The organism is Pseudonocardia sp. (assembly GCF_050250275.1).
Classification (GTDB): domain Bacteria; phylum Actinomycetota; class Actinomycetes; order Mycobacteriales; family Pseudonocardiaceae; genus Pseudonocardia.
Map to the genome: position 1 here is coordinate 54,903 of NZ_JBFWOY010000018.1, position 87,158 is coordinate 142,060.

The 87,158-nt window shown below is 72.6% G+C and carries 75 protein-coding genes (1 of these 75 only partly in view); 58 read left to right on the top strand and 17 right to left on the bottom strand.

Annotated elements, in window-relative coordinates:
- On the top strand, window positions 1–2,668 hold the 3' portion of the coding sequence (locus AB7F12_RS17415) for an FAD-binding and (Fe-S)-binding domain-containing protein (RefSeq protein WP_428499502.1). The gene continues 161 nt to the left of window position 1, outside the view; the window shows 2,668 of its 2,829 coding nt (coding positions 162–2,829); its start codon lies off the left edge, out of view; the stop codon is at window positions 2,666–2,668.
- A 73-nt stretch (window positions 2,669–2,741) separates the two neighbouring features.
- Here AB7F12_RS17415 and AB7F12_RS17420 read toward each other — a convergent pair whose 3' ends face one another.
- Entirely contained in the window at window positions 2,742–3,386 is a 645-nt protein-coding gene (locus AB7F12_RS17420) for a response regulator (RefSeq protein WP_428499503.1), read from the bottom strand.
- Between the two features lie 244 nt (window positions 3,387–3,630).
- On the opposite strand from AB7F12_RS17420, the gene AB7F12_RS17425 reads away from it, so the two are divergent.
- Entirely contained in the window at window positions 3,631–3,894 is a 264-nt protein-coding gene (locus AB7F12_RS17425) for a hypothetical protein (RefSeq protein ID WP_428499504.1), read from the top strand.
- A gap of 154 nt (window positions 3,895–4,048) precedes the next feature.
- Here AB7F12_RS17425 and AB7F12_RS17430 read toward each other — a convergent pair whose 3' ends face one another.
- Window positions 4,049–4,810, bottom strand: a complete 762-nt coding sequence (locus AB7F12_RS17430) for an SDR family NAD(P)-dependent oxidoreductase (RefSeq protein ID WP_428499505.1) — start codon at window positions 4,808–4,810, stop codon at window positions 4,049–4,051.
- A gap of 29 nt (window positions 4,811–4,839) precedes the next feature.
- Window positions 4,840–5,502, bottom strand: coding sequence for a FadR/GntR family transcriptional regulator (locus AB7F12_RS17435; protein WP_428499506.1), 663 nt, complete (start codon window positions 5,500–5,502; stop codon window positions 4,840–4,842).
- Window positions 5,503–5,627: 125 nt separating this feature from the next.
- Between AB7F12_RS17435 and AB7F12_RS17440 the strand changes: the two genes are divergently transcribed.
- From AB7F12_RS17440 to AB7F12_RS17450, 3 genes are read left to right on the top strand one after another with little or no spacing between them, the layout of a single operon-like run.
- A complete protein-coding gene (locus tag AB7F12_RS17440; protein ID WP_428499507.1) occupies window positions 5,628–6,512 on the top strand; it encodes a fumarylacetoacetate hydrolase family protein in 885 nt (294 codons plus the stop codon).
- 29 nt (window positions 6,513–6,541) lie between these two features.
- On the top strand, window positions 6,542–7,303 hold the full coding sequence (locus AB7F12_RS17445) for an alpha/beta fold hydrolase (RefSeq protein WP_428499508.1): 762 nt from the start codon (window positions 6,542–6,544) through the stop codon (window positions 7,301–7,303).
- Window positions 7,304–7,334: 31 nt separating this feature from the next.
- The gene (locus tag AB7F12_RS17450; protein ID WP_428499509.1) at window positions 7,335–8,621 is read left to right on the top strand and encodes an amidohydrolase family protein; all 1,287 of its coding nucleotides are present in this window, start codon (window positions 7,335–7,337) and stop codon (window positions 8,619–8,621) included.
- 192 nt (window positions 8,622–8,813) lie between these two features.
- Here AB7F12_RS17450 and AB7F12_RS17455 read toward each other — a convergent pair whose 3' ends face one another.
- Window positions 8,814–10,046 (bottom strand): NAD(P)/FAD-dependent oxidoreductase, encoded by a 1,233-nt coding sequence (locus tag AB7F12_RS17455; protein ID WP_428499510.1) that lies wholly within the window; start codon window positions 10,044–10,046, stop codon window positions 8,814–8,816.
- Window positions 10,047–10,136: 90 nt separating this feature from the next.
- On the opposite strand from AB7F12_RS17455, the gene AB7F12_RS17460 reads away from it, so the two are divergent.
- Window positions 10,137–11,642, top strand: coding sequence for a PucR family transcriptional regulator (locus tag AB7F12_RS17460; protein ID WP_428499511.1), 1,506 nt, complete (start codon window positions 10,137–10,139; stop codon window positions 11,640–11,642).
- A gap of 13 nt (window positions 11,643–11,655) precedes the next feature.
- Here the strand turns inward: AB7F12_RS17460 and AB7F12_RS17465 are convergent, their stop codons facing one another.
- Window positions 11,656–12,840 carry a trans-sulfuration enzyme family protein gene (locus tag AB7F12_RS17465; RefSeq protein ID WP_428499512.1) on the bottom strand — a complete coding sequence of 395 codons (1,185 nt, stop codon included), beginning with the start codon at window positions 12,838–12,840 and terminating at the stop codon, window positions 11,656–11,658.
- A gap of 42 nt (window positions 12,841–12,882) precedes the next feature.
- Window positions 12,883–13,680, bottom strand: coding sequence for an alpha/beta fold hydrolase (locus AB7F12_RS17470; protein ID WP_428499513.1), 798 nt, complete (start codon window positions 13,678–13,680; stop codon window positions 12,883–12,885).
- Between the two features lie 98 nt (window positions 13,681–13,778).
- On the opposite strand from AB7F12_RS17470, the gene AB7F12_RS17475 reads away from it, so the two are divergent.
- From AB7F12_RS17475 to AB7F12_RS17530, 12 genes are all read left to right on the top strand, one after another.
- On the top strand, window positions 13,779–16,814 hold the full coding sequence (locus AB7F12_RS17475) for a BTAD domain-containing putative transcriptional regulator (protein WP_428499514.1): 3,036 nt from the start codon (window positions 13,779–13,781) through the stop codon (window positions 16,812–16,814).
- A gap of 200 nt (window positions 16,815–17,014) precedes the next feature.
- On the top strand, window positions 17,015–18,454 hold the full coding sequence (locus AB7F12_RS17480) for an amidohydrolase family protein (RefSeq protein ID WP_428499515.1): 1,440 nt from the start codon (window positions 17,015–17,017) through the stop codon (window positions 18,452–18,454).
- Between the two features lie 74 nt (window positions 18,455–18,528).
- Window positions 18,529–19,947: an APC family permease gene (locus AB7F12_RS17485; RefSeq protein ID WP_428516649.1), complete on the top strand. Its 1,419-nt coding sequence runs from the start codon at window positions 18,529–18,531 to the stop codon at window positions 19,945–19,947.
- 49 nt (window positions 19,948–19,996) lie between these two features.
- The gene (locus AB7F12_RS17490) at window positions 19,997–21,127 is read left to right on the top strand and encodes an FAD-dependent oxidoreductase (RefSeq protein ID WP_428501866.1); all 1,131 of its coding nucleotides are present in this window, start codon (window positions 19,997–19,999) and stop codon (window positions 21,125–21,127) included.
- 10 nt (window positions 21,128–21,137) lie between these two features.
- Window positions 21,138–21,542, top strand: a complete 405-nt coding sequence (locus AB7F12_RS17495) for a hypothetical protein (RefSeq protein ID WP_428501867.1) — start codon at window positions 21,138–21,140, stop codon at window positions 21,540–21,542.
- Window positions 21,543–21,552: 10 nt separating this feature from the next.
- Window positions 21,553–24,045 (top strand): xanthine dehydrogenase family protein molybdopterin-binding subunit, encoded by a 2,493-nt coding sequence (locus tag AB7F12_RS17500; RefSeq protein WP_428501868.1) that lies wholly within the window; start codon window positions 21,553–21,555, stop codon window positions 24,043–24,045.
- Window positions 24,045–24,875 (top strand): FAD binding domain-containing protein, encoded by an 831-nt coding sequence (locus AB7F12_RS17505; protein WP_428501869.1) that lies wholly within the window; start codon window positions 24,045–24,047, stop codon window positions 24,873–24,875. Before AB7F12_RS17500 ends, AB7F12_RS17505 begins: the two co-directional genes overlap by 1 nt.
- Window positions 24,875–25,468, top strand: a complete 594-nt coding sequence (locus AB7F12_RS17510) for a (2Fe-2S)-binding protein (protein WP_428501870.1) — start codon at window positions 24,875–24,877, stop codon at window positions 25,466–25,468. Before AB7F12_RS17505 ends, AB7F12_RS17510 begins: the two co-directional genes overlap by 1 nt.
- Window positions 25,461–26,354, top strand: a complete 894-nt coding sequence (locus AB7F12_RS17515; RefSeq protein WP_428501871.1) for an AAA family ATPase — start codon at window positions 25,461–25,463, stop codon at window positions 26,352–26,354. The genes AB7F12_RS17510 and AB7F12_RS17515 overlap by 8 nt, the downstream gene beginning before the upstream one ends.
- Window positions 26,351–27,571 (top strand): vWA domain-containing protein, encoded by a 1,221-nt coding sequence (locus tag AB7F12_RS17520; RefSeq protein ID WP_428501872.1) that lies wholly within the window; start codon window positions 26,351–26,353, stop codon window positions 27,569–27,571. Before AB7F12_RS17515 ends, AB7F12_RS17520 begins: the two co-directional genes overlap by 4 nt.
- Window positions 27,568–27,960 (top strand): RidA family protein, encoded by a 393-nt coding sequence (locus AB7F12_RS17525; protein ID WP_428501873.1) that lies wholly within the window; start codon window positions 27,568–27,570, stop codon window positions 27,958–27,960. The genes AB7F12_RS17520 and AB7F12_RS17525 overlap by 4 nt, the downstream gene beginning before the upstream one ends.
- Window positions 27,957–28,799, top strand: a complete 843-nt coding sequence (locus AB7F12_RS17530) for a fumarylacetoacetate hydrolase family protein (protein ID WP_428501874.1) — start codon at window positions 27,957–27,959, stop codon at window positions 28,797–28,799. The genes AB7F12_RS17525 and AB7F12_RS17530 overlap by 4 nt, the downstream gene beginning before the upstream one ends.
- Before the next feature lie 32 nt (window positions 28,800–28,831).
- Here AB7F12_RS17530 and AB7F12_RS17535 read toward each other — a convergent pair whose 3' ends face one another.
- Together AB7F12_RS17535 and AB7F12_RS17540 are read right to left on the bottom strand one after the other, a co-directional pair.
- Window positions 28,832–30,010 (bottom strand): CaiB/BaiF CoA transferase family protein, encoded by a 1,179-nt coding sequence (locus AB7F12_RS17535; RefSeq protein ID WP_428501875.1) that lies wholly within the window; start codon window positions 30,008–30,010, stop codon window positions 28,832–28,834.
- Window positions 30,007–30,657 (bottom strand): SRPBCC family protein, encoded by a 651-nt coding sequence (locus tag AB7F12_RS17540; RefSeq protein WP_428501876.1) that lies wholly within the window; start codon window positions 30,655–30,657, stop codon window positions 30,007–30,009. The genes AB7F12_RS17535 and AB7F12_RS17540 overlap by 4 nt, the downstream gene beginning before the upstream one ends.
- Window positions 30,658–30,836: 179 nt before the next feature.
- On the opposite strand from AB7F12_RS17540, the gene AB7F12_RS17545 reads away from it, so the two are divergent.
- From AB7F12_RS17545 to AB7F12_RS17590, 10 genes are all read left to right on the top strand, one after another.
- Window positions 30,837–32,891 carry a hydantoinase/oxoprolinase family protein gene (locus tag AB7F12_RS17545; protein WP_428501877.1) on the top strand — a complete coding sequence of 685 codons (2,055 nt, stop codon included), beginning with the start codon at window positions 30,837–30,839 and terminating at the stop codon, window positions 32,889–32,891.
- A gap of 2 nt (window positions 32,892–32,893) precedes the next feature.
- Window positions 32,894–34,786: a hydantoinase B/oxoprolinase family protein gene (locus tag AB7F12_RS17550; RefSeq protein ID WP_428516647.1), complete on the top strand. Its 1,893-nt coding sequence runs from the start codon at window positions 32,894–32,896 to the stop codon at window positions 34,784–34,786.
- A gap of 149 nt (window positions 34,787–34,935) precedes the next feature.
- Window positions 34,936–35,775 (top strand): IclR family transcriptional regulator, encoded by an 840-nt coding sequence (locus AB7F12_RS17555; protein WP_428498673.1) that lies wholly within the window; start codon window positions 34,936–34,938, stop codon window positions 35,773–35,775.
- 210 nt (window positions 35,776–35,985) lie between these two features.
- Window positions 35,986–37,458, top strand: a complete 1,473-nt coding sequence (locus AB7F12_RS17560; RefSeq protein ID WP_428498674.1) for a sugar ABC transporter ATP-binding protein — start codon at window positions 35,986–35,988, stop codon at window positions 37,456–37,458.
- A 2-nt stretch (window positions 37,459–37,460) separates the two neighbouring features.
- On the top strand, window positions 37,461–38,483 hold the full coding sequence (locus tag AB7F12_RS17565; protein ID WP_428498675.1) for an ABC transporter permease: 1,023 nt from the start codon (window positions 37,461–37,463) through the stop codon (window positions 38,481–38,483).
- A gap of 44 nt (window positions 38,484–38,527) precedes the next feature.
- Window positions 38,528–39,559: a sugar ABC transporter substrate-binding protein gene (locus AB7F12_RS17570; RefSeq protein WP_428498676.1), complete on the top strand. Its 1,032-nt coding sequence runs from the start codon at window positions 38,528–38,530 to the stop codon at window positions 39,557–39,559.
- Between the two features lie 70 nt (window positions 39,560–39,629).
- Window positions 39,630–40,502 (top strand): FAD binding domain-containing protein, encoded by an 873-nt coding sequence (locus AB7F12_RS17575; RefSeq protein ID WP_428498677.1) that lies wholly within the window; start codon window positions 39,630–39,632, stop codon window positions 40,500–40,502.
- Window positions 40,499–41,041 carry a (2Fe-2S)-binding protein gene (locus tag AB7F12_RS17580; protein WP_428498678.1) on the top strand — a complete coding sequence of 181 codons (543 nt, stop codon included), beginning with the start codon at window positions 40,499–40,501 and terminating at the stop codon, window positions 41,039–41,041. The genes AB7F12_RS17575 and AB7F12_RS17580 overlap by 4 nt, the downstream gene beginning before the upstream one ends.
- A gap of 3 nt (window positions 41,042–41,044) precedes the next feature.
- Window positions 41,045–43,441 (top strand): aerobic carbon-monoxide dehydrogenase large subunit, encoded by a 2,397-nt coding sequence (gene cutA / locus AB7F12_RS17585; RefSeq protein WP_428498679.1) that lies wholly within the window; start codon window positions 41,045–41,047, stop codon window positions 43,439–43,441.
- 7 nt (window positions 43,442–43,448) lie between these two features.
- The gene (locus AB7F12_RS17590; protein WP_428498680.1) at window positions 43,449–44,285 is read left to right on the top strand and encodes an SDR family oxidoreductase; all 837 of its coding nucleotides are present in this window, start codon (window positions 43,449–43,451) and stop codon (window positions 44,283–44,285) included.
- Window positions 44,286–44,313: 28 nt separating this feature from the next.
- On the opposite strand, the gene AB7F12_RS17595 is transcribed toward AB7F12_RS17590, so the two are convergent.
- Complete coding sequence (locus AB7F12_RS17595) at window positions 44,314–45,801, bottom strand: carboxyl transferase domain-containing protein (protein ID WP_428498681.1); 1,488 nt, start codon at window positions 45,799–45,801, stop codon at window positions 44,314–44,316.
- A gap of 221 nt (window positions 45,802–46,022) precedes the next feature.
- Between AB7F12_RS17595 and AB7F12_RS17600 the strand changes: the two genes are divergently transcribed.
- The 5 genes from AB7F12_RS17600 to AB7F12_RS17620 all read left to right on the top strand — a co-directional run bounded on the left by AB7F12_RS17600 (window position 46,023) and on the right by AB7F12_RS17620 (window position 51,027).
- Window positions 46,023–47,480 carry an amidase gene (locus tag AB7F12_RS17600; protein WP_428516645.1) on the top strand — a complete coding sequence of 486 codons (1,458 nt, stop codon included), beginning with the start codon at window positions 46,023–46,025 and terminating at the stop codon, window positions 47,478–47,480.
- Complete coding sequence (locus AB7F12_RS17605; RefSeq protein WP_428498683.1) at window positions 47,477–48,268, top strand: creatininase family protein; 792 nt, start codon at window positions 47,477–47,479, stop codon at window positions 48,266–48,268. The genes AB7F12_RS17600 and AB7F12_RS17605 overlap by 4 nt, the downstream gene beginning before the upstream one ends.
- A 240-nt stretch (window positions 48,269–48,508) precedes the next feature.
- Window positions 48,509–49,591 (top strand): Rieske 2Fe-2S domain-containing protein, encoded by a 1,083-nt coding sequence (locus AB7F12_RS17610; RefSeq protein WP_428498684.1) that lies wholly within the window; start codon window positions 48,509–48,511, stop codon window positions 49,589–49,591.
- A 34-nt stretch (window positions 49,592–49,625) separates the two neighbouring features.
- Window positions 49,626–49,820 carry a ferredoxin gene (locus AB7F12_RS17615; protein WP_428498685.1) on the top strand — a complete coding sequence of 65 codons (195 nt, stop codon included), beginning with the start codon at window positions 49,626–49,628 and terminating at the stop codon, window positions 49,818–49,820.
- Between the two features lie 13 nt (window positions 49,821–49,833).
- A complete protein-coding gene (locus AB7F12_RS17620) occupies window positions 49,834–51,027 on the top strand; it encodes an NAD(P)/FAD-dependent oxidoreductase (RefSeq protein WP_428498686.1) in 1,194 nt (397 codons plus the stop codon).
- An 18-nt stretch (window positions 51,028–51,045) separates the two neighbouring features.
- Here the strand turns inward: AB7F12_RS17620 and AB7F12_RS17625 are convergent, their stop codons facing one another.
- Complete coding sequence (locus AB7F12_RS17625) at window positions 51,046–53,727, bottom strand: LuxR C-terminal-related transcriptional regulator (RefSeq protein WP_428498687.1); 2,682 nt, start codon at window positions 53,725–53,727, stop codon at window positions 51,046–51,048.
- 225 nt (window positions 53,728–53,952) lie between these two features.
- Between AB7F12_RS17625 and AB7F12_RS17630 the strand changes: the two genes are divergently transcribed.
- From AB7F12_RS17630 to AB7F12_RS17650, 5 genes are all read left to right on the top strand, one after another.
- A complete protein-coding gene (locus AB7F12_RS17630) occupies window positions 53,953–54,969 on the top strand; it encodes a helix-turn-helix domain-containing protein (protein ID WP_428498688.1) in 1,017 nt (338 codons plus the stop codon).
- Between the two features lie 79 nt (window positions 54,970–55,048).
- Window positions 55,049–55,762, top strand: coding sequence for an SDR family NAD(P)-dependent oxidoreductase (locus AB7F12_RS17635; RefSeq protein ID WP_428498689.1), 714 nt, complete (start codon window positions 55,049–55,051; stop codon window positions 55,760–55,762).
- 4 nt (window positions 55,763–55,766) lie between these two features.
- Window positions 55,767–57,002, top strand: a complete 1,236-nt coding sequence (locus AB7F12_RS17640) for an acyl-CoA dehydrogenase family protein (protein ID WP_428498690.1) — start codon at window positions 55,767–55,769, stop codon at window positions 57,000–57,002.
- 563 nt (window positions 57,003–57,565) lie between these two features.
- Entirely contained in the window at window positions 57,566–57,877 is a 312-nt protein-coding gene (locus AB7F12_RS17645; protein ID WP_428498691.1) for a hypothetical protein, read from the top strand.
- Between the two features lie 258 nt (window positions 57,878–58,135).
- Window positions 58,136–58,627 (top strand): carboxymuconolactone decarboxylase family protein, encoded by a 492-nt coding sequence (locus AB7F12_RS17650; RefSeq protein ID WP_428498692.1) that lies wholly within the window; start codon window positions 58,136–58,138, stop codon window positions 58,625–58,627.
- 224 nt (window positions 58,628–58,851) lie between these two features.
- Here AB7F12_RS17650 and AB7F12_RS17655 read toward each other — a convergent pair whose 3' ends face one another.
- From AB7F12_RS17655 to AB7F12_RS17665, 3 genes are all read right to left on the bottom strand, one after another.
- Complete coding sequence (locus AB7F12_RS17655) at window positions 58,852–59,793, bottom strand: cold-shock protein (RefSeq protein WP_428498693.1); 942 nt, start codon at window positions 59,791–59,793, stop codon at window positions 58,852–58,854.
- Window positions 59,794–60,306: 513 nt separating this feature from the next.
- The gene (locus tag AB7F12_RS17660) at window positions 60,307–61,611 is read right to left on the bottom strand and encodes an FAD-binding oxidoreductase (RefSeq protein ID WP_428498694.1); all 1,305 of its coding nucleotides are present in this window, start codon (window positions 61,609–61,611) and stop codon (window positions 60,307–60,309) included.
- Entirely contained in the window at window positions 61,608–62,501 is an 894-nt protein-coding gene (locus AB7F12_RS17665; RefSeq protein ID WP_428498695.1) for an LLM class flavin-dependent oxidoreductase, read from the bottom strand. The genes AB7F12_RS17660 and AB7F12_RS17665 overlap by 4 nt, the downstream gene beginning before the upstream one ends.
- 86 nt (window positions 62,502–62,587) lie before the next feature.
- Between AB7F12_RS17665 and AB7F12_RS17670 the strand changes: the two genes are divergently transcribed.
- From AB7F12_RS17670 to AB7F12_RS17765, 20 genes are all read left to right on the top strand, one after another.
- Window positions 62,588–63,157, top strand: coding sequence for a TetR/AcrR family transcriptional regulator (locus AB7F12_RS17670; RefSeq protein ID WP_428498696.1), 570 nt, complete (start codon window positions 62,588–62,590; stop codon window positions 63,155–63,157).
- Between the two features lie 943 nt (window positions 63,158–64,100).
- Window positions 64,101–65,285 (top strand): ABC transporter substrate-binding protein, encoded by a 1,185-nt coding sequence (locus AB7F12_RS17675; protein ID WP_428498697.1) that lies wholly within the window; start codon window positions 64,101–64,103, stop codon window positions 65,283–65,285.
- Window positions 65,286–65,347: 62 nt separating this feature from the next.
- Entirely contained in the window at window positions 65,348–66,232 is an 885-nt protein-coding gene (locus AB7F12_RS17680; protein WP_428498698.1) for a branched-chain amino acid ABC transporter permease, read from the top strand.
- Window positions 66,229–67,182: a branched-chain amino acid ABC transporter permease gene (locus tag AB7F12_RS17685; RefSeq protein ID WP_428498699.1), complete on the top strand. Its 954-nt coding sequence runs from the start codon at window positions 66,229–66,231 to the stop codon at window positions 67,180–67,182. Before AB7F12_RS17680 ends, AB7F12_RS17685 begins: the two co-directional genes overlap by 4 nt.
- Window positions 67,179–67,937, top strand: a complete 759-nt coding sequence (locus AB7F12_RS17690; RefSeq protein WP_428498700.1) for an ABC transporter ATP-binding protein — start codon at window positions 67,179–67,181, stop codon at window positions 67,935–67,937. Before AB7F12_RS17685 ends, AB7F12_RS17690 begins: the two co-directional genes overlap by 4 nt.
- Window positions 67,930–68,655, top strand: coding sequence for an ABC transporter ATP-binding protein (locus tag AB7F12_RS17695; protein ID WP_428498701.1), 726 nt, complete (start codon window positions 67,930–67,932; stop codon window positions 68,653–68,655). Before AB7F12_RS17690 ends, AB7F12_RS17695 begins: the two co-directional genes overlap by 8 nt.
- Window positions 68,656–68,726: 71 nt before the next feature.
- Window positions 68,727–69,956 (top strand): CaiB/BaiF CoA transferase family protein, encoded by a 1,230-nt coding sequence (locus tag AB7F12_RS17700; RefSeq protein WP_428498703.1) that lies wholly within the window; start codon window positions 68,727–68,729, stop codon window positions 69,954–69,956.
- Window position 69,957: 1 nt separating this feature from the next.
- Window positions 69,958–71,091, top strand: coding sequence for an FAS1-like dehydratase domain-containing protein (locus tag AB7F12_RS17705; protein WP_428498705.1), 1,134 nt, complete (start codon window positions 69,958–69,960; stop codon window positions 71,089–71,091).
- Entirely contained in the window at window positions 71,088–72,611 is a 1,524-nt protein-coding gene (locus AB7F12_RS17710) for an aldehyde dehydrogenase family protein (protein ID WP_428498706.1), read from the top strand. Before AB7F12_RS17705 ends, AB7F12_RS17710 begins: the two co-directional genes overlap by 4 nt.
- A complete protein-coding gene (locus AB7F12_RS17715) occupies window positions 72,608–73,876 on the top strand; it encodes an acetyl-CoA hydrolase/transferase C-terminal domain-containing protein (protein WP_428498707.1) in 1,269 nt (422 codons plus the stop codon). Before AB7F12_RS17710 ends, AB7F12_RS17715 begins: the two co-directional genes overlap by 4 nt.
- Window positions 73,873–74,463: a cysteine hydrolase family protein gene (locus tag AB7F12_RS17720; protein WP_428498708.1), complete on the top strand. Its 591-nt coding sequence runs from the start codon at window positions 73,873–73,875 to the stop codon at window positions 74,461–74,463. The genes AB7F12_RS17715 and AB7F12_RS17720 overlap by 4 nt, the downstream gene beginning before the upstream one ends.
- A 26-nt stretch (window positions 74,464–74,489) precedes the next feature.
- Entirely contained in the window at window positions 74,490–75,608 is a 1,119-nt protein-coding gene (locus tag AB7F12_RS17725; protein ID WP_428498709.1) for an amidohydrolase family protein, read from the top strand.
- On the top strand, window positions 75,601–75,924 hold the full coding sequence (locus AB7F12_RS17730; protein WP_428498711.1) for an iron-sulfur cluster assembly protein: 324 nt from the start codon (window positions 75,601–75,603) through the stop codon (window positions 75,922–75,924). The genes AB7F12_RS17725 and AB7F12_RS17730 overlap by 8 nt, the downstream gene beginning before the upstream one ends.
- The gene (locus AB7F12_RS17735; RefSeq protein ID WP_428498712.1) at window positions 75,921–76,382 is read left to right on the top strand and encodes a VOC family protein; all 462 of its coding nucleotides are present in this window, start codon (window positions 75,921–75,923) and stop codon (window positions 76,380–76,382) included. The genes AB7F12_RS17730 and AB7F12_RS17735 overlap by 4 nt, the downstream gene beginning before the upstream one ends.
- A gap of 23 nt (window positions 76,383–76,405) precedes the next feature.
- Window positions 76,406–77,395, top strand: coding sequence for an LLM class flavin-dependent oxidoreductase (locus AB7F12_RS17740; protein ID WP_428498713.1), 990 nt, complete (start codon window positions 76,406–76,408; stop codon window positions 77,393–77,395).
- Between the two features lie 98 nt (window positions 77,396–77,493).
- The gene (locus AB7F12_RS17745; protein WP_428498714.1) at window positions 77,494–79,095 is read left to right on the top strand and encodes a class I adenylate-forming enzyme family protein; all 1,602 of its coding nucleotides are present in this window, start codon (window positions 77,494–77,496) and stop codon (window positions 79,093–79,095) included.
- 44 nt (window positions 79,096–79,139) lie between these two features.
- Window positions 79,140–80,351: a TetR family transcriptional regulator gene (locus AB7F12_RS17750; protein WP_428498715.1), complete on the top strand. Its 1,212-nt coding sequence runs from the start codon at window positions 79,140–79,142 to the stop codon at window positions 80,349–80,351.
- A 43-nt stretch (window positions 80,352–80,394) separates the two neighbouring features.
- Window positions 80,395–80,592, top strand: a complete 198-nt coding sequence (locus AB7F12_RS17755; protein WP_428498716.1) for a ferredoxin — start codon at window positions 80,395–80,397, stop codon at window positions 80,590–80,592.
- A 42-nt stretch (window positions 80,593–80,634) separates the two neighbouring features.
- Window positions 80,635–81,858, top strand: coding sequence for a cytochrome P450 (locus AB7F12_RS17760; RefSeq protein ID WP_428498717.1), 1,224 nt, complete (start codon window positions 80,635–80,637; stop codon window positions 81,856–81,858).
- Window positions 81,855–83,480 (top strand): thiamine pyrophosphate-binding protein, encoded by a 1,626-nt coding sequence (locus AB7F12_RS17765; RefSeq protein ID WP_428498718.1) that lies wholly within the window; start codon window positions 81,855–81,857, stop codon window positions 83,478–83,480. Before AB7F12_RS17760 ends, AB7F12_RS17765 begins: the two co-directional genes overlap by 4 nt.
- A 294-nt stretch (window positions 83,481–83,774) precedes the next feature.
- On the opposite strand, the gene AB7F12_RS17770 is transcribed toward AB7F12_RS17765, so the two are convergent.
- The 4 genes from AB7F12_RS17770 to AB7F12_RS17785 form a co-directional block, all read right to left on the bottom strand.
- Window positions 83,775–84,059: a response regulator transcription factor gene (locus tag AB7F12_RS17770; protein WP_428498719.1), complete on the bottom strand. Its 285-nt coding sequence runs from the start codon at window positions 84,057–84,059 to the stop codon at window positions 83,775–83,777.
- A gap of 411 nt (window positions 84,060–84,470) precedes the next feature.
- Window positions 84,471–85,121, bottom strand: coding sequence for a TetR/AcrR family transcriptional regulator (locus AB7F12_RS17775; RefSeq protein WP_428516637.1), 651 nt, complete (start codon window positions 85,119–85,121; stop codon window positions 84,471–84,473).
- Between the two features lie 203 nt (window positions 85,122–85,324).
- Window positions 85,325–85,462: a hypothetical protein gene (locus AB7F12_RS17780; RefSeq protein WP_428516635.1), complete on the bottom strand. Its 138-nt coding sequence runs from the start codon at window positions 85,460–85,462 to the stop codon at window positions 85,325–85,327.
- Between the two features lie 466 nt (window positions 85,463–85,928).
- The gene (locus AB7F12_RS17785) at window positions 85,929–86,360 is read right to left on the bottom strand and encodes a hypothetical protein (RefSeq protein WP_428516633.1); all 432 of its coding nucleotides are present in this window, start codon (window positions 86,358–86,360) and stop codon (window positions 85,929–85,931) included.
- Between the last annotated feature and the right edge of the window lie 798 nt (window positions 86,361–87,158).

The window sequence follows — 87,158 nt, forward strand, 5'->3', positions numbered from 1 at the left end:
GCGACTGTTCACCGCATCCCGCGCGACCGGCGTCGCGCTGACCTTCCGCTCCGGCGGCACCAGCCTGTCGGGGCAGGCCGTGACGGACGGGATCCTCGTCGACACCCGCCGGCACTTCCGCGCCGTCGAGGTCCTCGACGACGGCGCCCGGGTCCGGGTCGGTCCCGGCGCGACGGTCCGCGCGGTCAACACGCGGCTGGCCCGGTACGGCCGGATGCTGGGGCCCGACCCGGCCAGCGAGGTGGCCTGCACGCTGGGCGGGGTCGTCGCCAACAACTCGTCCGGGATGGCGTGCGGCACCGTCGCCAACAGCTACGCGCTGCTCGACTCGCTGGAGCTGGTCCTGCCGTCGGGCACGGTCCTCGACACCGGCCGACCGGGCGCCGACGACGAGCTGCGCGCCCGCGAGCCCGACCTGTGGGCGGGGCTCGCCCGGCTGCGCGACCGGCTCCGCGGCGACGCCGCCGCCCGCCGGACGATCGAGACGCTGTTCTCGCTCAAGAACACCATGGGCTACGGGCTCAACTCCTTCCTCGACCACGACCGGCCCGTCGACGTCCTCGCGCACCTGATCGTCGGCTCGGAGGGGACGCTCGCGTTCGTCTCCTCGATCACGATGCGCACGGTGCCGGTCCTCGCCCACACGCGCACCGGCCTGCTCGTGTTCGAGAGCCTGGCCGACGCCAACCGTGCCCTGCCCGAGCTCGTCGCCTCCGCACCGGCGACGATCGAGCTGCTCGACGCCACGTCGCTGCGGGTCGGGCAGTCCGACGCCGACGCCGACCCCCGGCTGCGCGCGCTGACCGTCGACGAGCACGCGGCGCTGCTCGTGGAGTACCGCGGGCACACCGCGGCGGAGGCCGACGAGCTCGGTGCGGCCGCCGCGCCGCTGCTGGCCCGGCTGCCGCTGCACGGCCCCCGCGAGCTGTCGGGCGACCCGGCGGCCAAGGCCGGGTTGTGGAAGCTGCGCAAGGGCCTCTACGCGAAGGTCGCGGGTGCCCGGCCGTCGGGCACCGCGGCGCTGCTCGAGGACATCGCCGTGCCCGTCCCCGACCTGCTGCCCACGTGCGAGGGCCTGATCGGGCTGTTCGGCAAGCACGGCTACGACCACGCGGTGATCTTCGGTCACGCCAAGGACGGCAACATCCACTTCATGCTCACCGAGGAGCTCGGGGCGGGGTCCGGCCGGGACCGGTTCGGGCGCTTCACCGACGACATGGTCGACCTCGTCCTGGCCCACGGCGGCACGCTCAAGGCCGAGCACGGCACCGGCCGGATGATGACGCCGTTCGTCCGCCGCCAGTACGGCGACGACCTGTACGAGGTGATGCTGGAGATCAAGCGGCTGTGCGACCCGGGCGGGCTGCTCTCACCCGGGGTGGTCCTCGACGACGACCCGACCGCGCACCTGCGCGACCTCAAGTCGGCGCCGCAGGTCGAGGAGGAGGTCGACCGCTGCGTGGAGTGCGGGTTCTGCGAGCCGGTGTGTCCGAGCCGCGACCTGACGACGACCCCGCGGCAGCGCATCGTGCTGCGCCGCGAGCTCGAACGCGCCCGGGCCGGCGGTGATGCCGCGCTCGTGGCCGCGCTGGAGGAGGACTACGCCTACGACGGCGTCGACACCTGCGCCGTCGACGGCATGTGCGCCACCGCCTGCCCCGTCACGATCAACACCGGTGACCTGGTCCGTCGGCTGCGCGCCGAGGGGTCGGGCAGGGCGGCCGGGCGCGGCTGGGCGTTCGCGGCGAGGCACTGGGGTGCGACGACCCGCACGCTGGGCGCGGCGCTCTCGGTCGCGAAGGCCGTGCCCGCGGCGGCCGGTCCGGTGTCGGCGGCGATCCGCCGGGTCGCCGACCCCGACAACGTCCCACTGTGGACGCGCGACCTGCCCGGCGGCGGGCGGCGCACGCCCGGCGGGCTCACCGCGGGCGACGCGGACCTGGTGCTGTTCCCGTCGTGCACCGGTGCGATGTTCGGGCCCACCGGGGAAGGCGCCGCGGCCGCGTTCGTGCGGCTCTGCCGCGGCGGCGGACTGCGCGTCACCGTCCCCGACGACCTGCCGAAACTCTGTTGCGGCACCCCGTGGAAGTCCAAGGGCCTGCCCGCCGGCGCCGCCGCGATGGCGGCCAGGGTGCTGCCGGCGCTGTGGTCGGCCACCCGCGGCGGCCGGATCCCCGTGGTGTCGGACGCGTCGTCGTGCACCGAGGGTCTCGCCCTGATGATCGCCGGTGGCCCGGAGCGGTTCCGCGGCATCGAGGTCGTCGACGTCGTCGCCTTCACCGCCGATCGGCTGCTGCCCGGGCTGACCGTCGCGGAGCCGTTGCCGCGGATGGTGGTGCACCCCACCTGCTCGGCGACGCAGCTGGGGCTCCTCGACCCGCTGCGCAGGCTCGCGGAGGCGGTCGCCACCGAGGTCGTCGTCCCGGACTCCTGGAACTGCTGCGGTTTCGCGGGCGACCGCGGCCTGCTCCATCCCGAGCTGACCGCCGCCGCGACCGCACCGCAGGCCCGCGAGCTCGCAGACGTCGACGCCGACGCCTACGCCTCCTGCAACCGCACCTGCGAGCTCGGGATGAGCCGTGCCACCGGGCACGACTACGTCCACGTCCTGGAGGTGCTCGCCGACCGGGCGCGCCCGGTGGGGGTCCCGGGCACCGGCGGCGAGTAGGGCGCCGGCGCCGCGGAGCCCGGACCCGGCGCGGCCGCCGGGACGCACCGCTCGACGGCCGGTGCCCCCACGGTCACTGCGACGCGCGGCGCCGTTCGGCGTAGACGGCGGCCTCGGTGCGGCGCGAGAAACCGAGCTTGTGCAGCAACGACGACACGTAGTTCTTCACCGTCTTCTCGGCGAGGTACAGCTGCGCACCGATCTGCCGGTTGGTCATGCCGTCGGCGATCAGGTCGAGGATGCGCCGCTCCTGCGGCGAGAGCCCGGCGTACCGCGGGTCCTCGGCCTGCTCGCCGCGGCGCAGCCGCTCCAGGACCAGCGACGTCGCCTTCGGGTCGAGCAGCGAGCCGCCGCCTGCCAGCGTGCGGACCGCCCCGACCAGGTCGGAGCCCGCGACCTGCTTGAGCAGGTATCCCGAGGCCCCGGCCATGATCGCGCCGAAGAGTGCCTCGTCGTCGGAGAACGACGTCAGCATCAGGCAGGCCGGGGGAGGAGTCGTCGACGACCGCACGTCCCGGCACACCGACACGCCCTCCCCGTCGGGCAGCCGGACGTCGAGGATGGCGACGTCCGGGCGGGCCGCCGGGATGCGGGCCAGCGCCTGCGCCGCCGTCGCGGCCTCGCCGACTATCTCGATGTCGTCCTCGGTCTCGAGGAGCTGGGCGATGCCGCGCCGCACGATCTCGTGGTCGTCGAGCAGGAACACCGTGATGGGCACCGAGCCTCCCCTGCCGTGGCCTTCTGCCGCCGACGGTAGCGCCCCGACGGCCCGTCGCGCTCGGTGCCGAGGTCCCGATCGTCCGGGACCGAGGTCCCGTGCGGGAAGTGGGGTTCACCCCCTCGGGAAAGGGGGCGCACTCGATCGTCACGGAGCCTCGCGGACGGCAGAGTTCTCCTCACCAGAACGAACCCCCACCGCACGAACCCCACAGCACGAACCCCCACACCGAAAGAGGCCCACGATGTTCAAGTCCTCCTGCCACTCCGGTTCCAAGTACAGCGGCCACGACAAGTCCTGGAACGACGACTACGGCAAGCACTGCGGCTCGGAGTACAAGACCCACAACGAGTGGGACGACAAGTACACCCACTGCTGGGACGACAAGCGCTACGACGACTGCTGGGACGACAAGTCCTACGACGACAAGTCCTCGTGCCACGACCAGAGCTACAAGCACGGCAACGACGACTACAGCCACTCCTCGAGCAGCTACGGCCACCACTGAGCCCCGCCACCACCCGCAGGACGCCCCCGGATCACCAGCTCCGGGGGCGTTCGCGCGTGCAACCCCCCACGGTCGGCCGAGGGCCGGCGCACGGCCGCGAGGGGTGCCGCCGACACGGCGGCCTGCCGGCCGCACCTCGACGGCCCTGCCGGGCTCAGGTGACGGTCATGCCGCCGTCGACCGCGATCGTCTGCCCGGTGACGTAGCCACCCGCGGCGCTGGCCAGGAACACCAGTGACGCGGCCAGCTCCTCGGGATCGCCCTTGCGCCCCAAGGGGACCCTGGCCATCATCGCGTCCAGGTAGCCGGGCTTGTACTGCTCGGTCATCTCCGAGGCGAAGAAGCCCGGCGCCAGCGCGTTGACCCGGATCCCCTTGCGGCCGCCCCACTGCTGGGCCAGGTCGCGGGTCAGCCCGATCAGGCCCGCCTTGCTCGCCGCGTAGGCGGCCTGCGGCAGGCTCGCCGTGGTCAGCCCCAGGACACTGGAGATGTTGACGATGCTGCTGCCCGGCGCCATCACCCGCCCGCACGCCTGGGCCATCCAGTAGCAGCCGTTCAGGTTCACGTCGATGACGCGGGTGAACTCCTCGACCGTCTCCCGCGTCGCCGGGACCGCCGTGCCGATGCCGGCGTTGTTCACCAGGACGTCGACCCGGCCGAGCTCGGCCATCGCGGTGTCGACGAGGTTCTGGCAGTCGGCCTGCCGCGCCACGTCGGTGGCCACCGCGACCGCGCGCCGCCCGAGGCTCTCGACCATCCTGCGGGTCTCGTCGAGCCGGTCGGCGCGCCGCGCGCCCAGGACGACGTCGGCGCCGGCCTCCGCGAGCGCCGTGGCGAACGCGACGCCGAGCCCCGACGACGCTCCGGTCACGATCGCGACCCGGCCGTCGAGCGAGAACCGATCCAGCACTGTCATGCGTCTCCCCACCTCGTCGTGTGTGGGGTTCAGTGTCTCCCGAGCAGGTTGTCGGAGACGTGCTCGAGGTGGTGACGCATGGCACGGGCGGCGCCGTCGGGGTCGCGGTCGCGCAGCGCGTCGACGATCGCGGTGTGCTCGTCGTGGTAGCAGCGGCGCCGCTGCGGGGTGGAGACGCGGCGCTTGAGCGAGCCCCACACCGGCAGTGCCCGCGCGGTGTTGACGACGTCGAACATGTTCATGAGCAGGCCGTTGTGGGTGGCCTTGGCGATGGCGCGGTGCAGTTTCGCGTCCCAGGCCTCGAAGCCGTCGAAGTCGTCGGCGCCCGCCCCGCCGGTGAGGCACTCGACTATCCGGTCGAGGTCGGCCTGGGTGGCGACCCGCGCGGCCTGCGCGGCGACCTGGGGTTCGAGCAGGAGCCGGACCTGCATGATCTCGGCCGGGCTGGTGTCGGCGGGCGCGCCGTCGACCTGCTGGACGGCGACGTCGGTGAGGAAGGTGCCGCGCCCGACGTGGCGGATGACGACCCCGTCGCGTTCGAGGACCTCCAGGGCCCGGCGGACCGCGCTGCGCGGTGCCGCGAGCCGCGCGACCAGGGCGCGCTCGGTGGGCAGCTTCGACCCCGGGCGCAGGCTGCCGTCCTGTGTCCCCTCGGTCACCAGGGCCCGCAGGGCCTGCTCCACCGTCTGCATGCCGCACACCATAGCCCGTGCGCGGACCAATGACGACCAATGCGGTCCGGCCCTCGACAGGCCCCGTGGCGCCGCGTACGGTCGGCCAGGACCAGATTGGTTCAATTGGTTCAGATTGGTTCGCAATGAAGCTGGTGACCTTCTCGACCGGTGACGGCCCCCGCGTCGGAGTGGTGGACGCCGGGGCCGGCGAGGTTCGTGACATCGGTGGCCTGCTCCCCGCGGGAACCGGCGTGCTGGAGCTGATCGAGGGCTGGGCACGATGGGCCCCCGTCCTGACCGAGCGCGCCCCGGCCCTGCCGGCACTCGCGCTCCACGACGTGCGGCTGCACGCCCCGATCCCACGGCCCCGGCGCGACCTCTTCTGCGTCGGCAAGAACTACCGCGAGCACGTCGCCGAGTTCGGCCGCTCCGGCTACGACCAGCCCGACCGCTCGGAGGACCTGCCCGAGCACCCGATCGTGTTCGCCAAGGCCACGACGTCGGTCACTGGCCCGTTCGACGACGTCCTCGCCCACCCGGGGGTCACCGCCGAGCTCGACTACGAGGCCGAGCTGGCCGTGATCATCGGCACCGGCGGGCGCGGCATCAGCCGTGCGGCGGCCTACGAGCACGTGTGGGGCTACACGATCGTCGACGACGTCACCGCGCGCGACCTGCAGCGCCGCCACAAGCAGTGGCTGATCGGCAAGTCGCTCGACACCCACTGCCCGATGGGCCCGTACGCCGTCTCCGCCGACGAGATCGCCGACGTCGCAGCCCTGCAGGTCGAGAGCCGCGTGAACGGCGAGGCGCGCCAGTCCGCGCCGGTCAAGGACCTGATCTTCGACATCCCCGAGCTCATCGCCACCCTCTCGGCCGGCATCACGCTGCTGCCCGGCGACGTCATCGCCACCGGCACCCCCGCCGGCGTCGGCATCGGGTTCGACCCACCGCGGTTCCTCACCGCCGGTGACGTCGTCGAGATCTCGATCACCGGGCTCGGCACCCAGCGCAACCGCATCGTCTGACCAGCCACGCACCCGAACGAAGGAGAGTCGTGAACGTCAACGGCAAGGAACTGGCCGTCGAGATCGAAGGGGACGGCCCCGCCGTCCTGTTCGTCCACGGCCTGGGCGGGACCTCGAACTTCTACCAGGTACAGGCCGACGCCCTCGCCGGCGCGCACACCGTCGTCCGCGTCGACTCCGCGGGCGCCGGACGCTCCGAGACCGCCGGTGCCATCAGCATCGAGTCCCACGCCGACGACCTCGCCGCCGTCCTCGACGAGGCCGGCATCGACAGCGCCGCCGTCGTCGCACACTCCATGGGCACGCTCGTCGCCCGGGTGTTCGCCGCACGCCACCCGCAGCGGGTCACCTCGCTGACCCTGCTCGGTGCCGTCCGCGAACCCCCCGAGGCCGGCCGCCGGGCCCAGCGCGACCGCGCCGCGACCCTGCGCGCCGAGGGAACCGCGGCCGTCGCCCCCGGAGTCGTCGCCAACGCGCTGTCGGAGACCACGCGCACCGACCGGCCCGAGGTCGCCGCCTTCGTCCGCGAGCTCGTCATGCGCCAGGACCCCGAGGGCTACGCCCGCAACTGCGAGGCCCTCGCCGCCGCCACCGACCCCGGCCCCGTCGACCCCGCACTGCCGCTGCTGCTCGTCACCGGCGCCGACGACAAGGTCGGCCCACCCGAGGCCAGCCACGACCTCGCCGACGCGCACGGCAACGCGACCGTCCACGTTCTGCCCGGTGTCGGCCACTGGACCGCCCTCGAGGCCGCCGGTGCCGTCACCGACCACCTGACCAAGTTCGTCTGACAGACCGAACCTCGACGAAGAGGAGGGCACCGTGCCCGACAAGACCCTGTTCCGTGACGTGTCCGTCCTGGACTCCACCGGCGCCGAGCCGTACCGGGGCGACGTCCTCGTCGAGGACGACCGCATCGCCGCGGTCGGGAACGTCGACGCGGCCCGCGCCGGCGGCGCCCGGGTGGTCGAGGGCCGCGGCCGGACGCTCATGTCCGGGCTGTGCGACGCCCACACCCACTTCTCCTGGAACAACTCCGCCGACCTCGACGGCCTGGGCACCATGCCCGTCGAGGAGCACCTGCTGTTCTGCCTCGAGTCGGCGAGGACCTACATCGACTCCGGCTACACCATGTGCCTCGGCGCGGCCTCGGCCAAGGACCGCCTCGACGTCGTCTGCCGCGACGCGATCGACGCCGGTCGCATCCCCGGGCCCCGCTACCTCGCGAACGGCCCCGAGATCGCGGTCACCGGCGGCGCACTGATCAAGTCGATCACCAAGTTCGCCGACGGTCCCGAGGGCATGCGCAAGGCGGTCCGTGAACTGATCGATATCGGCGTCGACCAGATCAAGCTGTCGATGACCGGTGAGGAGATCACCGGCACGCAGCGCGCCGAGGACACCTACTTCTCCGACGAGGAGGTCGCCGCCGCCGTCACCGAGGCCCACCGCCGCGGCAAGCGCGTCTGCGCCCACGCCCGCAGCGCCGAGAGCGTCAAGATGTGCGTGCGCAACCACGTCGACGTCATCTACCACGCCAGCTTCACCGACGCCGAGGGTATGGACATGCTCGAGGCCAACAAGGACTGGGTGTTCGTCGCGCCCGGCATCAACTGGCTCGTCGCCACCCTCTACGAGGCCGAGTCGTTCGGGTTCCCCCAGGAGGCCGCCGAGGCCGTCGGGTACAAGAAGGAGCTGGAGACGGCGATCGAGGGCCTGCGCGAGATGCACCGGCGCGGGATCAGGGTGCTGCCCGGCGGCGACTACGGCTTCGCGTGGACACCGCACGGCACCTACGCCCGCGACCTCGAACACTTCGTCGAGCTGCTCGGCTTCACCCCGATGGAGGCGATCGTCTCGGCGACCGCGTGGGGCGGCGAGATCATGCTGCGCCCCGACGAGCTCGGCAAGGTGGCCCCCGGCTACCTCGCCGACCTGCTGCTCGTCGACGGCGACCCGCTCGCCGACATCACGGTCCTGCAGGACCGGACGAAGCTGAACTACATCATGAAGGGCGGCCGGTTCCACAAGGACGGCAGCGCCGCCGACGCCGCCGTACCGCCCGTCCCCGGCAACGTCGACCGCAACCGGGCCCCCGCCGGAGTCTGACCCCGCGGCCCGCGCCCGCACCACCCGCCACCGGGCGGTGCGGGCGCGTGTGCCCCTGCGGCGCGGCGGATGGCGAGGCGCACCACGGCGTGGTGCGCCTGCGGGCGCGGGTGCCGGCCGAGCACCGCCGGCGCCCCGCGGGTCTCGCCTCGGGGAGATCGCTCAGGTCCGCCGGGGCCCGGCCGTCACCGCTCAGCGCAGCGGGTCGAGCGGCGCCAACGCCGCGGGCGAGCTGCCGGTCGCGATCTGCTCGGCCAGCAGCCTGCCCGTCACCGGGCCCAGGGCGATACCCCACATGCCGTGACCGCCCGCGACGAACACCCGCGGATCGGCGGTGCGTCCGACGAGGGGCAACCCGTCGACCGTGCAGGGCCGGGCACCGACCCACTCGTCCTCGCGGTGCTCGAGGTCGGCACCGTCGAGCAACTGCGACGCGGCGTCGACCAGTGCCTGGATGCGGCGCGGGTCGGGAGCGGCGTCGACGGGGCGGAACTCCATCATCCCGGCGACGCGCAGCCGGCCCCGGGCCGGCGTGCACGCGACACGCTGCGCCGGGAAGTAGACCGGGCCCCGCGGCAGCTGGTCGACCTTCACGGTGAAGCTGTAGCCGCGGCCGGCCTGGACGAGGCGGCGCACCCCGAAGCGGCGTGCCAGGGTGCCGAGCCGCGCGCCGGTGGCGAGGACCACCGCGTCGAAGGTCCGGCGGCCGACGGTGACGCCCTCCGCCGCCGTCGTGACGTCGTCGACGAGCTGCTCGCGCACGATGGTGCCGCCGCGTGCGACGACGTCGTCGGCGAGGGCGTGCACGAACGGGGCCGGGTCGAGGAACCGCTGGCCGCGCAACCGGATCGCGGCCGTGATGCCCGGGGCGAGCGCGGGCTCCTGGCTGCGGGCCTCGTCGCCGTCGAGCAGGTCGAACTCGACGTCCTGGCCCGCGGCGCGGATGTGCTCGATCTCCTGCAGGAGCGTCTCGCGTTCGCGGCTGGTCCGGTAGGCGGCGAGGAACGGGTCCGCGGGCCGGGTCCGTTCCGGCAGCCCGGCCTCGATCCGCGCGAACGCGTCCAGGGCGCCGGCGTTCAGCGGGACCAGGGCGTCCATCGCGGCGCGCCACCGCGGCATCGTGCAGTTGCGGGCGAACCCGGCGAGGAACCGCAGCAGCTGCGGGTCGGCGGTCGGCGGGACGTAGACGGGGGAGCCGGGGCTGAGCACCGCCCGCAACCCGTAGCGCAGCACGGCCGGTTCGGGCAGCGGGGTGGCGATGCCCGGGGTCAGCCAGCCGGCGTTGCCCCAGCTCGACCCGGCGGCGACGTCGTCACGTTCCACCACGGTGACGTCGACACCGTGCTCCTGCAGGTACCAGGCGCAGGCGAGGCCGACCATGCCGGCGCCGACGACCGCGACACGTTCCGGTGCGGGGGTGCTCATACCCCGATCCTGAGCCCTGCCGGGCCCGAATCCGATGTCCGGACCGAACAGTGCCGGACCCCCGGACTGTCGGATCGCTACAGTCAGGTGATGCCGACGGGTCTGCAGGTCCTGCGCTCACCGGGCGACGGGGTGCTGCGCGTGCTGGTGGCGGGGAACGCCGTCGCGGTGGGCGACATCCACCTCGCCGGCGACACCGCCCCGGCCGGGCCGGGCGCGCTGGTCGTCGCGATCGGCGCCGACGGCGCCGCGGCGCAGGAGGCGACCGTCCGGCGGGCGGCGGCGCAACGCGCGGCCGGGCTCGTCCTGCGGGCGCCGGTCGCCGACGGGACCGTCGCACTCGCCCGGGCGCAGCGGCTCACCCTCGCCGCCGTCGACGAGCGGATGGACTGGAGCCACCTCGTCTGGTTCCTGCGCAGCCTGCTGCACCGCGACGGACACGACGCCGACGACGGGGCCGCAGCCCAGCAGGAACTGTTCGCGATGGCCGACACGGTCGCCCGGATGCTCGACGCCTCGGTCACGATCGAGGACCCGCACAGCCGGGTGCTGGCCTACTCCGCCGGGGTCGGGGAGGCCGACGTCGTCCGGACGTCGACGATCCTGGGGCGCGCCGTCCCGGCCGACGTCCTGCGCCGGCTGCGGGCAACAGGTGTGCTGCGGCGGCTGCGCCGGGCCCGCCGGCCGATCGTCCTGCCGGCCGTTCCGCCGGACCTGCTCGGCAGGCTGGTCGTGCCGCTGCGGGTCGGCGACGAGGCCGTGGGCTCGATCTGGGCGATCCGCGACGGCGACCTCACCCCGGAGCTGGAGGAACGGCTGGTCGCGGTCGGTGCGGCCGTCGCGCTGCAGGTCGTTCGGCTGCGCGCCGGCCGGGACCTCGCCACGCGCTACTCCGTCGAACGCGTGCGGGAGGCGCTGCGCGGCGGCGGCGTCGCCGGGGGCGACCTCGCGTTCGCCTCCCGGGCGTTGCGGGTGGTGGCGCTGGGGCGGCTCACCGACGGCCCCGCCGACGACGAGGGGCGCGACGTCGACCTCCCGGTCTGGCGGACCTTCCTGCGGCGCCACGCCTGGGCGGAGCCGATCCTCGGCGACGTCGACGGCGTCACCTTCGCGATCGTCGACGACGGCCCGGGCGCCGGCGGCTGGCCGTGGCTGCGGGGGCTCGTCGCGGACGGCGGCCCGGCACGCGTCGCCGCCGGCCGCGCCGTCGCCGACGAAGCGGGCCTGCCCCGCGCCCGCCGGGAAGCAGCCGAAGCACTCGTCGCCGCCACCGAACTGGGATTGCGCGTCGTGGCCTACGAGGACGTCTGGACGACGGTGGTGCTGCGGCGGGCCACGGCAGCGGTCGCCACCGTCGGGCACGACGGCCTCGCCCGGCTCCACGCCGCCGACGAGGAGCACGGCAGCGCCCTCGCCGCGACACTGCGGGTCTGGCTGGAGAGCTGGGGCGAGGTGAACCGGGCCGCCGCGGAGCTGCACGTGCACCCCAACACCGTCCGGCTGCGGATGCGCCGGGTGCGCGCGCTGCTCGGGAGCGACCTCGACGACGGCGCCGAACGGACCGCCACCCTCCTGCTGCTGCGCGCGTCGACCTGAGAACCGCGCACCCTCAGCGTGGGCCCAGGACCGCGGTCAGGGCCTGGTCGAGGTCGGCCACCAGGTCGTCGGGATGCTCCAGCCCGACCGAGAAACGCAGGTGCCCCCACCGCCGGAACTCCTCGGGCCAGAACCGTGCGCGCTCGCCGTCGCCCGCGACGTGCACGATCAGCGACTCGTCGTGCCCCAGCGAGACCGCCGAGGTGATCACCCGCAGGGCCGCGACGAACCGGTTCTGGGCGTCGGCGTCGCCGCGGACCGCGAAGGCGAGCATGCCGCCGAAGCCCGTCATCGTCCGCGCCGCGAGGTCGTGCTGCGGGTGCGACGGCAGCCCTGGGTAGGCGACGTAGGCGACCCGCGGGTCGGCCTCCAACCACTGCGCGAGGACCTGCGCCGAGGCGCAGTGGCGGCCCATCCGCAGCGGCAGGGTGACCGAGCCACGCATGATCAGCCAGGCGTGGAACGGGCTGATCACCCCGCCGACGTCGACCTGCGCGTCGGCGCGGACGCGGTCGGTCAGGCGGCGGTCGCCGATGACCGCGCCGCCCATCGCGTCGCCGTGACCGTTGACGTACTTCGTCAGCGAGTGCACGACGAGGTCCGCGCCGAGCGCGAGCGGCCGCTGCAGGACGGGCGTCGCGAAGGTGGCGTCCACGCTGAGCAGCGCGCCGGCCTCGTGCGCGACCGCTGCGACGGCCTCGACGTCGGTGATCCGGGTCGTGGGGTTCGCCGGCGTCTCGACGTGCACCAGCCGGGTCGTGGGCCGGATCGCGGCGCGCACCGCCCCGGGGTCGGACGAGTCCACGAACGTCGCGGTGATGCCGTACTTGTCGGGCAGCAGCTCCGTGAGCAGCCGATGCGTGGCGACGTAGGTGACGTCGGAGCAGACGACGTGGTCGCCGCTGCGCAGGAACGTGAACAGCACGGCGTGGATGGCCGCGACACCGCTGGCCAACGCGACGGCGTCGACGTCACCGCGCTCACCCGCCGTCTCCAGCAGGGCGAGCTTCTCCTCCAGCCAGCCCTGGTTCGCGCCGCCGTTGCGGGTGTAGAGCGGCGTCGAGAAATCGGACCAGTCGAGCTCGGACGGGTCGGCGGGCAACGCGTAGGAGTTGGCCATGACCAGCGGACGGCGGATCGCCCCGGTGGCCGGGTCGACGGCGTTGCCGGCGTGGACGCTCAGGGTCTCGTCGTGCACGACGCAATTGTCGGGTGCGGCGCCGAAGGCCGACGACCGTGGTCAGGTCGGGGAGGCCAGCAGGCTCTCGAGCGCGGCATTGAGCAGGTCCGGGCGCTCCAGCCAGACGAGGTGCCCGGCGTCGGCGATCGTCTCCCGCCGCGCGCCGGGGATGGCCTCGGCGACCGCCCGGTTGTACCAGGGCAGCGTGATCAGGTCCTGGTCGCCGTGCACGACGAGTACCGGGCAGGAGATCGAGGCCAGCCGGTCGCGGGTCTCGTGGGAGAGGTCGGCGCGGAAATGGGCCGCGGTGCCCGGCGGGTTGCGGGACGTGTGCTCCCCGAGCAGCTCCTCGACGCGCCGCTGCAGGTCGGGTTCGTTGTCGACCACCGCGGGCGCGGACATCCAGAACGCGAACTGCGCGAAGACGTCGAGCGGCCCCTTCTCCAGCGCGTAGAGCCGCGACTCGAAATGTCGCCGGATGTGGTGCTCGCGCGCGGTCGACGACCAGGTGGCGACCAGGCCGAGCGCGCGGACCAGGTCCGGGCGCGCCAGGGCGAGCTCCTGCGCGACGGCCGATCCGAGCGACAGCCCCACGACCACGGCGGGGCCCACCCCGATCGCGTCCATCCACGCGGCGACGTCGCCCGCGAGGTCGCCGACGGTGAGGCCGTCGAGGTCGCCTTCGGAGCCCGCTCCGCGCAGGTCGACGGTCAGGCACCGGTAACGGTCCGCGAAGTGGCCGGTCTGGGGCGCCCAGCTGCTGCCGTACAGCCCGGTCCCCGGGATCCAGACGACGGCCGGTCCGGACCCGCGCTCCTCGTGATGGACACGTACCGCGCCGCAGGATGTGATGGGCAACTCTGCTCCTCGGCTCTGGGGAGGGGAACGTAACCTGCGACTCGCGCAGCGCAGGCACACGGCGTGAACGCGGCCGAAACGGGGAAGGGGGATCAGCCATGACGGGGCGCCCCGGCAACCCGGACTGGATCATCCGGCGCAAGATCACCCCGCCACCCCTCGGTCCCGCCGTCACCCGTCGTCCGCGGGTCGAGGCGCTGCTCGTGCGGCTGATCGAGCAGCACCGGCTCGTCGTCGTGTACGCGTCGGCGGGCGCGGGCAAGACGACCGCGGTCCTGCAGGCGGCCGAACGGCTGGACCGGCCCCTGGCCTGGCTCGACCTCGACACGACCGACGTCGCCACCGGTCGCCTGCTCGTGTACCTGGAAGCGGCGCTGGCCCGGCACATCCCGGAGATCCGGGGGGTGGCGAGCGGTGCGCTCGCCGCGAACCTCGCGCACTCGGAGGTGGCCGGACTGCTGGCGGAGGCGGTGGAGGGCAGCGACGTCCTCGTCGTGCTCGACGACGCCGAGCGGCTCGCGGACTCGCCCGCAGCGCTCGGAGTCGTGTCCGCATTCGTCCACTACCTGCCCGCGACCGCGCGGCTGGTGCTGCTGAGCAGGGTCGAGCTGGCCGTCACGACATCGGGTTGGGGCCCCTGGGTGGCCGCCGTGGGGGAGGAGGACCTCGCGCTGACGGTGCAGGAGGCCACCGACGCGCTCGCCCGGTCGGGCCGCAGCGACATCGACCCGGTCGAGGCGCTGATCGAGACCGGGGGCTGGCTCACCGGGGTGCTGTTCGAGGCGTGGCGCTCGACCGACCACGTCATCGGCCTGGGCGGGGAGGCCGACCCGCTGCACGGCTACCTGGCCACCCAGATCCTCGACCAGCTCGACCCGCAGGACCAGGACTTCCTGGTGACGACGGCCGTCCTGCAGGAGGTCACGCCGCGCGGGGCCGAGGCCGTCGGACTGACGGCGGCGTCGTCGCGGATGCACGCCCTGCGGGGCCGGCGGCTCCCGGTCAGCTGGGACGGCGACCGGATGCGGTGCCACCCGCGGTTCCGGGAGTTCCTGCTGCGCAGGCTCGCGCGTCGCGGCGAGGAGGAGCAACGCCGGTTGCGCACCGCCTACGCCCGGCTGTTGCTCGCGTCGGGCCACGACGAGGAGGCACTGGAGGAGCTGTTCGCCGCGGACGCCCTCGACGAGGCCGTGGCCGTCATCCGCCCGGTACTGGAGCGGGCCATCGAGCGGACGGACTTCCCCACGGCCGAACGGTGGCTCGAACGGCTGGGACCGGCGCGCCGCGAGCACCACGTCGCCCTCACCGGTGCCGAGCTGATGCTGGCGGTGGTCCGCGAGGACTTCGCCGCCGGCGTCCGGCTCGCGGACCGGCTCGAGGCCGCGGGCCGGCGGGCCGAGCTGGCGGCCACCTCGGGGCGGGCCGCCGGCCTCATGGCGTGGTGCTACCTGCACGCCGGCCGCCCCGACGACATGCGCGCCGTGATCGCCTCCGGCGCCCCGGGCCCCGACGTCGACGCCGCCCGGTACGCGATGCGGATGGTCGACGTGGAAGCGCCGCCCGACGACGTGGCACCCGGGCTGGGTGCCCTCAGCGGCGGGCCGCTCGACGCGCTGGTCATGCGCGCGCACTTCGACCTCGGCCGGTTGCAGGCGATGGACACCCGCCCGGCCTCGCCGTGGGCGCAGCGGGCGGCGGACTCGTGGAAGGTCTCGGGACTGCTCGCGACCGGACGGCCCGCCGAGGCGTTCGAGCTCTACCACCGGCTGGTCGATGCGTCGGCCGAGCACAGCGTCTGGCTCCAGGCGCTCGTCGGGCCGCGGCTGATGGCCGAGATCGGTGAGGAGGACGACGCGTGGCGGCTGCTGCGCGACGGACGCGAACGGATCGCCAGCACGGGATCGTCGCTGTTCGAGGCCTACAGCCGGTTGATCGAGGCCGAGTTCGCGCTCCGTCTCGACCGCGACCCGGCGGCGGCGACGCGCGCGCTGCGCCCCCTGCTCGCCCACCCCATCGGACAGAGCTACTCGCTGGTCGCCGAGCATGCGGCGACGGTGCGGGGACGGATCGCGCTCGCCGAGGGCGACGCCGCGGCAGCCGTGGCACACCTGCAGCCCGCGGTGGCCGGGATGCGCCGGGGTGGGCGGCTGCTGCACCTGCCCGCGGCGGCGGTCTACCTCGCCGAGGCCGCATGGCGGACCGGGGACGAGGACACCGCCGACGCCGCGGCGGACGTCGCGCTGGAGGCCGCCCGGGGGCAGGGCTCCACGCACGTGCTGCTCAACGCGCTCGCCGAGTTCCCGGACGTGCTCGCCCGACGTCTCGACCTGGAGGTCACGGCGGAGTCCGCATGGCACGAGCTGGGGCGCGCGCTGACGGCGCGGGTCGGCGGGCTCGGCGACGTCATCGGAGCCGCCGTGCACGTCGCCGAGTTCGGGCGCACCGCGGTGATCCTGAACGGCCGGGAGGTCAAGCCGCGGCTGGCGAAGAGCGTCGAGCTGCTGACGTTCCTGTCCAACCGGGGCGAGCGCGAGCCCGTCACCCGGCCGCAGCTGCTCGACGCGTTGTTCACGGGCCGCCGCGACGACTCGGCGGCGTCGTACCTGCGGCAGGCGATCCTGCACCTGCGCAAGGCGGTGCCGGACGTCCTGGAGACCGACGGCGGGCCGGGCGCGCTACGGCTCGCACCCCGGGTCCGGGTCACGACCGAGTCGAGGCGGGTCGTCGCACTCCTGGCGCAGGCACAGGCCCTGCGGGGAGCCGACCGGCTCGGCCTGTTGCTCGACGCGCTCGAGATCGCCGACCGGGGGGAGTACCTGCCCGGCATCCGTTCCGGCTGGGCCGAGGAGCGCCGCGCCCAGCTGGCCGAGATCCTCAAGGACGTCCGGTCCGAAGCGGCCGAGGCCGCGTTCGCCACAGGATCGTTCCGCCAGGCCGAGGACCTGCTCGCCACCGTGCTCCGTGCCGACCCCGCGCGCGAGGCCGGGTGGCGGCTGCAGATGCGCCTCGCCCACGCCATGGGCGACTCGGACCGCGTCCTCGCGGCGTACCGGTCGTGCGAGGGGGCGCTGCGCGAGTTCGGGACCGAGCCGTCGGCGACGACGTCCGCCCTGCTCCGCGACCTGCGTCGCTGATCCGGCGCGGTTTCGCCGCCCCGGCACGGGTTTCTCGGCCCGGGTTCGGGGCCGTGCGCCCGCCCGTGTGACCCGCGTCGCAGCACCGTTCGTTTCGCCTGCGTTCACGCCCGCGCTTCCGTCCCCCGGTGCCGGCACGCCACGGTTCCGCATCACCCCGTGGCCGGCCCGGCCGCACGAAGGAACGAGGAGCCCGGCGCATGCCGTCCACCTGGCTGCTGATCGCGCACGGCACCGTCGTCGACGGCGCCGGCAACCCGCCCGTCCCGAACGCGTCGGTGCTGGTCCGGGACGGCCTGATCCACGCGGTGGGTACGGACGTCACACGCGACCAGGTGCCTCGGGGGGAGTCTCTGCGCGAGATCGACGCGACCGGGCGCACCGTCATGCCCGGCCTGATCGACGCGCACTGTCACATGACCTACGGCGAGTCGCGGTCCGAGGAGGAGATCGACCTCTACACCAGCCCGGAGTCGCGCACGCTGAAGGCGGCGTTCCACGCCCAGAAGGTGCTGCGCGCCGGCGTCACCGGCATCTCCCAGCCCGGCGGCAGCTACTACATCGGGGTCGCGCTGCGCGACGCGATCCGCGACGGCATCGTGCAGGGTCCGCGCATGACCTCGGCGGGTCGCTACCTGTCCACCAGCAACGGGCTCACCGACTGGTACCCCGACTCCGTCGGTGTCCCCGAGGGCTCGATCGGGATCGTGCACAACCGCCTCGATGACATGATCGACGAGGTCCGCCACCAGGTGAAGAACGGTGTCGACCTGATCAAGCTCGCCGACAGCCCCTACGGGGACTTCCAGGCGTTCACCACGCACGAGATGACGGTGCTCGCCGATCTCACCCACCAGCTGGGGAAGAAGATCACGATCCACGCCCGCGGTTCGGCGGAGGTCGACGCCGCCGTCACGGCCGGCATGGACTGGATCATGCACGGCAACATCCTGAGCGACGAGACCGTTGCGCACCTCGCCGAGTCCCGGACGCCGCTCGTCCCGACCCTGCTGCTGCTCGCCAACGCCGGGGACTGGGGTCATCTCGTAGGCGCCCCCGTCCCGCTGCGCGACGGGATGAAGCGGATGCTGGAGAAGTCCGCCGACGCGCTGCACCGGGCGCACGCGGCGGGGGTCCCGATGGTCCTCGGCACCGACTCCGGGTTCTCGCTGAGCCCCTACGGCGTCTGGCACGCCCGGGAGCTCGAGCTGCTGATGCGCTACGCGGGGCTGAGCTCCCTCGAGGCGATCCAGGCAGGCACCGGCAACGGCGCCCTCATGCTCGGGCTGGAGGGCCGGATCGGGACGGTCGCGCCCGGCATGATCGCCGACCTGATCGTCGTGAACGGCGACCCGGTCGCCGACATCACCGTCCTGCAGCGCCGCGAGGCGATCGAGACCGTCGTGCAGGACGGCCGCGTCGTCGAGTTCGACGAGGACGCCCTCGCCCGTTCGTGGCCGCACGACCGCGGCATCGGCTACTCCGTCACCGACCTGACCTACGACGTCGTCCACGGGCCGGGCGACGGCGCGGACCCCCGGGACCTTGCCGCGCCCCCGGAGTTCCGCCTCGACGACGAGCACGCCGCCGACCTGGTGGCGGACATGGGCCGTCGGGAACGGTCCGCAGGCACGTTCTGAGGAACCGCTCCCGGCACCCTCCCCGCCGCCGTGTAAGCCCCATCCGTGATCCCACCCACGAGAGAGGGACGCCCGTGTCCACGAGTGACGAAATCTCCGACCCCCTGTCGGACGCGCTGTCCGAGGACGGCCTCGACGACATCGAGCTCGTCGACGAGAAACCGCTGTCCTGGTTCGACGTCTCGGCCATCGGCACCGGCGAGATGCTCTTCACCGCCGGCTGGGCGTGGATCGTGTTCATCGCCTCGTCGTTCGGGATCCTGTGGTCGATCCTGGGCTTCGTCGGCGGTGTGGTGATCATCCACACGGCCTGGTGGCTCTACCGCGAGATGATCACCGCGGTCCCCGAACCCGGATCCCTGCAGTCCTACGCCCGCGAGGCCGGGGTCTTCCCGCTCGGCACGAGCTACCTCGTGCTCTACGCCCCGGTCTACGGCGCGTTCATGTGGCTGGAGCTGCTGATCGCGAACGAGCTCTTCGCGCTGCTGTTCCCGAGCGTCCCGTCGGCGATCTGGCCCTACGTGGTGCTCGTCCCGGTCCTGGCGCTGAACCTGCTGGGCCACCAGATCACCGGCAAGGTGCAGTCGACGCTCGTCGTCATCACGCTCGTGGCCGACATCGTGCTGGCGATCTGCGTGTTCGCCCTGATCGCCAACGCGGACTCGTTCTCGCTGAACTGGCCCTCGCCGACCCCCATCACCTTCCTCGGCTTCTTCACGATCGTCGGCCTCTGGCTCGGGATCATGGCGGGGATCATGGAGGTCCAGCAGGTCCTCGTCGACGAGTGGAAGGACTTCCGGCGCTCGCGCGACATCGGGCTGCTGTCCGCGGCGTGGCAGCTGTGGATCCGCCAGATCCCGCTGGCCATCGGCATCCTGGGCAGCCTCCCGATCGCCGCGCTGGTGCTCATGCCGGTCCCGACGATCGGGGTCGTCGAGGAGAAGTTCGGGAACAACCCGCTGTTCTTCCTCGCGCTGATCGCCATGCTCATCGCGACCTACACGACGCTCTCGGTCTACTTCATGGGCATGGGCAAGATCCTCGCCCTCTACAGCCAGCAGGGCGCCCTGCCGCGGGTCATCGGCCGCTACTCGCGTCGCTCGGTCCCCTGGGTCGCGATCGTCATCCTCGCCGTGTTCGCGCTGATCGGTGTCTACATCGGCGACTTCACGTTCGTGTCGCACGTGCTGTCGACGTGGTCGGCGACGCTGTACTTCTTCGTCGCGCTGTTCTACCTGCTCATGAAGCGGCGCAAGGATCTCGACCGGCCGCTGGTGGCCCGGTTCGGCACGCCGCTCGCGGTGTTCCTGCTGGTCGTCACCGCGATCGTCGGCATCGCCATCGCGGCGACCGACTGGGTCGCCGCCGCGACGTGGGCCGCCCTGGTGGTCATCGTCGTCCTCTACGACATGTTCGTGGTGCCGCGGACCGAGCGTGGCGCCCTCTACCGTCAGCAGCTGCTGCGCCGGCGCACCTCGGCGGCCCGGCTGTAGGCCCTCCGCCGCCACCCCACGGCCCCACCGCACCACGGAAGGACCCTGCATGAGCACGACCAGGCACGCGGAGATCGCGGGCGCCGGCCTCGGCGGACTCGCGTTGGCGATCGCGCTCGCCCAGAAGGGATGGAGCGTCCGCGTCCACGAACGGTCGGACGACCTGCGCATGTTCGGCGCCGGGATCTGGCTGTGGGAGAACGGGTTGCGCTCCCTCGCCGCGCTCGGCGTCGAGCAGACCGCCACGGCCAGAGCGAAGCGGATCGAGACCATGGTCGCCCGCGACCAGGACGGCCGGCCGCTGCTGCGCCGGACCTTCGGCACCGAGGACCGGCTGATCCTCCCGCCGCGGGCCGATCTCTACGACGCGCTGATCGCCCGCGTCGGGGAGCTCGGCGTCGAGGTCGAGCTGCGGTCCACGGCCATCGGGATCACCCCGCGCGGCGAGCTGGAGATCGAGGACGGCAAGACGCTGCAGGCCGACCTCGTCGTCGCCGCCGACGGGGTGTTCTCCCGGCTGCGCGAGGCGCTCCTGCTGACCAGACGGGTCGACTATCTCGACGAGGGCTACACGCGGCTGCTCATCCCGCGCCGCCCCGACGACCCCGACACCGAGGTCACCGAGTACTGGAGCGGGTCGCGCCGGCTGCTCTACGACCCCTGCACCGACGACGTGAACTACGTCTGCCTGTGCTGTCCCGTCGACGACGAGGACGGCCGCCGCGTACCCGTCGACAAGGAGTCCTGGCTCGCCTCCTTCCCGACGCTGGGCGGGATCATCGAGCGGATCGACGACTCGGGCCGCTGGGACCGCGCCATGCGGGTGACACCCCGGGCGTGGTCGCGCGGCGTCGCCGCGATCGTCGGCGACGCAGCCCACGGCCAGCCGCCCAACCTCGGGCAGGGGGCGAACCTCACGTTCCAGAACTGCCTGGCCCTGGCCGAGTACCTGGAACGCGACGCCGACACCGCGGCCGCGCTGGCCCGCTGGGAGCGCCGGGAGCGCCCGCTCACCGACCACATCCAGCGCTGGACCGACCTCTACGGTCGGGTGGCGAGTGCGTGGCCGGACCGGTTCGCGCACCGGCGCAGCCAGGTCCTGGAGACGGTGACCAGGATTCCGTGGGTGGACCGGCAGCTGAACAAGGCGGCGCGGCACCGGCCCGTCGGCGCCCTCTGAGGAGATGACGATGAGCGAGGACCCCACAGACACGCAGTACCTCCCGCGGCCGGACACCATCACGGCGGACTACATGCGGGACGTGCTCGACGAGTACTACGCGAAGAAGTGGAACGCCAACCCCGACACGGTCGCGGCCGTCTCGTCGTGGCGGAACTGGCCGCTCGTGGTGCGGATGCCCGACCTCAAGCAGGACTTCACGGTCCTGATCGACGACGGCGTCGTCCAGAAGGTCGACATCGGGCTCCCGGAGCGGCCGCGCATCCTCACCGTGATGCTCGCCGACACCATGCAGCGCATCTACTACGACGAGACGACGTCGGCCATCGAGTCCATCTCCGGGCGGATCAAGATCCGGGGCAACGAGGTCGAGCGACGGCGCCTGCTCGCCGCGATCTCCTTCCTGACGTGGTGAGGAGGAGGACGTGACCGAGACACAGGCCCGTCCCACGGGCGTGGCGCCGCGGCTGGTCGGGACCTCCGTCCCGCGCAAGGAGGACCTGGCTCTGCTCACGGGCACCGCGCGGTTCGTCGACGACCTGCGGCTGCCCGGGATGGTGCACGCGCGGATCCTCCGCAGCGAGGTGGCCCATGCCCGGGTCCGCTCGATCGACACCGCGCCGGCGCTGGAGGTCCCCGGCGTCCTCGACGCCCTGGCCGGCGCCGAGCTCGTCGGCAAGGTCAAGCCGTGGGGCGACCTCATGCAGGACCTCCTGGTCGGCGACCACTTCCCGTTCGCCACGGACAAGGTCCTCTACCAGGGCCAGGAGCTCGCCGCGGTCGTCGCCGAGACGAAGTACCAGGCGTGGGACGGCTGCGAGGCCGTGCGCGTGGACCTGGACGAGCTGCCGGCGGTCGTCGACCCGGAGGAGGCGCTGGCGCCGGACGCGCCGCTCGTCCAGGAGCAGATCGTCTACGAGTTCGGCGAGGGAAACGTCTTCGACCGCTACAAGGTGCGCATCGGCGACTTCGGTGCCGCCGAGGCCGGGGCGGCCGTCGTCGTCCGGCAGCGGTTCGCCACCAACAAGCAGGCCGGTGCGGCCCTCGACCCGCACGGGTGCGTGGCCGACTACGACTCCTTCACGGGCGTGCTCACGCTGTACTCGTCGACCCAGTCGATCTACATGGTCCGGGACGTGCTCGCCGACGTCCTGCAGATCCCGCGGACGAAGGTACGGGTCGTGGTGCCCGATGTCGGCGCGGGGTTCGGGTCGAAGGCGCAGATCTTCGGGCACGAGGTGATCGCCTCGCTCTTCTCCATGCGCCTGGGCCGCCCGGTCAAGCTCGTGCTCTCCCGCGGCGAGATCTTCCGGTCCGGCACAACCCGTAACGCCCAGGTCCGCTACGCAGAGCTGGCCATGGCCGCCGACGGCGAGATCACCGGCTACCGGGACTACGTCGTGCACAACACCGGGGCGATGTCGGTGTGGGGCAACCAGGTCGTGCACATCGGCACGAACGTCGGGATGCTGCCGTACCCGATCCCGAACATCCACGTCGACTCCGACATCGTGCACACCACGACCGCACCGGGGGGCCCGCTGCGCGGCTTCGGGATCCCGCAGGCGATCTGGGCCAAGGAGCAGCTCGTCGACATGGCCGCCCGCGAGCTGGGCCTCGATCCGCTCGCCGTGCGCGAGCGCAACGTGATCGACCCCGACGAGTTCCCCTTCCGGACGCCGATGGGACACGTGATCGACTCGACCTCGATCAAGCGGTGCCTGCAGGCGAGCGCCGAGGCCGTCGACTGGTCGGCTCCCCGTGCGCCGTACGAGGGCAAGGGCCTGGCGGTGTCGATGAAGTACACCAGCTGCCGGCACCCGTCCCTGGACACCGACCTCTCCGCCGTGCGGCTTCGCCTCGAGACCGACGGCACCGTCACGATCTACTCCAGCGACGTCAGCCACGGGCAGAGCCACGCGACCATGCTGGCGCAGATCGTCGCGGACGGGATCGGCGTCGGTATCGAGAAGGTCAGCCTCGCCCCGCCGGACAGCATGACGGCCCCGTTCGGGCTGGGCACCTACGCATCGCGCGGGGCGGCGGTGCTGGGCACGGCCTGCCGGCTCGCCACCGAGCGGTTGCGGGACAAGATCCTCGCGATCGCGGCGCACGTCCTGGAGGTCGGGCCCGAGGACCTCGACACCGGCCACGACCGCGTCTTCGTCAAGGGCCTGCCCGACAGCGGCATCTACCTGGAGATCATCGCGGCGACGGCCGCATACCGCACCCACCAGCTCCCGCCCGGCTTCGAGCCGACGTTGGAGACCGTCGCGACCTACGACACCCCGACGGAGCGTGAGGGCAGCGACGGGTCCGGCAACCTCAGCGTCACCTACTCCGGAGCGGCCCACGCCGCGCACGTCCGTGTCGACCCGGACACGGGCCGCGTCACCGTCGTCGACTACGCGATGGTCCACGACACCGGAACGGTGATCAACCCGCTCGTCGTCGAGGGCCAGCACCACGGCGGCTTCGCCATGGGGCTGGGGATGGCGCTGTCGGAGGACTACGTCTACGACGCCCAGGGCCGCCAGCTCAACGCCTCGTTCAAGGACTACCTCGCGGTGACCGCCCCCGACGTGCCCGAACTGACCAGGACGATGGAGATCCCCGCCCCCTCCACCATGATCCCGGGCGGACAGAAGGGCGCGGGCGAGTCCGGGACCGGCCCTGTCCCCGCCGCGATCGGCAACGCCGTCTTCGACGCCACCGGCATCCGCTTCACCGTCCTGCCGATCACTCCGCAGCGCGTGCTCGTCGCGTTGCGGGAGAAGGAACGCCAGGGTGTCGAGACGCTGCGCTACCCCGACGACATGCCCGACTTCACCGGGCCCCGCCGTCACGACGACTGGCCGTCCCCGGTCTCGGCAGGCGCCGACCTGGACTTCGACTTCGACTGGGAGGACGACGACTGATGCGGCCGTTCACCTGGCTCGCCCCCGACACCACGCAGGAGGCCGTCGCCCTGCTGCGCGAACACGGCCCCGGAGCGCGTGTGATCGCGGGCGGCCAGAGCCTGCTGCTCGCCATGAAGGAGCGCACCGTCGGGCCGTCGCACCTCGTCTCGCTCGGCGCCATCACCGGGCTCGCCGGGGTCACGGCCGACCCGGACGGTGCGCTCGTCGTCGGCGCGGCCACGACCTATGCCGCGCTGACCCGGGCCGCGCTGCCCGGGTGGCACGGCGTGCTGTCCGACGTCGCGGGTGACCTCGCCGACCGCCCCGTCCGCAACCGGGGAACCATCGGCGGCGCACTGTGCGCCGCGGACCCCCGCTTCGACGTGCCCGCGTTCGCCGTCGGCGTCGACGCCGTCCTGCGGATCAGCGGGCCCGCGGGCGACCGGACCGTGCCGGCGGCCGAGTTCCTGCGCGGCAACGGGCTCACCACCATCGGGCAGGACGAGATCCTCACCGCCGTCGTGCTGCCGCCGCTGCCGACGTGGGACGCCGTGGTCTTCGAGAAGTTCCGCCACCGTGTGTTCGACGCCGCGATCGTCTCGGCCACCTGTGCACTGCGCCACGGCCCCGACGGGTCGCCGGTCGCGATCCGGGTCACCGTCGCCGGGGTGTCCGCGACCCCCACCGTCCTCGTCGTCGACGCCGCCTCCGCCGGTCGGGCCGCCGGTGACGTCGCGGCGGAGACCGTCCTGCCCGACGCGGCGGACGAACCCACCCGGTACCGGCGTGAGCTGGTCCGGACCCTCGTCCGGCGAGCCGTCGACCGAGCCCGGCAAGGGAGTGCCTGATGCAGAAGGTCCGCCTCACTGTCAACGGTCGCGACGTCGGTGCCGAGATCGACGAACGAACCCTGTTGCTGGAGTTCGTCCGCGACGTCGCCGGCCTGACCGGCACCCACAACGGCTGTCTGGAGGCCCGCTGCGGGTGCTGCGCGGTCGAGGTCGACGGGGACGTCGTCAAGTCCTGCAACGTCCTCGCCGTCCAGGTCGACGGCGCCGAGGTCACGACCATCGAGGGGCTGGCCCCGCAACGGCTGGCCCCCGTCGACCACATCACGACGCAGAGCCTTGCCGGGATGTACCGGCCGCTCGAGGCCGTCCGCGGGACACCCGACGACCTGCACCCGGTGCAGGCGGCGTTCCACCGGTGCCACGCCGTGCAGTGCGGGTTCTGCACGCCGGGAATGGTGATGGTGCTCAAGGACTACCTGGAGGAGAACCCGGCGCCGACCCGCGCCGACGTCCGCCGGGCGATCGCGGGCAACCTCTGCCGCTGCACCGGCTACCAGCACATCGTCGACGCAGCGATGGAGGCCGCGGCCGAGATGCGGGGCGACCCGGTGGCGGAGGGCACCGCGCCGGCCGCCACCGACGGTGGCTGAGCCCGGCGACGCCGTCGCCGGGCTGGTCACGGCGCTCGCGGGCACCGGGTACGTCGCCGACCGCGAGCTCGCGCTCGCCCTGCACCTCGCGGAGGTCCTGGAGCTCCCGGTGCTGCTCGAGGGTGAGCCGGGTGTCGGCAAGACGGCGGTGGCCGAGGCACTCGCGGTCGCGACGGGCGCGCGGCTGGTCCGGCTCCAGTGCTACGAGGGCCTCGCCGCCCACCACGCCCTCTACGAGTGGGACTACGCCCGCCAGCTCCTCGCCATCCGCATGGCCGAGGCACGCGGACCGGTCGGCGACGAGCTGCGCTCGGAGGTCTTCGCACCGGAGTTCCTGCTGCGCAGGCCCCTGCTGGAGGCGATCGACCCGCAGGACGACCGCCCCGTCGTCCTGCTCGTCGACGAGGTCGACCGGGCCGACCAGGAGTTCGAGGCCCTGCTGCTGGAGGTGCTCGGTCAGTTCCAGGTAACCGTCCCCGAGCTCGGCACGATCGTCGCGGCGCGCCGGCCACGCGTCGTGCTGACCGCCAACCGCACCCGCGCGCTGTCGGACGCGCTGCGCCGACGCTGCCTCTACCACTGGCTGCCCTACCCGGCGATCGACCGGGAGGTGCAGATCGTGGCGGCCCGCGTACCCGGGGCGCCCGAGGAGCTGGTCCGGCGCGCGTGCGCGCTGGTCGCGCAGGTCCGCGACGGCGGCTACCGGAAGGCGCCGGGCGTGTCCGAGACCGTCGACTGGGTCCGCGCGCTGACCGCGCTGGACGTCGGCCTCGACGCCGACACCGCGCACGACACGGCCGGCTGCCTGGTCAAGGACGCCACGGACCTCGCACGGTTCCGCGCGGGCGACGGCGCGCGGCTGGTGCGGGCGGTGGGCGCGCGGTGACCGGCGCCGACGTGTCGCGGCCCGCCCGGCGCGGCGGCGCCCGGCACGACGTCCTCGCCCGCGCCCGCGACGCCCGTCGTCGGCGGACCGGCCGGATCGCCGACGACGTCGTGGTCTTCGCGGAGCTGCTGCGCTCGTGCGGGGTGGCCGTCCCCGGAGGGGCGCCCGCCCGGGCCGTCCGCGCGCTCGGCGAGATCGCGCTGGACCGCCGGGCGGACGTCCAGGCGGCGATGCGCACCACTCTCGTGTCCGACCGGCCCTCCACACGACTGTTCGACCTGGTCTTCCCGGTGTTCTGGAGCCGCGGCGACGACGTCGCGACCCCCACGGCCGACACCACGGCCGGGGACACGGCGGCCCCCGCGGGCGGGGGCGGCGGCCCGCCCGAGCGGGGCGACGCAGGCGACGACGGCCACCGGCGGGGAGACGAACGGACCCCCAGGCCGACCGCGAGCCGCGGCCGCGGCGAGCCCACCCCCGTCACGCCGATCGACGCCGAGGAGATCGACACCGAGGTCCGGCGCATCGTCCGGGCCCTCGCCCGATCGCCCGGCCGGCGGCGACGGTCCGCCCCGACCGGGGAGCTCCTCGACCTGCGCGCCAGTCTGCGCCACGGCCTGCGCTCGGGGGAGCTGGTCGAGCTCGTGCACAGCCGCCCACGGCCCGGCCGGGCCGAGGTCGCGGTGCTCTGCGACGTCAGCTCGTCGATGGCCCCGACGACCGGCCTGTTCCTCGCCGTCACCCACGCGCTGGCCCGGCACGCACGGCTCGTCGAGGCGGGGGTGTTCCACGTCGAGCTCACCCTGGTCGGGGCGGAGCTGCGGCGGCACCCGCCGGACATCGCGGTCCGGCGCCTGACGGCCCGGGCGGGCGCACTCTCCGGCGGCACCCGGATCGGTCACTGCGTGCGCGCCTTCGTCGACGCCGTCGAGCCGGAGCTCACCCCACGGACGGTCGTGTTCGTCCTGTCCGACGGCTGGGACGTCGGCGAGCCCGACCTCCTCGCGGCGCAGCTGCGTCGGCTGCGCGAGCGGGTCGGCCGGGTCGTCTGGTGCGACCCGCACGCCGCCGCCACCGGCTTCGAGCCGCAGGTCCGCGGGCTGCGCGCGGCGCTGCCGCACGTCGACGACCACCTCGACCTCTCCGGTCCCGCGGCGCTGTCCGGCGTCGCCGACCACCTCGAACGCCACCAACGCAACCCCGGAGGACCCACATGACCGTTCGTGAGGAACTCGTCGTCACCGGCGGGCCGCCCGCCGTCTCGCACTACACCGACGCCGTCCGCTTCGGCGACCTGCTCCACGTCTCGGGGATGGTCGCTCTCTCGCCGGAGGGCGAGGTCGTCGGCGAGGGGGACGTCACGGTGCAGGCCAGATACGTCCACGAGCTGCTGGGCAGGGCGTTCGGACTGGTCGGAGCGTCGTTCGCCGATGTGCTCAAGGTGACCGTCTACCTGACCGACATCGACGACCGGCAGGCCGTCAACGAGGTGCGCAAGGAGTTCTTCGGCGCCGCCAAGCCCGCGTCGACGCTGGTCCAGGTCTCGGCGCTCGTCCTGCCCGAGCTGCTGGTCGAGATCGAGGCCGTCGTCGGGATCCCGTCGTGACGGCGTTCCGCAGGCTCGGCCCGGCAGGGGCCGAACGGCCCGTCGTCGAGATCGACGGCACCGTCTTCGACCTCACGCCGCTGACCGCGGACATCGACGGTGCGTTTCTCGCCGCGGACGGGCTCGCCCTGGCGACGGAGCAGGCCCGCGCGGGACGGCTCCCCGTCGTCGACCCCACCGGCCTGCGGGTCGGGTCACCGATCGCGCGACCGCAGGCGATCCTCTGCATCGGGCAGAACTACGCCGCCCACGCGGCCGAGTCCGGCAGCCCGGTCCCCGCGCACCCGATCCTGTTCCTCAAGCACCCCAACACCCTCGTCGGCCCCGACGACGACGTCGTGCTGCCGCCGGGCTCGACCCGCGGGGACTGGGAGGTCGAGCTGGCCGTCGTCATCGGCTCGCGGGCCGAGAAGTGTGTCGACGCCGAGGACGCGCTGTCCCGCGTCGCCGGCTACGCCGTCGCGAACGACGTGTCCGAGCGGGCGTACCAGTTCGACCTCTCCGGCGGTCAGTGGTCCACGGGCAAGACCTTCCCGACGTTCTGTCCGGTCGGCCCGGACCTCGTCCCGGCCGCCGAGGTCGAGCCGCAGGCACTGCGACTGCGATCCTGGGTGAACGGCGAGCCGAGGCAGGACTCGTCGACGAAGGACATGGTCTTCGACGTGGCGACCCTGGTTCGGGAGCTGTCGCATCGGCTGGTGCTCGAACCCGGCGACCTCGTGCTGACCGGCACCCCCGAGGGGGTGGCGCTGTCGGGCCGCTTCCCCTACCTCGTCCGCGGCGACGTCGTCGAGATGGAGATCGACGGTCTGGGACGGCAGCGCCAGCAGGTGTGCTGACGGCCGTCCCCCGACGGTCACCGGCGCGGGTGTCAGCCCACCCACGCGCGGATCGCGTGCTCGTCCGCGCCGAGCGAGGGCGCCGCCGACCGGACGGCCGGCGTCGTCTCCCGCTCGCCGCCCCCGGGCTGCGGGTCGAAGAAGCGCAGCGCGGGCCCCGGCACGGTGACCGTTCCCAGCGTCGGGTGCGCGACCTCGGTGAGCAGCCCCTGCGAGCGGGTCTGCTCCCACTCGTACACCTCGGCGACAGTGCGGATCCGCCCCGCCGGGATACCGGCGGCGAGCAGCCGCTTGAGGAGCACGTCCGCGGGGATGTCGGCGAACGTGGCCTCGAGGAGGCTGACGACCTCCTCCCGGTTGCGGGTGCGGGTGGCGTTGTCGGCCCGGCGCGGCGCCGCGGGGTCGAGGCCGAACTCGGCGCACAGCCGTCGCCACAGCCCTTCCGACCCGCAGGAGAGCTGCACGTGGCCGCCGAGGCAGCGGAACATCCCGTACGGGGTGATCGACGGATGGTGGTTGCCGCGGGCCCTGCCGATCTCGCCCGCGACGGTCCAGCCGGTGCCGTGGAAGGCGTGGACGCCGACGGTGGCGGCGAGCAGTGAGGTGCGGACGACCTGGCCGCGACCGGTGCGTTCGCGTTCGGCCAGCGCAGCGAGGACGCCGGTGATGCCGTAAAGGCCGGCGAGCAGGTCGCTGATGGGCACCCCGACGCGTTGCGGTTCGTCGGGGGAGGGCCCGGTCAGTGACATGAGGCCGGCCTCGCCCTGGGCGATCTGGTCGTAGCCCGCGCGTCCGGCCTCGGGGCCGTCGTGGCCGAAGCCGCTGATGGAGAGGACGACCAGGCGAGGGTTGAGCGCGAGGAGGCGGTCGTTGCCGAGCCCGAGCCGGTCCATCGTCCCGGGCCGGAAGTTCTCGACGACGACGTCGGCGCGGGCGACGAGCCGGGCGAGGAGGTCGAGGTCGTCGGCGGCCTTGAGGTCGAGGGCGATCGACTCCTTGTTCCGGTTGCACGACATGAAGTAGGTGGACTCGCCGTCGCCGACGAACGGGGGGCCCCAGCCGCGGGAGTCGTCCCCACCATCGGGGTTCTCGACCTTGACCACGCGCGCGCCGAGGTCGCCGAGCAGCATCGCGGCGTGCGGGCCGGCGAGCGCGCGGCTGAGGTCGACGACGACGAGTCCGTCGAGGGGGCCGGCGTCGTCGCGGCTCATCGGGTGCCGGCCGTGCGCCGGCCCGCGACGAACGCGAGGACGGTCAGCAGGAGCGCGGCGGTGCCGAGCAGGCCGCGACGGCCGAGGGGGCTGCCCCACAGGAGACCGAGGGCGTCGAGCTGGTCGGCGTCCGCGGGAGCGGCGGGCGCGGCGGCGAGGACCGGGACGGCGTCGGGCCGGGGTGCGGCCGGTGGCGGTGCAGGTTCGAGGAAGCTCTTCTCGAGGTTGCGGGCGAACTGGGACAGGACCCTGTTCCCGATGTCGACGACGAGCCCGCGCCCGAACTGCGCGGCCGTGCCGGTGATCTCGAGGGTGGTCCGCAGGTCGCAGACCGTGGAGCCGTGGGGGCCCGGGGTCAGGGTGGCGTGGACGTCGGCGGTGGCGTTGCCGTTGCCCTTGAGGTCGGCCCCCGACGCGGCGATCGCGATGCGGTGCGTGGTCGCGTCGACCTCGGTGAACCTGGCCGTGCCGCGGTAGGTGAGACCGACGGGGCCGAGCTTGACCTTGACGGTTCCGGTGAAGGAGTCGTCGGTGTGGTCGGGGAGGGTCGCGCCGGGGAACGCCGCGGCGACGCGGGTGATGTCGAGCAGGCCGGCCCACGTCGTCTCGACGTCGACCGGGATCGTGAACTGCTGGTCGAGCTGCACGGAGCACTCCTCTGTCCCGGACGTCGGGAGGGCGGTGACTGCGGCGGGACCGGGTGGCGGACGGGTTCGCGGGTGATTGACACCGTGTTCGGCGAAGTCCTACTGTCCCCGGACAGCGGATATCGTGTCCGCCTAACGGATACGTGTCAAGCGTGGTCCGATCGAAGGGAGAGAGGCCCATGCCGGGAAGCCTGCGTGTGTCCGTCGACACCGGCGGCACGTTCACCGACGTCATCGCGGTGGACTCCGCCAGTGGCGACCTGTACGCGGTCAAGACCGCCAGCGATCGGGAGGACCCCAGCCGGGCGCTCGTCACCGGCGTCGAGAAGGTCCTGGGCCTCGCGGGGCGCGGGTTCGACGACGTCAGCCTGCTCGTCCACGGCTCCACGACCGCCACGAACGCCGTCCTCGAGCACGAGTTCGACGGCATCGGACTGCTGGTGACGCAGGGGTTCCGGCACCTGATCGAGATCGCCCGCCAATCGGTCCCCGACGGCTACGGCAACTCGTTCTTCTGGGTCAAGCCGCCGCGGCTGGTCCCCCTGCACCTGGTGCGCGAGGTGCCCGAGCGCATCCTCTACGACGGCGCCGTCGCCCGTGAGCTCGACGAGGAGGCGGTCGTCGCGGCCGCGGAGGAGCTCGTCGCCGAGGGCGTGAACAGGCTGGCGGTCTGCCTCCTGCACTCCTACGCCAACCCCGACCACGAGCGCCGCATCGGTGAGCTGCTCGCGGCGCGGTTCCCCGAGCTGTTCGTCTCGCTGTCGAGCGTCGTGCTCCCCGAGTACCGCGAGTACGAGCGGGCCATGACGACGCTGCTCGACGTCATGGTGAAGCCGTACTGCCGGACCTACCTGGGCAACGCCGAGGCGGAGCTCACGCGCCGGGCGGGTCCGCGTCCGTTCCTGATCATGCAGTCCAACGGCGGCGTCGTGACCGCGAAGGCGGCGGGCGAGCGGCCGGTCAACATGCTGCTGTCGGGGCCCGCGGGCGGCGTCCTCGGCGCGATCGAGGCGGCCCGCGCGGCCGGGATCACCGACATCATCACCCTCGACGTCGGCGGCACCTCGACCGACGTGGCCCTCATCGAGGACCTGACGATCCGGCTGACCAGCGAGTCGATCATCGAGAGCTACCCGGTCAAGATCCCGATGATCGACATCGCGACGGTCGGTACGGGAGGTGGGTCGCTGGCGTGGGTCGGGCCGAACCAGAGCCTGAAGGTGGGACCGCGCAGCGCCGGTGCAGTACCGGGCCCCATCGCCTACGGACGCGGCGGCACCGAGCCGACCGTCACCGACGCGGCGACCGTGCTGAACCGGTTCCCCGCGAGCCTCGTCGGCGGCGAGCTGGTCCTCGACCGGGACTCGGCACGGGCGGCGTTCGAGGAGTTCGGCCGGCGGTTCGGGCTCGACGCCGACGAGGCCGCGGCGGGTGTCCTGGAGGTCGCCGCCGCCGGGCAGGTCGCCGGGATCCGCCAGGTCTCGACGAGCAAGGGTCGCGACCCGGCGGCGTACACGCTGGTCGCCTTCGGCGGTGCGGGTCCGTTGCTGGCGGCCCAGGTCGCGGACTTCCTCGGGATGACGCGGGTGCTCGTGCCGCCCTACCCGGGCAACCTGTCGGCCTTCGGGCTGCAGGTCACCGACATCAAGCGCGACCTCGTCCGCACCTACGTCAGCCCGCTCGAACCCCGCGTGGCGGCCGACCTCGACGTGATCTGGCGGGAGCTGGAGCAGGCCGGCGCGGCGGAGCTGCGCAACGAGGGCGTCGGGGACGACGACGTCGAGGTGGTCCGCGGCGCCGACGCCCGGTACGTGGGGGAGGGCTACGAGGTGGCGGTGTCGGTTCCCGTGGGTCTCACCGGGCGCGAGGCGCTCGACGCGACCGTCGCGGCGTTCCACGCCGAGCACCACCGGATCTACGGCTTCTCCTACGACGGCACGCAGGACGTCGAGGTCGTCAACCTGCGGGTGCAGGCCGTGGGCAGGCTGCACCGGCCCCCGCACCGGTCCCGTCACGAGGCGGCGGGTGCCCCGCCCGCCCCGGCCGTGCGCGACATCTACTGGCCGGGCCAGGGCTGGCGCTCCTGCCCCGTGCACGACCGCTCCACCCTCGCGCCGGGCGCCACGGTCGTCGGGCCGGGCGTCGTCGAGGAGTACGGCGCGACCGTCGTCGTCCCACCGGGGTGGCAGCTCACCTGCGACCCCGCCGCCAACCTGATCCTCACGAAGGGCTGAGCATGGCAACCACGGCACTGGGCCCCATCGAGCTCGAGGTCATCACCGGCACGATCCGCTCCGCCGAGGTGGAGATCGAGGCGGCCGTCGAACGCGCCGCGCGGTCGCCGATGATCCGCGACCAGCACGACTACCGGGTCGGTCTCTACGACGCGCGCGGGCGCAAGCTCACCGGGCGCTCCTACGGGTCGCTGATCGAGCCGGTGTTCGAGTTCTTCGGCGACGACATCCACCCGGGCGACGTCTTCTTCTGGAACGACCCCTACAACAGCGCCGGGTCGTGCGGGCACGTCCCGGACCTCTGCACGACGGTGCCGATCTTCCTCGACGACGAGCGGCTGCTGGGCTTCGCGCAGGTTTTCGGGCACCACGACGATGTCGGCGGCTGTGTCCCGGGCAGCCTGCCGGTGCAGGTCCAGGACCAGTGGGGCGAGGGTCTGGTCGTCCCGCCGATCAAGCTCTACGACCGCGGCGTCCTCAACGACACCGCGTTCCGCATCCTCGAACGCAACTCCCGGCTGCCCGAGCACCTGCGCGGCGACATCGACTCCGAGATCGGCGCCTGCCGGCTCGGGGCGCGGCGGATGACCGAGCTGGCCGACCGCTACGGCGTCGACGTGCTCGAGGGCGGGTTCGACGCGATCATCGAGAACTGTGCGCGCACCGTCCGCGACGAGCTGCTGCCCAAGATCGCCGACGGCGTCTACACCTTCGAGGACTACGTCGAGTGCGACGGGTTCACCCGCAAGCTCTACGCGATGCGGCTGACGATGACCAAGACCGCGGACCGGATCCTGCTGGACTTCACCGGCACCGACCCCGAGGCCGAGGGCCCGATCAACTGGGCGATCGACTACTGCGAGGGCCGGTTCGTCCGCAAGTGGATGGGGCCGGTGCTGCGGTGCCTGGCCGACTCGCCCGAGCGCGCCGCCGAGATCGACATCAACGAGGGCATCCTCGACGTCATCGACGTGGTGTTCCCGCCGAAGGGCACCCTCGTCACCCCGCACTTCGGGCGGCCGACGGGCCTGCGGTTCTTCATCCTGATCCGCGCCCTCGGCATCTTCGCGGGCGCGCTGGCCAAGGCCACGGGTGGGCAGATGCCTGCCGACCACGAGACGATCCGGATCTGGGGCCTGCACAGCCGCGACGCCGAGGGGAGGCTCTCGCTGTTCCGCGAGGTGCTCGGCGGGGGCGGGCCGGGCCGGCCGTGGGCCGACGGCAGCGACGTCGTGCACATCGTGCCGAACTCGCGCAACCTGCCCGCGGAGTTCTCCGAGCAGCGCTACCCGGTGCTGGTGGAGAGCCTGGAGCTGCGGTCGGACTCCGCCGGTGCGGGGGAGTTCCGCGGCGGGTTCGGCTACCAGAAGAAGATCCGGTCGTTGCGGTCGTCGACGTTGCTGTCCAACGCCGACCGGTCCGAGCTCGCGACCTACGGCGTGAACGGCGGGAAGGCCGGCTGGCCGTACGGCATCGAGGTGGCCCGCGCCGACGGCAGCACCGAGAGCCTGCCCGGCATGATCGACGGCGTCCGGATCTCTCCCGACGACCTCGTGACGGTGTGGACGACGGGTGGTGGCGGCTGGGGCGACCCGCTGCGCCGCGACCCCGAGCGCGTCCGGTACGACGTGGCCGTCGGGCTCGTCACCGAGGAGGCGGCCCGCGAGGAGTACGGCGTGGTCGTCACGCGGGTGCAGGGCAAGGTCGAGATCGACGAGGTCGCGACGTCGGAGCTGCGCGACGCGCTGCGGGCCGGTCGGGGAGCGGTGCCGATGTTCGACCGCGGCGCCTACTTCGAGGCCGTCAAGGCCGGTGGCGGCGTGGTCCGGCCCGAGGGCTGGGGGGACCCCGACGACGTGCGGGCGGTCGTCGACCCGCCGGCGGCGAGCGGCTGAGGGCCGCGCGGTGCGGCGAGCGGGCACGGGCCGGTCCCGCGCACGGGGCCGGCCCGGGTGGCCGGGTGGTCGGGGCGGCGGACCGGGCGAGGTCGTGCGGGTCCGGTACCGTCGTGCGCGACTGAGGGGGTGGAGTGGTGTCGTCGGAGGTGGACGGCCCCCCGGGGCGGGTTCGGCCCGAGGCCGAGGAGCGCCCCAAGGCGACGCTGCAGGGCGTGATGCGCGCCCTGCGCGTGCTGGAGCTGCTCGCCGAGCGCCCGATGCGGGCCACCGACGCCGCCGAGGCGCTGCAGATGTCGTGGGCGACGCTGCACCGCACCCTCGCGCAGCTGGAGAGCGCGGAGTTCATCACACGCGACAGCGCGGGCGTGTTCCGGATGGGGCGCCGCACCTGGCTGCTGGGCTCGACGTACCTCGTCGGGCACCCGCTGCTGGAGCTGGCCATCCCGCTGTTCCGGGAGGCCGCCGAGGAGACGCCGTCGGGGGTCTACCAGCTCGCCGAGCGCAGCGGGAACCTCGTCGTCACCCTCTACGCGCGCGACGCGATGTCCGGGGAGACGATCACCCGCACGACCTACGGCCACCACTTCCCCATGCACTGCGGCAGCAAGGGGCTGGTCCTGCTCGCCGAGCTCCCGCCCGCGGAGATCGACGAGTACCTGGCCGGCCCGCTCGCCCGGCTGACGCCGGAGACCGACACCGACCCGGAGTCCATCCGGGCCAAGCTCGAGGTGATCCGGCGGCAGGGCTACGCACGCACGGTCGGCGACGTGCAGTCGTTCACCGGGTCACTGTCCGCGCCGGTCCACAACTCGGTCGGCGAGGTCGTGGCGTGCGTGTGCCTGGTGATGGCGCGCACCGAGTTCGACGACGGCCCGGCGGAGGCGGCGGCGCTGCAGAGCGTGCAGCGCGTCGCGCGGACGATCTCGCTCGGCACCGGGTGGCAGCCGATGCACTGGGCCACCTACGACGGCGGACGCACCTCCTGACCCGGCCGCGGCCTCGCCACGAGGCCGCCCTGGCGGTCGCGCGCTCCGCAGCTCCGGCGTGGACGGCGGCCGTGGCACGCGTTCGCGCAGCACCCGTCGGTCACCTGTGCGGGTGACCCCGCATCGCTCTTGACAGGGCCCACGTGGCCCAAGACACTCACCGCTGACCGTTGAGCGGTTATGGTATCCGCTCACCGAATACGAGGTGTCATGATCGAGCTCCAGAACGTCAGTAGGTCGTTCCCGGGGGCACGGGCTCTGACCGACGTGTCCGTCACGTTCCAGCCGGGACGGGTGCACGCCCTCGTCGGTGAGAACGGCGCAGGCAAGTCCACCCTCATCAAGATCGCGTCCGGGGTGCTCCAGCCCGACTCCGGGGAGGTCCGCGTCGACGGCCGGGCGGTGCACCTGACCCCGCGCGATGCCCGCGACCTGCACATCCGCGTCCTGCACCAGGAGCGGCAGGTCGCGCTGACCCGCTCGGTCGCCGACAACGTCGTGCTGGGCGAGGCGCCGCGCAACCGGTTCGGGCTGTCCGGCCAGTGGCTCGTGGAGCGTGAGGCGCGGCGTCGGCTGCAGCGGGTCGGTGTCGAGCTCGACGTGCGCGCGCCCGTCGCGACGCTCTCCGTCGCCCAGCGCCAGCTGCTCGAGCTCGCCCGCGCGGTCACCTTCGACGCCCGCTGCCTGATCATGGACGAACCCACCGCCTCGCTGCACCCGGACGAGATCGAGCAGCTGTTCGAGGTGGTCCGCCGGGTCCGCGAGCACGGCGTCGGCGTCGTGTACATCAGCCACCACCTCTCCGAGGTCATCGCGCTCGCCGACGACTACACCGTGCTGCGCGACGGCCGCCGGGTCGGGGGCGGTCTCGTCGCGGACATCTCGACCGAGGGTCTCGTCGCGCAGATGTTCGGGTCCGAGGTCTCCTTGCGCCGCGAGGACATCCACGGCGGTGCCACCGGCACCGGCGAGGTCGCCGCCCGCCTGCGCGACGTGCACTTCGGTCGCCGGCTCAAGGGCGTCGATCTCGACGTCCGGTTCGGCGAGACGGTGGTGATCAACGGTCCGGTCGGTTCCGGGGCGGCCGAGCTCGGGCGGATCCTCAGCGGTGCCGCACGACCGACCGCCGGGTCCGTCGAACTGATGGGGCGACCCGGTTCGACCCGGCGACGGGCCGCGATGCGCGGTGTCGCGCTGATCCCCGCCGACCGCAAGCGCGACGGCCTGCTGCTCGACCGCCCGATCCACGAGAACAGCGAGCTCGCCGGGGACGCGGCCCACCCGATGAGCTGGTACTCGGCCGTCAGGGCGGGGGACCGGTGCCGCCGCGGCGGCCGCGCCCTGAACCTCAAGGCCACCGATGTCCGGCTACCCGTGCGCGGGCTCAGCGGCGGCAACCAGCAGAAGGTGCTCATCGACCGCTGGCTGCGCGTCGACGCCCGCGTCCTGGTGCTCGACGAACCGACCGTCGGGATCGACATCCCCAGCAAGGCGGAGATCTACCGGCAGCTGCGTGCGCTCACCCGTGCCGGAGCCGCGGTCGTCGTGCTGTCCACCGAGTACCAGGAGATCCGCTGCGTCGCCGACCGGGTGATCGTCATGCGGGACGGTGTCGTGGCGGGCGAGATCCCCGGCGCCGACGCGACCGAACAGGCACTGTTCGCCCTCGGAGCCAGGAGCTGACCATGACCACCACCGACGTGCCGCCGGAGGTCGCCGCGGCCACCCCGCCGCAGCAGCGCCGCGGCCTCTCCCCGCTGATGCGCGACCACCTGCGGGTCTACGCACCGCTGGTCCTGATCGTCGTCGCGCTCGGCGTCGTGACGACCGTGTACAACCCCGCGTTCCTCAGCGGCGCCAACGTCGGCCGCCTCCTCGCGGCCAACGCCGTGCTCGGGGTCCTCGTCGTCGGGCAGACGCTCCTGCTGGTCGGCGGGCAGCTCGACCTGTCCGTCGGCAGCCTCGTCTCCCTCGGCGGGGTCGTGACGGCGAGCTTCGTGCTCCACGGCCTGCCGCCGGTCGTCGTGGTGCTCGTCTGCCTCGTCGCCGGCGCGCTCATCGGGCTCTGCTGGGGGCTGATCGTCGCCTACCTCAAGGTCCCACCGTTCATCCTCACCCTCGGCGGGCTCGCGGTCTTCGCGTCCCTGGCGCTCACGCTCGCGGCCAGCACCCCCATCCCGATGCCGAGCGGGATGACCTGGGTACGCGCCGAGGTGCTCGGCGTGCGCGTGGCGGTGATCGTGTGGGCACTCGTGATCGTGCTCGGCGCACTGCTGCTGCACTTCACGCGGTTCGGCCGCAACGTCTACGCCGTCGGCGCCAACGAGGAGGCCGCGTTCCTCGCCGGCGTGCCGACGGCCCGGATCAAGATGGCCCTCTACTCGATCAACGGGATGCTCGCCGGGCTCGCCGGCGTCATGTTCGCCGGCCGCGTCGGCGCGGGCGACCCGCGCGGCGGCGTCGGCCTCGAGCTCACCGTCGTCGCCGCCGCGGTGCTCGGCGGCGCATCGCTCGCCGGTGGGCGCGGCAGCATCGTCGGCGGTGTGCTCGGTGTGCTCGTCGTCGCGATGGTCACCGACTCCCTGTCGTTCCTCGACGTTCCCGACACCTACAACCAGCTGGTGCTCGGCGCGATCCTCATCGGCGCCGTCGCGGTCACGGCGACGTCGGAGATCCGTCGCATCCGGGCCGCCCGCCGGACCGGCTGACCTCCCGCACGTCCGCAGCCCGCCCTCCCCCGAAGGAGACCATCATGGCCAAGGACCCCGTTCTGCTCTCCCGCCGCTCGCTGCTCGGCGGCCTCGGTGCCCTCGGCGGCATCGCACTCGCGACCGCCGCGTGCGGTTCCGGCGGCGGCGCCGGTGCCGGTGCCGCGACCGGTTCCGGCTCCGGCGGCGCCGCCACGACGATCGGCCTGTCGCTCAACGGCATCGTCGACTACACGAAGTACGTCGCCGAGGGCGTCGCGATGGGCCTCGACGGCGGCAACTACCAGATCAAGGTCGTGCAGGCGAACTTCGACGGGCCCACCGAGCTGCGCAACATCGAGAGCCTGCTCTCGCAGGGGGCCGCGGGCGTCGTCATCCTCCCGAACACGATCGAGACCACCCTCAACGGCGTCCGCGAGGCGAAGAGCTCCGACGTCCCGGTCGGCATGGCGCTGTGGGCGGGCCCGGGCCCGCTCGACCCCTACGTCAGCGGCGTCGCCTACCTCGACTCGGTCAAGGGCGGCACGCTGGTCGGGGAGTGGCTCAAGGCCAACGCGAAGCCGGGAAAGATCATCGTCGTACAGGGCGTCGTCGGTCAGGGTTTCTCCGAGCGCCTCGACGAGGGGCTCGACGGCGCGCTCTCGGGCAGCGGGTTCGAAGTCGTGGTGCGCGAGCAGGGCATGTTCGACCGCAACACCGCCGTGGGTGTCGTCGAGCGCGGGCTGCAGGCCCACCCCGACGCGAAGATCGTCGTCTCCTACGCGTCCGCGATGAGCGACGGCATCGCGGCCTACCTGAAGCAGAACAACGTCACCGACATCACCCACGTGACCAGCGACGCCGACGAGGAGATGCTCACGTGGCTGGGCACGCCATTCCTGCGCGCGTCCCGCTTCTACTCGGCGGCCGAGACCGGGCTCATCGCCGCGAGACTCGTGCGGACGGCCCTCGAGGGCGGCTCGCCGCAGTTCCAGAACACCGTGTTCCAGGACATCATGACGGCCGAGAACAAGGACGCGATGCTGGCCCAGCACCCGATCAGGTATCCACAGTTCGCCTCGAAGCTCGCGCTGTGACCCCCGCGACGCGCCGCGGCCGGGCGGCTGTGTCCCGGACGGGCGGTACGACACTGGAAAGAGGTCGGCGATGAAGCCACCCTGCTACGAGTACGTCGCGCCGGACACGCTGGCGGGCGCGCTGCGGGTGCGGGCGGAGTGCGAGGACTCGGTCGTCCTCGCCGGCGGGCAGAGCCTCGTCCCCACCCTGAACTTCCGCCTCGCGAACCCCGACGTGGTCATCGACCTGCGACGTGTCACCGAGCTGGCGACGATCGACACCCGCGACCGGATGATCCGCGTCGGCGCGATGACCCGGCAGCGGGCGCTCGAGCTCGACGACGCGGTGCATGCCCTCAACCCGCTGATCCGCGAGACGATGGAGAACATCGCCCACCCGGTGATCCGCAACCGCGGGACGGTCGGCGGGAGCGTCGCGCACGCCGACCCGGCGTCGGAGCTGCCGTGCCTGCTGGTGCTGCTCGACGGCGAGCTCACCGCCCGCTCCACGGCGGGCGAGCGGACCGTGCCCGCTGCCGGGTTCTTCGAGTTCGTCTTCACCACCGCGCTCGAGCCCGATGAGCTCCTGGTCGAGGTCGCCTTCCCGGCGCTGGCGCGGGGAGAGGGCTGGGCGTTCCGCGAGTTCGCCCGCCGGCACGGCGACTTCGCCGTCGCCGGTGCCGGCGCCACACTGCTGCTCGACGACGACGGCCGCATCGAGCGGGCCCGGCTCGCCGCGTGCGGCGTGGCCACCACCCCGGTGCGGCTGCGGGCGGCCGAGGAGTCGCTGCGCGGGCTCGAACCCGGCGCGGAGGCGTTCCGGGCGGCCGGCGAGCTCGCCCGCGAGGCCGTGACCACGGCCGACGACACCGCGGCCAGCGCCGAGTACCGGCGCCACCTGCTCGGCGGGCTGGTGACCGACGTCCTGACACGGGCGGCCGCGCGGACGGGAGGACCCCGATGAGCAACGACCACCTCGACGCCGAGCCGGTCGACGGCGACACCCGCTACGGCCCCGACGACCGGATCGCGATCACGCTGACGGTCAACGGGGAGAAGGTCGAGGCCGCGGTGTCGCCGCGGCTGCTGCTGTCGGACTTCCTGCGTGGCGACCTCGGCCTGACCGGCACCCACGTCGGTTGCGAGCACGGCGTGTGCGGCGCGTGCACCGTCCACCTCGACGGGGTGCCGGCACGCTCGTGCCTCACGATGGCCGTGCAGGTCGACGGCATGGAGGTCCGCACGGTCGAGGGCCTCGCCGAGCCCGACGGCACCCTGCACCCGGTGCAGCGCGCGTTCCGCGAGTGCCACGGCCTGCAGTGCGGCTTCTGCACGCCCGGCTTCCTGATGGCCGTGACCCACCTCGTCGAGAACGAGGAGCCGGCCGAGACCGACGACGGCCTGCGGGCCCAGCTCGCCGGCAACCTGTGCCGCTGCACGGGCTACATGGGCATCGTGGCCGCCACCCGCCAGGCCGCCGCCGAGATCGCGTCGAGGGGATAGCAGATGGCCACCCGCCAGTTCGGCGCCCGCGTCCAGCGCAACGAGGACGCGCGCCTGCTCACCGGCCGCGGCCGGTTCGTCGACGACCTGCCCCTCGACGGCGTCCTGCACGGCGCCTTCGCACGCAGTGCCGTGGCCCGCGGCCGCATCACCCACCTCGACACCACCGCCGCGCAGGCCCTGCCCGGCGTGCACCGCGTCTACACCCACGCCGACCTCGGCGAGCTCGACGTCACGATGCCGCTGTTGATCCCGCACCCGTGCATCGGCCACCCGCGCACCCAGTACCCGCTCGCGCACGAGGACGTCTACCACGTCGGCCAGGCGATCGCGTTCGTCGTCGCCGACGACCGCTACATCGCCGAGGACGCCGCGCGGCTGATCGAGATCGACTACGACATCCTGCCGGTCGAGGTCGACCCCGCCAAGGCCGCGCTCGACGGCGCACCGCTGGTGCACGAGGACGTCCCGAACAACATCGCGGCGCACCTCGTGCAGGTCAGCGGCGACCCCGACGCCGCGTTCGCGGCCGCCGACCACGTCACCCGCATCCAGGTGCGCGTCGACCGCAGCACCGCGGCGCCGATGGAGTGCCTGAGCACGGCGGCGCGCTGGGACGCGGTCTCCGGTGAGCTCACTGTGTGGGACGGCACGCAGGCCCCGATCGGCCTGCGCGGCGCCCTGTCGAGCCTGTTCGACCTCGACGAGGACAAGGTGCGGGTCATCGCCCCCGACGTCGGCGGCGGGTTCGGCCCCAAGATCCTCTTCCCGTACAGCAACGAGATCGTCGTGCCGTTCGCGTCCATGGACCTGCGGCGACCGGTGAAGTGGGTCGAGGACCGCGCCGAGAACTTCGTCCACATGACCCACGAGCGGACCCAGATCCACGACATCGAGCTCGCCGCGACCAGCGACGGCGTCGTGCTGGGCCTGCGCGACACGTTCCTGCACGACACGGGCTCGTTCATCCCGTACGGGATCGCCGTCGCCCAGGTGGCGTCCACCCAGATCGCCGGTCCGTACCGCATTCCGGCGATCCACGTGACGTTCGACTGCGTCTACACCCCGACGGTCCCGGTGACGCCCTACCGCGGGTGCGGGCGTCCACAGGCGAACTTCGCCATGGAACGCGCGATGGACCAGCTGGCGGCCGAGCTCGGCATCGACCGGTTCGAGATCCGGCGGCGCAACTTCATCTCGCCCGACGAGTTCCCCTACACCCGCGCCGACCTGCTGTTCGCCGACGGCCTGCCCGTCACCCTCGACAGCGGGCGCTACGACGACGCGCTGGCCGCGCTGGAGGAGGCCCTCGACCTCGACGCTATCCGCGCCGAGCAGGAGCAGGCCCGCGCCGAGGGGCGGATGCTCGGCCTGGGCCTGTCGTTCTACGTCGAGGGGACCGGTCTCGGACCGTACGAGGGCGCGAAGATCCGGCTGCACCCGATCACCGGCAAGGCCTACGTCAACACCGGGCTCACCGCGCAGGGACAGGGCCACGAGACCGCGTGGGCGCAGATCGTCGCCGACCAGATCGGGGTGAAGCCCGAGGACGTGATCGTCGTCGAGGGCGACACGGGCGTCTTCGACTGGGGTGTCGCGACGTTCGCCAGCCGGGCGGCCGTCGTGAGCGGCAACGCCGTGCACGTCGCGGCCGTGAGCGCGCGGACCCGGATCGCGCAGGCCGCCGCCAACATGCTGGAGGCCGACCCCGACGACATCGAGCTGGCCGACGGCCGCGCGTTCGTCCGCGGGACGTCCTCGCGCGGTGTCACGCTCGCCGAGGTCGCGACCATGAGCAACCCGCTGCGCTACGCGTTCAACAAGGCCGCGCAGACGGCCACGCAGTTCGCGCCGACCCGGCGCAACACCGGCACCCCGCTGCCCGAGGGCGAACGCCCGGGCATCGAGGTCTCCGAGTACTACTCGCCGCCGCACGCGACCTGGGCCTACGGCGTGCACGCCGCGCTCGTCGAGGTCGACCCGGTGACGTGCGACATCGACGTCAAGCGGTACGTGTGCGTGCACGACTGCGGCAACATGATCAACCCGATGATCGTCGAGGGCCAGGTCGCGGGCGGGGTCGCGCAGGGGATGGGCGGCGCGTTCTACGAGAAGCTGGAGTACGACGAGAACGGGGTGCTGCGCAACGCCAGCTTCATGGACTTCCTGGTGCCCTACGCCACCGAGGTCCCGCACATCGAGATGATCCACATGGAGACGCCGTCGCCGTTGAACCCGCTGGGGGTCAAGGGCGTCGGCGAGGCGGGGACGATCCCGGTCGGCCAGGTGATCGCGTCGGCGGTCGAGGACGCGCTGAGCCCGCTGGGCACGCCACCCGTGCGGCACGTCCCGTTGAGCCCGAGCGCGATCCACGACCTGCTGCGCGAGGCCCGGGTGTGACGGGCCGATGATCCTGGTGACCGCCGCCGGGGGGATGACCGGGCTGGCGGTGACCGCGGCGCTGCGCCGCCGCGGGCTCGCCGTCCGGGCGTTCGTGCACGGCCCGCGGGCGGCGGCGGAGCTGTCCGCGCTCGGCGCGCAGGTCGTCGTCGGCTCGTTGCGCGACGCCGCCGCGACGGCCGCCGCCCTGCGCGGCTGCACCGCCGTCCACCTGATCTGGCCGAACTTCGACGCCGCCGAGTACGCCGGGGCGACCGCGCTCGCCCGGCAGGCCCGGGACGCCGGCGTGCACCGGCTCGTCTACCACTCGGTGCTGCGGCCCCAGCTCGAGCGGATGCCCCACCACCGGCAGAAGCTGCGGGTGGAGGAGTACCTCGACACCCTCGGCATCGACCACCGCACGCTGCAGCCCTGCGCCTACCTCGACAACGTCGACCGGCAGGTCGGCGCGGTCCGCGGGACGGGCCGGTACGCCAGCCCGTGGGGGCTCAGCAGCCGGCTGTCCTATGTGGATCTCCGCGACGTCGCCGAGGCGGCGACCGTCCTGCTCACCACCGACGGGCTCGACGGCGGCACGTTCGAGCTGTGCGGGCCGCAGGCCCTCGACGCCGGCGACATCGCTGCCGGACTGGCGCACCGGCTCGGACGGGCGGTGCGCGCCGTCGACGTCCCGCCCGCCGCGACGGCGGACCCGGGCTACGCCGAGCGGTGCCTGACGCTCATGTCCGGCTACTACCGCGAGTTCGGCTTCACCGGGCCGGCGTTCGTCCTGGAGGCGCTGCTCGGCCGCCCTGCCCGCACCCTCGACGACCACGTCGCGACGCTGTCCGACCGGGCCGGCTGAGAGCCGGCCCGGTCGGGCACGTCCCGGCTCAGGCCGGGGGCAGCTCCGCGAGCCGGTGTCCCCTGGCCACCCGCCCGGCGCGGCGCGCAGCGGCGTCGCCGTGGCGCAGGTGCCGCAGCTCCTCGGCGATCACGCCGGCGACGCGGCGGGCGAAGGCGTCGGGCTCGTCGGCCGCGTCGGGGATCTCGTCGAGGACGCGGTCGACGACGCCCGCGCGGACCAGGTCGACCGCCCGCACGTGCTGGGCCTCGGTGATCTCGGGTGCGCGGCCCGGGTCGCCGTACCGGATCGTCGCGGCACCCTCGGGCGGCAGCGGGCCGAGCCAGGCGTGCCGGGCGGCGACGACGCGATCGGCGGGGAGCAGCGCGATCGCGGCGCCCCCCGTCCCTTGGCCGAGCAGCACGGACAGCGTGGGTGCGGGCAGTTCCTGCAGGTCGGAGAGGCAGCGGGCGATCTCGCCTGCGAGGCCACCCCACTCCGCGGCGGGGCTGAGCTCGGCGCCGGTCGTGTCGATGACGGTGACGAACGGCAGCCCGAGCTCCGCGGCCAGGCGCATCCCGCGGCGCGCGGTGCGCAGGTCGGCGGGCGCCGGCGGCCGGGACGCGGTCCGGTCGTGGCCCGCGAGCACGCAGGCGGTGCCGCCGAACCGGACCAGCGCGAGGACCAGCGCCTCGCCGCGCTCGCCGGCCCCGGTCCCGCTGAGCGGCAGCGCGTCGGCGGCGTGGCGCAGGACGGCGTGCAGGCCGGGCCGGTCGGGGCGCCGCGTCCGGCGGACCGACTCCCAGGCGGGCCGCCCGGCCACCGGGCCGGGCGCGGCGCGCGGCGGCACCACCGTGGCGTCGGGTTCCGGTTCCGGCGCGAGGAGGGCGAGGGCCCGCGCGGCGATCCCGCGCAGCAGCGACGTCGGCAGCACCGCGTCGACGAGGCCGTGCTCGTGCAGCGCCTCGGCGGTCTGGACGTCGGGCGGGAACGGCCGGCCGTGCAGCGCCTCGAAGACCGACGGGCCGAGGAACCCGATGAGCGCGCCGGGCTCGGCGACGGTGACGTGGCCGAGCGAGCCCCACGAGGCGAGCACGCCCCCGGTCGTCGGGTGCCGCAGGTGGACGAGGTAGGGCAGGCCGGCGGCCTTGTGCGCGGCGACCGCGGCGACGATGGGCGCCATCCGCACGAACGCGGGCGTCCCCTCCTGCATCCGGGTGCCGCCCGACGCGGCGGAGGCCAGCAGCGGGAGCCGCGCCGCGGTGGCCCGTTCGACCGCGGCGACGATGCGGTTCGCGGCCGTCGCCCCGATCGAGCCGCCGAGGAACTCGTACTCGCTGCAGACGACGGCGACGGGGCGACCGGCGATCCGGCCCTCGCCGGTGACTATCGACTCGTCGGCACCGCTGCGCCGGGCCGCGGCGTCGAGCGCGGCCCGGTAGCCGTCGTCGGCCACCGGGGGCGGGGGAGCGTCCCAGGTGACGAAGCTGCCGGCGTCGAGCACCGCCGCGATGAGGGACGCCGCGCCGGCCCTCATCCGAGCCTCCGGACGTGCGCGGGATCCGTGGGGCCGGACGTGCCGGGACGCGCTGTGGTCATCGCTGATCGTCTCCTCGGTCCGGCGGTGGCCGCGCGCTCCCACGACGTTGACGGTCGGCGGCGCCACCTGCTTCACTGTCCGCAAGAAGGATGACATATCCGCTCAGCGGACAGGAGAGGGCGTATGTCACATGTTGTCGCCGTGACCGGGTCGCCACAGTGACCACCGACGACCTGTGCTTCCTCCCGGCGCGGACGATGGTCGATCTCGTGCGGACCGGGGAGGTCTCCGCGGTGCAGCTCGTCCGGGCGCACCTCGATCGGATCGAGGCCGTGAACCCGGCGGTCAACGCGATCGTGACGCTCGTCCCGGAGCGGGCACTGGCGGAGGCGGCCGCGGCCGACGCCGCCCGCCGCGCCGGCCGCCCACTCGGACCCCTGCACGGGCTGCCGGTGGCGCACAAGGACACCCACCGCACCGCGGGCATCCGGACGACCTACGGCTCCCGCATCTTCGCCGACCACGTCCCCGGCGACGACGAGCTCGTCGTCGCCCGCATCCGGGCGGCCGGGGCGATCACGATCGGCAAGACCAACGTCCCCGAGTTCGCAGCCGGGTCGCACACCTTCAACGAGGTCTTCGGCCTCACGCGCAACCCCTACGCGCTCGACCGGTCGGCGGGCGGGAGCAGCGGCGGGGCGGCCGCGGCGCTCGCCTGCGGCATGCACCCGATCGCCGACGGCAACGACATGGGCGGCTCGCTGCGCAACCCCGCGTCGTTCTGCAACGTGGTGGGGCTGCGGCCCTCGGCGGGGCGGGTGCCGCAGTACCCGTCGGTGCTGCCGTGGTCGAGCCTGACCGTCCCCGGCCCGATGGCCCGCTCGGTCGACGACCTCGCGCTGCTGGCGTCGGTGATCGCCGGACCCGACCCGCGGTGCCCGATCAGCCTCGGCGACGACCCTCGCACCCTCGACGGCCCGCTCGAGGTCGACCTGCGCGGCGCGCGGGTGGCCTGGGCGCCCGACCTCGGCGGCGCGACCGCGCTCGACCCGGCGGTGGCGGCGGTGCTCGCGCCCCAGGTGGAGGTCCTCGAAGGCCTCGGCTGCACGGTCGTCGAGGACCACCCCGACCTCACCGGTGCCGACGACGTGTTCCGGACCCTGCGCGCGTGGCAGTTCCAGCTGGCCTACGGCGAGCTCCTCGACGCGCACCGGGACCTGGTCAAGCCGAGCCTGGCCGCGAACATCGAGGCCGGTCGCGCGCTGCGCGCCGACGACGTCGCCCGCGCCGAGCGCACCCGCGGCGTGCTGTGGGAGCGGATGCACGCGTTCTTCGACCGCTACGACGTGCTCGTCGCGGCGGTCAGCCCCGTCCCGCCGTTCGACGCCCGCCTGGAGTACCCGGACCTGCCCGCGGGCGGCGACGCCACCGGCTACCTCGACTGGATGCGGCTCGCCTACTGGATCAGCGCGTCCGGCTGCCCCGCCCTGTCGGTCCCGGCCGGCTTCACCGCCGACGGGCTGCCCGTCGGCATGCAGATCGTCGGCCGGCCCGGCGCGGACCGCCGGGTCCTCGAGGTCGGCCACATGTTCGAGACGTCCACCGGGCACGGCCGCCGGCGGCCGCCCGTCGTCGACGCGGCGGTCGCGACCGCCGCGGGAGGAGAGTCCCGATGAAGATCGCCCACATGAGCTGGCGGCAGGTCCAGGAGGCCATCGACCGCGAGGCGCTGGTCATCCTGCCCACCGGTGCCACCGAGGCGCACGGCGCGCACATGCCCAACGACGCCGACACCCACCAGGCCGAGCACGTCGCGACGCTGGTGGCGCAACGGCTCGACGCGGTCGTCGCCCCGCCGCTGCCGTACGGGATCTCCAAGACGTTCGAGTCGTTCAGCGGCACCGTCTCGCTGTCGGTGCCGCTCTACCAGGAGCTGGTCTACGAGATCGGGACCGCGCTGATCAAGCAGGGGTTCCGGAAGCTGCTGATCCTCAACGGCAACCGGCCCAACGGCACCGCCAACGACGCGGTCGCCCGACGGCTGATCGACGACCTCGACACCACCTACGCCCCGACCGTCACGGCGGTGAGCTACTGGGAGCCCGCGGCCGCCCGGATCCACGCGCTGCGCCGGTCGGAGGTCGGCGGCATGGGACACGGCTGCGAGTTCGAGACCTCGTTCCAGCTCGCGGTCCGGCCCGAGCTCGTCGACATGGCGGCGATCGAGGGGGTGACGACGCCCCTGGTCGGCTGGGACCTCGTCGCTCCCGTGACACCGTCGCGGACCTACACGACGCGGCCCAGCCCCTCGACCAACGACACCTCGATCTTCGGCGACCCGCACGTCGCGTCGGCCGAGAGCGGGCGCGCGTTCCTCGACGCGGTCGTCGAGGAGCTCGTCGCGATGATGACCGACATCCAGCCGTCCTACGGCGACCGCCGGGTGCCCGCCGGCAGGGCGTAGCGGGCAGATCCCACCCCAGCGGGCCGCGGCCGAGCAGTCGCCGCGGCCCGCATCGGCATGCCCGGACCCATTCGCGCGCAACGGCTCCAGGGCTTCGGGGTCACCCGTTCCGGGTGAGGGGGATCGGGCCGCCGGATCACCCTCCACGTGTGTCGACTCGATCACCGTGACGCCCGACACTTCGAAGGCGGAACCGGACACGACGCCCCGCCCTCCTCGACGAGAATGGGACCTCCCACCATGACGCTCACCGACCTCCCCGACGAGACGTCCCCCACCTCACGGGTCAACGAGTTCAACGCCGAGGGCGAGGCGCGGATCTACCGCTCCCTGCGCCATTTCTGGCACCCCATCGCCTACGCCGAGGACCTCGGCGACACCCCGATCCGGGCGACGCTGCTGGGGCAGCAGCTCGCCGTCGTCCGGTTGGACGGCGAGGTCTGCGTGTTCGACGACCTGTGCGCCCACCGCGGGTCCGCGTTGTCGATCGGCACGGTGATCGGCGGGCGCGAGCTGCAGTGCCCCTACCACGGTTGGCAGTACGACAGCGGCGGCCACTGCACCCTCGCCCCGCAGCGCCCCGACCTCGCCGGCCACCTGCGGGCGAGCGTGCGCAAGTACCGGTCGGCCGAGCGGTACGGGCTCATCTGGGCCTGCCTCGTCGACGAGCCGTACTACCCCCTGCCGGAGTACCCGCAGTTCGACGACCCCGGCCTGCACCACATCGCGTGCCGGCCGCTGACCGACTGGGACTGCAGCGCGCCGCGCCGGGTCGAGAACTACACCGACTACTCCCACTTCGCGATCCTGCACGACGGCTACCTGGGCGACGCCACCCAGCCGGCGGTCCCGGGCCACGACGTGTGGCGCGACGAGAACCGGCTGGAGAACCTGCAGGACAAGAAGACGCTGGTACGGGTGCCCGTCGACTCCGCGGCCTGGGGCGGCAAGGACCTCCCCGAGGACCCCTACGTCTACTTCTCGATCGACTGGCGGGTCTTCATGCCGCTGACCTGCATGCTCAACATCGTCTTCTCCGACGGCAACAAGTACAACCTGCTGTTCCACCCCACACCACTGGGCCCGCGCAGCATCCGCAACTTCACCATCGCCGGACGCGACTTCGGCGACCCGGCGAAGGCCGACGAGGAGCTGGGCGGGTTCGTCCACTTCATCTACGAGCAGGACCGCCCCGTCGTCGAGTCGCAGCGGCCGGAGGAGCTGCCGGAGGACCTGTCCGAGGAGATGCACCTCAAGGGCGTCGACAAGTACTCCATCGAGTACCGCCGCTGGCTGTTCGAGCTCGCCGAGAAGCTCGGCTGAGCCTGCACCGCAACGACACCTGGAGGACGCAGACATGGCGGACGTGACGATCGACTGGGACCGGTGCATCCATTCCGGGATGTGCACCACCATCGCCGGCAACGTGTTCGGAATGGGGCCCGACGCGCGGCTGGTCGTCCTGCACGACAGCGTGTCCGGCGACGACCTCGACAGCGTGCACGACGCGGCGGCGTGCTGCCCCGTCGACGCCATCGCGGTCGACGGCTGAGGGCGGCGCGGGCATGGGGACACGGCGGGTGGTCGTCGCCGGCGCAGGGCTGGCCGCGGTGCGGGTCACGGAGTTCCTCAGGCGGCGGGGCTTCGACGGGACGGTCGTCGTCGTCGGCGACGAGCCGCACCTGCCCTACGACCGCCCGCCGCTGTCCAAGGAGGTCCTCACCGGCAAGTCACTGCCGCAGGACGTGACGTTCAAGGACGAGCAGGCCTTCGCCGACCTGGGCGTCGAGCTGCGCACCGGCTGTGCGGTCCTCGGCCTCGACCCCGTCGGCTGCGTCGTCGAGACCGCCGACGGCCCCGTGCCCTACGACGAGCTCGTCGTCTGCACGGGCGCACGGCCCCGTCCGGTCCCGTGGCACACCCCGCCCGAGGGCGTCTTCGTACTGCGCTCCCTCGACGACGCGGCCGCGGTCCGGGCCGAGCTCGAACGGTGCCCGACCGTCGTCGTCGCCGGTGCCGGGTTCGTCGGGGCCGAGGTCGCCTCCAGCGCCCGGGCCCTCGGGCTCGACGTCACCGTCGTCGAGGTGCAGCCCACGCCGCTGGTGCGGGCCGTGGGTCCCCGGGTCGCCGCGGCGTTCGTGTCGATGCACCGCGACAACGGCACCGACCTGCGGTGCGGAGCCGGCATCGCCGAGGTGCTCGGCGACGGGCGGGTCGAGGGGGTGCGGCTGACCGACGGCACCGTGCTCCCGTGCGACCTGCTCGTCGCCGGGCTGGGCGTCGTCCCCAACGTGGAGTGGCTGGCCGGGTCGGGCCTGCGCGTCGACGACGGGCTGGTCTGCGACGACCAGCTCTGCGCCGGCCCCGCGAACGTGCACGCCGCGGGCGACGTCGCCCGCTGGACCGACCCCGCCACCGGCAGGTCGGCCCGCGGGCAGCAATGGATGGTCGCCGTGGAGCAGGCCAAGCACGTCGCGGGCAGGATCGCCGGCCGTGCGCCGGCCCCGTTCTCCACGGCGCACTACTTCTGGACGCACCAGTACGGCCACCACTTCCAGTTCGCGGGCGACGCGAGCGCTCCCGACGTCCGCGTGCTGTGCGGGGCGCTGGAGGCCGACGACTTCGTCGTCGGCTACGGCGACGGCCTGCGCCTCACCGGGGTGCTCGCGAAGAACTCGTCGGCCGCGTTCGTGCGGGCCAAGGCGGCGATGACCCGGGGTGTGGCCTGGGAGGACGTCGACGCCGCCGTCCTGGGCTGAGCCCGGCCGGCCGGGCCGTCACGCCCGGCCGGGTCCGCCCCGGACGATGCCCAGCTCCACCCCGCGCGCGACCGCCTGCCTGCGGCTGCTCACACCGAGCTTGCGGTACACGCTCTTCAGGTGGGTCTTCACGGTGTTGACCGACACGAACATCTCCGCGCCGATCTCGGCCGCCGTCAGCATCCCCGCGAGGTGGCCGAGGACCTCCGCCTCGCGGTCCGACAACAGCTCGACGCCCGCGGCAGGCTGCCGGGCGGGGTCGGCCGCCTCGGGCCCGAGCAGCTCCTCGACGAACCCGCGATGCGCCCGGCAGCCGCGGTGGTCGTCGAGCAGCCGCCGCGCCGCGGCCCCGAACTGCAGGAACGGCTGCCGGTAGTTCCCGGGCGCCGCGAGGTCGAGCGCCTCCTCGAGGATGCGGTCGGCATCGTCGGCCCGGCCCAGCTCGGCGGTGAGCACCGCCGCCAGGACGCGGGCCTGCAGGTGCTGGTCGAGGAACCCGCTCCCCGTGCCGCCGGGCGCCGACTCCACGACGGCCAGCGCGGCGGCGGCGTCGCCGCGGGCGTGGGCCAGCTCGGCCTCCGCGACGACGAGGCTCACCGACCGGTGCCCGCCGCGGTGCCGGGCGAGCCGGCGGTCCGCCTCGTCGAGCCGTCCCGTCGCCACGAGCAGCCGGACGACCTCGGCCTGGATGTAGGAGCGGAAGACGAAACGGTCGATGACGTCACCGAGGTTGCCCTCCGCGGCCGCGAGCAGCGCGAGCGCGGCGTCGGGGTTGCGCCGCAACGACTGCACGAGGCCCTGGACCATGTGGATCGACGCGAGAAGGGTGGCGTCGCCGCTCTGCGTGGCCAGCTCCGCGCGATCGAGGTAGAGGTCGGCCTCGTCGAGACGGTTCCACAGGAAGTGCGCCCAGCCCAGTGCGTGCCAGGTGACGGCCATCTGCGGGGTCGCGCCCCACCCGCGGCGCTGCGCGAGCTCGACGGCCTCCTGCGCCGCCGCGACCGCCTCCACCGGCCGGTCCTGCGCGGTGAGCACGACGGCGAGCTGGCTGAGGAACCCGGTCACCAGGTAGTCGTGACCCGTCGTCCGCGCGATCCGCAGGCCCTCACGCAGGACCTCCTGCGACGCGGTGCGCCTGCCCGTGAAGTACTCGCACACGCCCAGGCCGAGCAGGGCCATGGCGCGCAACGGGTCGTCGAGGTCGAGCGCCGGCGACGACAGCACGGCGTCGGCCGCCTGCCGGGCCCCGTGGATGTCGCCACCGAGCTGCGCCAGCCGCAGCCGCACCGTCGCGGCCACCGCCGCCGCGCGGGCGCGGTCGGCGCCGTCGAGTGAGCCGAGCAGCCGCTCCCCGGTCTCCACGTCGGCCTGCGCGAGCCGGTCGCGCCCCGTCTCCAGGTGGAGGACGGCGCGCACGAGAACGAGCTCCGCGTCGCCGGACACCGTCTCGCGGGCCAGCAGGTCCAGTACGCGGGCGAGCGTCGTCAGCTCGCCGTCGAGCACCAGGCGCAGCCACACCCGGCCGAGCGCGAGCCGCGCCGTCGCGAGGTCCCCGCCGTCCACGGCGTGCCGGACCGCGGCCACCGCGTCGCCCCGCGTGGCGTGCCAGCGCGCCGCAGCCCGGTGCTGGGCCCGCATCAGCTGCGGGTCGTCGCGGCGCAACGTCGACCGCAGGGTCTCCGCGAACAGCTGGTGGTAGCGGTACCAGGGCCGCCTGCCCTGGATCCCGATGAACGTGTTCGTCCTGGCCATCGCCTCCAGGAGCTGCTCGGAGTCGGTCCGCCCCGTCAGCGCGTCGGCCAGGTCCGCGGTCAGCGTGTCGGCCACGCAGGTGAGCAGCAGGAACTCCCGCGTCACCGGGTCCTGGCGGTCGAAGACCTCGGTGAGGAAGTACTCGGCGACGACCGACTCCTCGCCGGTCAGGTCGGTCAGCGGTGCGGCAGGCCCGGTGCCACCGGTCATCGCCAGCTGGGCCAGCCGCACACCGGCCGGCCAGCCCTCGGTGCGCTGCAGCAGCCGGGCGGTGTCCCCGGGAGTGACCTCGTGCCCGGTCGCGTCGAGGACGGACGCGAGCTCGGCGTCGGTGAACGCCGGCGCCGCCGCGTTGATCTCGAGCACCTCGTCGAGCACCCGCATGCGGCCCAGCGGGATGCCGGGCAGGAACCGCCCCGACAGGACGAGCCGGAAGTTGGGCGGGGCGTGCCCGACGAGATAGGTCAGTGCGGCGACGACGCCCGGGTCGTCGATCTCGTGCACGTCGTCGACCACGAGGCAGACCGGCTCGGGCAGGGCGGCGAGGACGTCGATCATCTCGGCGACGAACCGCGCGTCGTGTGACGTCGCCAGGGTGGGGCGCAACGTCGCCAACGCGTGGTCGGGGCCCAGCCCCAGCGCGTGCGTGATAGTCGTGATCACGTGCGACCAGAACCGCACCGGGTCGTCGTCCTCGCGGTCGGCCGAGAGCCACGCGACGACGCGGTCGCCCGCCCGCTCCTGCAGCCACGTCGACAACAGAGTGGTCTTGCCCCATCCCGCGGGCGCCACGACCGTCACCAGCGGGTAGCGGGTGCCGTCCTCGAGCAGCCGGAACAGCCGTGGCCGCGCCACGACGGCTCCCCGCGACGTCGGGACGACGATCTTGCGGGCGATCAGCGGGTCGGTCGCCGGCGGCGCGACCCGCCCCTGCGCCGCGTCGCGCATGGCTGCTCCTGTGGTCGGGGCTCACGTCCCGCCCGCGTGGTTCAACCTCTGAACCTTAGGCCCGTCCGCCCGACCACGTCCATGGTCGTCGCGATGCCGGTCGGCCGGCGCCGTGGTGCGCGATGTGGCGGGCGTCGGTGCGCGCAACGGCGGCAGAAGGTGACGCGCGTCGCCTACATTTCTCGTGTCGGGCCCGGCCGGGCCGGTGGACCGAGGAGGTGGCGGATGGCCGCGAGTCGTGCGACGGCCCAGCCTGCACGCCACCTCACCGCGGCGGCGGAGGCCGACGACAGGGAGGGGTTCGCCTCGCTGCTGGGCTCGACGATCGCCCCGGTCCGTGTCCGGCCCCTGGCCGACGGCGAGTTCCGCAGCTCGCTGCGCAGCGCCATCGCCGGCGAGGTGCGGGTCTCGGTGATGAGCGGCAGCCCGTGCGTCGTGACCCGCGACGCCGACCTGATCCGCGCCTCGGACCCCGGCTTCCTCTCCGTCGCACTGCACCGGTCCGGCCGGGCCGCGGTCGCGCAGGACGGGCGGCACTGTCTGCTCGGATCCGGTGACCTGGTCAACTACGTGACGTCGCGGCCCTACGAGCTGACGTTCTGGGAGCCGTACGAGACGGTCGTGATCACGGTGCCGCTGGCCGCACTCGGGTCGCACGTCGACACCCTGGCCGGCCGCACGGCGATCGCGCTGGGCACCGACAGCGGCCCCCGCGACGTGGTGGGGACGTTGTTCGAGGGCCTCGCCCGGAAGATCGACGTCTGCACGGCGGGCGAGGCGAACTGCAGCAAGGAGTACCTGGCCGACGCGATCGTGTCGCTGGTGCTCGCCGAGCTGGTCGACATCCCGCCCCTGGGCGCCGGGGAGGACCTCGCCGACCGGATGCTCGCGCACTGCCTGTCGCACCTGGCCGACCCGGGGCTCACCGTCGAGTCGGTGGCCCGGGCGCACGGGGTGTCGGTGCGCTACCTGCACAAGGTCCTCGCCCCGCGGGCGATCACCCTGTCGGCGTGGATCCGCCGCCAGCGGCTGGAACGCATCTGCCGTGACCTCGCCGACGAGTCGTTGCACGGCCGCACCGTGTCGGCGATCGCGTCGCGGTGGGGGATGACCGACGCCGGGCACCTGAGCCGGGCCCTCAAGTCCGAGTTCGGGCTCACGGCGACGGAGATCCGCCGCTCGGGTCACTGGGAACGCGGCGGGCCCCGGCCCGTCGAGGGCCTCCGCGCCGCCACCGGCTGACCCCGTCCCGCCGCACGCCCCGGCGTCGCGGTACCCGACTGTCCACTGTGTACCGAACCGATCAGTTGAGGAGCCCGTCATGTCCACGAACGAGCAGAAGGTCGCGATCGTCACCGGCGCATCCCGCGGGATCGGTGCCGGCGTCGTCGAGGGATACCGCAAGCTGGGCTACGCGGTTGTCGCGACGTCCCGCTCGATCGGCGCCTCCGACGACCCCCAGGTGCTCACCGTCGCGGGCGACCTCGCCGAACCGGGGACGGCGGACCGGGTCGTCGACGCCGCGCTCGACCGGTTCGGGCGCATCGACTCGCTGGTCAACAACGCCGGCGCGTTCCTCGCCAAACCGTTCACCGCCTACACCGACGACGATTTTGCGACGGTCGTCGGGCTCAACCTCGCGGGCTTCTTCCGCATCACCCGCCGCGCCGTTGCACCGATGGTCGAGCAGGGTTCGGGCCACGTCGTCACGGTCACGACGTCGCTGGTCGACCACGCCTTGAGCGTGGTCCCGTCCGTCCTCGCGTCGCTGACCAAGGGTGGTCTCGACGCCGCCACCCGGTCGCTGGCCATCGAGCTCGCCGGTGCCGGGGTCCGGGTCAACGCCCTGTCCCCGGGGATCATCAAGACCCCGATGCACCCCGTCGAGGCGCACGGTGCCTACGCGGGCCTGCACCCGTTGGGGCGCATGGGGGAGATCGACGAGATCGTCCACGGCGTGATGTACCTGGAGACCGCGGCGTTCGTGACGGGGGAGACCCTGCACGTCGACGGCGGCCAGAGCGCGGGCCATTGAGCGCATGCCGTCCACCGATCCGTCGTCGGAACGGAAGGCGTTGCGCGCCACGGCCCGCGAGTTCGCCGGAGACGTCCTGTCGAAGGCCCGTGAGGTCACCGACGCGCTGCCGACGGCCACCGAGCGCTACCGAGCGACCCGGCCGTTCTACGAGAAGATGGTGGCCGCGGGGTTCCTGCGCAGGCTCGTCCCGCAGGCCCTCGGCGGCGACGGCACCGGCGCCTCGACGGCCGCGGTGCTGGCCGAGGAACTCGTGGCGGGCGACCCGTCCGTCGCGCTCAACCTGTTCTCGACCGGGCTCGGCCTCGCCCCGCTGCTGCGGGCGGGCAACGCCGACCAGCGCGCCCGGCACCTGCCGCCGTTCCTCGCCACGGCCGGTGCGCCGCTCGCCTCGCTGGCGCTGAGCGAGCCCGGCGGCACCGCCAACCTCGACGAGCCGGGCCGCGACGTCGGCCTGCGGACCACGGCGCGGCGACGCAACGGGCAGTGGATCGTCAACGGCGCCAAGCAGTGGGTCTCCCACGCGACCGGGTGGGAGGGCACCGGGCCCGACCTGATGGCAGTCGTCGCACGCGCCGGGAACAGCCCCGACCCGCGGCGCTCGACCGCGGTCCTGCTCGTCCCCGGGCCCATCGACGGCCTGCGCATCGACGAGCTGCTCGACCCGCTCGGGCACCGCGCGCACCTGCTGCCCCGGTTCTCCCTCGTCGACGTCCGCGTCCCCGACGCCGACCTCGTCGGCGAGGTGGGCGACGGCCTCGGCATCGTCAACGCCTCCTTCGGCGGTGCGCTCATCGGGGCCTGCGCGGCCGGCGTCATGCGGGTGGCGTTCGACGCGGCGCTGGCCTTCGCCCGCACCGACCGCCGGGGCGGGCGGGTCCCGGTCGTGGAGCACCAGGGCGTCGGGTTCCTGCTGGCCGATGTGAAGACCCGGATCGAGGCGGTCCGCAGCCTCACCTACCGGGCGTGTGCCGCGCTCGACCGGGGAGCGCCGGGTGCCGAGGAGCTGTCCGTGCACGCCAAGGTGTTCGGGTCCGAGGCGGCGGTGCAGTCGCTGCTCGACCTGATGCGCGTCATCGGCGTCGACTCCTACGGACACCACCTCCCGCTCGCCGGGCTCCTCCAGGACGCGCTGGCCTATCCGCTGTTCAGCGGCGGCAACATCGGGTTCCGACGCCGGCGCCTGCAGGCGATGCTCGCCGATCCCGCCTACGACCCGTGGGCCACGTTCGAGGCCTGACCGGTCCACCCCGGCCCCGGGCCCCGTGCCGAGCGGCGGCGCCCGGCGCCTCGCCGTCGCGGCCCAGCGCGACGAACAGCCGCAGCCCGGGGCTCGACGGTCGCCGGTCTTGCTCGGGGGCCGTGCTCCCCGGGTCGTCCCGGATCGCGGGACGGAATGTCCGTGTTGACAGTGTGCGGGGGCCGGAACATACAGTCGTGCGGCGGCGGGGCCACCCGCCGGCACCATCCAGAGCGGCCGAGAGACCCGGCTCCACGACGTCGCAGCAACCCCCCGCCTCGCGCGGGTGCGGGTGCTCCCGCCGGGTGCGATGGAGGATGCGATGGGCCCGCAGCGGGCAACAGGTGAGGGGCGCCGCGTGCACGGCCGGCCGGCAGCAGGTCCGCCGCCGCAGTCACGGTCGCGCCGCCGCCACGTCGACTTCGGCAGGACCGAGGCCGCGCTCTGTCGGTGACGCCGCGCGCGTCCCGCCGACGCCCGCCGTCCGGCTGTTGCCGGGTGGGGGTCGTGCCGGTGGTGTCGCGAAGCCGACCGTCGCCACCCCCTCACCCCGGAGCCCCGCCATGACCCGTGCAGTCCCGTCCCCGTCCGTTCCCTCCCCGGCTGGTGCCGCGGGACGCGTCGGCCGCCGCGCCGACATCGCCGCCCGCCTCCTCGACGGGCTCGAAGCCCTGCTGGTCCGCCACCGTGCGCTGCTGGTGGAACCCGACATCAGCGCGTTGCATGCCGAGCTGATCGCCGCCGAGGTCGCGCACGAGCTGCAGCGCGCCCGTGCGGCCCTGCAGCGCACGCCGTCGCTGACCGTCGTGCCCGCGGCCATCGAGGACCGACCCGACGGTCCGCGGGCGGCCCGTGGAGCTCGGGACACGCCCTGACGGACCTGCCGCGCGCCGCGACCTCCCCGGCGTGGCCGCCGTCGGCGTGGGCCGGTTCCTCCGCGGCTCCTCGGCCGAGGGCATCCGTCATATCGGGGTTCTCGCGCCGCCGCCCCGCGCGCACGGGTCCAGGGCGCCGTGACGCTCCCCGCCGATCCTGCCGTGCCGGCCCCGACGAGGGAGCCACGGCGGCAGGGGCTCGACCTCGCAGAACCCCTGACTTATTATCATCATATACAGGGATTGAAGGGGTAACGAATGAGCCCGCTCGATCTGCCGCCCGGTGAGGGCCGCAACCCGCTCTGGCAGCTGTGCCCGGAACTCGGCCCGGCGACAGAGGCGTTCAGTGCGACCGTGCAGGCCGACACCCGGCTGCCGGTTCGCGTCGCCGAGGCGGCGCGGATGCGCATCGCCGAGCTGAACGGCTGCCAGGTGTGCCGCGACACCCGGGTCGACGACCTCGCGGCGCACGGAATGGACGAGGCGTTCTACACCGGCGTCGGGGATCCGGACCTCCGCGACCGGTACGCCCCCGAGGAGGTGCTGGCGATCGAGTTCGCCGAGCGTTTCGTCGCCGGGGCACAGGCCTTCGACGAGCAGTTCTGGTCCCGGATGCGTGCGGCGTTCGAACCCGCCGAGATCGTGTCGCTCGTCGTGTCGGCGTCGAAATGGCTGGCACTCGGGCGCGTCAACGCGGTGCTGGACCTCGCCGTCTCCTGCCCGGTCCGGCTCTCCCCGGTGGCCGGGTGAGCCGGGGCCCCGGCCGCTCCGAGACGTCGCGCGCCCGCCCGCGCAGCGGGCCCGTCTTCCGACGCCCCGGCACCGCACCACGCGGCTCGGGCACGGGCCCCGTCACCACGGGGGAACCGATCTCCTGGAGGAGACCGCAGCCGCGTCGCTGACGGCACCATCGGCGGCGGGAGTGCACGAGCACTCTCGTCGAGGGGATGTCAGCGGTCGGCGGGGCTGCCTCTTCAGAGGCGCTCGACACGGTCGGCCTGCGGGCCCCGGTCGCTCTGACGCACCGAGTACCGGACCCGGTCACCCTTCTGCAGCGGCTCCGACCCCATGATCACGGACACGTGGGCGAAGAGATCGTCGCCGCCGGCGTCCGGGGTGATGAAGCCGAAGCCGCGGTCGCCGTCGTAGCGCGCGACGACGCCCTCGCCGCCCCGTACGGGCACGTCCCGTGCCGCCGGCCCTGCGGCCGCAGCAGGTGCCGGCCGCCGCGGCGCCGGCCGGGGCTCGGCGACCAGGTGCACGTCACGGGCCTGCGGGCCCTTGTCCCCACCAGCCACCTCGTAGGCGACCCGGTCGCCCTCCGCGAGCCACGTCAGCCCCTCGGCCAGGGCCCGGGCGTGCACGAAGACGTCCCCGGTGCCGGAGTCGGGGGTGATGAAGCCGAAGCCCTTGTCCTCGTCGTACCAGGCCACCGTGCCGTCGGCACCGTCGGCGCTACCGGCCGCAGCGGGTGGGTCGGCCGCTGCTCCCAGTGGGATCACGTGCCCGGCCTGCGGGCCGCGCTCGCCTTCGACGATCAGGAAGGCCACCCGCTGCCCCTCGGTGACCACGCCGCCGGTCACGATGGCGGAGCTGTGCACGAAGACGTCGGCGCCCCCACCGTCCGGCGACGCGAAGCCGTACCCCTTGCCCGGCTCGTACCAGTTGACGGTGCCGAGCAGGCCCACGGCGCTGCCGGTGGCCGCATCGGCGGTGACGCGAACGCGCAGCGCCTGAGGCCCGCGGTCGTTCTCGCCGACCTCGAACACGACGGCCTGACCCTCGCGGAGCACTTTCGCGCCGCCGTCCCCGACGATCTCGGAGGCGTGCACGAACACGTCCGGCGAGCCGTCCTCGGGCGCGAGGAAGCCGAAACCCCGGTCGGCGTCGAACCAACGGACGGTCCCCTGCGGCATCAAAGGCTCCAGGTCGAGAGGGCGGGCACTGGCCCCCAGTCTCCCTGACAGACCTCGCGGTCCGTCGGGCCGGGCCCACGGGCGGGCGGTGCGGAGCCAGGGCGGGCCGTTGGTTCACCTGGCGACACGCCGAGTGTCGAGACCAGGCCTCAGCGCACCGACACGGCACAGCGACAGGAGGTCGCGCAGCAGCTGACCGACGTCGACCGCCACTTCGCTCGTCCGGCACGGCTCCCGATGCCGACCCGGAGAAGTGCCGGCGTGGTCTCCTCCAGCAGAACCATCACGACGTCGAGGCGCAGCTGCACCGCTCGCTGTCGTTCGTGTACTCCACGATCGAGGTCTTGCGACCAGGGAAGTCCGCCCGTCGACTTCGACCAGGGCGTCGCAGCGACGCTCCACGCCGCCGCGCTCGATCCCTGTATCCACCGACGGCTGCATCAGGTCACCCGGACCTCGTCGGAGAACCGTGACCGGGGTCGGTCGGCCGTGGAACGGCCCCGGCCGGGTGGCTCAGAGGCGATCCACCCGGCTGAGGACACCGTCGGGGTCGTAGCGACCGGCGAGTGCCTTGACCCGTTCGCCGGTCGCTCCGGGGAACGCGCGGGTGAAGGCCTCGTCGTCCGGGCGAGTCTCGAAGTTGCGATACGCGCCGATGGAGTACGGCAACAGCGGGACGACGGCTTCGTCGAGGTCCGGTCCCGAGTACGGGGGGAACGTGGTCGCGGTGACGAGCGCGTGCGCCTCACGGTGGGCGTATGCGGTCGCCGCAGGGTCGACGTCATCGACCGCGCCCCCGAGCGCCCGAAGTTGGACCAACGGCCGGGCCCGGTGGCTGACGACGTCGACGAGCGCCCGCGCACTGTCGGCGGTGATCCGGCGCAGCAGGGCGTTGGTCGTTGTCGAGGGCTGCTGTCCGAGGTTGGGGTGCAGGTGCTCGAGCGGAACGAGGTCGGCGTACCGCGCGGAACTCACCCGGCCGCGGTGCACGCGCCCGAGCTTCTCGAGCGGCCGCAGTGCCTTCTCGGCCACCCGCGGATCGTCGCTCGCGACAACCGCCGTGAGCACGAGCACCGGCCGGTCGTCCGACATCACCAGGGCGCCGCTCATCGTGAGCGCCCGGGGCGCACCGGCCATGAACTCCGCCCACCGCTCCAGCACGGCGCCGTCAGGGTCGACCTCGATCGCCAGTTGGGTGACGGCGACGCCGGACAGCGGCATCGAGTCGATGTCCAGGTCGGTCACCACCCCGACGTACGAGCCTGCGCCGCGGACCGCCCAGAGCAGGTCCGGCGAGGACCGGCCGTCGGCGCGGACGATGGAGCCGTCGGCGAGCACGACCGTGGCGGCGCGCACGTGGTCGATCGTCAGGCCGTACTCGCGTACCAGCCAGCCGACGCCCCCGGCGGTCGCCAGACCACCGACGCCGACGCCGCCGTGGTCGCCGGAGCTGATGGCCAGGTCGTGGCGGGACAGGGCCGCCGCGACCTGCGCCCACCGCGCCCCGGCCCCCACGCGGACCAGCCCCGTTTCCGGGTCGAGGATCTCGACACCGGAGAGCCGGCTCAGGTCGATGACGGTCCCGTCGTCGTTGGACGACCGGCCGGACAGTCCGTGGCCACCGCTGCGGACCGAGACCGGCGCAGCGGTGCCGGCGGCGTAACGCAGCGCCTGTGCGACTTCGGAGTCGCTGCGCGGCAGCAGGATCGCGCCGGGTGTGTGGGATGCGGTGTAGGTCGACCGTAGCCGGTGGTATTCGCGGTCCTGCGGTGTCACGTTCGGCACGTCCGCCGGCAGCGTCGGGAGGGTGGCGGTCACGCCCCGCTCCTCAGCTCTTCGACGCGGGCCCGGACGGCCGGGACGACGTCGGTCGCGAAGAGCTCGAGCTGCGCCACCGTGTCGGCGACGGGCCAGAACACGAACGTGTCGAAGCCGAGTTCGACGACGGCCGTGGCCAGGAACTCGGTCCAGACCCCCGCGTCGCCCACGATGCCCGGTCCGGACCCGTGGCCGATCAGGCCGAGCACGTTGTAGACGCGACGGATGCCGTTCGGGTCGCGGCCTGCCGCCACGGCGGCCGCGTCGATCGCCTTCTGCTTCGCGGGCACCTCGCCCGGTGGGACGTAGATGTTCAGCGGCGAGATCCAGCCTTCAGCCCGTCGCCCGACGAGCGCGAGCATCTTGGGTTTCTGGGCGCCGACCCAGACTTGCGGAGGGCGTTGGGCTGCAGGGCCGGCGACGTAGGCGACGCGGTGCTGGTCGTTGCCCGACTCGACCCGCCCGCCGCGGAGGGCGCGTTCGAGGATCTCCACCGCCGCCTCGGTGTAGTCCACCATCTCCTGGCCCGACCGCCCCCGTGCACCCATGCCCGCGATCGCGTCCGGGAACGGGCCGCCGCCGACGCCCAGCTGGACCCGACCGTGGTTGATCAGGGCGAGACTGGACGCGGCCTTGGCCAGCAGTGCAGGCGGGCGGAGCTGCAGGTCGGCGACATCGGTCATGAGGGTGATGCGCCGGGTGGTGGCCGACAGGGAGGTCAGCAACGTCCAGGTGTCGAGATGCGTCGGTTGGTAGGCGTGGTCCTGGACGGCCAGCAGGTCGAGCCCGAGCTCGTCCGCGCGGCGGGCCAGATCGAATGCCTCGTCCAGGCGCTGCAACGACGGGTCGATGCTGAGCCCGAACGACGGGGCGCGACCGTAGTCGCTCATGTCATCCACCTATCTTGAAGGTACTCTCAACTTAGAGGACGACCGGTACAAGTTGAGGGTTCTTCAAGTTATTCCGGGAGGAGATCATGGCGAGCTCCGTAACCGGACTGCGTGCCGACGCGCGGCGCAACATCGAGCGGGTCAGGAGCGCCGCGGTGGAGGCGTTTCGTGAGCACGGCCTGGACGCACCCCTGGAGGACATCGCGCGCCGCGCCGGCGTCAGCGTCGGCACGATCTACAACCGGTTCGGCAGTCGCGAGGGTCTGCTCGACGACGTCGTCGCAGGCCTCGCGACGGACAAACTCGATGCCGCGATCGCCACGGCGTCGGGAGCTGATCCGTGGGAGCGGTTCCGCGCCTACGTCGTCGCCCTCGGCGAGGCCCAAGCCGCCGACCCTTCGTTCAATGACGTGGTCTCCCGGCGCTACCCCGAGGCGCCGGCACTGCGCGAGGTGTGCGACAGAGCCGTGGCCCATGGCAAGGTGCTGATGCAGGCAGCCCAAGCCGAGGGCTCGCTCCGCCCCGACGTCGTTGCACGCGACATCGATCGCCTCATATGGCTCAACGCCCAGGCGATCCGCCTCGGTGGCGACTGGTGGCGCCGTTCTCTCGGATTCTTCCTCGACGGACTGCGTGCCGACGCCGGCCGGCCTTGACGGACGAACAACCTGTCGAGGCTCGCAGTAGTCGTTGGACCATCCCACCTTGCCACCTCGAAGGGCGACCGAAGAAACAAGAAGATCGTGTCCGATGCCTTTGCGGCCTGGGGCGAGCTGTTGGTGCCTCAGCGGCATCTTCGCTGAAGACACGCGTTGGGAGATTGTAGGAAGGTCGAAGGCATCGAAGGTCTACCCCGACGAGCGGGCGTTCCTCGACGAGGTACTGGTGCCGTTCGGTGCCCGATCCGATCCGGGCGCGCCATTCCCGTCCGGTGGTGATCCGTGGCCTCTGTGCCGACGGTGACACGGTCGCCGTGTGCTCGGCCATGTCCCAGGGTGACGCTGCAGTACCGGCCGTCATCTGGGCGGTCAGGGATCTACTCGCATAGAAGGTACGTATCGCAACACCTACTCATGGTTCCTGACGATTCGAAACGGCCCCGTGGTCGATGGCCTCGCATTCTTCGACAGTGTCGCCATCGATGAACTCGGGGGCGCCGTGGCGTCCGAAGGGTGAGAACAGGGTGTGCCACTGCGCGCTGGCGCCAGTTCTGGAGGTGTCCATCGCTGTCGACGGTTGTTGCGTTCCGAGACATGCTGCACTCTCGGGCCTGCCGCGGGCACGAAGGCGGCGGTCGGCGCGCGGTGAGCTACGGGCGGAGGCCGCATCGCGGCGTGGCGAAGCCCCAGATCCTGGGCGTATGCGAGGACGTTGACAGCTTCAATAGCTATGTATACTGTGCGCCCAGTACACGCGGTGAGACCAGCGAGGGCCGACTCCGGAAGGCCATTCGTGGCCTTCCGTGCATGCGACATCCGACGTGCAGGCGCGGCGTCCAGGTCTGTTCACCTCCCGCTCCGCAGTTGCGAGCCGGGGGAGAGCGCCCTGGACCCGTGTGGGAGTCCTTCCCGTGCGTCACTTCCCGATGAGGAGGCCGGTGTGTTCGCCAGCACGAAATCGAGACTCACCAGAGCGGCGTTGATCGCGACGACCCTCGCGCTCTCGGCGGCCGTCGCGGGCTGCGGCTCGGGACAGGCCGGAACCGGTGGGGAAGGCGCAGGTAACACTGAGGGCCTACCCGCCACGGTCAATCTGCTCTCCGTGCGGGACGAGACCGGGGTTACCGCCTACGCCGGCCTCGGTGCAGTCCGCGGGTCCGAGGTCGCCGTGAACGAGATCAACTCCTCCGGGTTTCTCGGGCAGGTCGAACTCGTGATGGACCGGCGGGACGCCGCCGGGACCGCTCAGACGGCCGCAAGTCTGGCGTCTGAGGGGATCGCGTCAAAGAAGTACTCGGCGATCCTCGGCCCGATCCTCGCAGTCGAGTCCCGCGCGATCGCTCCGATTGCCGAGAAGTCGCAGGTTCCGGTCGTGTTCACCCAGTCCAATTCGGAGGGCGTGTTGATCGGGGACTTCACCTTCCGCGCGACCGCTCCCTTCCCCAAGTACTACGACGTGATGGGCCAGCAGCTGCAGAAGAAGGGGATCACGTCGATCGGAGTGTTGTTCGACGCACAGACTGCTTCGTACGTGGAGACCGCGACGAAGGTGATTCCGGAGTGGGAGCAAAAGTACGGCATCCGGGTGGTGGCTTCGAAGGAGGTGCAGTCGAACACGCAAGACTTCACGGCCTCGATCTCGTCTCTGCTGGCTGAGAAGCCCAGTGCGGTGGCGGCCTACCTGCTTGGCGCACAGCACGGCACCTTCCTCAAGCAGCTCCGGCAGGCGGGCTTCACCGGTCCGGTGATCGCCGCGAACGGGGCCGGCAACGGCAACCTTGCCGGAGCCGGTGCTGACGGCGTGGGGGTGAGCTGGCCGACCGCGTTCGATCCGTCCGCTCCCGAAGCCTCGACACAGGACTTCGTGAAGTCCTACCGGCAGATGTTCCCCGACAAGGCCCCCAACATCTACGAGGCGGAGGGCTACGACGCCGTCTGGTGGATCGCGCGAGCGCTCAAGGCAGCTAACAGCGCCGACCCGGTCGCCGTGCAGAAGGGCCTGGTCGAGGTCGCTGCCACCGGATTCGACGGGGCCCAGGGGGCCCTTCGATTCGAGGGCAACGACCTGCGCGCCACTCCCAAGATCGTCCAGTGGGACGGCGCCGCCGAGGTGGCGTCGCCCTGACGGTGACCGGTGCCGGCGGGCGACCGCTGGCCGGTCCCGCTCCCGGACCCGGATGTGAGCCCATGACCCAGGACCTGCTCAACCTCCTCGTGCTCTGGTCGGTCTATCTCCTTTTCGCGCTCGGGATGAGCGTGGTGTGGGGCTCGATCGGCGTGCTCAATTTCGCCCATGGGGCGATCTTCATGTTCTCCGCCTTCGTCGGTCACCTGGTCAGTACCCGGCTGGACCTGGGTGTGCCGCTGACCGTGCTGCTGTGCCTGCTCGTCGGCGCGGTGCTCGCCGTCGTAGCGCACTTTCTGATCATCGAGCCGGTGCTGCGGGCGACCCCGAACGTCGCCGCCGCCGAGCTTCGCGTTCTCATAGCGAGCATCGGGGTCGCCGCGGTGCTGGTCGCGGTGGCCCAGACGGTCACACGAAGCGCGCCCTTCGGCTTTGCAGCCGTCGAACTCCCGGTGCTCGACATAGCGGGCGCCAGGGCCTCCGTCGTCCAGATCCTGATCATCGTCCTCGGCATAGGGGTCGCGCTGACCGTCGCTCTGCTGATGCGCTCGTCCCGAGGCGGTCTCGCTTTGCGCGGTATCGGCCTCGACCCGGAGACCGCGTCGCTCATGGGGGTGGACCGCACCCGGCTCGCCGCGACGCTGATGGCCGTCGCGGGCGGGCTCGCCGGGCTCGCCGGCGCCCTGCTGACCTACCACCTCGGCTCCATCGTCCCCGAGACCGGCGACCTCATGGTGATCAAGGCATTCGCGGCGATCGTGCTGGGCGGGCTAGGCAACGTCTACGGGGTCATGCTCGGCACGCTCGTGCTGGCCGTGGCGGAGACGGCCGTGCTCACCTACACCACGGGGACCTGGGTGGACGCGGTGTCCTTCGGCCTGATCCTCCTGGTCCTCCTGGTCCGGCCGAACGGCCTGCTCGGGCGGGCGGAGGTGCGGCGGACATGAGCACCTTGCTGGGCGCCAACTCGGTGCTCGTCCAGGCCATGATGGTGAACCTGCTGCTCGCACTCAGCATGCAGATCCCCTTGCGTAGTGGGGTGTTCTCCTTCGCCGGCATCGGGTCCTATGGCCTGGGCGCCTACACGGCCGCGATCGTGGTCACCCGCCTCGACCATCCGGCGCTGCTGGCCTTGGCCGAGGGCGTGCTTGTGTGCGGGGTGGCCGGCGTGCTGCTGGCGCTGCTGCTGCGCCGACTCAACGGGCTGTACCTGGGTATGGCGTCGATCGCCTACGCAGGCATCCTCGCGGTCGTCGTCGCCAACAGCGGCGAGTTCACTGGTGGAGCCGAGGGCATGTACGGCATCGTGGCCGATCTCGATCTCACCGAGATCGTGCTGATCGTGCTCGTCGTGGTGGTGCTCGTGGCCCTGTCGGAGCGCGGCCGGACGGGCCGGGCCGTGGCCGCCGTTCGGGCGGACCCCGAGCTGGCCGCCGCGATGGGCGTGGACGTGCGCCGCGTCCGGTTCGTCGTCTTGACGGTCGGCTGCATGGTGGGCGGGCTCGCCGGTGGGATGAACGCGATCATGCTCACCAACGTCGCGCCCTCGGATTTCGGCTTCCACCTGGCCGTCCTCGGGCTCACGATGATCATCGTCGGCGGTGCCGGATCGTGGCTGGGGGCGCTGGCGGGTGCGGCGATCTTCACCTGGCTACCGATCGCGCTACAGATCCTCGGGGACTGGCGGGCCGTTGTCTACGGCGCTCTGGTCGCGGCGGTCGCGGTGTGGGCGCCAGGCGGTCTGGTCGGGCTCGCCACGCGCATCCTGAGGGCTGTTCGAGCTGCAGGACGTCGTGGCTCGCCGGGGGTGGCCGCGGAGGCGGATCCCGGCTCCGGTTCGCCACCGGACCCGTTGGCCGGCCGGGAGGTCGGCGCGAGCACTGGGAGGCCGCGGTGAGTGTCCTGGAGCTCGACGATGTCGCGGTCCATTTCGGCGGGATTCGAGCAGTCGACGGCATCTCCCTGACGATGGAGGCCGGCAGGATCTACGGCTTGTTAGGCCCCAACGGATCCGGTAAAAGCACTTTGCTTGCCGCTGTGAGCGGGTTGGTCCCGCTCAGCCGGGGGGCGATCGTCTACGCCGGATTGACGACGCGGCGGCACTCGCCGACGGGCGTTGCGCGTAGTGGCGTTGCCCGCACCTTCCAGACCGTGCGGCTGCTCGCCGATCTCACGGTGCTGGAGAACGTCCTGCTCGGGATCGATCGCCCCGGGCGGCCGAGGCCGCCGTGGCGCTCCCGGGGCCGTATCGACCGGGCGGCCGCGGTTGAGGCGCTCGCCCGCGTCGGCCTCGCCGACCTAGCCGGGCGGCGTCCGGCCGAACTGTCCTACGGGATGCAGCGGCGGGTGGAGATCGCTCGAGCGATCGCGATGTCCCCGCACCTGCTGCTGCTCGACGAGCCAGTGGCCGGGATGAACCACGAGGAACGGGTCGAGGTGCGTGACGTGCTCGTCGGCCTGCGGGACGAGGGCCTGACCCAGCTGCTCGTCGAGCACGACGTCCAGATGATCAGCGAGACCTGCGACCGGGTCGTCGCGATGAACTTCGGTGTGCTGATCGCCGAGGGCCGTCCGGACGAGGTCGTCCGGGAGCCCGCGGTGCGTACGGCCTACCTTGGAAAACGCTGGGGGAACCGTGCTGACGGTGGATGATCTGCACGTCTCGTACGGCAACGTCCGCGCGGTGCGCGGTGTCGGCCTGGACGCCGCGGCCGGGCGGGTCACGCTCGTGCTAGGTCCGAACGGGGCGGGCAAGACGACGACGCTGCGGGCTGTCGCCGGTCTGCACGCGGCCTCCGGAGGACGCGTGTTGCTGGAGGGCGTCGACGTCACCGGCCGCGCGGCGCACGTCCTGGTGCGACGTGGCCTCGTGCTCGTCCCCGAGGGGCGGCGGATCTTCGGCCCGCTGACCGTCGAGGAGAACCTGCGGCTCGGCGCGTACCGGGCGGACCGGGCAGCGTTCCGGGAACGCCTGGAGAGCGTCTACACCCTGTTTCCGGTCCTGGCCGAGCGCCGGGACGGGGCCGGCGGGCTGCTCAGCGGCGGCGAGCAGCAGATGCTCGCCTTCGGCCGGGCACTGATGTCCGGCCCCAAGGTCGTGCTCATGGACGAGCCGTCGATGGGCCTCGCCCCCACCATGGTGGACACTGTGTTCGAGCAGGTCAGGGCGATTGCCGAGGCCGGGGTCGCGGTCGTCGCGGTGGAGCAGAACGCCGACGCCGCGCTCGACATCGCCGACGAGGTCGCCGTGCTCCACCGCGGCGAGGTTGTCTTCCGAGGCTCGGCAGCCGACGCGCGTTCCCAAGGTTCTGTCGTGCGGGCCTTCCTGGGCGACGAGGCCCTGGTCGACACCGGTGAGAGCGGCTCGTGACGAAGTCTTGTCGTAAGCACACTCGTGAGTATACTGACTGCTCAGTACCCCACACGGAGGACGGCACGCGGATGACAGAGACGCAGATGGTGGGGCCGCTCGCCGGAGTGCGGATCCTCGACCTGACCAGGGTCCTCGCGGGCCCGTTCGGCACCATGATCCTTGCCGACCTGGGAGCGGACGTCCTGAAGATCGAGGAGCCGGGCTCCGGTGACGGGGTGCGCGGGATCGGGCCGTACTACCCGGGCGAGCTCAGCCACTATTTCCTGGCCATCAACCGCAACAAGCGCAGCCTCGCCGTCGACCTGAAGTCCGAGGCGGGGCGGGCCCTTATTCTCGATCTCGTCGAGCACTGCGACGTCGTGATCGAGAACTTCCGGCCCGGCGTCATGGAGCGGTTGGGGTTGTCGCTCGCCGAGCTCGTCGAGCGCCGGCCGGACGTCATCCTCTGCTCGATCTCGGGGTTCGGCCGGACCGGGCCGATGGCGCAGATGCCGTCGTTCGACCTCGTCTCTCAAGCGCTCACCGGGGTCATGAGCATCACCGGCGAGGAGGGCGACCCCCCGACCAAGTTGGGTCTGCCGATGGGTGACCTTGCGGGTGGGCTGTGGGGGTCCATAGCCGTGCTCGCGGCGTTGCACCGCCGGCGAAGCGACAACGCGCCGCAGCACATCGACCTGAGCCTGCTCGAAGGGCTCGGCGGGCTGCTCGGCTACCTCGGCCAGCTCGCCCTGCTGACCGGGCAGAGCCCGGTCCGGGTAGGGAGCAGTCACCACAACGTGGTCCCCTACGGGCGGTTCGAAGCCTCTGACGGGCACCTCGTCGTCGCGCTGCACGTCGGCAGCTTCTGGCGGAAGTTCTGCAAGGCCATCGACCGACCCGAGCTTGCTGAGGACGAACGCTTCCGCAGTTCCGCGGGTCGGGTCGCGCACCGCGACGTGCTGGTCCCCCTCCTGGAGGAGGTACTCCGCACCCGGACGCGCGCGGAGTGGCAGGAGGTGCTGGCCGCAGCGGACATCCCGCACGCCCCGGTGCTCGACGTGCGAGAGGCGCTCGACCACCCACAGCTGCGGGAGCGGGGCATGTTGCGCGAGCTGCACCATCCTGAGGCCGGGCACGTGCAGGTCTACGGGCCGGTCATCCGGTTCGTAGGCGAGGAGCAGAAGGCGCTGCAGCCGCCGCCGCGGCTCGGCGAGCACACCCGCGAGATCTGCCGCACCGTGCTGGGCCTCGACGACGCTGGGGTCGACGCCCTGGTTGCGGCAGGCGTCGTCGCAGAGCACGACAAGGAAGAGGGCTGACATGGGAACGTCCGGAGTGATCACCGATGCGGAGGTCGAGCGGCTGCGTGCCAAGCTCGGGCAGCGGGTGGAGGTGTCGGAGCCGCCTTACGTGACCGAGGCGAACCGGGACGCGATCCGTCGCTGGGCGGCGGCAACCGGCGACCGAAACCCGCTCTACACCGACCCGGAGTACGCCGGGGCGGGCCCGCAAGGTGGGATCGTCGCGCCGCCGTGTCTGCCGTACGCGTTCAGCCGGTTGTCGATCGGGTACCGCGGCGGACTCCCCGGCGTGCACTCGATGTTCGGCGGCTCGCACTGGACGTGGTACCGGCCGTTGCCGATCGGATCCCGGGTGAGGGCGGAGACCCGGTTCACCGATCTCATCGAGCTCAACGGCCGGTTTGCCGGCCGCATGTTCAAGCAGCTCTCGACGACGACCTTCCGAACCGACACCGACCCGGAGCCCTTTGCGCAGGTCCAGGGCTGGGGAATGCGGACCGAGCGGCAGACCGCGCGCAAGCGCAACAAGTACGGCGACACCCGGCTCGCGCACTACACGGCCGAGGACATTGCCGCGATCGCCGACGAGTACACCCAGGAACGACTGACCGGCGCCGAGCCCCGCTACTGGGACGACGTCAAGGTCGGCGACGAACTGCCCACCGTCGTCCGCGGCCCCTACACAGCGACCATCGCAGTCGCCTTCGAGCAGGCGTGGGGTGGGCTGTTCGTCCGCGCCCATGGCGCCTGGTTCGACTACGTTCGCGACCACCCGGCCATCGGCATCCCGAACGCCTACGGAATCCCGGAGCCGCCGGAAGCCGTGCACTGGGACTCCCAGCTCGCCCGCATCGCCGGGGTGCCGGAGGCCTATGACTACGGCCCCGAGCGGATCTCCTGGCTGTCCACCCTGGTCACCAACTGGATCGGTGACCACGGCTTCCTCGAGCAGCTCTATGTAGAGATCCGCGGGTTCAACCTGATCGGCGACCTGAGCCGTGGCCACGGCGAGGTCGAGGAGGTCAGTCCCGTGGGCGACGACGGCCACGGCCGGGTCCGGCTGTCCGTGCGGATCGTGAACCAGCGCGGCGACGTCACGGCCAAGGGTTGGGCGTCAGTTCGGCTCCCGGTCCGCGCGGAGTCCACCCGGTGACCAGCCCGCTCGCCCCACTCGAAGTGCTCCCGGACGAGGCCCGCGCATCCGACGGAGCCTGGAAGGCCTGGATCGATGGAGACTGGCACGACTCCCGTGACCGGCTCGAGCTGACCGATCCCGCCGACGGGAGTCCGATCGGGCGGGTCGCAGTGGCCGGCCCCGACGAGCTCGACGCGGCGGTGGCCGCTGCCGTCCGCGCCTTCGGGTCCGGGCCGTGGCCACGGATGTCGCCGCAGGCCAGGGGCGCGGCCCTGCTACGGCTGGCCGACGGGCTGCGCCGGCACACCGACGAACTGGCCCTGCTCGACACCCGCTGCAACGGGATGCTGCTCCGCGAGGCCGTGGCGATGGTGAAGCGCTGCGCCACGACCGCCGAGTACGCCGCCGGCCTGCCCCAGCGGGCCTACGGCCAGACGATCCCCGTCAGCGGCCGCTACCTCGACTTCACCGTCCGCGAGCCGGTGGGGGTGTGCGCCCTGGTCCTGCCGTGGAACGGGCCGCTCATCCAGGCCGTCTGGAAGATGGCGCCCGCGATCGCCCTCGGGAACACCGTGGTGATCAAGCCGTCCGAGCTGACGCCACTGAGCGCGCTCGCCCTGGCCCGGCTGACCGAGGAGGCGGGGATCCCGCCCGGCGTGGTCAACGTCGTCTGCGGCGCCGGTGACGTGGGGGCCGCGCTGGTCGGGCATCCGCACGTCGACAAGGTCTCGTTCACCGGCTCCACCGCGACCGGACGGCGGATCATGGCCTCGGCCGCGGAGCGCATCGCCCGCGTGACCCTGGAGCTCGGGGGTAAATCGCCCACCGTGTTCTTCGACGACGTCGACATGGGGGAGGCGGTCGCCGGCGCGGTCACGGCGCTGATGCGCAACTGTGGGCAGACGTGCATCGCGGGCTCCCGGATCCTCGTCCAGCGCCCGCGTTACGAGGAGTTCGTGGATCGGGCGCTGGCCGCGATCGCGACCCTGCGGGTGGGCCCGGGCCTCGATCCGAACGCCCAGATCGGGCCGATCGTCTCGGCCCCGCAGCTGGACAAGGTGCAGGGGTACGTGCGGTCCGCGACCGAGGCCGGGGCCACCGTGCACGGGGCCGACCGGCTGCTCGACGAGCCGCTCGCCGGTGGGAACTTCATGTCCCCGGGGCTGATCACCGGGGCCGGACACGAGCTGCCGGTGAGCCAGGAGGAGATCTTCGGGCCGGTCGGCGTCGTCCTGCCCTTCGACGACGAGGACGAGGCCGTCGGGATCGCCAACGACACCTCCTACGGTCTCGCCGCCGGGATCTGGACGCGAGACGGCCGCCGTGCCCTGCGCGTGACCCGCCGGATCAGGGCGGGCACGGTCTGGGTGAACACCTACGGCTGGAACTTCACCGAGGCGCCGATGGGCGGGTTCAAGCAGAGCGGGCTCGGCCGGGAGAACGGCGACTCGGCGATCACCCACTACACGGAGCTGAAGAACGTCGTCCTCGACACCCGGGACGATCAGCCGCTCGACCAGTTCGGCCTGCTCCGATGACCCCCGGGGACATCGGAGCGCGGCTCGCGGCGCTCGTCCGGAACGGGGACCGGCTTCTGGTCGGGACCGGGGCGGGCGAGCCGCGGACACTGATTCGGGCGCTGATCGAGCACGTGCTGCCGATGCGCATCGGCGTGGAGATCGTGCAGGTTGCGGTGGGCGGGGACGAGGACCTGGCGGCGGTCGGGCGCACTCGTGGCCACCGGGTGCGGTTCCTCGCCGCCGGGCCGCGCGGGATGGCCGCGGTCCGGGCGGGTGACGCCGAGCTGTTCCCGGCGTCCATGGCCGGGATCGACCGGATGATTGCCGACGGCCACTTCTCGCTCGACGGCCTGCTGGTCGCCGGGACCCGCGCGGCGGGCGGCCGGATCAGCCCGGGCCTGTCCCTCGACGTCGCGGCCACCGCGGCCCGGGTGGCCCGCTTCCGGGCCCTGGAGTGCAACGCCGCACTACCGGGCGTCGCCGCCGACGAATGGATCTCCGAGTCGGAGTGCGCGCTGGTCGTCGACACCGACCAGCAACCGGGCACCGAGGACCCGACGGCGCCGACCGAGGCCCAGGCGGAGATCGGTCGGCAGGTCGCGGCGCTGATCCCGGACGGCGCGGTGCTGGAACTGGGCGTCGGCCGTGGGCTGGCCGGTGTGGCCACGGCCCTCGCCCGCCGGGAACCGGGCTCGCTACGGATCCATACCGGCCTGCTCACCGACGACGTGTGCGAGCTCGTGGAGTCCGGCGTCGTCGCAGGGGAGCTGCCCTGCGCGCCGGGGGCATGCGTGGTCGGTACCGCGGCCCGCGGCTCGGCCGGGTTCCTCCGCTGGCTCGACGACAACCCGCGGGTCCGCCTCGTGCCCTCCGGAGACGCCCACGACGCCGCGCACCTCGCCGGGTTCGCGCGGTTCACCACAGTCAACTCGGCGGGCCGGATCGACCTGCTCGGCCAGGTGGACTGCCCCTCGGACGACGCGATGTTCGGCGGCGGCGGCCTGGCAGACTACGCGACGGCGGGCGCGCTGCGGTCGGGCTCGGTGATCGCCCTGGAGGCCAGGGACGCCAAGGGGCGCAGCAAGATCGTCACCCGCGCCGCGCACCCACAGCTGCCGGGCACGGCGGTCACCCATGTCGTGACGGAGTTCGGCACCGCGGTGCTCCGCGGCGCGACCGCGGCCGAGCGTGCCCTGCGGATCGTGCAGATCGCACACCCGGACGACCGGGAGCGGCTGGCGGCAGAGGCCGGACCGGGTGTCGTCGTCGGAGCCGTCTCGTGAGCCGGCGCGCGCTGCTGCTGTGCGATTTCCAGGTCGCCGTGTGCGGGCCCGGTGGCGCGCTGGGCGGCCCGTCGGGGGCGGCGGAGCAGACCAGGGTGCGCGGCCTGCTCCCCAGGGTCGCCCAGGTGCTGGAGCGGGCCCGACGGACCGACGACCTGATCGTCCACGCCCGGCTGGCCTTCGACGCCGAGGGCCTGCGCCGGGTGAACCGGAGCCCCGGGTTCGCCGCGTTCGAGGAGCGCGGGGTGCTGGCTGAGGGGACGCCCGGGGTGGCGTTCTGCCCCGAGGCCGCGCCCGCGCCGGGCGAGCTCGTGGTGACCAAGGGCGGGATCAGCCCGTTCGCCGGAACCGGGCTCGACGAGCGGCTGCGTCGGTCCGGTGTGGACACCCTGCTGATCGGTGGGGTCGCCACGACGTTCGTCGTCGAGTCCGCCGCCCGGCACGCGGGGGATGCCGGCTACGCCGCCGCCGTGGTCGAGGACCTCTGCGCCGCCCACACCGCGGAGCTGCACCGCTTCGCGATCGAGAAGACCTTGCCCCTGTTCGCAACGATCACCGACTCGGCGAGCGCCTACCCGGCGCCCTGACCGGCTGGAACGGAACGGAGAGCCCCGTGCTCGGAGACATGTTCGTGCTCGATGCCGTCACGCACGCCTACAACTTCGACACCGCCAACTATGCGGTGCCGGAGCACGCAAAGATCATCGCCGAGCTGTCGTACTTCATGGCGCGCAACCCCCCGGACTCGCGCTACCGGTTGCCCGCCGGGATCTACCTGGGCGACTGGTCCATCGAGGACACCGCAAACCTGTTGTTCCGGGAGAGCCCGACGGATGCGGCGATCATGCACCCGCTGCCGATCTCGGCCTTCCATGACGGGCTCGTCTCGGTGGAGAAGGCGGCGGCTGCTTGCGAGCGGTGGCCGCAGCGGTTCCTCGGTGCGTACGCCGCGGTGGACCCCATGCTGGGCCGCCGCGCCCTGACCGAGCTGGAGCGCCAGGTCGACCTCTTGAAGCCGATGGGGCTCAAGCTCTACCCGAACAGCTGGGCGACCGGGGAGATCACGCTCTGGCGGATGGACGATCCGCAGGTCGTCTTCCCCGTCTACGAGAAGGCCGCCGAGCTGGGCATCCGACACATCGCGGTGCACAAGGCCGTGCCGATCGGCCCGGTGCCGGTGAAGGACTCCTACAACCCCGGCGACATCGAGGGCGCAGCTGCGGCCTTCCCGGAGCTGACCTTCGAGATCGTCCACGGCGGCATGGCATTCCTCGACGAGACGGCCTGGCTGCTGTCCCGCTTCGAGAACGTCTACGTGAACATGGAGATCCAGAACATCATCCTCGAGCGCCGGCCCCGGGCGTTCGCGGAGATCCTGCTCGGGCTCGTCCGGATCGGCGGGCACCGGCTGTTCCGGCGGCTCTTCTGGGGCTCGGGGACCACGCTCTACCACCCGCGCCCCGCTCTGGAAGCCTTCGCCGACTTCACGATCCCGGAGGACATGCTCGACGACGCCGGGCTGTTCGGCCCGATACGCCAGCTGCGCCCCCAGGACAAGGCGAACATCCTGGGCGGCAACTACGCCCGCGTCCACGGCCTGGACCTGGACTCGGCCCGCGCCGCGATCGCCGACGACGAGTTCGCCGCCGACCAGCGCGGCACGCTGCCGGAGCCGTACACCACGATCGCCGCCGCGGAGGCCGTGGCGAAGTGGCAGGCCGAGCATGTCTGAGGAGCGCGAGGCCGAGATCAGGCAGCGACTCAACGCGGTGCTCGATCCCTGCAGCGTCGCGGCGGGGCGGCCGATGGGACTGGCCGACATGGGACTCGTCGAGCGGATCGAGCTCGTCGGCGGGGACGGGGGCGGTGTCGAGGTGTTCCTGCGGCTCACCTCGCCCGCCTGCTACCTCATGACGCATCTGCGGGACCGGATCGTGGCCGAGCTGGACGGGATTGCGGACGGGCGGGTAACCGTGCACGTCGACGAAGGTCTGGACTGGTCGCCGCGGCTGATCGCGCCGCACCTGCGGCTGCCGGTGGCTCGATGACCTTCGTGGACTTCTACCACGTCGGGATCGTGGTAGCGGACCTCGACGCGGCGGCCGACGAGCTCGGCCGGCTGCTGGGTCTGGACTTCGCCCGCCCGCGGACGGAGTCGCTGCAGCTGCGGACGGAGGAGGGCCCCGCCGACTGCCGGTTCCGGTTCACGTATTCGCGCAGCCCGGTGCGCGGACCGGCGATCGAGCTCATCGAGGCGCCGCCGGGCTCGCCGTGGTGGCCCGGCGACGGCCCCGCGGTGCCAGGAGTCCACCACCTCGGCTTCTGGGCCCAGGACTTCGCCGAGCGCGTCGGCGCGCTGGAGGCCGCCGGGGCCCCCGTGGAAGTCACCCTGGACGGCGGCGGGGAGCCGCGGACGTTCACCTACCACCGCACCAGCCACGGCCCGCGGATCGAGTTGGTCGATGGTGCGCGACAGGCCGAGCTGTCCTGGTGGGCCGCGCCGTGACCGAGCTCGGTCTCAGGTACGACTTGCGCGCACCTGCTTTCGGCGCCTCGCCCGCCGACCTCTACGACGCTGCCCTCGACCAGTGCGCGTGGGCGGACGAGACCGGGTTCGACCTGGTCACCGTGCTGGAGCACCACGGGGCCGACGACGGCTACTGCCCTTCGCCGCTGATCGTCGCCGCCGCGCTTGCCGCGCGGACCCGGCGGATGCGGATTCGGATCCGCGCGCTCGTCCTGCCACTGCACGATCCGGTGCGGGTCGCGGAGGACTGCGCGGTACTCGACGTGCTCAGCCGCGGGCGGCTGGAGCTGGTGGTCGCGGCCGGGTACGTGCGCTCCGAGTACGCGATGTTCGGCGTCGATCCCGCGGACCGGGGGCGACTGCTGGAACGGGGTGTCGCGACGTTGCGCGCGGCGTTCACCGGCGAGCCATTCGTCCATGATGGACGACCGGGCCGGGTGGCGCTGCGCCCGCACGGACCGTTGCCGATCACCCTCGGTGGCTCGTCCGACGTCGCCGCCCGTCGCGCGGCACTGATCGCGGACAACTTCGATCCCACCCACCTGCGCACCCGGGCCGCCTACGAGCAGGAGTGCGCGCGGCTGGGGCGTGCGCCCGGCCCACCCGCGCCGCCGCAGCCGCGGGGCCAGTTCCTGCACGTCTCGGCCGATCCGGAGAAGGACTGGGTTCGGCTCGGCCCACACCTGCTGCACGAGATGTGCTCGTACGGGGAATGGCTGGCGGCGGCGGGCACGGGCCGGCAGTACCGGCCGGTCGCGGACCTCGACGAGCTGCGGGCAACCGGGGTGTACCGGATCGTCACGCCTGCCGAGTGCCTCGCCCTCGCCCGCGAGCTGGGACCCGCCGGACGGCTGGAGTTCCATCCCCTCGTCGGCGGGGCGGACCCGGAGATCGGCTGGTCCGGGCTGCGACTCTTCGCCGCAGAGGTGCTCCCGACGCTGCAGGCCGAGGGCCTTGTCGGGCGGTACGCCGGCCCGACCGGCGCGCGTTGACAGGGTTCCTCTCCTAGATATACTGGGTGCTCAGTGTACTCAAGGCTTCGATCGCTACTCGTGACTGCAGTCCCGCCAACGCACGCCGGAGGACGAGAGTGAGCGCTACGGTGCGCCCCCGATCGCGACAAGACCTGTGCTGGACCTCGGAGGTCGTCTCGCGGGAGTACCCGAACCGGGTCGCCGTGATCGACGCCGAGCAGGGCCTGCGGCGCACGTACGCGGAGTTCGAGGCCCGCGCCCGCCGCGTCGCCAATGCCCTCGAACGGCTCGGGGTGGGCCCGGGCGACCGGTTCGGCCTGCTGATGCAGAACTGTGTCGAGTACCTCGAGGTCCTCTATGGCGCCGCCAAGATCGGCGCCACCGCCGTGCTGGTCAACCGCAGGCTCAGTCCCCGCGAGATGGCCTACGAGCTGGAGGACTCGCAGTCCGCGGGCCTGCTCTACTCCACCCGCTACCTCCACGCCGCGGCGGAGGTGCTGTCCCTCGTCGACCGTCCGCTGTGGTCCTGCCAGGCAGCGCAGGGCGACGTCAAGAGCACCGCCGACCACGATTTCGAAGGCCTGCTGAAGGAGGCGGGGGACGGCCGCGGCCGCGGCGAGGCCGATTTCGCAGATGCCGGCTGGGTGATCATCTACACCTCCGGCACCACCGGACGTCCCAAGGGCGTGGTCCTCACCCAGGGCAACGTGGTGGCCGCCAACGACATCACCGCGCGGTTCGTCTGGGGTCGCTACCGGGACCGGCTCGGCCCGGTGGTGCGGGGCCTGGTCACCGCTGGGCTGAACCACATCGGCGGGCTGATCACCTCGTCCGCCCCGGTGCTCGGCGACGGCGGCACCCTCGTGCTGCTCGACGACTTCGACGCGGTCAAGACGCTGCGCACGATCGAGCGGTACCAGGTCAACCTGGCCTTCAGCATCGGGATGATGTGGAACCGGGTCGTCGAGGAGGACCTCGGTGCCCACGATCTGTCCTCCCTGCAGGTCGTGGGCACCTGCATCGCGCAGCACACCGACGAACAGCTGCGCCGGCTCTCCGAGGACCTCGGCGCCGAGGTGTACTTCATGTTCGGCCAGACCGAGACCGCAACAGGGCTGATCACGACTCGCCGCACGGCGGACCTGACGTTGCGCCGCGGCACCCTCGGCAAGCCGCACGGGTACATGGATGTGCGGATCGTCGACGCTTCCGGCGCGGAGGTGGCGCCGGGAGAGGTGGGGGAGCTGCAGTACCGCGGCCCCACGGTGTTCAAGGAGTACTACGGACGCCCGGAAGATACCAAGGCGGCCTTCGAGGACGGCTGGTTCCGCAGCGGCGACCTGGTCCGGGCGGACGTGGACGGCTACCTCTACTTCGTCGACCGGCTCAAGGACATGGTCAAGTCCGGCGGGCTGAACGTCTTCACGGTCGAGGTGGAGCAGACACTGCTGGAGCATCCCGGGGTGGCCGATGCCGCTGTCGTCGGGATCCCGGACGTGCGCTGGGGCGAGGCGGTCACCGCGTTCATCGTGCCGATGGAAGGCACGGTTCCCGACGCGGACGAGGTGATCGCCTTCTGTCGGGATCGGATCGCGCACTACAAATGCCCCAAGGCCGTCCACGTCGTGGACCGGATCCCGGTCAACGCGCTGGGCAAGAAGCTCAAGCACGAACTGCGCGAGATGGTCCGGGCAGAGCAGGCGACTGCTCTGCCGTAGGGTCCGGCGGGTGGACGACGGGGGGCGCGAGCGGGGAGAGAGCCATGGTCGACCGTGAGCTGATTCTGAGTGTGGCGACCCGGCTCTTCCACGAAAGAGGCTTCGCCCGCGTGACCACGGACCAGATCGCCGCCGACGCCGGGATCACGAAGCGGACGCTGTACCGCTACATCGGGTCCAAGGAGGCGCTGCTGCTCGCCATCCACGAGAAGTTCCTCGACCGGGTGCTGGCGGCGGTCGACCACGAGGGTCCCTCGGACGAGCAGGTCGCCGCGTTGCTGCGCAACTACGTGCGGACCGTCGTGACGAACCTCGACGAGATCCGGGTGTTCTTCGAGGAGCGCACCCACCTGTCCGCAGCGAGCCAGGCCCGCGTCATGCAGATGCGGGACCGGTACGAGTCGGTCTTCCGCGACACCCTGAGCCGCGGCATCGCCGACGGCACCTTCCGCGACTGCGACATCCCGATCGTCACCCAGGGTGTGCTCGGCACCGTCGCGAACATGTACGAGTGGTACCGGCCCGGCGGCAGCCTGTCGGCGGAGCAGATCGCGGACATGCTCGTCGAGCTGGTACTCGGCGGGCTGCCCGCAGTGACCCGGATGCTGCCGTCCCGGCCGGCGTCGGAACGGGTGGCCGAGGCCCTCCCGGCAGAGGAGTGCGAGGAGGAACTGGACTGGGCCGGTAACCCGGTGCTGTCCCGGATCCTCGACGTGGCCTCCGAGCTGATGTACGAACAGGGCTACGACAACATGAGCACCCGCGGCCTCGCCGAGGCGGCCGGGCTGACCAAGAGCGCCCTCTACTACTACATCCCGAACAAGGAGACGGTGCTCTTCCAGGTGAACCTGCGCCTGGCCCTGTACGGCGTCGGGAACGTCCAGCGGATCAGCGCGGAGACGGCGGATCCGGTCGAGGCGCTGCGACAGATCATGGTCACGCACTGCGAGACGGTGGCGCGCAACATGGGTGCCCTGCGCGCACTGAGCTATGAGATGCGCTTTCTCGATCCGACGCACCACGCCCGAATCCTCGAGCTGCGCCGCGCCTACGCCGCGGGTTTCGCCCTCGCCGTCCGCCGGGCGGTGGGCGTGGAGGCAGGCGACGCGCGCACGGACGTCGCCGCCATCGCCGTCATGGGAATGCTGAACTTCATGCACCACTGGTACGTGGATGGCGCCCGGCTGAGCGCCGGCAAGGTCGGCGAGACGCTCTTCGAGCTGGTATGGAACGGCTTGCGTGCCTCGACCGGCTGAGGGTCGCCAGGTATACTGGGTGCTCAGTGTAGGAGGGTGAGTCATGAGAGTCCACGTGAACCGGGAGCTCTGTCGAGGGCACGGGGTGTGCGCCGGCAACGCGCCGGAGGTCTTCCTGTTCGACGACGAGGACCGGGCCTATGCCGAGTATGACGTCGTGCCGGCAGGGCTCGAGGAGGTCGCCCGGTCGGCTGTCTACAGCTGCCCCGAACATGCCATCGAGATGGACCTGTCCACATAGGTATACTGGGCGCCCAGGGCGCCTCCGAGGAGTGGAGACCCTATGCAGGGTGTCGCGTACAGCCCGACCGATCCGGACGTCCTGGCCGATCCGTTCGGCCATTACGCCGAACTGCGCCGCGGGCCGGCCGCGCAGTATGTCGAGTCGGACGACCTGTGGGTCGTCTCCCGCTACGAGCACGTCGACGCCGCCATCCGCAGCCCCGCGACGTTGTCCTCGAAGGCGCTCTGGGCGCTGTTCGGCGGGGTGGTGAGCGCGCGCCCGGGGGAGCGGCCGGACGTGCGTGCGCTCGCGGCCGCGCAGCCCCGCAGCCTGATCACCATGGATCCGCCCGATCACGTGCCACTGCGTCGCCTGGCCGCGCCGATGTTCACGAAGAAGGCCGTGGACGGGTACGCGAACCTGATCCGCCGGATCTGCGAGCAGCTGGCCGACGAGCTGTTCGACCGCCGCGAAGGCGGCGAGGTCGACCTGGTCGAGGCTTTCAACCATCCGCTCCCGGTGCGCGTCATCGCGGACATCCTCGGCATTCCCGCCGAACGCAAAGCGGACTTCAAGGTCTGGTCGGACATCCTCATCAAGCGGCTCTCCGGCGAGGGTGACACGGAGCCCGAGCAGATCGAGCTGAAGCGGATGATGGAGTACTTCGGTGAGATCATCCGCGAGCGCAGCCGGACTCCCGGCGACGACCTGATCAGCCTGATCATCCAGGGGAACGCTGAGCTCGCCGTCCCGCTCACCGAGTGGGACCTGTTCAACTTCTGCTCGCTGCTGCTCTCCGCGGGCAACGAAACCACTACGAACCTGCTCGGCAACCTCTTCAACGCCTTCTTCGACCATCCCGCCCAGTACGCCAAGGCGCGTGCGATCGCCGACGTCACGCCGGTCGTCGAGGAGATTCTGCGTTACGAGTCCGCGGTGCAGGGAGTAGTGCGGCTGGCCAACCCGGGTGCGGTCGTCGGTGACGTCGAACTGCCCGCCGACGCGATGGTCCTGCTGCTGACCGGAGCGGCGAACCGCGACGAGGCCCGCTGGCCCGACGGGGACACCTTCGACATCGAGCGCCGCAAGCTCCCGCACCTCGGTTTCGGCACCGGCATCCACCACTGCCTCGGTGCCGCGCTGGCGCGCTTGGAGACGGCGATCTCCTGGGAGGTTCTGCGGGAGCGCACCACCGCGATCGAGCGGACGGCCCCCGGCACGCGGACGTGCAACATCGTTCTGCGCGGCTTCTCCGTACTGCCGGTCCGGGTGCGGGCAGTATGAGCGACCACACGGTCCACGGGGTTGTCGCGGCGACGCTCCGGGCGCTTGACGTCGACACCGTCTTCGGGGTGCTGGGCGACGCGAACATGCTGGTCGTTGCGGACTTCCTGGCTGCGGGCGGCCGGTACGTGGGGGCCGTCGACGAGCGTGGCGCGGTGCAGATGGCGGACGTACACGCTCGCGTGCGGGACGCCGTGGGCGTCGCGACGGTGACCCACGGGCCGGGCATCACGAACGCGCTCACCGCGATCGTCGAGGCCGCTCGCGCGCGGACCCCGCTGGTGATCGTCACCGGGGACACTCCGGCGATCCCTGGTTACCTGCAGCAGGTCGACATCGCAGGGATCGCTGCGCCCGCCGGGGCCCGGGTGCGCCGGATCCTGCACCCGGACCACACGGCCGACGAGGTGGCCGCGGCGCTGCAGGAGGCGCTGGCGGTGCGCGGCCCGGTGCTCCTCGACATGCCCTACGAGCTGCACCGAGAGGCGGCCGCACCAGGCCCGCCTGCCCGCAGGCTGGGCGCGCCGCAGGCCGTGCGCCCGGACGAGGACGCCGTCGACACGGCGCTCGGCGTGCTGGCCGCCGCACGGCGGCCGGTCGTGCTGGCCGGGCGCGGGGCGGCGCGGTCCGGGGCACGAGCGGCCCTGCTGGAGCTGGCCGAGGTTCTCGGGGCTCCCGTCGCGACGACGCTGCTCGGCCGGGACCTCTTCAGGGGCGAGCCCTTCGATCTCGGAGTCGTCGGCACGGTCGCGCACGACGTGGCGATCGAGACCGTCGCGGCGGCGGACTGCGTGATCGCCTTCGGCGCCGGGCTCAACCGCTACACCACCGCCCACGGATCGCTCGGCGAGGGCCGTGCGCTCGTGCAGGTGGACGCCGACCCCGCCCGGCTGGGCCGGGGCGCGCCGATCACCGCCGGGGTCGTCGGGGACGCCGCCGTCGTGGCCAGGTCGATGACCGCCCTGCTGCGCGAGGCAGACCACGCGCCGTCCGGCTTCCGGTCGGCCACGCTCCGCGACCGGCTCGCCGCGCGGGAGTCGCGAGCGGGGTACATCGACGTCTCCACCGAGGACACGATCGACGTGCGCACGGCCATGATCGCGCTCGACGAGGTCCTGCCGGCCGACCGCACAGTGGTGACCGACGTGGGCCGGTACGTGTTGGCCACCTGGCAGCACGTCCACGTCGCGGAGCCGCTGCGATTCACCCACACCGGCGCCTTCGGGTCCATCGGGCTCGGCGTTGCCGGCGCGGTCGGGGCCGCGGTGGCCGGCGGCGGCCGGACGACGCTGGGGATCGTGGGCGACGGCGGCGGGATGATGGGCCTGCTGGAATTCTCGACCGCCGTACGTGAGCAGCTTCCGCTCGTCCTCGCCGTCGTCAACGACGGCTGCTACGGCGCCGAGTGGGACCGGCTCGAGGACTTCGGCGTGGACCCGACCCTGTCCCTGATCCGATGGCCGGACTTCGGCGACCTCGCGCGGGCGATGGGCGGTCACGGCCTCACGGTCCGGCGGGTGACCGATTTCGACGCCGTCGGCGAGCACGTCGGCGACGGGCGTTTGCCTCTCCTCGTGGACATCCGGATCGACCCTGCGGTGCGCATCGGTGACATCCGCTGAGCCCGGTCCGAGTGGAGCTCGGCTAGCGCCGCCGCCCTGGGAGGTCGTCACGCAGTACGCGCTTCCTCAGGTCTCGAGCAACTGAGCGCCGGGCTCGCCGTCGGGCCCGGCCGGGGGTCACCTGCGTCCGCCGCCGAGCCCGCGCCTCGCGTGGCCGACGCTGATGCGGTCGTGTGCCTGCCTGGTCACGGGACCGCATCGACGCGCCGTTGACATCGTCCGACGCCACGGACGTGGATACGGTCGAGACCGCTGGCTCAGTTCACACAAGACCACGCTTGGCGGCCAGATAGGTCAGCTCGGTGCGGTTGAGCGCGGTGACTTCCTGATCAGGCTCACGACGTGGAAGTTCGCGGTCGTGACACTGATGCCGAGCGCGGCGGCGATCTCCCGGTTCGTCCGGCCGCGGACCAGAATCCGTAGCACCTCCGTCTCGCGGGGGGGCAATGGTGAGTTCCCCGGACGGACCGTTGCGTTCGACGGCGTCGATCCGTCCGCCGGCGTGCTGCTTGCTGAGGAGATCGGCCAGAAGGGTTCGCCCATCGGTCGAACTGAGGGATCGTCGGACTCAGAGGTCATCGGGCTGAGGGCCGATCACGCGATCGCCCAGGATCGTGCGGTGCGGTCACGTTCTGCTCCTGCCGTCGCCGCCGCGACATGGTCGGGTCGCAGTTCGAGGTCTCGCACACGATCGCTCGCCGGAAGTCGGCGGGATGGAGAGCAGCAGGCGCACGCAGCGCTGGAGATCGCGTGCGGGGGATTGATCTCGTGGTTCTATGTCGGCGGCTATTGCCCAGGTCAAGGGGCACACGTACGAATGTCGATCCGGTCCTTGAGGGAGCTGATGGTGACCATGAACAGCTGGCTGCGGGAGTGGCATTCGCTGGCGTGCGCGATCTACCCGGTCAGCACGCGTCGAACTACAGCGTGCGGGCCGAGATCGCCGCAGAGCTCGGCACCGCGGTGCCACAGCGCGACCCCCAAGGACCATCACGCAACGGGGTTGTCCTTCGGCTGTGACGTGCCCGCGGTGATGAGCGCCTGAGCGGACCAGCGTTGTACCTCGAGGACCTCATCCGGCCCGAGGCCGCAGATGTCGCGCAGGACGATCGTCGACTCGATGCCGATCACCGCGGCGAGCCCGTGGGTCAGGCGCGCGAGCGCGGCGTCATCGATTCGGCCCTCCAACGGGGCGACGGCCCGCTCGACGTACTCCAGTCGCCGGGACGGTCGGGGTGGGACGCCCGGCTCGATCGGGTCGCGAGTCACGGTGTAGCGGATGATCTGCCGCAGCAGCTTCTCGTTCTCGCCGGTCATGGCGTGCAGCGCGACGACCAGCCGATCCATCCGCGCCGTCACCGGCTCGTCCGGCCCGCCGGCGTCGATCGAGAGCTCCATGCCGTGGCGCGTCGCCTCCAGAGCGGCTTCGACGACGAGTTGCTCGGCGCTCGGGAAGTAGCGGTACGCGGTCCGTCGGGAGATCTCTGCGGCGTCGGCGACCTCGGCCACGGACGGGTGCGCTCCTTCTGCGAGCAGCCGGCCTGCCGCCTCGACAAGAGCGCGGCGGGTCCGCCGCTTCTGTCCGTCCCGACTCGTCACCTCGCCCCGACCCTTCTTGACACATCTGTGCCACGACGGCATTCTTGCGCCACTTTAGCAGCGCGGACCGGTGCTGACCCGCTGCCGCGTAGGTCTCGGTGGATCTGCGGCCGCTCGGTGCGCGTCGGAATGCCCGGGTCAGGTAGCGCGCCAACTCCGCCACGGCTGCCGCAGCCGCGGCGGCGCCCTCCGGAGCATGCGGGCCGTCCAGCGCGAACGCTTCATGCGCCCAGGCATCCGGATCCTCAGAAGGCGTCACCGGCACACCAGCCCACCGGCCCGAGCCCCGACAGGACGACCTCCCCCGCGGCGCATGGAGAAGCCGCAGGTGCGGTGTCCTGCCGCCACGTCCGCCCCGACAGCCACATCTCGGTGGACGTCATCAGGTAGTCCGCACTGGGCACCACCCGAGGTGCGTTCGCGTGAGCCGCGCTGGAACCGCCCGAAGGCAGCACACCCCGCCCGGGGCGAGCCGGCGATGAACCCACGCGCGCACCGATACGGGTGAGACGAGCCCCTGCGGGGTCGCTGGCGCGATCACACCCGGTCCGGCGAGCCGGGACCCCCGCCGGTCCCTGCGGGACCCCGGGCGGCCCGTGCTGGGACGAGCCGCAGTTCCAGTACAACTCCACAGCGAAGGGGCATCCGATGGCCGACCAGACCGTCGTCCCCAGCCTCGAGGGTGTCCCGCTCGTCCTGAGCCCGGGCACGATCCTCGACGTCGGCGACGTCTGCGACCAGCGTTTCACCACCGATGCGCCGCGGTCGTCACGACGTGGGCGAGTGGATCGCCTGCCCGGATGCGGGCAGGAGCACCAGATCGCCGCGGTGACCCGATCGGCGCGCGGATCAGCCGGCTCTGCGCAGGCGCGGGACGCTCCATGGGGCTTGCCGGAATGCGGTCCGCGGTGCCCGTCGCTGGGTCGCGGCGGACTCCCGACGGCTGCGCCCGACCCCCGCGGTCAGCCGGGTGTGGAAGGGGTCCTCGATCCGCGGTCGCAGCTCGGTCAACGCCCGCGTGCCCGGGTACTGGCCTGCGCCCGCATCGCCAGTGTCCTGATCGCCGTCGGGGTCGGTCTGGAGCAGGGCGATGCCCTGCTCGCGGGCGTGGGCGTGGGCGTGGGCGTAGGCGTCGGCGAGCAGCCGCCGCTCCTCGCGGTCGTTACGGGCGCGAGGAGCGGCGTGGGCGAACCGCTCCGGCTCGCGCGCCGCGCACACCGTGAGCGTCTTGACCGTCTGTACAAGAAACTTGTAGTGCTGGGTACAAGGTCCGGTCCGCACTACGCGCCATGCGGTTGCGGCCGTCAATGCCTACCGAGTGGGACAGGCGTGGGTCCACCGGTCCCTGGATCACCGAGCCGGGGATTGGCTGCAGTTCGGCTTCGGCGACGGCCCGGCCGTCGACGGTGTGAAGACCGTCTGTACGTCGCATGGCTGACGTGGTCGCGGTCCCGAGTCGTGGCACCCGCTGCGACACAGAGACGACGCCCAGCGTGTTCGCCGCCCTCGACGTCACAACCAGGCGGCTGGGTGGGTGCCGACACATCTGTTGATCGACGAGAAGGCCGTCACGGTTAGCGCCTGGTTCACCGCTAGAAAACCTCCGGATCCTGCTGCACCGTGATCGCTCCGACGATGCGGTCACCAGGGCCATCGCCCGGGTTCTACGCGTCGACCTGGTGCTCGTCGGCGACATCGGACTCCTTCCAGTCGGAGCCGACGCGGTCGAGGGACTCTACTTCCTTCGTCGACGCCGCCTACGAGAAACGCTCGATCGCGGTCCAGCTCGAAACTGCACCGTCTGGTTCGACGAGTTCACGCCTAGGACCGACTACCGCCACCGTCGACCGGCTGCTGCACCACGCGCACGTCTGCCAGACCACAGGTGAGTCAGTCCCGACTCACCCAAGCACTCGCTGGCTAAGGGGTTGGGCCCAAGAACGCGCCGCCGTCCTAGTGTCGTGAGTCGTTATTTCTTTGCTAGCTGGGTAGTCTTAGGTTCATGCCGGACCCCGTGGCTCCTGCAGTGACCCTGACCGACGCCGACCGTGACCAGCTCACTCAGTGGGCACGGCGAGC

Excerpts from the sequence above, each read along its gene's own strand:
- AB7F12_RS17670 (WP_428498696.1), top strand. The coding sequence starts at position 62,588 with ATGGCGAGCTCCGTAACCGGACTGCGTGCCGACGCGCGGCGCAACATC.
- AB7F12_RS17735 (WP_428498712.1), top strand. The coding sequence starts at position 75,921 with ATGACCTTCGTGGACTTCTACCACGTCGGGATCGTGGTAGCGGACCTC.
- AB7F12_RS17440 (WP_428499507.1), top strand. The coding sequence starts at position 5,628 with ATGAAGCTGGTGACCTTCTCGACCGGTGACGGCCCCCGCGTCGGAGTG.
- AB7F12_RS17435 (WP_428499506.1), bottom strand. The coding sequence starts at position 5,502 with ATGCAGACGGTGGAGCAGGCCCTGCGGGCCCTGGTGACCGAGGGGACA.
- AB7F12_RS17575 (WP_428498677.1), top strand. The coding sequence starts at position 39,630 with ATGAAGCCACCCTGCTACGAGTACGTCGCGCCGGACACGCTGGCGGGC.
- AB7F12_RS17535 (WP_428501875.1), bottom strand. The coding sequence starts at position 30,010 with ATGAGCCGCGACGACGCCGGCCCCCTCGACGGACTCGTCGTCGTCGAC.
- AB7F12_RS17545 (WP_428501877.1), top strand. The coding sequence starts at position 30,837 with ATGCCGGGAAGCCTGCGTGTGTCCGTCGACACCGGCGGCACGTTCACC.
- AB7F12_RS17590 (WP_428498680.1), top strand. The coding sequence starts at position 43,449 with ATGATCCTGGTGACCGCCGCCGGGGGGATGACCGGGCTGGCGGTGACC.
- AB7F12_RS17580 (WP_428498678.1), top strand. The coding sequence starts at position 40,499 with ATGAGCAACGACCACCTCGACGCCGAGCCGGTCGACGGCGACACCCGC.
- AB7F12_RS17620 (WP_428498686.1), top strand. The coding sequence starts at position 49,834 with ATGGGGACACGGCGGGTGGTCGTCGCCGGCGCAGGGCTGGCCGCGGTG.
- AB7F12_RS17510 (WP_428501870.1), top strand. The coding sequence starts at position 24,875 with ATGCAGAAGGTCCGCCTCACTGTCAACGGTCGCGACGTCGGTGCCGAG.
- AB7F12_RS17595 (WP_428498681.1), bottom strand. The coding sequence starts at position 45,801 with ATGAGGGCCGGCGCGGCGTCCCTCATCGCGGCGGTGCTCGACGCCGGC.
- AB7F12_RS17605 (WP_428498683.1), top strand. The coding sequence starts at position 47,477 with ATGAAGATCGCCCACATGAGCTGGCGGCAGGTCCAGGAGGCCATCGAC.
- AB7F12_RS17610 (WP_428498684.1), top strand. The coding sequence starts at position 48,509 with ATGACGCTCACCGACCTCCCCGACGAGACGTCCCCCACCTCACGGGTC.
- AB7F12_RS17765 (WP_428498718.1), top strand. The coding sequence starts at position 81,855 with ATGAGCGACCACACGGTCCACGGGGTTGTCGCGGCGACGCTCCGGGCG.
- AB7F12_RS17685 (WP_428498699.1), top strand. The coding sequence starts at position 66,229 with ATGAGCACCTTGCTGGGCGCCAACTCGGTGCTCGTCCAGGCCATGATG.
- AB7F12_RS17625 (WP_428498687.1), bottom strand. The coding sequence starts at position 53,727 with ATGCGCGACGCGGCGCAGGGGCGGGTCGCGCCGCCGGCGACCGACCCG.
- AB7F12_RS17780 (WP_428516635.1), bottom strand. The coding sequence starts at position 85,462 with ATGACGTCCACCGAGATGTGGCTGTCGGGGCGGACGTGGCGGCAGGAC.
- AB7F12_RS17755 (WP_428498716.1), top strand. The coding sequence starts at position 80,395 with ATGAGAGTCCACGTGAACCGGGAGCTCTGTCGAGGGCACGGGGTGTGC.
- AB7F12_RS17505 (WP_428501869.1), top strand. The coding sequence starts at position 24,045 with ATGCGGCCGTTCACCTGGCTCGCCCCCGACACCACGCAGGAGGCCGTC.
- AB7F12_RS17615 (WP_428498685.1), top strand. The coding sequence starts at position 49,626 with ATGGCGGACGTGACGATCGACTGGGACCGGTGCATCCATTCCGGGATG.
- AB7F12_RS17700 (WP_428498703.1), top strand. The coding sequence starts at position 68,727 with ATGACAGAGACGCAGATGGTGGGGCCGCTCGCCGGAGTGCGGATCCTC.
- AB7F12_RS17495 (WP_428501867.1), top strand. The coding sequence starts at position 21,138 with ATGAGCGAGGACCCCACAGACACGCAGTACCTCCCGCGGCCGGACACC.
- AB7F12_RS17655 (WP_428498693.1), bottom strand. The coding sequence starts at position 59,793 with ATGCCGCAGGGGACCGTCCGTTGGTTCGACGCCGACCGGGGTTTCGGC.
- AB7F12_RS17525 (WP_428501873.1), top strand. The coding sequence starts at position 27,568 with ATGACCGTTCGTGAGGAACTCGTCGTCACCGGCGGGCCGCCCGCCGTC.
- AB7F12_RS17635 (WP_428498689.1), top strand. The coding sequence starts at position 55,049 with ATGTCCACGAACGAGCAGAAGGTCGCGATCGTCACCGGCGCATCCCGC.
- AB7F12_RS17475 (WP_428499514.1), top strand. The coding sequence starts at position 13,779 with ATGACGGGGCGCCCCGGCAACCCGGACTGGATCATCCGGCGCAAGATC.
- AB7F12_RS17430 (WP_428499505.1), bottom strand. The coding sequence starts at position 4,810 with ATGACAGTGCTGGATCGGTTCTCGCTCGACGGCCGGGTCGCGATCGTG.
- AB7F12_RS17730 (WP_428498711.1), top strand. The coding sequence starts at position 75,601 with ATGTCTGAGGAGCGCGAGGCCGAGATCAGGCAGCGACTCAACGCGGTG.
- AB7F12_RS17750 (WP_428498715.1), top strand. The coding sequence starts at position 79,140 with ATGGTCGACCGTGAGCTGATTCTGAGTGTGGCGACCCGGCTCTTCCAC.
- AB7F12_RS17715 (WP_428498707.1), top strand. The coding sequence starts at position 72,608 with ATGACCCCCGGGGACATCGGAGCGCGGCTCGCGGCGCTCGTCCGGAAC.
- AB7F12_RS17480 (WP_428499515.1), top strand. The coding sequence starts at position 17,015 with ATGCCGTCCACCTGGCTGCTGATCGCGCACGGCACCGTCGTCGACGGC.
- AB7F12_RS17680 (WP_428498698.1), top strand. The coding sequence starts at position 65,348 with ATGACCCAGGACCTGCTCAACCTCCTCGTGCTCTGGTCGGTCTATCTC.
- AB7F12_RS17770 (WP_428498719.1), bottom strand. The coding sequence starts at position 84,059 with ATGACCTCTGAGTCCGACGATCCCTCAGTTCGACCGATGGGCGAACCC.
- AB7F12_RS17560 (WP_428498674.1), top strand. The coding sequence starts at position 35,986 with ATGATCGAGCTCCAGAACGTCAGTAGGTCGTTCCCGGGGGCACGGGCT.
- AB7F12_RS17760 (WP_428498717.1), top strand. The coding sequence starts at position 80,635 with ATGCAGGGTGTCGCGTACAGCCCGACCGATCCGGACGTCCTGGCCGAT.
- AB7F12_RS17645 (WP_428498691.1), top strand. The coding sequence starts at position 57,566 with ATGACCCGTGCAGTCCCGTCCCCGTCCGTTCCCTCCCCGGCTGGTGCC.
- AB7F12_RS17640 (WP_428498690.1), top strand. The coding sequence starts at position 55,767 with ATGCCGTCCACCGATCCGTCGTCGGAACGGAAGGCGTTGCGCGCCACG.
- AB7F12_RS17630 (WP_428498688.1), top strand. The coding sequence starts at position 53,953 with ATGGCCGCGAGTCGTGCGACGGCCCAGCCTGCACGCCACCTCACCGCG.
- AB7F12_RS17565 (WP_428498675.1), top strand. The coding sequence starts at position 37,461 with ATGACCACCACCGACGTGCCGCCGGAGGTCGCCGCGGCCACCCCGCCG.
- AB7F12_RS17570 (WP_428498676.1), top strand. The coding sequence starts at position 38,528 with ATGGCCAAGGACCCCGTTCTGCTCTCCCGCCGCTCGCTGCTCGGCGGC.
- AB7F12_RS17455 (WP_428499510.1), bottom strand. The coding sequence starts at position 10,046 with ATGAGCACCCCCGCACCGGAACGTGTCGCGGTCGTCGGCGCCGGCATG.
- AB7F12_RS17665 (WP_428498695.1), bottom strand. The coding sequence starts at position 62,501 with ATGAGCGACTACGGTCGCGCCCCGTCGTTCGGGCTCAGCATCGACCCG.
- cutA (WP_428498679.1), top strand. The coding sequence starts at position 41,045 with ATGGCCACCCGCCAGTTCGGCGCCCGCGTCCAGCGCAACGAGGACGCG.
- AB7F12_RS17705 (WP_428498705.1), top strand. The coding sequence starts at position 69,958 with ATGGGAACGTCCGGAGTGATCACCGATGCGGAGGTCGAGCGGCTGCGT.
- AB7F12_RS17425 (WP_428499504.1), top strand. The coding sequence starts at position 3,631 with ATGTTCAAGTCCTCCTGCCACTCCGGTTCCAAGTACAGCGGCCACGAC.
- AB7F12_RS17490 (WP_428501866.1), top strand. The coding sequence starts at position 19,997 with ATGAGCACGACCAGGCACGCGGAGATCGCGGGCGCCGGCCTCGGCGGA.
- AB7F12_RS17650 (WP_428498692.1), top strand. The coding sequence starts at position 58,136 with ATGAGCCCGCTCGATCTGCCGCCCGGTGAGGGCCGCAACCCGCTCTGG.
- AB7F12_RS17550 (WP_428516647.1), top strand. The coding sequence starts at position 32,894 with ATGGCAACCACGGCACTGGGCCCCATCGAGCTCGAGGTCATCACCGGC.
- AB7F12_RS17775 (WP_428516637.1), bottom strand. The coding sequence starts at position 85,121 with ATGCCGTCGTGGCACAGATGTGTCAAGAAGGGTCGGGGCGAGGTGACG.
- AB7F12_RS17460 (WP_428499511.1), top strand. The coding sequence starts at position 10,137 with ATGCCGACGGGTCTGCAGGTCCTGCGCTCACCGGGCGACGGGGTGCTG.